General features: G+C 56.1%; 101 protein-coding genes and 7 tRNA genes (1 of these 108 running past the window's edge). 53 read left to right on the top strand and 55 right to left on the bottom strand.

Annotated elements, in window-relative coordinates:
* The 4 genes from pgsA to Q1K07_RS12105 form a co-directional block, all read left to right on the top strand.
* Nucleotides 1–459, top strand: the 3' portion of a protein-coding gene (gene pgsA, locus Q1K07_RS12120) for a CDP-diacylglycerol--glycerol-3-phosphate 3-phosphatidyltransferase (RefSeq protein ID WP_300311148.1). 90 nt of this gene lie to the left of the window's left edge; 459 of the gene's 549 nt are visible here — the last part of the coding sequence; its start codon lies beyond the left edge, outside the window; it ends in the stop codon at nt 457–459.
* 61 nt (nt 460–520) lie between these two features.
* A tRNA-Gly gene (locus Q1K07_RS12115) sits at nt 521–595 on the top strand.
* A gap of 25 nt (nt 596–620) precedes the next feature.
* Nucleotides 621–694: transfer RNA gene (locus Q1K07_RS12110), tRNA-Cys, on the top strand.
* A 50-nt stretch (nt 695–744) separates the two neighbouring features.
* A tRNA-Leu gene (locus Q1K07_RS12105) sits at nt 745–831 on the top strand.
* Between the two features lie 229 nt (nt 832–1,060).
* Here the strand turns inward: Q1K07_RS12105 and Q1K07_RS12100 are convergent.
* Together Q1K07_RS12100 and Q1K07_RS12095 are read right to left on the bottom strand one after the other, a co-directional pair.
* Nucleotides 1,061–1,807 carry a hypothetical protein gene (locus tag Q1K07_RS12100; protein WP_300311146.1) on the bottom strand — a complete coding sequence of 249 codons (747 nt, stop codon included), beginning with the start codon at nt 1,805–1,807 and terminating at the stop codon, nt 1,061–1,063.
* A gap of 265 nt (nt 1,808–2,072) precedes the next feature.
* Complete coding sequence (locus tag Q1K07_RS12095) at nt 2,073–2,234, bottom strand: hypothetical protein (protein WP_300311144.1); 162 nt, start codon at nt 2,232–2,234, stop codon at nt 2,073–2,075.
* Nucleotides 2,235–2,882: 648 nt separating this feature from the next.
* Here Q1K07_RS12095 and Q1K07_RS12090 point away from each other — a divergent pair.
* On the top strand, nt 2,883–3,860 hold the full coding sequence (locus tag Q1K07_RS12090; RefSeq protein WP_300311142.1) for a hypothetical protein: 978 nt from the start codon (nt 2,883–2,885) through the stop codon (nt 3,858–3,860).
* Nucleotides 3,861–3,957: 97 nt separating this feature from the next.
* On the opposite strand, the gene Q1K07_RS12085 is transcribed toward Q1K07_RS12090, so the two are convergent.
* Nucleotides 3,958–4,428 (bottom strand): aminoacyl-tRNA deacylase, encoded by a 471-nt coding sequence (locus Q1K07_RS12085; RefSeq protein WP_300311140.1) that lies wholly within the window; start codon nt 4,426–4,428, stop codon nt 3,958–3,960.
* A 394-nt stretch (nt 4,429–4,822) separates the two neighbouring features.
* Here Q1K07_RS12085 and Q1K07_RS12080 point away from each other — a divergent pair, with 394 nt between their 5' ends.
* The 3 genes from Q1K07_RS12080 to Q1K07_RS12070 all read left to right on the top strand — a co-directional run bounded on the left by Q1K07_RS12080 (nt 4,823) and on the right by Q1K07_RS12070 (nt 7,042).
* Nucleotides 4,823–5,824 (top strand): TerC family protein, encoded by a 1,002-nt coding sequence (locus tag Q1K07_RS12080; protein WP_300311138.1) that lies wholly within the window; start codon nt 4,823–4,825, stop codon nt 5,822–5,824.
* A 169-nt stretch (nt 5,825–5,993) separates the two neighbouring features.
* Nucleotides 5,994–6,314 carry a hypothetical protein gene (locus Q1K07_RS12075; RefSeq protein WP_300311136.1) on the top strand — a complete coding sequence of 107 codons (321 nt, stop codon included), beginning with the start codon at nt 5,994–5,996 and terminating at the stop codon, nt 6,312–6,314.
* A gap of 101 nt (nt 6,315–6,415) precedes the next feature.
* Nucleotides 6,416–7,042, top strand: coding sequence for a LysE family translocator (locus Q1K07_RS12070; protein ID WP_300311134.1), 627 nt, complete (start codon nt 6,416–6,418; stop codon nt 7,040–7,042).
* 482 nt (nt 7,043–7,524) lie between these two features.
* Here the strand turns inward: Q1K07_RS12070 and Q1K07_RS12065 are convergent, their stop codons facing one another.
* Nucleotides 7,525–8,499, bottom strand: coding sequence for a zinc ABC transporter substrate-binding protein (locus Q1K07_RS12065; protein WP_300311133.1), 975 nt, complete (start codon nt 8,497–8,499; stop codon nt 7,525–7,527).
* A 127-nt stretch (nt 8,500–8,626) separates the two neighbouring features.
* Here Q1K07_RS12065 and Q1K07_RS12060 point away from each other — a divergent pair, with 127 nt between their 5' ends.
* The 5 genes from Q1K07_RS12060 (at nt 8,627) to nadB (ending at nt 13,856) form a co-directional block, all read left to right on the top strand.
* The gene (locus Q1K07_RS12060; protein ID WP_300311131.1) at nt 8,627–9,349 is read left to right on the top strand and encodes a metal ABC transporter ATP-binding protein; all 723 of its coding nucleotides are present in this window, start codon (nt 8,627–8,629) and stop codon (nt 9,347–9,349) included.
* Nucleotides 9,346–10,149, top strand: coding sequence for an iron chelate uptake ABC transporter family permease subunit (locus Q1K07_RS12055; RefSeq protein WP_300311129.1), 804 nt, complete (start codon nt 9,346–9,348; stop codon nt 10,147–10,149). The genes Q1K07_RS12060 and Q1K07_RS12055 overlap by 4 nt, the downstream gene beginning before the upstream one ends.
* A gap of 168 nt (nt 10,150–10,317) precedes the next feature.
* A complete protein-coding gene (locus tag Q1K07_RS12050; RefSeq protein WP_300311127.1) occupies nt 10,318–10,602 on the top strand; it encodes a hypothetical protein in 285 nt (94 codons plus the stop codon).
* 562 nt (nt 10,603–11,164) lie between these two features.
* Nucleotides 11,165–12,310, top strand: a complete 1,146-nt coding sequence (locus tag Q1K07_RS12045; RefSeq protein WP_300311125.1) for an FUSC family protein — start codon at nt 11,165–11,167, stop codon at nt 12,308–12,310.
* Complete coding sequence (gene nadB / locus Q1K07_RS12040; protein WP_300311123.1) at nt 12,291–13,856, top strand: L-aspartate oxidase; 1,566 nt, start codon at nt 12,291–12,293, stop codon at nt 13,854–13,856. The genes Q1K07_RS12045 and nadB overlap by 20 nt, the downstream gene beginning before the upstream one ends.
* A 97-nt stretch (nt 13,857–13,953) precedes the next feature.
* On the opposite strand, the gene purU is transcribed toward nadB, so the two are convergent.
* Nucleotides 13,954–14,808: a formyltetrahydrofolate deformylase gene (purU, locus tag Q1K07_RS12035; protein WP_300311121.1), complete on the bottom strand. Its 855-nt coding sequence runs from the start codon at nt 14,806–14,808 to the stop codon at nt 13,954–13,956.
* 401 nt (nt 14,809–15,209) lie between these two features.
* Between purU and Q1K07_RS12030 the strand changes: the two genes are divergently transcribed.
* Complete coding sequence (locus Q1K07_RS12030; RefSeq protein WP_300311119.1) at nt 15,210–16,793, top strand: ribonuclease J; 1,584 nt, start codon at nt 15,210–15,212, stop codon at nt 16,791–16,793.
* Nucleotides 16,794–16,959: 166 nt separating this feature from the next.
* Here the strand turns inward: Q1K07_RS12030 and Q1K07_RS12025 are convergent, their stop codons facing one another.
* From Q1K07_RS12025 to mobA, 7 genes are all read right to left on the bottom strand, one after another.
* The gene (locus Q1K07_RS12025) at nt 16,960–17,244 is read right to left on the bottom strand and encodes a hypothetical protein (protein ID WP_300311117.1); all 285 of its coding nucleotides are present in this window, start codon (nt 17,242–17,244) and stop codon (nt 16,960–16,962) included.
* 238 nt (nt 17,245–17,482) lie between these two features.
* The gene (moaA, locus tag Q1K07_RS12020) at nt 17,483–18,475 is read right to left on the bottom strand and encodes a GTP 3',8-cyclase MoaA (RefSeq protein ID WP_300311115.1); all 993 of its coding nucleotides are present in this window, start codon (nt 18,473–18,475) and stop codon (nt 17,483–17,485) included.
* Nucleotides 18,472–18,966: a molybdopterin synthase catalytic subunit MoaE gene (gene moaE / locus Q1K07_RS12015; protein WP_300311113.1), complete on the bottom strand. Its 495-nt coding sequence runs from the start codon at nt 18,964–18,966 to the stop codon at nt 18,472–18,474. The genes moaA and moaE overlap by 4 nt, the downstream gene beginning before the upstream one ends.
* A gap of 4 nt (nt 18,967–18,970) precedes the next feature.
* On the bottom strand, nt 18,971–19,837 hold the full coding sequence (gene moaC, locus Q1K07_RS12010; protein WP_300311111.1) for a cyclic pyranopterin monophosphate synthase MoaC: 867 nt from the start codon (nt 19,835–19,837) through the stop codon (nt 18,971–18,973).
* Between the two features lie 38 nt (nt 19,838–19,875).
* Nucleotides 19,876–21,156: a gephyrin-like molybdotransferase Glp gene (glp, locus tag Q1K07_RS12005; protein ID WP_300311109.1), complete on the bottom strand. Its 1,281-nt coding sequence runs from the start codon at nt 21,154–21,156 to the stop codon at nt 19,876–19,878.
* A complete protein-coding gene (gene mobB / locus Q1K07_RS12000; protein ID WP_366945066.1) occupies nt 21,153–21,881 on the bottom strand; it encodes a molybdopterin-guanine dinucleotide biosynthesis protein B in 729 nt (242 codons plus the stop codon). Before mobB ends, glp begins: the two co-directional genes overlap by 4 nt.
* The gene (mobA, locus tag Q1K07_RS11995) at nt 21,878–22,519 is read right to left on the bottom strand and encodes a molybdenum cofactor guanylyltransferase MobA (protein ID WP_300311107.1); all 642 of its coding nucleotides are present in this window, start codon (nt 22,517–22,519) and stop codon (nt 21,878–21,880) included. The genes mobB and mobA overlap by 4 nt, the downstream gene beginning before the upstream one ends.
* Nucleotides 22,520–22,760: 241 nt before the next feature.
* Between mobA and Q1K07_RS11990 the strand changes: the two genes are divergently transcribed.
* The gene (locus Q1K07_RS11990) at nt 22,761–23,345 is read left to right on the top strand and encodes a cupin domain-containing protein (protein ID WP_300311105.1); all 585 of its coding nucleotides are present in this window, start codon (nt 22,761–22,763) and stop codon (nt 23,343–23,345) included.
* Nucleotides 23,346–23,605: 260 nt separating this feature from the next.
* Here the strand turns inward: Q1K07_RS11990 and Q1K07_RS11985 are convergent, their stop codons facing one another.
* The 13 genes from Q1K07_RS11985 to Q1K07_RS11925 form a co-directional block, all read right to left on the bottom strand.
* Nucleotides 23,606–24,820 carry a uracil-xanthine permease family protein gene (locus tag Q1K07_RS11985; protein WP_300311185.1) on the bottom strand — a complete coding sequence of 405 codons (1,215 nt, stop codon included), beginning with the start codon at nt 24,818–24,820 and terminating at the stop codon, nt 23,606–23,608.
* Between the two features lie 262 nt (nt 24,821–25,082).
* Nucleotides 25,083–26,822 (bottom strand): ABC transporter substrate-binding protein, encoded by a 1,740-nt coding sequence (locus tag Q1K07_RS11980; RefSeq protein ID WP_300311104.1) that lies wholly within the window; start codon nt 26,820–26,822, stop codon nt 25,083–25,085.
* 72 nt (nt 26,823–26,894) lie between these two features.
* Nucleotides 26,895–27,167: a DUF2160 domain-containing protein gene (locus Q1K07_RS11975; protein WP_300311102.1), complete on the bottom strand. Its 273-nt coding sequence runs from the start codon at nt 27,165–27,167 to the stop codon at nt 26,895–26,897.
* Nucleotides 27,168–27,179: 12 nt separating this feature from the next.
* Nucleotides 27,180–27,977, bottom strand: coding sequence for a carbohydrate ABC transporter permease (locus tag Q1K07_RS11970; RefSeq protein WP_149285097.1), 798 nt, complete (start codon nt 27,975–27,977; stop codon nt 27,180–27,182).
* Nucleotides 27,970–28,857, bottom strand: coding sequence for a carbohydrate ABC transporter permease (locus tag Q1K07_RS11965; protein WP_300311099.1), 888 nt, complete (start codon nt 28,855–28,857; stop codon nt 27,970–27,972). Before Q1K07_RS11965 ends, Q1K07_RS11970 begins: the two co-directional genes overlap by 8 nt.
* Nucleotides 28,854–30,020, bottom strand: coding sequence for an ABC transporter ATP-binding protein (locus Q1K07_RS11960; protein WP_300311097.1), 1,167 nt, complete (start codon nt 30,018–30,020; stop codon nt 28,854–28,856). Before Q1K07_RS11960 ends, Q1K07_RS11965 begins: the two co-directional genes overlap by 4 nt.
* Nucleotides 30,021–31,133 carry an ABC transporter ATP-binding protein gene (locus tag Q1K07_RS11955; protein ID WP_300311095.1) on the bottom strand — a complete coding sequence of 371 codons (1,113 nt, stop codon included), beginning with the start codon at nt 31,131–31,133 and terminating at the stop codon, nt 30,021–30,023.
* A gap of 509 nt (nt 31,134–31,642) precedes the next feature.
* Entirely contained in the window at nt 31,643–32,272 is a 630-nt protein-coding gene (upp, locus tag Q1K07_RS11950; protein ID WP_300311093.1) for a uracil phosphoribosyltransferase, read from the bottom strand.
* Nucleotides 32,273–32,423: 151 nt separating this feature from the next.
* The gene (gene ung / locus Q1K07_RS11945; protein ID WP_300311092.1) at nt 32,424–33,122 is read right to left on the bottom strand and encodes a uracil-DNA glycosylase; all 699 of its coding nucleotides are present in this window, start codon (nt 33,120–33,122) and stop codon (nt 32,424–32,426) included.
* 5 nt (nt 33,123–33,127) lie between these two features.
* Nucleotides 33,128–33,631, bottom strand: coding sequence for a xanthine phosphoribosyltransferase (gene gpt / locus Q1K07_RS11940; RefSeq protein WP_300311091.1), 504 nt, complete (start codon nt 33,629–33,631; stop codon nt 33,128–33,130).
* On the bottom strand, nt 33,628–34,176 hold the full coding sequence (locus Q1K07_RS11935; protein WP_149285104.1) for an adenine phosphoribosyltransferase: 549 nt from the start codon (nt 34,174–34,176) through the stop codon (nt 33,628–33,630). Before Q1K07_RS11935 ends, gpt begins: the two co-directional genes overlap by 4 nt.
* A gap of 104 nt (nt 34,177–34,280) precedes the next feature.
* Entirely contained in the window at nt 34,281–35,612 is a 1,332-nt protein-coding gene (locus Q1K07_RS11930; RefSeq protein WP_300311088.1) for an NCS2 family permease, read from the bottom strand.
* A gap of 103 nt (nt 35,613–35,715) precedes the next feature.
* Nucleotides 35,716–36,345 carry a riboflavin synthase subunit alpha gene (locus Q1K07_RS11925; RefSeq protein WP_300311086.1) on the bottom strand — a complete coding sequence of 210 codons (630 nt, stop codon included), beginning with the start codon at nt 36,343–36,345 and terminating at the stop codon, nt 35,716–35,718.
* A gap of 540 nt (nt 36,346–36,885) precedes the next feature.
* Here Q1K07_RS11925 and Q1K07_RS11920 point away from each other — a divergent pair.
* The 4 genes from Q1K07_RS11920 (at nt 36,886) to Q1K07_RS11905 (ending at nt 40,132) form a co-directional block, all read left to right on the top strand.
* Nucleotides 36,886–37,929, top strand: a complete 1,044-nt coding sequence (locus Q1K07_RS11920; RefSeq protein ID WP_300311084.1) for a methionine ABC transporter ATP-binding protein — start codon at nt 36,886–36,888, stop codon at nt 37,927–37,929.
* Complete coding sequence (locus tag Q1K07_RS11915) at nt 37,910–38,563, top strand: methionine ABC transporter permease (protein WP_300311082.1); 654 nt, start codon at nt 37,910–37,912, stop codon at nt 38,561–38,563. The genes Q1K07_RS11920 and Q1K07_RS11915 overlap by 20 nt, the downstream gene beginning before the upstream one ends.
* A gap of 124 nt (nt 38,564–38,687) precedes the next feature.
* Nucleotides 38,688–39,476 (top strand): MetQ/NlpA family ABC transporter substrate-binding protein, encoded by a 789-nt coding sequence (locus Q1K07_RS11910; protein WP_300311080.1) that lies wholly within the window; start codon nt 38,688–38,690, stop codon nt 39,474–39,476.
* Between the two features lie 197 nt (nt 39,477–39,673).
* Nucleotides 39,674–40,132 carry a GAF domain-containing protein gene (locus Q1K07_RS11905; RefSeq protein WP_300311077.1) on the top strand — a complete coding sequence of 153 codons (459 nt, stop codon included), beginning with the start codon at nt 39,674–39,676 and terminating at the stop codon, nt 40,130–40,132.
* 127 nt (nt 40,133–40,259) lie between these two features.
* Here Q1K07_RS11905 and Q1K07_RS11900 read toward each other — a convergent pair.
* From Q1K07_RS11900 to Q1K07_RS11890, 3 genes are all read right to left on the bottom strand, one after another.
* Nucleotides 40,260–40,336, bottom strand: a tRNA-Val gene (locus tag Q1K07_RS11900).
* Between the two features lie 46 nt (nt 40,337–40,382).
* Nucleotides 40,383–40,459: transfer RNA gene (locus tag Q1K07_RS11895), tRNA-Val, on the bottom strand.
* Between the two features lie 31 nt (nt 40,460–40,490).
* Nucleotides 40,491–40,567, bottom strand: a tRNA-Val gene (locus Q1K07_RS11890).
* 332 nt (nt 40,568–40,899) lie between these two features.
* Between Q1K07_RS11890 and Q1K07_RS11885 the strand changes: the two genes are divergently transcribed.
* The 3 genes from Q1K07_RS11885 (at nt 40,900) to Q1K07_RS11875 (ending at nt 45,198) form a co-directional block, all read left to right on the top strand.
* Nucleotides 40,900–41,658, top strand: coding sequence for a DeoR/GlpR family transcriptional regulator (locus tag Q1K07_RS11885; RefSeq protein ID WP_300311075.1), 759 nt, complete (start codon nt 40,900–40,902; stop codon nt 41,656–41,658).
* Between the two features lie 293 nt (nt 41,659–41,951).
* Nucleotides 41,952–43,457: a glycerol kinase GlpK gene (glpK, locus tag Q1K07_RS11880; protein ID WP_300311073.1), complete on the top strand. Its 1,506-nt coding sequence runs from the start codon at nt 41,952–41,954 to the stop codon at nt 43,455–43,457.
* 118 nt (nt 43,458–43,575) lie between these two features.
* Nucleotides 43,576–45,198: an FAD-dependent oxidoreductase gene (locus tag Q1K07_RS11875; protein WP_300311183.1), complete on the top strand. Its 1,623-nt coding sequence runs from the start codon at nt 43,576–43,578 to the stop codon at nt 45,196–45,198.
* A gap of 34 nt (nt 45,199–45,232) precedes the next feature.
* Here Q1K07_RS11875 and Q1K07_RS11870 read toward each other — a convergent pair whose 3' ends face one another.
* The 3 genes from Q1K07_RS11870 to Q1K07_RS11860 form a co-directional block, all read right to left on the bottom strand.
* On the bottom strand, nt 45,233–46,732 hold the full coding sequence (locus tag Q1K07_RS11870) for an aldehyde dehydrogenase (protein ID WP_300311071.1): 1,500 nt from the start codon (nt 46,730–46,732) through the stop codon (nt 45,233–45,235).
* Between the two features lie 138 nt (nt 46,733–46,870).
* Nucleotides 46,871–48,277 carry an aspartate aminotransferase family protein gene (locus Q1K07_RS11865; RefSeq protein ID WP_300311069.1) on the bottom strand — a complete coding sequence of 469 codons (1,407 nt, stop codon included), beginning with the start codon at nt 48,275–48,277 and terminating at the stop codon, nt 46,871–46,873.
* A gap of 631 nt (nt 48,278–48,908) precedes the next feature.
* Nucleotides 48,909–49,655, bottom strand: a complete 747-nt coding sequence (locus Q1K07_RS11860) for a sulfite exporter TauE/SafE family protein (protein ID WP_300311067.1) — start codon at nt 49,653–49,655, stop codon at nt 48,909–48,911.
* Nucleotides 49,656–49,774: 119 nt separating this feature from the next.
* Between Q1K07_RS11860 and Q1K07_RS11855 the strand changes: the two genes are divergently transcribed.
* From Q1K07_RS11855 to Q1K07_RS11825, 7 genes are all read left to right on the top strand, one after another.
* The gene (locus tag Q1K07_RS11855; protein ID WP_300311065.1) at nt 49,775–50,671 is read left to right on the top strand and encodes a LysR family transcriptional regulator; all 897 of its coding nucleotides are present in this window, start codon (nt 49,775–49,777) and stop codon (nt 50,669–50,671) included.
* Between the two features lie 416 nt (nt 50,672–51,087).
* Nucleotides 51,088–52,179: a hypothetical protein gene (locus tag Q1K07_RS11850; protein WP_300311063.1), complete on the top strand. Its 1,092-nt coding sequence runs from the start codon at nt 51,088–51,090 to the stop codon at nt 52,177–52,179.
* A gap of 105 nt (nt 52,180–52,284) precedes the next feature.
* A complete protein-coding gene (locus tag Q1K07_RS11845) occupies nt 52,285–52,698 on the top strand; it encodes a hypothetical protein (protein WP_300311061.1) in 414 nt (137 codons plus the stop codon).
* Nucleotides 52,699–53,358: 660 nt separating this feature from the next.
* Complete coding sequence (locus tag Q1K07_RS11840; RefSeq protein WP_300311059.1) at nt 53,359–53,943, top strand: hypothetical protein; 585 nt, start codon at nt 53,359–53,361, stop codon at nt 53,941–53,943.
* 109 nt (nt 53,944–54,052) lie between these two features.
* A complete protein-coding gene (locus tag Q1K07_RS11835) occupies nt 54,053–54,877 on the top strand; it encodes a hypothetical protein (RefSeq protein WP_300311057.1) in 825 nt (274 codons plus the stop codon).
* Nucleotides 54,878–54,918: 41 nt separating this feature from the next.
* On the top strand, nt 54,919–55,785 hold the full coding sequence (locus Q1K07_RS11830) for a restriction endonuclease (protein ID WP_300311054.1): 867 nt from the start codon (nt 54,919–54,921) through the stop codon (nt 55,783–55,785).
* A gap of 178 nt (nt 55,786–55,963) precedes the next feature.
* Entirely contained in the window at nt 55,964–56,440 is a 477-nt protein-coding gene (locus Q1K07_RS11825; protein ID WP_300311052.1) for a hypothetical protein, read from the top strand.
* Between the two features lie 182 nt (nt 56,441–56,622).
* On the opposite strand, the gene zigA is transcribed toward Q1K07_RS11825, so the two are convergent.
* Nucleotides 56,623–57,855 (bottom strand): zinc metallochaperone GTPase ZigA, encoded by a 1,233-nt coding sequence (gene zigA, locus Q1K07_RS11820; protein WP_300311050.1) that lies wholly within the window; start codon nt 57,853–57,855, stop codon nt 56,623–56,625.
* A 184-nt stretch (nt 57,856–58,039) separates the two neighbouring features.
* On the opposite strand from zigA, the gene Q1K07_RS11815 reads away from it, so the two are divergent.
* Both Q1K07_RS11815 and Q1K07_RS11810 read left to right on the top strand, forming a co-directional pair.
* Nucleotides 58,040–58,711 (top strand): DUF1826 domain-containing protein, encoded by a 672-nt coding sequence (locus tag Q1K07_RS11815; RefSeq protein WP_300311048.1) that lies wholly within the window; start codon nt 58,040–58,042, stop codon nt 58,709–58,711.
* Between the two features lie 108 nt (nt 58,712–58,819).
* The gene (locus Q1K07_RS11810; protein WP_300311046.1) at nt 58,820–59,218 is read left to right on the top strand and encodes an SRPBCC family protein; all 399 of its coding nucleotides are present in this window, start codon (nt 58,820–58,822) and stop codon (nt 59,216–59,218) included.
* Between the two features lie 140 nt (nt 59,219–59,358).
* Here the strand turns inward: Q1K07_RS11810 and Q1K07_RS11805 are convergent, their stop codons facing one another.
* Nucleotides 59,359–60,099: a gamma-glutamyl-gamma-aminobutyrate hydrolase family protein gene (locus tag Q1K07_RS11805; RefSeq protein WP_300311044.1), complete on the bottom strand. Its 741-nt coding sequence runs from the start codon at nt 60,097–60,099 to the stop codon at nt 59,359–59,361.
* A 298-nt stretch (nt 60,100–60,397) separates the two neighbouring features.
* Between Q1K07_RS11805 and Q1K07_RS11800 the strand changes: the two genes are divergently transcribed.
* The 3 genes from Q1K07_RS11800 (at nt 60,398) to Q1K07_RS11790 (ending at nt 64,155) form a co-directional block, all read left to right on the top strand.
* Nucleotides 60,398–61,774: a glutamine synthetase family protein gene (locus Q1K07_RS11800; protein WP_300311042.1), complete on the top strand. Its 1,377-nt coding sequence runs from the start codon at nt 60,398–60,400 to the stop codon at nt 61,772–61,774.
* Nucleotides 61,775–62,038: 264 nt separating this feature from the next.
* Nucleotides 62,039–63,553, top strand: a complete 1,515-nt coding sequence (locus Q1K07_RS11795) for a Na+/H+ antiporter NhaC family protein (protein WP_300311040.1) — start codon at nt 62,039–62,041, stop codon at nt 63,551–63,553.
* Nucleotides 63,554–63,747: 194 nt separating this feature from the next.
* On the top strand, nt 63,748–64,155 hold the full coding sequence (locus Q1K07_RS11790) for a VOC family protein (RefSeq protein ID WP_300311038.1): 408 nt from the start codon (nt 63,748–63,750) through the stop codon (nt 64,153–64,155).
* A gap of 40 nt (nt 64,156–64,195) precedes the next feature.
* Here the strand turns inward: Q1K07_RS11790 and pbpC are convergent, their stop codons facing one another.
* The 16 genes from pbpC to hemA all read right to left on the bottom strand — a co-directional run bounded on the left by pbpC (nt 64,196) and on the right by hemA (nt 87,694).
* A complete protein-coding gene (gene pbpC, locus Q1K07_RS11785; protein ID WP_300311036.1) occupies nt 64,196–66,340 on the bottom strand; it encodes a penicillin-binding protein 1C in 2,145 nt (714 codons plus the stop codon).
* Nucleotides 66,297–71,795, bottom strand: coding sequence for an alpha-2-macroglobulin family protein (locus Q1K07_RS11780; RefSeq protein WP_300311034.1), 5,499 nt, complete (start codon nt 71,793–71,795; stop codon nt 66,297–66,299). Before Q1K07_RS11780 ends, pbpC begins: the two co-directional genes overlap by 44 nt.
* A gap of 159 nt (nt 71,796–71,954) precedes the next feature.
* Nucleotides 71,955–72,788: a glycine zipper 2TM domain-containing protein gene (locus Q1K07_RS11775; protein ID WP_300311032.1), complete on the bottom strand. Its 834-nt coding sequence runs from the start codon at nt 72,786–72,788 to the stop codon at nt 71,955–71,957.
* Between the two features lie 389 nt (nt 72,789–73,177).
* Nucleotides 73,178–74,512, bottom strand: coding sequence for an FAD-dependent oxidoreductase (locus Q1K07_RS11770; protein ID WP_300311030.1), 1,335 nt, complete (start codon nt 74,510–74,512; stop codon nt 73,178–73,180).
* A 183-nt stretch (nt 74,513–74,695) separates the two neighbouring features.
* On the bottom strand, nt 74,696–76,063 hold the full coding sequence (locus tag Q1K07_RS11765; protein WP_300311028.1) for a glutamine synthetase family protein: 1,368 nt from the start codon (nt 76,061–76,063) through the stop codon (nt 74,696–74,698).
* 117 nt (nt 76,064–76,180) lie between these two features.
* Nucleotides 76,181–77,251, bottom strand: coding sequence for a spermidine/putrescine ABC transporter substrate-binding protein (locus Q1K07_RS11760; protein WP_300311026.1), 1,071 nt, complete (start codon nt 77,249–77,251; stop codon nt 76,181–76,183).
* A gap of 76 nt (nt 77,252–77,327) precedes the next feature.
* A complete protein-coding gene (locus Q1K07_RS11755) occupies nt 77,328–78,125 on the bottom strand; it encodes an ABC transporter permease (RefSeq protein WP_300311024.1) in 798 nt (265 codons plus the stop codon).
* A complete protein-coding gene (locus tag Q1K07_RS11750) occupies nt 78,122–79,090 on the bottom strand; it encodes an ABC transporter permease (RefSeq protein WP_300311022.1) in 969 nt (322 codons plus the stop codon). The genes Q1K07_RS11755 and Q1K07_RS11750 overlap by 4 nt, the downstream gene beginning before the upstream one ends.
* A gap of 8 nt (nt 79,091–79,098) precedes the next feature.
* A complete protein-coding gene (locus tag Q1K07_RS11745) occupies nt 79,099–80,313 on the bottom strand; it encodes an ABC transporter ATP-binding protein (protein ID WP_300311020.1) in 1,215 nt (404 codons plus the stop codon).
* Between the two features lie 29 nt (nt 80,314–80,342).
* A complete protein-coding gene (locus Q1K07_RS11740) occupies nt 80,343–81,635 on the bottom strand; it encodes an FAD-binding oxidoreductase (protein WP_300311018.1) in 1,293 nt (430 codons plus the stop codon).
* 325 nt (nt 81,636–81,960) lie between these two features.
* Nucleotides 81,961–82,878 carry a LysR family transcriptional regulator gene (locus Q1K07_RS11735; protein WP_300311181.1) on the bottom strand — a complete coding sequence of 306 codons (918 nt, stop codon included), beginning with the start codon at nt 82,876–82,878 and terminating at the stop codon, nt 81,961–81,963.
* Nucleotides 82,875–83,642 (bottom strand): molybdopterin-synthase adenylyltransferase MoeB, encoded by a 768-nt coding sequence (gene moeB / locus Q1K07_RS11730; RefSeq protein WP_300311016.1) that lies wholly within the window; start codon nt 83,640–83,642, stop codon nt 82,875–82,877. The genes Q1K07_RS11735 and moeB overlap by 4 nt, the downstream gene beginning before the upstream one ends.
* Complete coding sequence (locus Q1K07_RS11725; RefSeq protein ID WP_300311014.1) at nt 83,639–84,139, bottom strand: Lrp/AsnC ligand binding domain-containing protein; 501 nt, start codon at nt 84,137–84,139, stop codon at nt 83,639–83,641. Before Q1K07_RS11725 ends, moeB begins: the two co-directional genes overlap by 4 nt.
* Before the next feature lie 232 nt (nt 84,140–84,371).
* Entirely contained in the window at nt 84,372–85,223 is an 852-nt protein-coding gene (gene prmC / locus Q1K07_RS11720) for a peptide chain release factor N(5)-glutamine methyltransferase (RefSeq protein ID WP_300311012.1), read from the bottom strand.
* The gene (gene prfA, locus Q1K07_RS11715; RefSeq protein WP_300311010.1) at nt 85,223–86,314 is read right to left on the bottom strand and encodes a peptide chain release factor 1; all 1,092 of its coding nucleotides are present in this window, start codon (nt 86,312–86,314) and stop codon (nt 85,223–85,225) included. Before prfA ends, prmC begins: the two co-directional genes overlap by 1 nt.
* Before the next feature lie 114 nt (nt 86,315–86,428).
* Entirely contained in the window at nt 86,429–87,694 is a 1,266-nt protein-coding gene (gene hemA, locus Q1K07_RS11710; RefSeq protein WP_300311008.1) for a glutamyl-tRNA reductase, read from the bottom strand.
* Nucleotides 87,695–87,983: 289 nt separating this feature from the next.
* Between hemA and Q1K07_RS11705 the strand changes: the two genes are divergently transcribed.
* The 15 genes from Q1K07_RS11705 to Q1K07_RS11635 all read left to right on the top strand — a co-directional run bounded on the left by Q1K07_RS11705 (nt 87,984) and on the right by Q1K07_RS11635 (nt 102,831).
* Nucleotides 87,984–89,738 carry a tetratricopeptide repeat protein gene (locus Q1K07_RS11705; RefSeq protein WP_300311006.1) on the top strand — a complete coding sequence of 585 codons (1,755 nt, stop codon included), beginning with the start codon at nt 87,984–87,986 and terminating at the stop codon, nt 89,736–89,738.
* Nucleotides 89,739–89,823: 85 nt separating this feature from the next.
* On the top strand, nt 89,824–90,444 hold the full coding sequence (gene lolB, locus Q1K07_RS11700) for a lipoprotein insertase outer membrane protein LolB (RefSeq protein ID WP_300311004.1): 621 nt from the start codon (nt 89,824–89,826) through the stop codon (nt 90,442–90,444).
* A gap of 4 nt (nt 90,445–90,448) precedes the next feature.
* A complete protein-coding gene (ispE, locus tag Q1K07_RS11695) occupies nt 90,449–91,378 on the top strand; it encodes a 4-(cytidine 5'-diphospho)-2-C-methyl-D-erythritol kinase (protein WP_300311003.1) in 930 nt (309 codons plus the stop codon).
* Between the two features lie 75 nt (nt 91,379–91,453).
* Nucleotides 91,454–91,528, top strand: a tRNA-Gln gene (locus tag Q1K07_RS11690).
* 58 nt (nt 91,529–91,586) lie between these two features.
* Nucleotides 91,587–92,528, top strand: coding sequence for a ribose-phosphate pyrophosphokinase (locus Q1K07_RS11685; protein WP_149285162.1), 942 nt, complete (start codon nt 91,587–91,589; stop codon nt 92,526–92,528).
* 170 nt (nt 92,529–92,698) lie between these two features.
* On the top strand, nt 92,699–93,355 hold the full coding sequence (locus Q1K07_RS11680; RefSeq protein WP_300310999.1) for a 50S ribosomal protein L25/general stress protein Ctc: 657 nt from the start codon (nt 92,699–92,701) through the stop codon (nt 93,353–93,355).
* 244 nt (nt 93,356–93,599) lie between these two features.
* A complete protein-coding gene (gene pth, locus Q1K07_RS11675; RefSeq protein WP_300310997.1) occupies nt 93,600–94,184 on the top strand; it encodes an aminoacyl-tRNA hydrolase in 585 nt (194 codons plus the stop codon).
* A 91-nt stretch (nt 94,185–94,275) separates the two neighbouring features.
* Entirely contained in the window at nt 94,276–95,367 is a 1,092-nt protein-coding gene (gene ychF, locus Q1K07_RS11670; protein ID WP_300310995.1) for a redox-regulated ATPase YchF, read from the top strand.
* Nucleotides 95,368–95,571: 204 nt separating this feature from the next.
* Nucleotides 95,572–96,315: a hypothetical protein gene (locus tag Q1K07_RS11665; RefSeq protein WP_300310993.1), complete on the top strand. Its 744-nt coding sequence runs from the start codon at nt 95,572–95,574 to the stop codon at nt 96,313–96,315.
* A gap of 653 nt (nt 96,316–96,968) precedes the next feature.
* Nucleotides 96,969–97,628 (top strand): cytochrome P460 family protein, encoded by a 660-nt coding sequence (locus Q1K07_RS11660; protein WP_300310991.1) that lies wholly within the window; start codon nt 96,969–96,971, stop codon nt 97,626–97,628.
* A 174-nt stretch (nt 97,629–97,802) separates the two neighbouring features.
* Complete coding sequence (locus tag Q1K07_RS11655; RefSeq protein ID WP_300310989.1) at nt 97,803–98,879, top strand: DUF4331 family protein; 1,077 nt, start codon at nt 97,803–97,805, stop codon at nt 98,877–98,879.
* 162 nt (nt 98,880–99,041) lie between these two features.
* Complete coding sequence (locus tag Q1K07_RS11650; RefSeq protein ID WP_300310987.1) at nt 99,042–99,941, top strand: DUF4198 domain-containing protein; 900 nt, start codon at nt 99,042–99,044, stop codon at nt 99,939–99,941.
* Between the two features lie 97 nt (nt 99,942–100,038).
* Nucleotides 100,039–100,641, top strand: coding sequence for a HupE/UreJ family protein (locus Q1K07_RS11645; RefSeq protein WP_366945064.1), 603 nt, complete (start codon nt 100,039–100,041; stop codon nt 100,639–100,641).
* 305 nt (nt 100,642–100,946) lie between these two features.
* Nucleotides 100,947–102,167, top strand: a complete 1,221-nt coding sequence (locus tag Q1K07_RS11640) for a helix-turn-helix domain-containing protein (RefSeq protein ID WP_300310983.1) — start codon at nt 100,947–100,949, stop codon at nt 102,165–102,167.
* A 37-nt stretch (nt 102,168–102,204) separates the two neighbouring features.
* On the top strand, nt 102,205–102,831 hold the full coding sequence (locus Q1K07_RS11635; RefSeq protein ID WP_300310981.1) for a glutamine cyclotransferase: 627 nt from the start codon (nt 102,205–102,207) through the stop codon (nt 102,829–102,831).
* Nucleotides 102,832–102,947: 116 nt separating this feature from the next.
* Here the strand turns inward: Q1K07_RS11635 and Q1K07_RS11630 are convergent, their stop codons facing one another.
* Nucleotides 102,948–103,946, bottom strand: a complete 999-nt coding sequence (locus Q1K07_RS11630; protein WP_300310979.1) for an NAD-dependent epimerase — start codon at nt 103,944–103,946, stop codon at nt 102,948–102,950.
* 402 nt (nt 103,947–104,348) lie between these two features.
* Between Q1K07_RS11630 and Q1K07_RS11625 the strand changes: the two genes are divergently transcribed.
* Nucleotides 104,349–105,446 (top strand): glycosyltransferase, encoded by a 1,098-nt coding sequence (locus tag Q1K07_RS11625; protein ID WP_300310977.1) that lies wholly within the window; start codon nt 104,349–104,351, stop codon nt 105,444–105,446.
* A 36-nt stretch (nt 105,447–105,482) separates the two neighbouring features.
* Nucleotides 105,483–106,190: a lipopolysaccharide kinase InaA family protein gene (locus tag Q1K07_RS11620; protein ID WP_300310975.1), complete on the top strand. Its 708-nt coding sequence runs from the start codon at nt 105,483–105,485 to the stop codon at nt 106,188–106,190.
* Nucleotides 106,191–106,233: 43 nt separating this feature from the next.
* On the opposite strand, the gene Q1K07_RS11615 is transcribed toward Q1K07_RS11620, so the two are convergent.
* Both Q1K07_RS11615 and Q1K07_RS11610 read right to left on the bottom strand, forming a co-directional pair.
* On the bottom strand, nt 106,234–107,361 hold the full coding sequence (locus tag Q1K07_RS11615; protein ID WP_300310973.1) for a glycosyltransferase: 1,128 nt from the start codon (nt 107,359–107,361) through the stop codon (nt 106,234–106,236).
* Nucleotides 107,362–107,394: 33 nt separating this feature from the next.
* Nucleotides 107,395–108,534: a glycosyltransferase gene (locus tag Q1K07_RS11610; RefSeq protein WP_300310971.1), complete on the bottom strand. Its 1,140-nt coding sequence runs from the start codon at nt 108,532–108,534 to the stop codon at nt 107,395–107,397.
* A 148-nt stretch (nt 108,535–108,682) separates the two neighbouring features.
* On the opposite strand from Q1K07_RS11610, the gene Q1K07_RS11605 reads away from it, so the two are divergent.
* Both Q1K07_RS11605 and Q1K07_RS11600 read left to right on the top strand, forming a co-directional pair.
* Nucleotides 108,683–109,870: a glycosyltransferase gene (locus Q1K07_RS11605; RefSeq protein ID WP_300310969.1), complete on the top strand. Its 1,188-nt coding sequence runs from the start codon at nt 108,683–108,685 to the stop codon at nt 109,868–109,870.
* Entirely contained in the window at nt 109,854–111,155 is a 1,302-nt protein-coding gene (locus tag Q1K07_RS11600; protein WP_300310966.1) for a PIG-L family deacetylase, read from the top strand. The genes Q1K07_RS11605 and Q1K07_RS11600 overlap by 17 nt, the downstream gene beginning before the upstream one ends.
* A 98-nt stretch (nt 111,156–111,253) precedes the next feature.
* Here the strand turns inward: Q1K07_RS11600 and Q1K07_RS11595 are convergent, their stop codons facing one another.
* The 3 genes from Q1K07_RS11595 to Q1K07_RS11585 form a co-directional block, all read right to left on the bottom strand.
* Nucleotides 111,254–112,594 (bottom strand): O-antigen ligase family protein, encoded by a 1,341-nt coding sequence (locus Q1K07_RS11595; protein WP_300310964.1) that lies wholly within the window; start codon nt 112,592–112,594, stop codon nt 111,254–111,256.
* A 240-nt stretch (nt 112,595–112,834) separates the two neighbouring features.
* Nucleotides 112,835–114,538 carry a hypothetical protein gene (locus Q1K07_RS11590; RefSeq protein WP_300310962.1) on the bottom strand — a complete coding sequence of 568 codons (1,704 nt, stop codon included), beginning with the start codon at nt 114,536–114,538 and terminating at the stop codon, nt 112,835–112,837.
* A 300-nt stretch (nt 114,539–114,838) separates the two neighbouring features.
* The coding region (locus tag Q1K07_RS11585; protein ID WP_300310960.1) for a UDP binding domain-containing protein at nt 114,839–115,343 on the bottom strand (505 nt) is incomplete at its 5' end.

The following is a 115,343-nucleotide window of genomic DNA, read 5'->3' as shown; positions in this document are numbered from 1 at the left end:
CTGGTGGCCGCTGCACTCTTCGCCCTGGCCTCAGTGACAGACTGGCTGGACGGTTATCTGGCACGGCGTTGGGACCAGTCCACCCCTTTTGGCGCCTTTCTCGACCCCGTTGCCGACAAGCTGATGGTGGCGGTGGCCCTGGCCTTATTGATCGAGCGTTATGACGCCATGTGGTTGACCCTTCCTGCGCTGGTGATCATCGGTCGCGAAATTGTCATTTCCGCACTGCGCGAGTGGATGGCAGAAATGGGCAAGCGCAGCAGCGTGGCGGTATCCTGGATCGGCAAGATCAAGACGACGCTACAGATGGTTGCCTTGCTGCTCTTGCTCGCTTCTCATCCTGGTACCCCCATCGCAGACCTGGGAGTCGCCACCCTTTATGCAGCCGCTATTCTGACCCTCTGGTCCATGGCCCAGTACCTGCGCGCAGCTTGGCCGCATCTCAGTCGTTCCATGTAAGCCAATGGCAAAAAGCGTTTGACAGTCACGGGCTTATCCGTATAATGCGTCCTCGAGTCAGGCGGGAATAGCTCAGTGGTAGAGCACAACCTTGCCAAGGTTGGGGTCGCGAGTTCGAATCTCGTTTCCCGCTCCATCTTCGAAAGATGATGACTCAATGAGGCTGGATGGCAGAGTGGTCATGCAGCGGACTGCAACTCCGTGTACGCCGGTTCGATTCCGACTCCAGCCTCCATTTTTCCTTTCTGATGTGCCCACATTGGATAGACTGCTCGAACCTCTCCTGCCCGGATGGCGAAATTGGTAGACGCAAGAGACTTAAAATCTCTCGGTGGTAACACCGTGCCGGTTCGAGCCCGGCTCCGGGCACCAGTATTTTCAATGCCTTACGGCGAATTCCGGTTTCTCCTGTCATTTCTTTTCTGCGCAGTCGTGGTAGTTTGCCTGCTATCTCATCCCACCTATCCAGCACCGCCTTGGCTATCGACTTGTGACAACAAGCGATGAGTGACCAAGCATCACTCCCCTGGCCATCTCAAACACTCTTCCAATACGATGCGCTGAAAGTTGTGTCGGACACGCCCGTCCCACTCGGTGCCTGCTAACACTGTCTGCGCCGGCTTGCCAACTGCCTTAGATAGCGAACCGGCACCTCGGCACCATCAAGCAGCCCAAGCCCTGCCCAAAGGCTTACCTGGTTGGCCGTTAGCACCGGGCGACCTGCCTGGCCTGCCATCGCGTCTAGTCGGGATAAAGTATTCACTGCGGTATCCGGTACCAATAGCGTATTGGTGCTACTCGGATGTTCTCGACCGAATGCCTCTACTGCAGCGACAATATCAAGTTGATTCGAATCTGCCGCATAAGGGCAGTCCAGCGCCTTGCAATGTACTACTGTCACACCGCCTTCCTCCAGGAATCGCACCAGCCGCTCGGTGACTTCCTCAGGATATGGACTGAGCAGGTCCACCTTGCTCTCACCAAGAGCAACCAGTGCCTGTTGGAAGGCTAGCGCAGTGCTGGTTACCGGCACACCCAGAGCAGCTTCAAGACCTGCCGTCTGGTCACGTGCCCAATTGAGCCCACCAATGAAGCTCCCGCTGGTGCACGCCCATACAAGTACCTGAACTCCGTGTCCACGTACCAGCCTCTCCCCCACTGGCGCTAACCGTGCCACCGCCCCTAAGGCAGTCAGGGCCGCGGGTTCGTGATGGCCATCACTCTCGACCTTGCCCACCGAGATCTGCGGCAACGTACCATCACCAGGCACAGTTTCACCACTCAGCGCATACCATTCGTAATCATCCGGCCCATCGTCTGGCAGCAGGATGCCTAGGGTCTTTATCATCGCCATTCTCCACAAGTCCGATAACAGAGAAGTCAGATCAGGTTTTACTATGCTGTCAAAAGAGAGACGTCAGTGGATCGCCTTGCGACAAGCGACCCGTACTCACCGAGACTGCCGTGGGCACGAACTTGAACTCTTTCCATGGTAACAGCGTGTCGACTCAACCCCGACTCCAGGCATCAGTATTCCTTGCACGTATTCTTGCCAGTTCCAGCTCACCACATCCGGATTACGCGAGATATGTGGTATCGCAGCTGTCATGTAGTCAACGCCGGTAAAGGCTGCCGTTCGACACAGCAAAGGCCACGAGATGACGCTCACTGGCCTCCGCCCCGGAGATCGACACTATAGCGTCGAGGGCTCCCACCTGGGTGCCGAGAGTTACTTCCACCTTGGCAAGTTCTACCCTGTTAGCACGCAATGACACCCTTAGGATTTCCAGTGGCGAAGATGGGATGTTTATCCCAAGACTCCCGTTTACTTCAGTTCTTTACCCCGACTACCCCTGACCCACGTGACACCTGATTGCAGCCAGCCTATCGAGCAGGCCATTTCATACCCAACAGACAGTCCGTCATCGCCTCCACCGCCCAGGAAAATCTGGCGCAACTACATAATCTGCTTCCCATCCATGTCTCGGCATTCCGCCGAGGCTTTTTCATCCCTGCCTCGCAGCCATCCCAATTTGGTCGACAAAACAATAATCAAGCACCACATAAAGCCATTCATTTCCCACCCCCTGGTCTCGGACTCATTCCCTAAATCAGGCAAGTGGGGATGGACACTGATTCACCTTTTTCCATAAGCCTCTTCACACCATATCTACTACATCAAACAAAGCCAATTTCCTATAAACTACATCGTCAATCTCTTACACCCATGTTTATTGCATTAAGCTATGGTGTTTCTGCTGGGCACGTCAAGATCAAAAAATATAACCAGCCAATAGCAATTTAATCAAAATGCAACAAAAATCAATACAAGGTTAAAATAAATCATGATGAGAAAATGCATTATACATTATGGCATGCACAAGACAGGGTCGTCTTCAATTCAAAAGACTCTTCAGAGAAACTTGCAGGACAGCAACTTCTATTATCTAGATATCAATAGCAGTGGAAATCATAGCAAGCCAATACAGAATGCTTTTTCCAATAAGACTAAAAACATCGTTTCTGACCATAATAAAACGGACCAGATAGAAGCTATACGCCGTGGAAATCATTTACGCTCTATAATTGAAAATGAGCTAGAAAAGGCAGGCAATCGAGTTACGATAATCTCAGGAGAGTCGATTTCAATAATGCCGCAGGAGTCACTAGTTGATTTTAGAGGGACCCTATCCAAGTATTTTGATGACATACAACTGGTTGGATACATTAGACCACCAGCATCTTTCATTGAAAGCGCTTTCCAACAAGTAGTTAAGGGCGGAGCATCAGACTTTAACTTACGCAGGCTATATCCCCGTTATCGAAGAAATTTCTCTAGAATAGAAAGTGTCTTCGGACAAGAAAATGTTAGCTATTGGAATTTTGACACTAAGAGCTTTCCTTCAGGATGTGTAGTGACTGATTTCTGCTCACGCCTAGGCATAGAAATAAACCAAAATAGCATCATAAAAGTTAATGAAAGTTTATCACTTCCAGCCATAAAACTACTATATACATTCCGTAAATTTTCTTCTGAAGTCAATGCAAAAAGGCTTTCTACAGCAGAGGAGCACGTCCTTATAAATGCACTTTCTGATTTAGATGGCCCGAAGATAAAGTTTCACTCCAGCCTGTTAAGGCCTATTCTTAGAGATAATCGTAGTTCAACTAAGTGGATGGAAAGGCGTCTTGGCTCTAGTCTTGAGCAGACTATTTCCAACACAAAACTTTCCATAAAATCCGAGGAAGGTCTTCTAAGCATAGGAAAGATTCCTAAAAGGTGGCTATCCGATAAACTAGGTACTAAACATCATAAAAAATGGAAACATGAATTAACTTCAATAGATATTGCAGAATGGATGAAATTATATCGAGAGAAGCTACTATTAGAGAGGCGCTGAATTATTGCTTCGAGGATATGGTTTGCTGCAAGGTGGTATCAGAACTAAAAGCGCCGGTTGGCGCATCATCCAACCGGCGCGTAACAAACACACTTCGTTAGTGGGGCCTACTAAAGGAGCCGTGATGGCTATCAACCATCAGGCGATCGAAGTCATTACCACTCATATGTACCAGGGTCTCGTGATCGCCAGCCTCGAAGTAGATGTCCGGCTGATGACTTAGCTGGTCGTCCAGGTAGACCTGCAGGCCATATGCTTGACCCACGACGATAGCCGCCCCTGGATCGCAGTCATCAAACTCCCGACATACTTCGTCCTCAGTAGCGAGTTCTAGCTCCTCATGAAATAGCTGCGACAGCTCATTCAGGTCCGCGTCACAGGTGCTGGGTACCACAGCAACACGATAACCGGTATCACCGTGTAGCATGATAGCCTTTGCCAGCTGGCTGCCGCTGACATGTGACACCTCAGCGATGCGGCTGGTCGATACAGCTCGTGGGTGGGACACCTCTTCATAGTCGATATCGCAAGCACGGAGGTATTCCCGAATCGTCATCGGCATGGCCATGACGTTGCCTCCCTCGGCCACTGGGGCCGAACGATCGGATGCCGTGCCTCCTGGCGTGGCGGGTTAGATTCCATATTCCCAAGCATAGCGCGCCTGCCCGGTGCTCGGACAGGTGATCCACTTTTGAGAATGGCCAGTAGCAAGAGCAAGCCCCCACAGCCCACTACCGCATTCCGTGCATCACCTCTGCCGCTTCAATCACATCTCGACATTTCATATTGCGCTGCCTGATGCAAGCATGCAGAATGCGCGGAAGAAAGGGAGTATTCTCTGGGAGCCCTCTCCCAGTGTCGTCGTCGTCAACACGGACCCAATGGTCCCGGTGGCAACAGCATCGGCCTAACCGATGGAGAAGAGACTTTCGGTAACTACACCGTTTACCGGAGGATTCTCTATGGCCGTTCCTGCATGGCTGTGGCTGGCTACAATTGCTGGCATCATTGCCCTGTTTCTCTTCGACTTCGCTTTCCATGCGCGCAAACCCCATGAACCGACCTTCAAGGAATCGGTAGGCTGGTCCATTTTCTTCATCAGCCTGGCGATGATCTTTGGCGCAGGCATCTGGATCTTCTGGGGGCCTCAGCATGGCGCCGAGTACTTTGCGGGCTTCGTCACCGAGAAAAGTCTGTCGGTCGACAACCTGTTCGTCTTCGTGATCATCATGGCCCGCTTTGCAGTACCGAGAATCTACCAACAGAAGGTTCTACTGCTGGGTATCGCCATCGCGCTGATCATGCGCGCTCTGTTCATCGCTCTTGGAGCTGCTGCCATCGCGCGTTTCAGCTGGGTCTTCTACCTGTTCGGCGCTTTCCTGATCTATACCGCCGTGCACCTTGCGAGAGCACACTTCAGCGAAACAAAGGACGACGATGAGGGCCAACACCCCAGTTGGATCGAGCGCTATGCACGGCGCGTGATTCCGGCCACCAGTGAATATCATGGTAATCGTCTGTTCACTCGCATAGACGGCAAGAAGCTGGCGACGCCACTGTTCTTCGTTGTTGTCGCTCTCGGCTTCACTGATCTGCTCTTTGCCCTGGACTCCATTCCCGCCATCTATGGCTTGACCAAAGAGCCTTATATCGTCTTCACCACCAATGCCTTTGCCCTGCTTGGCCTGTTGCAACTGTATTTCCTGCTGGGTGGATTGCTGGACCGCCTTGTTTACCTGGGAGTAGGACTTTCCTTGATTCTCGGCTTCATCGGCACCAAGCTCGTGCTCGAAGCCCTGCACACCAACAACATTCCCTTCATCAATGATGGGCAGCCTATCCATTGGGGACCTGAAATCCCCATCTGGCTGTCTCTGACGATCATCATCGGAACACTGGTCATCACGACTGTTGCCAGCCTGCTCAAGACCCATGTCATCGGCAGCAAGACAGATCACTCTTGATACCCTCGACCACACCTTGAACAGCAACCGAGCCCTGAGTCGGCAAAACAGCAGCGCACCGCGCTGCTGTTTTGCTTGAGCAGTCGATTTTCCAGCGTGAGTTCTATCATGAACACGAGTCGGTGCTCGCATCATGGTATAAGGTGCCTTTCAGACAAGGAGTAGTATCGTGGGCAAACTCTTATCCCTCATCGTAATCGCTGGACTCGCCTACAGCGGACTGTACTTTTACTATGGAGCAAGTATCCATCAGCTGATCGAAGAGCAGGTCGACGACCTTGGGCTTGGCGCGTTAGAGGTCAAAGGTGTCGACTACAGCTTGCAAGCCCCCCTGAGCACCCATGCCAATGTCTCGGCCGATGTCATTTACCATGGTGCCGAAGCCACACTCGATATCCGTGTCCAGGGCCATCCCGTTTTCTCCGACGATGTGCAACTCGAACTGGGGGGCCTTCAAGCATTACGACTGACCATCGGGACTGACAAGTAACCCATCCTGATGCAGGTCATCATGACCGACTTTACGATAAAAACAGGCAATGCAGCTCGCATTGCCTGGGACTCGCTCCATTAATCGGGAGGCCCCTGGCCATGATAAGCGTCGAAAGTCTGCTCGGAGTGGCATTGATCTCTCTAGGGATGGTCCTGACTCCTGGCCCCAACATGGTGTATCTGACATCACGAACCCTATCGCAAGGTCGACTTGCAGGACTGATCTCGTTGACAGGAGTCGCTCTCGGCTTCCTCTGCTACATGTTTGCCTCTGCACTTGGCCTTGCCGCATTATTTGAGGCAGTACCAATCGCTTATGATGTCATACGAATCGCAGGAGCAATCTATCTGGGATATATGGCCTGGAACATGATACGCCCCAACGGACACTCCCTGTTCGAGGCAAGAAAGCTTGCTCCCCACTCATCACAGCGTCTATTCGCGATGGGGTTGGTGACCAACCTGCTGAATCCGAAGATCGCCTTGATGTACTCGGCACTGATTCCACAGTTCATTGATGTCACCGCAGGTTCGACGCTGACGCAGTTCATCCAGCTCGGTCTTGTTCAGATTGCTATAGCGGTCACGATCAACGGCATGATCGTCTTGGCAGCATCATCCATCAGCGAGCTACTTGCCAGGCGGCCATCGGCTATACGCACCCAACGCCTGCTCTCAGGTTCAGTCCTCAGCTTTTTCTCCCTCGACCTCCTTCTGCGGAGATAGAACATCAGGCGTCAGGGCGATGCACGATAGCGCTGCCATATCAGTGCCTCTCTCATGCTGGAGAAGAGTCTTGATCACAGGGTACGCTATAAAAAAGGCTGCCAAATGGCAGCCTGTAATACATGTCAGGTGAGCCATTGGAGTGAGACCTTGCTCCTGACCCTATCCAGCCCTCACGCAACAGATGGCAGACACTCGTCTACCTGCATTGTCCTACATGCCAAATCGGTGATTTCCTACATCCCTGCTACCTGCATTTGTTTATCATAGCTGCGTGATGCGACGTACAACCCAGGATGGGTATTCATGCCAGGATGGCTGTCGCGTCACGTTCGGGTGTTGTTCGTGGGCCAAGGATGGCGCACCTTCCCGTAACACCCTATCCGCACGATATATTCCCGCTCTATATATTTACCCTGCACACCTATTCAGAGCGCAACGCCAATGCATGCACTTCTGCGAGTGCAACATTCCTTGCTGCTTCAATGCGCCTCTCCACAGCTGGCTATCTCATCAGCCAACTGACGTAACAGCGTCGAATAGAGGTCACTATCAAGAGGTATCCCCGTTCCCAGCGGATCAATGACACTGGAAGTCTCGACTCCTGTACCTCCGAATACGCTCTCGACAAGCTTGGGATTGAACTGCGGTTCGCTGAATACGCAGTCGACGTTCAGCTCGTCGACGCGCTTGCGTAGCTCATCTATCCGCGCCGGACTAGGTTGCGAGGCATCGCCCAGGGAAATCGCACCGGCTGCCGAGATACCAAAGCGGTTCTCGAAATATTGATAGGCGTCATGGAAGACAATGAAGCGAGGGGCAATCCGGTTGGCAAAGCGCTCCTCCAATTCCTCTGTCAACGTGTTTAGCTCTGCTTTCCCTAGGTTAGCGTTTTCCCGGTAGGTAGTGGCATTTTCCGGGTCAGCCTCAGACAGTGATTCCGCAATCGCATCGAGCCACACCTGAGCGTTCACTGGATCAAGCCAGCCATGAGGGTCTTGACCATGATGGTCGTGCCCATGAGCCGCCTCGTGGTCGTGGTCGTGGTCGTGGTCGTGGTCGTGGTCGTGGTCGTGGTCGTCATGACCATGAGCCTCAAACGTGGCTCCCTGACGAAACTCCAGTTTCTGTGTGCCTGGCACGTCCATCAACTCCACTTTATCGGCATCTCCAGCCAGATTTTCCAGAGAATGCGCCAGCCAAGGCGTCAGGTCTTCACCAATCCAGAAGACCACATCAGCACGATCAAGTGCCTCTGCCTCTGATGGCCGCATGGAGTACGCGTGCGGCGAAGCCCCGGGCTGAACCAGCAGATCGGGCGTCCCCAGTTCTCCCATGACGGTATCGACAAGTGAATAGACCGGGGGGATGTCCACTGCCACGGATGGCACCTCGGCAGCAGCAACAACAGGTGCTGCCAATAGCCCCATCGCTGCATGGCGGGCACGTAATATCATGATTGCTCCTGATCATTTATGAGTGAATTGAAGCCAATATAGTTATGTTATAACATTTCTACTTATGTCAAGCACAAGACATCCTGCACTCAGCATCGATTCCCTACTGACTTCTCCGGAAAACGTCATGACATTGCTGAAGATTGAACACCTGGAAGTCTTCCTCGGTGGCCAACACATCCTGGAAGACATCCAACTGATACTCGAACGAGGTGAAATCGTCACCATCGTTGGCCCTAATGGTTCAGGCAAGACCACTTTGCTGAAGAGCATTATTGGTTCTCTGCAACCGACCCGAGGCCATATCACCAAAGCTTCAGGGCTGAGCATTGGCTACGTTCCCCAGCATCTACACCTCGATGCCACGCTTCCAATGACCGTGTCGCGCTTCATGAGGCTGCCCTTCCAGCGGAGCCGCTTGCAGATCGAGAAGGCACTCAATCAGGCTGGAGTTGCAGGACTTGGCAAGCAGCAGATGAATGAGCTTTCAGGGGGGCAGCTACAACGTATTCTGCTGGCACGCGCCCTGCTGGAATCACCCGACCTGTTGATCCTCGACGAAGCAACCCAAGGGCTCGACCAGTCAGGCATCGCCGCTTTCTATCGCCAGCTCGAAGCTGTTCGCTGCGAGCTGGGTTGTGGCGTACTGATGGTCAGCCATGAGTTGCACGTCGTGATGCGAACTTCAGATCGTGTCATCTGCCTGAATCGCACCATCTGCTGTGAGGGAACACCCGAGCGAGTATCCAGCTCACCGGCATACCTGGCCATGTTTGGCCATCACACTCACGACACTCTCGCCCTGTATCAACACCATCACTCCCCAAGCCCAATGGAACTCCCCTCGTGATACTCGACGACTTTCTGATTCGTGCTTTCCTGGCCGGAATCGGCGTTGCTCTTGCTGCAGCACCACTGGGTTGCTTCGTGGTATGGCGTCGCATGGCTTACTTCGGCGATGCCACTGCCCACGCCGCCATTCTCGGAGTCGCCTTGTCGCTGGTACTTTCAACCTCAATCTTTGCTGGAGTGCTGGTCATTGCCCTGACCATGGCCACTCTCGTCTCTCTCCTGAGCAACAAGGGCTACGCCATGGATACCTTGCTGGGCGTCATGGCTCATTCCGCTCTTGCCTTCGGCCTGGTGGCGGTGTCCTTTGTGTCGGGCGTGCGCATTGATCTGATGGCCTACCTCTTTGGCGACATCCTTGCCGTTGGGCTGAACGATCTCGCCATCATCTGGGGAGGTGCCATCCTGGTCCTGGGATTGATAAGTTGGCGATGGTCGAATCTCCTGATCGCGACACTCAATAGCGATCTCGCCCATGCCTGTGGCATCGATCCACGACGCGAACAGCTCATACTGACGCTGTCACTCGCCATGGTCGTTGCCGTGGCATTGAAAGTCGTCGGGGTATTACTGATCGTTGCGCTGCTGATCATTCCTGCTGCAGCTGCCCGCCCATTCAGTCGCACACCAGAAACCATGGCTCTGCTCGCTGCAGCCATAGGAGCGATTTCCACTACAGGTGGATTACAAGCAGCTTATTGGCTCGACACCCCTACTGGTCCAACGATTGTCAGCCTGGCCGCCATCCTGTTTGCGGTTGCCAGCCTTGTCGGCCATGGCCGCCATTGCCAGTCAAGGTAACTCTCAGTAGACAGGTCCGGCGCCTTGATCGGACAATGCTCCCACCTTCAACCATTCGATTTTAACGAATGAATCAGGGAAAAAGAGTCTCTTTTATTTATCTATTTAGTTTATTAGAGTGCTTATTACTAGGAACGCAAGATTACTTCCCCTGACAGGAGTATCGTCATGAAAATCAAATTGATCATTCCCGCACTCTTGATCGCCACTCTCCCTGCCATTGCCCAAGCTGGCCAGGCAACCGACCGCTCCATGCAACTGAGTGAGCCTCTCTCCACAGTGCAGTCACAGGCCACCGCGCCCCTGGACAGCGCCAGCACCCTGGTGGAACAAGGCAGCAGCGCCGCCATGTCTGCCGCTCGCGCCAAACTTAACGCCACACAGCAGGCCCATGAAAGCAATGTCGCTGGAACAGCTAATCAACTGCAGCTTGCTCGCGAAGCGACCAGTTGAGAAGAGCCGTCGGCTGGAATAGAGCCCTCAGCTGGAATAGAACCCTCAGCTGGAATAGAGCCCTCAAGCATCAGTTGAACAAGGCGACCCCGCTTCATGCCCCCTAATGGGGGCTTTTTTGTCTTTGTCGAGACGGAGCACAGACAGAAGAAACATATTGACGGGGAACAAAGCACTTCAAAGAGCCAGGAGACAGGCTGGCGAATCCACCGCCGCCGACATAGAATGGTCGCGCGCTGATCGGGCATAGGTGTGCCCTTGGCGCTTTTCATGCCTTTGGTTCGAGATTCCGGTTCGTTGATGCCAACTCATTGATCCAGTGCAGCCGTTTCATCGGCAACTCCCGCTGCATCATATTGAATCGCCTCCTCAAGGTGGCAACAACGTGCCGGTCCATTCCTGCCAGGCAAACCTAGCGTTAAAACCCCAGCACTGGACGGCCCAGATCTGGACAATCCGATCCTGGACAATCTGGTCTATACGATCTGGTTTTAAACAACCGGGTATCACAACCAGGTTTTAACAACCAGATTTTAACAACTTAGGAGCCCGTGCCCCCGCCATGCTGCTCGGCCGCCTGCGAGACCCCTTCATCAACCATCGCCACCGACGCCTGTTTCATGTCCTGCGAGTGTCTTTGGCACTTGCAATAACCTTTGCCATCATCCAGGTTCTTCCTTTCGAGCACAGTGGCTGGGCACTCGTCAGCACCGCCATGGTAATGGGCAACCTGCCGCATATCGGCGGCGTGCTGGACAAGGGCCGCCAGCGCCTGGCCGGTACTATCCTGGGGGCCACTCTTGGCCTGGCATTGATCATGCTGCACCTCCCTCCTTGGGGCATCTACCTCGGTGCATTGCTGGGCATTGCCACCTGCACCTGGGTCGTGTTCCCTGGGCGTCAGGCTTATAGTGGACTGATGTTCTCCGTCAGTTTGCTGTTGGTAATCGGGGACGGTAACCAGGCTTTCAGCGTTGCGCTCTGGCGGGCTACCGATGTCCTGCTTGGCACACTGGTCGGCATTGCCGCCACGGTATTGTTCCTGCCGCAAAAAGCCACAGACCTGATGCGTTTCATGCTGGCCGATTGTCTGGATGGCATGGCTCAGCTATATCATGCCCATACCTCAGCAACTTCAGCCCCCGATCTTGATACTCGCAATCTGCTCAAGTCCACCAGCCGTCTGCTGGTCAAGCAACGTGGGCTGAGTGATGCCATTCATCGCGAAGGACGCCTGAATCGCACAGACGTGGATGAATTGATTTCCTATCAACGACGCATGCTGTCCACTATCGAGCTGCTGCTGGAAACCCACTGGACGACTAGAGAAGGGCACAGCTGCATCAATGCCATGAAGGGACTTCGCGAACAGCAGCATACCCTGGCCCGAGGCCTTGGCACGCTGGCATTGAAGGTGCGCACCGGTCAGTCCATTGACTTCAGCATCACGCCTTTTGTCCTGCAACCCTTTGCCGAACTGGCCATGAGTGCCCGTGGTAAAGATGAGAGAGTGCTGTTCAGTCCCAGCGGATATCTATGGCTCAACCGCGAGCTGGCACGCTTGGCCATCGCAACTGCCGAGCGTCTGGGACGCCTGGAGCGGCTGCCCAGCAAACGCCTGCACAATCGTGCTCAACGACGTGGTTTGCTGCGGACAACGCCCTATGACAATAAGGAAGGAAACCAAGATGGCAACTCCCCCCATTGACGTCCTGATTATCGGTGGTGGTGTCGCCGGCCTGTCCATGGCCCTGGAAATCGCCGATCAACGCTCCGTCATGCTGCTCCGCCCGGGAGACCAATCTCTCGGTGCCAGCCGTTGGGCCCAAGGGGGAATTGCTGCCGTACTGTCTCCCCAGGACGATATCGAAGCCCACATCCAGGACACCCTGGTAGCAGGTGATGGGTTATGCGATCCCGACGCGGTGCGTTTCACTGTGGAAAATGGTCCTGATGCCATCAACTGGCTGCTGGAACTGGGGGTCCCCTTTACGCCGGATCCAGACCCGGACGCAGGATATCCTTATCACTTGACTCGGGAAGGCGGACACAACACCCGTCGTATCATCCATGCGGATGATGCCACTGGCCGCGCTGTCATCGACACACTGCTCGAACGCGTCAAGACACACCCCGGTATCAGCCTGCGTGATGACCTCACCGCCGTAGAACTGATCACGGATCAGGATGGCGCTTGTCGTGGCGCGTACTGCCTCGATACTGACAACCAGTTGGTGGAGCTGCTGGCACAGGATACGGTGCTTGCCACGGGGGGGGCCAGCGGTCTGTTTCGCCATACCACCAGCCCCAGCCCGGCCAGCGGTGAAGGCATGGCCATGGCTTACGCCATCGGCGCAGAATTGAAGAATCTTGAGTTCCAGCAATTCCACCCAACCTGCCTGTACGACCCGGATGGCCCCCCCTTCCTGATCAGTGAAGCCGTGCGCGGAGAAGGCGGTCTGCTGCTCAATGTACAAGGCGAGCGTTTCATGCCGGCCATTGATGAGCGCGCTGAACTGGCTCCCCGAGACGTGGTGGCCCGTGCCATCGATGCCGAGATGCAGCGCACCCATTCTGACCATGTACTGCTGGATGTACGCCACCTGGGACAGGATGCTGTCCTGCACCATTTCCCGACCATTCATGCCCACTGCATGAGTCGTGGCCTAGATATCGCCCAGCAACCTATTCCCGTCGTACCGGCAGCCCATTACAGCTGTGGCGGTATTGCCACTGATCATCATGGCGCTACCGCAGTTCCCGCTCTGTATGCCATTGGCGAAGTCGCTTATACAGGCCTTCATGGCGCCAATCGCATGGCCAGTAACTCATTGCTGGAGTGCCTGGTCTATGCCCGTTCCGCTGCCCAACACTTGCGCGAACAGCCATCACAGACAAGTCATGCCCCCATCATGGCTCCCCGCTGGGGCAGCGAGCCGGTCGACCAACAGCGCATCCGGCACTGGCGCGACACCATGCGTAATGAAATGAGCGCCTGGGTTGCCATCGTGCGCAGTGATGAAGGACTGGCCAAGGCCGATCAGGCACTTGCCCAGCTAGAAGCGGAAATGAATACCATCCTGCCAACGGCTGCAGCAGATGCAGAGCTCCTGAGCTACCAACACGCTTTACGCCTGGCACGCTTGACCGTGGCCAGTGCACGTGCACGTCGGGAATCCCGGGGCTTGCACTTCAATCCTGATTGCCCGGTGCATGCAGACCCCGACCCCCGGCCTTCCGTGCAGCATCGCTGAAACCGTCAGGCGCATGCCCACAGGCATCATAAAAAAGCACCATAAAAAAACGGCGGGGCAACAATGCCCTGCCGCTTTTCACATCAAGCACCACGCTTCAAGCAAAGACAACCGTCTTGTTGCCATGAATCAGCACTCTGTCCTCCAGATGCCAGCGCAACCCTCGTGCCAGCACTGTCTTCTCTACATCGCGGCCGAAGCGCACCAGATCCGAAGGTGTATGACAGTGGCTGACACGGTGAATGTCCTGCTCGATGATCGGTCCCGCATCCAGCTCTTCCGTCACATAGTGGCAGGTTGCACCAATCAGCTTCACGCCTCTGTCATGCGCCTGATGGTACGGCTTGGCCCCAGCAAAGGACGGCAGAAAGCTATGGTGGATATTGATTACCCTGCCTGCATAACGTTGGCACAGATTAGGCGGCAGAATCTGCATGTAGCGGGCCAGCACGATACTGTCGGCATTCAACTCTTCGACCAACTGCTCGACACGGGCAAAAGCCTCTGGCTTGTTGTCTGCCGTGACGGGGACGTGGTGATAAGGAATACCGTGCCATTCGACCATACCGCGCATGTCATCATGGTTGGAGATCACCGCGGCAATATCACAATCCAGCTCACCCGCTGTCCAGCGATACAGCAGATCTACCAGGCAATGTGACTCCCGGGACACCATCAGCACCACGCGTCGCTTGTCACGGGTATCACGCAATGCCCATTGCATGTCGAACTCTCTCGCGACTGGAGCAAACGCATCACGCAATTCTTCCAGGGACATGCCGATGGAATCAGCCAGGATTTCATAGCGCATGAAGAAGCGCCCTGCCCCCAGGTCAGAATGCTGGCTGGCTTCAGTGATTGAGCCCCCGTGGCCGGCGATGAAGTTCGATACGCGGGCAACGATGCCTAAACGATCGGGACAGGACACCACCAGGCGGTAAAAATGGGACATCACGACATTCTCACAAATCAGGACAAAATTTCTGGGCAAATAGCCAAGGAGTTGCGCATTGTAGCGGACTACATCGCTCTCGGCACGTGGATCACTTTCGTGTTGGCAGCCTGCAATACGGATAGGCGCACTAAAGGCCATCTGCCGTTTTCCTGAAGCACTGAAGGGCACAGCGCACTGCCCATGACATCCTTCTGGCGTTGTCTGTCAAACACAACAATCATCACAACATAAGCATGAGGGAGTGATGTCCAGCATTGAGTCAACATCAAGCCTTCCCGTATAGTGAAGGTCATTCCGACCAGTCAGCCGTTCCAATGCCAACACCACTCGTTCAGATCCGCCCTCGCCGCCGCCCTCCCGTGCAGTTCCTGCCCCTAGGAGGCTGTGGTGAAATTGGCATGAATCTGAGTCTTTACGGCTACCAGGACACATGGATCGCTGTCGATTGCGGCATGATGATTCGCCAGGATCTTCCAGGCAGTCCTCTCCAGATACCCGACCTGGCAACACCGAACGAGCTTGGCATCCAACCCCAGGCCATCGTCATCACTCATGGTCATGAGGACCATATTGGCGCTGTCGCCTGGCTATGGCCACAATGGAGATGTCCTGTACTGGCAACACCGCTTGTTGCTGCCATGCTGCGCGATAAATTCGCTGAACGCGGTCTGACAGGCCAGGCTATCGAGGTCATCGATCCAGGCGATGCTCGTGATATTGGCAACCTGTCGCTGCGGTATCTGCCGCTTCCCCACTCGATTCCTGAGAGCTGCGCCCTGCTGATCCAGGCAGGAGATTATCGGATATTGCACACCGGTGACTGGAAACTGGATCCCGATCCCATCATCGGGAGACCCATCGATACCGAGCTGTTCAAGGCACTATCTCCATTGCACCTGGTCGTCGCTGATTCCACCAATGCCCACCTTCCTGGACATTCCCGCAGCGAAGGCGAAGTCGCCCGCGCGCTGCAAAGTACTATTGCCGAATGCACTGGGCGTGTGGTCGTCAGCTGTTTCGCCAGCAACCTGGCACGCGTGCTCTCCATCGGGCGTGCAGCGGCCCGTTGCGGACGTCGCGTCAGCCTGCTCGGGCGTTCCATGGAACGTTTGGTGGGACATGCCCGCCGACTGGGCTATCTGGATGATTTCCCCTCTCTGGTACCGGTATCAGACCTGGGTTATCTCCCTGCAGAGGAAGTACTGGTCATTGCGACCGGCAGCCAGGGAGAACCGCGTGCAGCCCTGGCCCGACTATCTCAAGGACGGCATCCGCATTTCGAACTGACCGCAGGTGACAGCGTCATCTTCTCGGCCAAGGCCATTCCTGGTAATGAACACCTGATTGAACGCCTCAAGCGTGCACTGGGGCGCTATCAGGTCGCCATCCTGGATGAGTTCAGTCATCCCCAGTTGCATGCATCGGGCCACCCAGCACAAGAAGAACTGGAGCAGCTCTACGCTTGGCTGAAGCCCCAATATCTGCTGCCTGTACACGGCGAACAACCTCATCAGCAAGCACATATGGCATTGGCTGAACGTCTCGGGATCAAGTCCCCCTTGCGGCCCATCAACGGCGACTTGGTCCGCTTTGATCACAACGGCCTTCAACGGGTGTCACAGCATTCACAGTCAGCGCGCATCGTCACTCAAAACCAGCTGTCGCCTGCCCACAAGCCCAGCCAGGCCCGCCATGGAACCCTCAGCCTGGCCATCACCCTGATTGCCAGTGATACGGGCTGGACTCGCATAGGGCGCCTGATGATCGACAACAGTCAATGCAGTGCCATGGACGAGGACAGTTTCAGCGACTGGCTGGATGAACAACTGTGCAGCATATCCTGCGATACGCTTCTGACTTTGCGCCAGGCGTTATATCCACGCCTGCAACAATGGCTGCATACACACCTTCACCGCTTGCCCGAAGTACACTTGCAACTGATGGCCACTGAAGCCGAAACACTTGCCGACAGCTTGTCCTGAATAGACAAGCCCTCCATGCCAGTATGGTTTTCATGCTAAAAAATATGCCGACCTCAGGCATGAAGCCCAGGCCGGCATATTTTGGCGGAAGGTCTACAGGCAATCGAGCCCTGTCCTTACACCAGTAACGCTTACTCGATACTAATAACGCTTACTTGAGTAATGATTACTTGGGATTCTTCGGTGGACGACCACGCTTGCGCTTGGGCTGCTCGGCAACCAGATCCTCAAGTGACAGACCCGCTTCACTGATCTGCTCACGAATCTCGGCCAGCTTGCGCGCCTTTTGCACTTCTTCTTCCTGGCGTACACGCTCTTCATCTTTCTTCGATTCGATAACTTCTTCGATAACTTCAAGAAGTTTCTGCAGCTGTTCCATGCTCAGCTGACGAGCAGCAGCGCGAGCAACATTCTTGTTCCGAGCAATGCGCTCGAGAGATTCGCTGGACATATATTCCTCCATGCCTTGGAAAATAAAGGCTGACACCTTTAAGCACCTGTGAAAAGTATATGCTCTACCCAAGTCTTGGCAAGAAATTCTAGTAATTTTGTCCACAAAAGACATATAAAAAAGGTGCCACGCTGGCACCCTCTTTATTTGCAAAGTAGCAGTCTGTCCAATGTACCACCATATCTTCAACGGTCATCAACTACGTTATTTGCTGCATGCTCTCGCCCAAGCAACCACGCTATCCTCCCGTCATATTCATGAAGCGCACGACCTGAATATCGCCATCAGTAGTGAAATGGTGTTTTTCCGGTTTAAGGTGCATTGCCTCAATGATGGACTGCTTGAGGCGCTCCTTGTCTCCCGGATAACGGCGCAACACTGCCCTCAAGTCAACCGAGTGTTCATTCCCCAGGCATAGCAACAGACGCCCTTCCACAGTGACCCTGACACGGTTACAGCTGGAGCAGAAGTTATGGCTATGAGGAGAAATGAACCCTACTCTGATATCGCTATCCGCCATGCGGTAGTAGCGTGATGGTCCTGGGGTGGTTTCCGCCGTGGGAGTCAATACATGGCGCTTCTCGATCAACGCCATGACATCATCGCTTGAACAATAGGTCTCGGCACGAGAATGATCTGACACATCACCCAGAGGCATTTCCTCGATAAAACTGATATCGAGACCTTGCTGACGGGAAAATTCCACCAGGTCCAACACTTCATCATCATTGCGCCCTTTGAGAATCACGGCATTGAGCTTGATGCGCTCGAAGCCAGCATCCTGAGCTGCATGAATACCATCAATCACCTTGCTCAAGTCCCCCGTACGAGTCAGGCGACGAAAGCGCTCGGGATCAAGGGAGTCCAGACTCACATTGAGACGCTTGAGACCTCCTTGACGCAACGATTCGGCATGACGACGCAGTCCCGCTCCATTGGTGGTCATGGCAAAGTCCTTCAAGCCCGGTAATGCCCCAATGGTCGACACCAGATTATCAATGTTGCGCCTCACCAGGGGTTCACCACCAGTCAAGCGGATCTTTTCCACGCCAAGCTCGGTGAAGGCCTCCGCAACCAGGGAAATTTCTTCCAGCGTCAACACCAGGGCACGGGGCAGAAACGTCATCTCCTCGCTCATGCAATAGACACAGCGGAAGTCACAGCGGTCGGTCACCGAAAGGCGGACATAAGACACCCTACGGCCAAAGTCATCGATCAACGTTTGTGTCATGGTGACTCTTTCTCCCAGCGCTGAGCATCATGATGATCCTGCTCGCGCTCCGATACCCAGTAATCTCCACTGGCGGTGTGTTCCTTCTTCCACAGTGGGGCACGGGTCTTGAGATAATCCATCAGAAATTCGCAGGCTTCGAATGCCGCTCGGCGATGCGCACAGGCAACCACTACCAATACGATAGGATCTCCAGGGGTCAGGCGTCCAACTCGATGAATGATGCTCACTGCATCGATCGGCCAGCGTTCCCGTGCTTCATCGATGATCTGCGCCAGAGCCGCCTCTGTCATGCCGGGATAATGCTCCAGAGTCAGTGCCGTTACTTCAGGACGCTCATTGAAATCCCGTACCAGCCCTGTGAAGGAGACCACCGCCCCAATATCACTGCGTCCCGCCAGCAATGCCTGCTGTTCAACCCCCGGATCAAAAGCTTCCTCCTGAACACGGACCTGACTGCGCAGCATGGATTTATTGTTGTTCGCCAGCATTGGCTTATCCCCCTGTCACAGGCGGGAAAAAAGCCACTTCGTCACCTTCCGTGATAGCCGAAGAATCCCCCGCCATGACATGATTTACTGCGCACAACACCTGTGCATCATTCAGATACTGAAAACGCTTATCCATCCTGCCAAGCTGTGCCTTCAATCCGGCCACGTCCGCACTGGGAAGGCTGGCGAAAGTGACGGACGTTTCCTCGACACCAAGTCGCTCACGCAGCTCAGCCAGGCAGCGCACATGCACGACAGCACTCTTCGTATTCGCCACACCCTCGGCTGTACTTACCACACTGTCGGCCATATTCGGTCTATTCTCTGGTATTGACGCTTCTGCCGCTGTCACGCTTCCCTGGTCAGCTACGTGATTCTGATCCGCCGAGTGGCCCAGCGCGGTATTGCGGCAATAGTCACCCGACTTGCCCCCGGTCTTGGTCTCCAGGTGCACGGCACCTATTTCCATGTCCTTGTCGACCGCCTTGCACATGTCATATAGCGTCAAGCAGGCCACCGATACAGCCGTCAGGGCTTCCATCTCGACGCCGGTGCGACCATTCAGACGGCACAATGCGCGGACTCTTACACAGCCAGACTCACGATCGATATCAAAATCGATCGTCACTTTACTCAAGGACAAGGCATGACACAGGGGGATCAGTTCATGAGTCCGCTTGGCAGCCTGAATGCCAGCAATACGAGCAGTCGCCAGCACATCACCCTTTGGCAGACGTCCCTCCACCAACAGGCCCAGGGTTGCAGGCGCCATGAAGATAGCTCCACTCGCCGTGGCCTCGCGGCGCGTTTCAGCCTTGTCGCCCACATCAACCATATGGGCCTCGCCACGTTCATTCAGATGAGTCAGCATGTCACGGCTCTCACTAATAAATTCAAGAAAAACGAGATTCAAGGAAAACGAAACAACGGGTGGATAGTGACAGTGTCGCCAGGGTTCGCGTTCTCCATGTCATCACCTACCTCAACCAGGCAGTCGGCTGCCACCATGGATGACAGGATGCCGGACCCTTGTGCTCCAGTAGGCATGACATGCAAGCGTCCATCTTCATCGCAGCTCAGCCTGCCACGACAGAAATCGGTGCGGCCAAGACGGCTGTTGAAGCGGCCATCCGCTACCGCCCGTTGGCGTAGTGGGGCCTGGGAGATGCCCAGCATCACTCTCAACAAAGGGGCTACAAAGCACAGGAAAGTCACCATACAGGCCACCGGATTGCCCGGCAGACCGAGAAATGGCACTTGCTGCTCCCCCAGGGTACCACACGCCATCGGACGTCCTGGGCGCAAGGCAATACGCCATAGCGTCAGGCGCCCCATGGATTCCACTGCAGCCTTGGTATAGTCAGCCTGCCCAACCGATACCCCACCACTGGAAATCACCAGATCCGCGACCTCCGCAGCCTCGGTCAGCCGTGCGACAAGGGCATTGTCATCATCGCGGACAATGCCGAGATCCATTACCTCGGCACCGTGCTCCTGTAGCAAGCCGATCAATGAATAACGGTTGGCATCATAGATGGCTGCTGCGTCTCGGCCATCGCCTGGTGCAGTGACCTCGTCGCCGGTAGAAAACACCGCGACCCTCGGACGACACCGCACAGTGACATCCGCTTGTCCCAGTGAAGCAAGAAACCCCAATGCCGCAGCATCAATACGCGAGCCAGCTTCCAGAGCCACCTGCCCTCTGGTGATATCCTCTCCCGCCATGCGCACATGCTGGCCACCTTTCACTCGATCTGCCGAATCGATATTCACTTGGTCACCGCTGATGGTGACCTGTTCTTGCATGATGACAGTATTGGCGCCTTCAGGCAGCGGCGCTCCCGTGGTGATCGAGATACATTCGCCCGGCCCCAGGCGCCCTTGCCATGGCTGGCCGGCCAGGGCCTGGCCCACCAATCGCCATTCAGCAGGAGATTCTCCTGCAAGAGGGCCTCCTACGCCTTCCTCGGCACAGGGCCAGTTCAGAGCGATGCCGTCCATCGCCGCGTTGGTATGGCCGGGAACATCGAAAGCAGCCACCACTGCTTCTGCCAACACTCGTCCATGGGCGTGCACCAAGGCAACCTTCTCTGTCGCCAATGGCCCGGATACCAATGTGAGCAATGATGCCCGTGCTTCACTGACACTGAGCATCCTTTCGCCAAGCTCAAAGCAGGACAACGTGGTCATGAAGGTTCCTCCTGGCCAGCTGAAGGCTCTTCCTGACCGGCTGAAAGCTCTTCCTGACCAGCTGAAGGATCTTCTTTGTCTGCTGAAAGCTCTCTTTGCCCTGCTGAGAGCGCTTTCCGGGCTGAAGGCTCCTGACCAGCGATACGGCAATGGCTCGTCAATGTGGAGCATGTATCAGGCCAGGTCATGACCCAGTGACGAATCCAGGCCGCAATGGTGTCGTGATCATTGAGATCCAGTTCCGCCACACCATCCGGTTCGGAAATGGTGACATCACTGGCAATTGCCCTGACCCAGGAATCCCGCGAGGCAAGCAGCGGCTGGCCAAGGGCGGGACGATAAAGTTCAAGCTTGGGCAACGGCCAATCCTTGAACCCTTCCACCAGAATCAGGTCCGGTGCAGTCGGCATGACCATGCGGATCAACATGGCCAGGTCGGCTTCCTCGGCCTCTGGCGTTTCCATCATCAACGCATAACGTCGTGAGGAAGCGACCAGCATCGGCATGGCGCCGGCCTGACGCAGCCGATGGCTGTCCTTGCCTGGTTGATCGACATCGAAGCGGTGGTGGGCATGCTTGATCACGGCAACCCGCAACCCGGATGCCTTGAGCCTTGGCAGCAGGCTTTCCAGTAGCGTGGTCTTGCCCGTACCACTCCATGCTGCAATGCCCAGAATGGCGACCTCAGGACAAAATTCCAGCTCATGGGATTGCACCGCGGTCATGGTTGGCCTCCTGTGACAGCGGCCTCCAGTGCCAAGCGCTCTTCTTCCGTATTCAGGTTGGCAAAGGCAGCAGGACAGTCGGACATATCAACCTGACACCAGGCATGCTGTTCATACCAGCGCAGAATCTTGCGATCGCCCTGCTCCAGTGCCCGGCGCAGGTCATGACGCAACTCACGCCGCACGATCGCCACCACGGGATGCATTCTTTCACCATCAAAGGCGTATGCGATATCGACCTTGTCACCATCCATCGTCTTCTGTGCAAGCCCGGCAACCATGCGCGGCACCAGATCCTTCGGCAATGCCGGGCTATCACAGGGAACGAACACGACCCACTCGGTGGTTGCCGCACACAAGCCACTGTAGATCCCCATCAACGGCCCTTGATAACTTTCCTGGCCATCTTCCAGCATCCGGTCTGCCACCACGCGATCCGACAGTTGTGCGTAGCGTTCGAGGTGCCGGTTGGCATTGATCAATACTTCCGACACATGAGGCCTCAAACAGCCTACCGCATGGGTGACCAACGGGGCGCCAGCGAAGTCCACCAGCCCCTTGTCAATGCCCCCCATGCGCCGGCCCTGCCCTCCAGCCAGGACCACGCCGGTCAAAGCGTGCAGCGCGATTTCTGCCACTGTCATTACCTCAAAACAAGTTGCCTGCTACCCCACACTCAAGTTACCCGTTACATCAAACTGAAGTTACCTCAAACCGAAGTGTGCTGTTTCATACCTGTCATCATGCCTTACAGGGACGCCACTCGCCATGCTGGTAGTGTCGCACCAAGCCACAAGGGAGTATCATTTGTGCACCATATTGCACAACGCTACAGAATTTATCTGAATACAGTACGGCTAGGCCGTGGTGGACAATCCTATGGAAGACGGCTTTGATGTCGGCGCTCGCCTGCGCCAACTCCGCCAGGAACGACAGCTTTCTCAACGCGAACTCGCCAAACGGGCAGGAGTCACCAACAGCACCATCTCTCTGATCGAGCTGAATAACGTCAGCCCATCCGTCAGCTCTCTGAAAAAGATTCTTGACGCTCTGCCTATCTCCATCAGCGCTTTCTTCGCTGGCGATGAGCCCAATCATCCCAGCCCTTTCTATCGCGCTGCAGAGCTCACCGACATCGGCGACGGCCAGTTGATCTGGAAGCTCGTCGCTGCACGGCGGCCGGATCGCCGCATGTCCATCCTGCATGAACGCTATCCCCCAGGCTCCGATACCGGCGAAGACATGCTCGAACACGATGGAGAAGAAGGCGGTGTCGTTGTCACAGGCCAGATCGAAATCACCGTCAATGGAGAAGTTTCCCTGCTGGGGCCAGGAGACGCCTATTATTTCGACTCTCGCCTGCCTCATCGGTTTCGCAATATCGGCGACGAAGAGTGCATCCTGATTAGCGCCAACACGCCACCGACGTTCTCGGATGGCGGGCAGGAATTGCATCACGCTTGATCTGTGTCATCAAACAACCGAAGAGGCTGCTGACAAAGGTCACGAGCGATGGTCAGGCAAGGCAAAATCCGCCGAAAAAGCGCAGTTTACAAGGTGTAAATGAGCATTTTGAGACGGGTTTTAACGCCGCATGGCCGAGCGCAGTAGTTTGTCAGCAGTCTCCAGTAAAACGCCCTCGACTCCTTGGTGAGTACGAGGGCGTTTTCATATAACGGGAGTCCTGGATCTCATTCAGGTCACAGGACACTTCGATACGAACGTCAGGACTGCTCTACCTTCGGCAGCACCAGATTCAGGACAATACCGACCAATGCCGCCAGGCTGACGCCTTGCAGAGTGAACTGCCCACCACCGAATTGCATGCCGCCGATACCGAATACCAGCACCAGAGACACAATCACCAAGTTGCGCGGAGCCGTCAGCGGTTTTCCCGCACGTACCAAAGTGTTCATGCCAACCACGGCAATGGAGCCAAACAGCAGGGTCATGATGCCCCCCATCACGGGGCCGGGAATGGTCTGCAGAATCGCACCCAGCTTGCCGACAAAGGCCAGGATAATGGCCGTGAATGCCGCCGCTATCATGATGCGTGGATCAAAGGCTCGGGTCAGGGTAACGGCGCCCGTCACTTCCGAATAGGTCGTATTGGGAGGTCCGCCGAACAACCCGGCGGTCATGGTGGCCAGCCCATCTCCCAGCAAGGTGCGGTGCAGGCCAGGCTTTTCCAGATAGTTTTTCCCCGTCACGGAACCAATCGCCACCATGTCCCCAATGTGCTCCACTGCTGGAGCAATGGCCACAGGGATCATGAACAGGATGGCAGCCCAGTGAAAACTGGGAGCCGTGAAGGACGGCATGGATAACCAGGAGGCCTCACGCACCAAGGTGAAATCGACGACCCCCATCATCAGAGCCAGTACATATCCCGTCACAATCCCGCCAAGGATCGGCACCAGGCGCAATAGCCCACGACCAAATACTGCAAGAATCAACGTGACCAGCAGGCTGGACATGGAAAGCACCATGGCTTGACCGTAGCCAATGCCATCGCTGGTTTCTCCACTGGCCATGCTCACGGCTACCGGCGCCAGCGCGAGGCCGATCACCATGATCACCGGACCTACCACGACCGGGGGCAGCAGACGATGCAGCCAACCCGTCCCCTTGAGACGCACGGCTTGTGAGATCGCCACATAGACCAGGCCAGCCGCGATCATGCCACCAAGTGTCGCCGATACTCCGAAGCTGGCTATCGACCCCTGGATTGGAGCAATAAAGGCGAAGGATGAAGCAAGAAAGACCGGTACCGACATACGCGTGGTGGCATGGAATACCAAGGTACCGATGCCCGCCGTGAACAGTGCCACATTAGGATCGAGTCCTGTCAGCAGCGGCACCAGCACCAGGGCCCCGAAAGCCACGAACAGCATCTGGGCTCCAGTGATCATGGTGCGAGGTAGTGACGTCGTCACCATGCGCTCTTCTGAGTTCGAGGGAGACAAGGAGGGGTCGGTCATCAGGGGCTCCGGGGTGGCATTGGCTGAAAATGGTCGCCATGTTACCAACTTCGTCCGTTGACTTATTACTGATCCTGCATTCAAGCTCACGCGATCACAAACAAAGCCCCCCGATGAGAAAAACTCATCAGGGGGCATTGCCTTCTCTTGCACTTCTCCTACTCTTTCTATTCTTCTCTCACGCTTCTTGGCCACTCTCGGCTTCGCTCTCGCACCGGCTTCACTCCTTGGTGCCAGCCGACATCCACTCCTCCATCATCTCATCGTAAGGCACCGTTGTGCCCTGCGGCATTTCATCATCCAGCTTGGCTTTTGGCGCCCCAGGCTTGGACAGCCACTCTTCGGGATCCACCTCTTCATTGAGCACAGGTTCATAGGTGCTGAAGATCTTGGCACGAGCCAAGCGCGCCATGATGTTGTCCAGATCACCTGCCAGGTTATCCAGCGCCTCCTGGGCGCTGATGTCGCCGCTCACTGCCGGAGCCAGGTTCTCCCACCACAGCGGTGCCATACGCGGATAATCCGGTACATTGGTCCCCGTGGGCGTCCACTTCGACTCGTTGGGGCTACGATAAAACTCGACAAAACCACCCAATTTCGGTGCCATGTCGGTCATCTGGTCTGAGAAGATATCGGAGCGCCGAATCGGTGTCAGGCCGGCCATCAGTTTCTCGAGAGACACCGTCTTGGACACCGTGAACTGGGCAAACAGCCAGGCCGCACTGCGACGCTCCTCGGGCGTGGAGTCAAAGAAGGTCCAGGCTCCCACGTCCTGGTAACCCACCTTCATGCCCTCTTCCCAATAAGGCCCTACCGGCGACGGAGCCATCCGCCACTTGGGGTTGCCCTCATCATCCGTCACCGCTACATCCGGGCTGACCATGTCCGCGGTAAAGGCGGTATACCAGAAGATCTGCTGGGCGATATTGCCCTGCGCCGGCACAGGGCCCGCTTCACCAAAGGTCATGCCTTGTGCTTCCGGTGGTGCAAAATCACGTAGCCATTCCACCATCTTGGTCACCGCGAACACGGAGGCAGGAGAGTTGGTCGCGCCACCTCGGCTGACACTGGCACCAACCGGATGACTCTCTTCATCGACGCGAATCCCCCAGTCATCCACCGGATTACCGAATGGCACACCGGGACTGCCCATCCCCGCCATGGATAGCCAGGAATCATGGAAGCGCCAGCCCAGGGATGGATCGCGACGGCCATAGTCCATATGCCCATAGACCTTCTGGCCGTCGATCTCGCCAACATGCTTGGTGAAGAACTCCGCGATGTCCTGATAGGCCGTCCAGTTGGTTGGTACGCCCAGGTCGTAACCGTAGATATCACGGAACTGCTTCTGCAGGTCTTCGCGCTGGAACCAGTCATAGCGGAACCAGTAGAGATTGGCGAACTGCTGGTCCGGCAGTTGATAGAGATTGCCATCCGGCCCGGTGGTATACTGGATGCCGATGAAGTCTTCCAGGTCCAGCGTCGGCAGTGTCAGGTCCTTCCATTCATTTTCCATGGCCTCGGTGAGATTGATGGTCGTGCCATAGCGAATATGCGTACCGATGGAGTCCGAATCATTGACATAGGCATCGTAGATATTGCGTCCAGACTGCATCTGCGTCTGCATGTTCTGGACCACATCACCTTCGCCAATGATGTTATGGGTGACTTCGATTCCGGTGAGTTCATTGAACGCCGGCACCAGCACATCCCGTTCCCATGTATGGGTTGTCAGTCCCTCCGCCACGGTATTTATCTGCATGCCACGGAATGGTTCAGCCGCCTTGGCAAACCATTCCAGCTCGGCAATCTTTTCTTCCCGGGTCAATGTGGAGTTCTGGAACACTTCATCGGCCAAGCGCTCAATGAGGGCCTGTTTATCCTCCTGCGCCTCCACGGAGGTGGACGCCAGCATGACCGCCGCCGTCATCCAGGCACTTCGCTTCAATGTCGCTTTCATGATCACCTCGCGTTGTTATGATGGATCGTTATGATGGATCGTTATGGTGCGTTATCAGGCGAGTTGCCCTGCTCATCCCCAGCGCAGCAGGATCAGCATCCAGACCACCGACACCCCCAACGCCAGCCAAAGGCTCAATGATGTGAAGCCCACCACCGCAAGGTGGATATAGGCTGCCGACAGCATGCCGATGAAAAAACGATCGCCACGGGTGGTGGCAATCGGTAGAAAACCACGTCGCTCCACCGTCGGAGATGCCAGTTCCCACAACGTCATGCCGACCAGCATCAAAGCGACAATGGCAAAGAAGATTGCAGTGGGAACGGTCCAGACCATCCAGGACATGCGCAGCCCTCCTCAGGTACGGCCCAGGGCAAAGCCCTTGGCGATATGACGTCTAACGAAGAACACCACCACGATGCCCGGCACGATGGTCAGTACTCCGGCAGCCGCCAGCGTCCCCCAGTCAATACCCGATGCCGTGGAAGTACGCGTCATCACTGAAGCGATAGGCTGTGCCTGTGTGGAGGTCAGGGTGCGGGCAAGCAGCAGCTCCACCCAGGAGAACATGAACAGGAAGAACAGCGTCACGCCGATACCGGAGCGGATCAGCGGCATGAAGACGCGCAGGAAAAAGCGTGGAAAGCTGTAGCCATCAATGAAAGCCGTTTCGTCGATTTCCTTGGGCACACTGCTCATGAACCCCTCGAGAATCCATACCGCCAGGGGGATGTTGAACAGGCAATGCGCCAATGCCACGGCAATATGCGTGTCGAACAATCCGATGGTGTAATACAGCTGGAAATACGGCAGCAGAAAGACTGCCGGTGGCGCCATCATGTTGGTCAACAGCCAGAAGAACAGGTGTTTGTCGCCAATGAACTGGTAACGGCTGAAGGCATAGGCCGCAGGCAATGCCACCGACATGCTGATGGCCATGTTCATCAGCACATAGATGATGGAATTGACATAGCCCATGTACCAGCTGGAAGAAGTGAAGATCTTGATGTAATTGGCGAAGGTAAGATTCTCTGGCCACAGTGTCAGCGCTCCGAGGATCTCTCGATTGGTCTGCAGCGACATGTTGACCAGCCAATAGATCGGCAACAGCACAAACAGCACATAGGCACCCAGCAGCACGGCTCGTTTAAGCATCGGGGCCCTCCCCGCGGCGGTCTTTCTGCAGGTTCATGATGGCGGTGTAGAACACCCAGCACACCAGCAGAATGATAAGGAAATAGATCAGCGAGAATGCCGCAGATGGCCCTACGTCGAACTGTGCCGTCGCCATGATGGCCAGGGACTGACTGAGGAAAGTGGTCGAGCTGCCCGGACCTCCCCCGGTCAGCACGAAGGGTTCTGCATAGATCATGAATGAGTGCATGAAGCGCAACAGCACCCCGATGACCAGCACATTAGTCAGCTTGGGTAATTGGATATAGCGGAATACCGCCCAGCGCGAGGCACGATCGATGCGCGCCGCCTGGTAGTAGGCTTCGGGAATCGCCTGCAGGCCGCTGTAACAGAGCAGTGCAATCAGTGACGTCCAGTGCCACACATCCATCAAGATGATGGTGGCCCAGGCATCAATGGAGCTTGACGTGATGTTGTAGGGATAGCCCAGCTGCCTCAGACTCCAGCCCATCAGGCCGATGTCGCCGCGCGTGAAGATCTGCCAGATGCTGCCCACCACATTCCACGGAATCAGCAACGGCAGGGTCACCAGTATCAGCACCAGGGAGGCCTGCCATCCTCGCTTGGGCATCAGCAGCGCAACTCCGATCCCCAGCGGCACTTCGATGGCCAGAATGGTCAGCGAGAAAGCAAACTGACGAGCCAGGGCAGCCTGCAATCCTGGGTTATTGAGTGTATCGACGAACCATTCGACACCCACGAAATATCGGGTATGTGGATCAAGAACGTCCTGGACCGAGTAATTGACCACCGTCATCAGCGGCACGATGGCGGAAAAGGTCACCAGCGCCAACATCGGCAGCACCAGCCACCAGGCACTGTTGTTGCGCACCTTGTTCATGCCTCCTCCTCCCCATGCAACCCGTTCCCTTCTCCATGGGGCCCATTCTCTTTGTTATGAATTCCACCTATCTCTACACGATACTCATCCACATACAGGCCCAGATGTTCCGGCGGAAAGCGTATGTATGCCCTTTGTGCCGGTAATGTGCGCCCTTCCTCCACCCGCGCCTTGAGCACGACCTGACCAAGACGCACGCTGAGAATGGAGAAGGTGCCAAGGTCCTGACACTGGTCCATACTCACTTCGATGAAACCCTCGCCGGGTTCCGCGGACACTTGCACGAACTCAGGGCGAATCCCCAGTTTCACCGTTGCGGTACCTGACAATGCCTTTTCGATCGCCATTTGTACGGACTCATCCACGGCAAGAGGGCTGCCTTGACACACCACCTGCCCATCGGCCATATCCACTTCGAGGAAGTTCATTCCCGGGCTGCCAATGAAGTAGCCGACGAAGGTATGGGCTGGGCGCTCGAACAACTCGCGTGGCGTACCAAATTGCACGATCTGGCCTTCGTACATCACGGCAATCTTGTCGGCGAAGGTGGAAGCTTCCAGTTGATCATGGGTGACATAGATCATGGTCACCGCGAAACGCTGATGGATTTCCTTGAGCTTGCGGCGCAGCTTGAACTTGAGCTGTGGATCAATCACCGTCAGAGGTTCATCGAACAGAATGGCCGCCACATCGCTGCGCACCAGCCCCCGTCCCATGGAAACCTTCTGCTTCTCATCAGCAGTGAGATTGCGGGCCTTGCGCTTCAGGTGACTGGTCAGTTCCAGCGCATCCGCCACTTCGTGCACCCGCTCCCGAATCTGTGCCTCAGGCACGCCTGTATTGCGTAGCGGAAACGCCAGATTGTCGAACACCGTCATGGTGTCGTAGACCACGGGAAACTGGAAAACCTGGGCAATGTTGCGCTCTTGAGGCGGTAACTGGTTGACTCTCTTGTCATCAAAAAGCACATCGCCCTGAGACGGTGCCAGCAACCCTGACATGATATTGAGCAGCGTCGACTTGCCACAACCGGAAGGGCCGAGCAGTGCGTAGGCGCCACCCTGTTCCCACACATGATCCATATGCCGAATGGCGTAATCTTCGTCCTTGGACGGGGACGACTGATAACTGTGCGCCAATCCGGAAAGCGTGATATCGACCATTCAATGTACCTCCCCATCAACATCGTCAGTGCGCTGAGGGGCGCCAGGTATGTACAGCGTGGAGCCGTCATCCGCGAAGGCATAGAGCCGGTGAATGGGGAAATAGAGCCTGACTTTCTGATTGACATCAAAGGTATGCACGCCCGGCAGATGCGCTACCATCGTCCCCCTGGAGTGATGCACATGGAGAAACGTTTCCGAACCGCTGATCTCTGCCAGGTCGACAACGACATCCAACGCCAGATCATCATTGGCCTGAGGAGACAGCGATAAATGAGCCGGGCGCACGCCAAAGCGGAAGTGCCCTTCCCCCAACCCTCGCAGCCCCTGGTCCAGAGCAAAGTGCATGTCATCGCCAAAGGTGACTTCATTGGCATGAATATGCCCGCCAATGACATTCATTGGTGGCTCAGAGAACATTTCCGCCGAGGTGAGCGTATTCGGTCGCCGAAACACATCCGCTGTCGGGCCATACTGCATCAACCGCCCTTCATGAAGCACAGCAGTATGGCCGCCAAGAGCCAGGGCTTCGCTGGGCTCCGTGGTGGCATACACGACAATGCAGTCCCGGGCAGCGAATAACGCCCCCAGCTCCTCACGAAATTCCTCGCGTAACTTGTAATCCAGATTGACCAGAGGTTCGTCAAACAGCACCAGGCTGGCATCCTTGACCAGCGCACGAGCCATGGCCGTGCGTTGTTGCTGGCCCCCGGACAGCTCCAGCGGCTTGCGTGACAGCAGATGATCGATATGCAGCAGACTGGCCACCTCCCGCACCCGCACATCGATCTCCTTGCGCGGCACCTTGGCAAGCTTCAGTGGCGAGGCAATATTGTCGTAGACCGTCTGGTGGGGATAGTTGATGAACTGCTGGTAGACCATCGCCACATTGCGCTGCCGAACACCCAACCCCGTGACATCTTCTCCGTTCATCAACACACGACCACTTGTTACCTGATCGAGGCCTGCCATGACCCGCATCAGGGATGTCTTTCCAGCCAGCGTGCGACCAAGCAGTACATTGAAGGACCCTGGCTCCAGGATCATCGACACCTCGTCGAGATGTGTTTCGTTGGCCACCACTCGGGTGACCCCTTCCAAGGTCAATGACATAGGCGATCTCGTCCGTCATCCGTTCCCGCTTCGAGGGTCCAGATAAACGGTAGTAGAGATTCGCTTTAGCCTCACGGATGTTTACAAACGAAAGTCTTTCAACGCCTGTGACCATTGCAGTCAATCAGCGACAATCGATTGATTCCTATTCTATTTGCAGGAAGTTCAAACTTTTGTCTAAACGACCAAAATCGAGTGTCTGCACGACCTTCCTGCATAAAAAAAGATGGATGTTCGCAATCGAACATCCATCTTTCACATTCAAGCCCGCCACGGACCGGGCCGTGCGGAAAAGTCAGCCTTGATTTGCCGTCTTCGCTGCGCTCCAGCTCGCAGCATCACCGAGCGCAGACACTCTCGTAATGCCTTGGTTTTGTCAGAAAAGTCGGCGAGCGATGGTCAGGCAAGGCGGAAGCGATCAAAAAAGCGGAGTTTACGAAGTGTAAATGAGCATTTTGAGATCGCTTCCAACGCAGCATCACCGAGCGCAGACACTTTTCCTACAAAGCCTAGCGAGTACCGAAGATCTTATCCCCCGCATCCCCCAGCCCTGGAACAATATAGCCATTCTCATCGAGACGCTCGTCCACGGCTGCCGTATAGATCTCGACATCCGGATAGGCTTCCTGCACTTTCTGGATACCTTCCGGTGCCGCCACCAGCACGATGACTTTCATCTGCGGGCAACCACGCTCGCGCAGCATGTCCAGGGTCGCGACCATGGAACCGCCAGTGGCCAGCATCGGGTCGATGACAATGGCCATGCGCTCTTCAAGATCATTGGCAAACTTGGAAAAATACGGCACAGGCTGCAGGGTTTCTTCATCGCGATACAGGCCCACCACACTGACACGGGCACTGGGAATCAGGTCGGTGACCCCTTCCAGCATTCCCAGGCCAGCACGCAGGATCGGTACGACCGTGACCTTCTTGCCCTTGAGCTGCTTGGCCTGAATGGTATCGCCGCTCCACCCTTCGATATCGGTGGTTTCCAGTTCCAGATCCTGGGTAGCTTCATAGGTGAGCAGCTTGGCGACTTCGCCGGCCAGCTCACGGAAACTCTTGGTACTGAGCCCTGCTTGACGCATCAGCCCCAGCTTGTGCTGGACGAGAGGATGATTGATGGCATGGACGCTCATGAGCAGACCTCTTTTTAGGTTGCGGCAGATTTTCGAATGCGACGTTCATGGGTCGCATTAATGAGTGCGACAGGGTCGCAATAACGCTCGTGCGACGGCTTCGGGTCGCAATAAAAAACCGGGCGCATTCTACCTGCATCTTGCTGTTCGGTTAAGCGTCAACGCAGTCTGGGGTCGCCGGCAACTGCCAGTCCACCGGTGTACGGCCATTCGCCTGCAGAAAGGCGTTGGCCTGGGAAAAATGGTGGTTACCGAAGAAGCCGCGGTGCGCTGACAAGGGAGATGGGTGCGGCGATTCCAGTATCAGGTGCCGATGGCGATCGATCAGGGCCTTCTTCTGCCGTGCATGGCTACCCCACAACAGAAACACCGAAGGTGACGCATGGGCACTGACCGCCTGAATGGCACGATCGGTGAACGTTTCCCAGCCTCTGCCACGATGCGACGCCGCAATACCCTGCTCCACCGTCAGAGACGTGTTGAGCAGCAATACCCCCTGACGCGCCCAGGGTTCCAGATGACCATGGTTGACCGGAGTGACACCAAGGTCCTCCTGCAACTCCTTGTAGATGTTGATCAATGACGGTGGCGTTTTCACACCAGGGCGTACCGAGAAGCATAGACCATGCGCCTGCCCCGGCCCGTGATAAGGATCCTGACCAAGGATCACCACCTTGACCTGATCCAGAGGCGTCAACTCGAAGGCTCGGAACCAGTCCGCAGAGTGCGGATAGATGATCTTCCTGTTCGCCTTCTCCGCCGCCAGGAATTCACGCAGCGCCCCCATGTAGGGCTGCTCGAACTCGCCACCAAGCCACTGCTGCCAACTGTCAGGGAGCACCTGCGCCATCCTGTTCACTCCCCGGCAGCAGAGTTTTGCAGATCGGAACGACGTTGATCCACCAGCGGTTCCACGTAGGCCACGCCCATGTCCCACGGAAACTGAATCCAGCAATCCTGGGCCACTTCGGTGAGATACTGGTCCACCAGCGGGCGCCCCTCGGGCTTGGCATAGATGGTCACGAATTGCGCCTTGGGCAGCATTTCGCGCACCGCCTTGGCGGTCTTGCCCGTATCGACCAGATCATCGACCAGCAACCAGCCTTCGCCATCATGATCAACACCCTTGAGCACATGCAGGCTGTCCTGATCCATGTGGTCATAACTCTTGATACAGACAGTATCAATCAGGCGGATATTCAGTTCGCGGGCAATCAGGGCAGCCGGAATCAAACCTCCACGGGTGATGGCGACGATCCCCTTGAAGTCCTTCTCCATCAGCCGATGGCACAACTCACGCACATCGCGATGCAGTTGGTCCCAGGAAACGGTGAAATGCTTGTGGTAACGACCGCTCATGCTTCGTCCTCAGTAAAACTGCATACCGCGAAGACACTGTAACCAGCATCACGCACTTTCTGGCTACCGCCCAGGTCCGGCAAATCAACGATAGCCGCCGTCTCGACCACCTGGCCGTGACTGCGCTTGATCAGTTCGGCCGCCGCCAGCATGGTGCCTCCGGTGGCAATGAGGTCATCCATGATCAGGATGCGGTCGCCATCACGAAAGGCGTCGGCATGCATTTCCACCTCGGCCTGACCATATTCCAGCGTGTAGGTCTGGCTGATCGTCTGGAACGGCAGCTTGCCTTTCTTGCGCACCGGCACAAAGCTGCAGCCCAGCTCGTAGGCCACAGGAGCACCAATGATAAAGCCACGGGCATCGATGGCGGCGATGGCATCCAGCTGCATCTCCTGATAGCGGTGCACAAAGCTGTCAATCAGCTTGCGGAAAGCCGCACTGTTCTGCAGCAATGGCGTGATGTCACGGAAATTGACCCCCTCCTGGGGCCAATCGGGAACAGTGCGAATGACAGACTTGATATAGTCGCCGTAAATGCTCATGGCAGTCTCAGTCATAGGATTCGTCAATACAGGTTGGTCAATGAAGCGTCAGTCGAGAAAACGGTAGCCAGGGCACACGGCGCAGGCTACCGAGCGAAAAACCATCAATCGATGAAAAGCAGCTTGAAGGCAAACAATATACCAAGGATCACCACAGCGGAGTTGAGATCGCGGAAACGGCCGGATAGCGCCTTGATCGCCACATAACTCACGAACCCCAGGGCAATGCCCTCCGCGATGGAGAACGTCAGCGGCATGGCCAGGGCGGCGATCATCACCGGGGCCGCTTCCGTCGCATCGTCCCAGTCCACATGGGCCAGGCTGCCGGTCATCAGCGCGGCCACATACAGCAAGGCGCCCGCCGTGGCATAGGGAGGAATGGAGCCCGCCAGAGGAGAGAAGAACAACCCACACAGGAACAGCACCGCTACCACGACAGCGGTCAGGCCGGTACGCCCGCCAGCAGCGATACCCGCGGTGCTTTCCACATAGCTGGTCGTGGTCGAGGTGCCCAATGCGGCCCCCGCCATGGTCGCCGTGGAGTCAGCCATCAGGGCACGCCCCAGGCGCGGCAGCTTGCCATCCTTGTCGAGCAGGCCACCACGGTGAGCCACACCGACCAGGGTGCCGGACGTGTCGAACAGGTCGACGAACAGGAAAGCAAACACCACGCTGATCATGCCGACGTCCAGAGCACCGCTGATATCCAGTTGCAGGATCGTCGGTGCGATGGAAGGAGGCATGGAAACCACACCGGCGAACTCGTTATGTCCCAGCAACATGGCCAGGATGGTGACGCCGAGGATGCCGATCATCACCGCTCCCGTCACACGCAAGTGAGCCAGTGCCGTGATCAGGAAAAAGCCGCCCAGGGCATACAACGGTGCAGGTTGGGACAAGTCCCCCACGCCCACCAGAGTGGCCGGGTTATCGACAACAATGCCGGCATTCTTCAAGGCAATCATGCCGAGGAACAGACCGATCCCCGCGGCAATGCCCAAGCGCAAGGTCATGGGAATGGCATTGATGATCCATTCCCGAATACGAAAGATGCTCAGCAGGAAAAAGGTCACCCCCGATAGAAAGACACCGCCCAGGGCAACCTGCCAGGTATGCCCCATGCCAAGGACCACACCATAGGTGAAGAAGGCATTGAGCCCCATTCCCGGCGCCAGGGCGACGGGATAGTTGGCCCACAATCCCATCACCAGGCAGCCAATCGCAGCAGCCAGACAGGTGGCGACGAACACAGCCCCATAATCCATGCCTGCTTCAGACAGGATGCTGGGGTTGACGAAAATGATGTACGCCATGGTCAGGAAGGTGGTGATACCGGCGATGATTTCCGTCTTGACGTCAGTGTTGTGCTCACCGAGCTTGAAATATCGGTCAAGCGCGCCCCGTGGGCGACTCAGGCTGTTGTCGGGTGTGGACATGCGCAATATCCTGCAGAAGGTCATGATGTGTCGGCTCTGGGCAGCTCATTGCCCAGAGCCTGAATAAACATTACAAGTTTATAGCGTAGCGCTATTTATGGATTCAGCGATTGGCCAGCACGCGTTCCACGGTTTCCACGATGGCCTGGGTCTGGGGGTCGATCTCGATATTCACCTGATCCCCCGGACGACGCTCGGCCAGTGTTGTACGCGCGAGCGTTTCCGGAATCAGATCGACACAGAAGTCGGTCCTGCCCGGCTCCTTGCCTGTCGCATTGCGTACAGCACCAATGGTCAAGCTTGCTCCATCGACACCGATATAGCCCTTGGCAAACACGAACCGATCCAATCCTTCGGGCAAGCGGAACCACAGCCGGCGATTGTTGGGAGCTTCGTCGATCTCGACCAGCTCGGCCATGCCCATCACATGCCCAGACATCGCATGGCCACCGATCTCATCGCCAAAGCGCGCAGCCCGTTCCAGGTTGACCCGATCGCCCACCTTGACGGCCCCCAGATTGGTCACTCTCAAGGTCTCGCGCATCAGGTCGAAGCTGACACGCTCCCCTTCAATGGACGTCACGGTAAGGCAAGCACCGTTGTGCGCCACGGATGCACCGATTTCCAGGCCTTCACGCAGCTCGTCGGACATGGCCACGACATGGGTACGAAAAGCTTCGGCCTCATGGATGGCCACTACCTCAGCAGTGCCCTGAATTATTCCGGTAAACATCTCGGCTCCTGATGTCGATCAATGTCATAAAACTGTCAACCCTGCACGGTATAAACGCCTGATCACATGCAGTCAGCATGCATGAGCGCAAGATGGTGCATGACAAACGGGTGACTGAACGGGTTGCTGAAAGAGGCGCATAGTCTAGGCGGCAACAGGCTGTGGGTCCATGCCATCTCGTATTCCGCTCTGATTCACAGCTTGGCACAATGACCAACGTCGGTGGGTGAAAGCAGCGTGCGGCAAGGCGAGAAGGGAAAAATCAAACACTTGTTCCGAAATTGATTGACAGCCTCGCCTGCGCCCCCTATTCTTGCGCGCTACATTTTCAGGCGCCGATTTGTACCCGGATTGCGGGCGCCCGTGTGGAGAAGCTCACAAGGCATCTCCCCATGAAGTGCAGCTAAAAGGGTGTGTCCAGCGTTGATGGCCACCCGTCAGGGTGGCCTTTTTTTTGCCTACCCTACTTTCTCTTCCTGCTCTTCTTCTTGCTCTGTTGCCCGCCTCCGCCGTCCCATCGTCGCCACTGCGGTAGCCAACATGATACGACTGCATAACGTTTCCAAGACCTTCGGCGCCGGCCCTCGAGCGGTCACGGCATTGAAGAACATTGACCTCCATGTTCCCAAAGGCCAGATTCATGGCGTCATCGGCCTTTCCGGTGCCGGCAAGTCGACCCTGATTCGCTGCGTCAATCTGCTCGAGCGCCCCACAACAGGCAGTGTGTTCGTCGATGACAAGGAACTGACCGCTCTGTCGGAAGTGGCACTGCGCCAGGCACGCCACCGTATCGGCATGATCTTCCAGCACTTCAATCTGCTGACATCGCGCACTGTGTTCGACAATGTGGCGCTACCGCTGGAATTCATGAAGCTGTCCAAGAGCGAGATCGCCAACCGTGTCACACCGCTGCTCGATCTCGTTGGCCTGAGCGACAAGGCCAAGCAGTACCCATCGCAGCTGTCCGGCGGTCAAAAACAGCGCGTAGCCATCGCCCGCGCCCTCGCCAGCCGCCCCCAGGTGCTGCTGTGCGACGAAGCCACCTCAGCCCTCGACCCGCACACCACCACCTCTATCCTTGAACTGCTGCAGGACATCAACCAGAAGCTCGGCCTGACCATCCTGCTGATCACGCATGAGATGGAAGTGGTCAAGACCATCTGTCACCGCGTCAGCCTGATTTCTGACGGTGAACTGGTCGAAGAAGCCGAAGTCGGCGATTTTTTCACCGCACCACGCACTCAACTGGGCCGCCACTTCCTCAACGACTTCCTTGAGCTGGAACCTCCTCGGGGCTTGATCGAACGTCTACAGGGCAGCCCATGCGAGAACAGCCACCCTGTTGTACGCCTGGGCTTCTCGGGGGATGCGGTTTCTACCCCGCTGATCTCTCGCCTGGCACGTGAATGCGGCGTGGATGTCAGCATCCTGCAAGCCAAGGTCGAGTCGATCCAGGACCGCACCCTCGGCCTGATGATCGCCGAGCTGATGGGCGACGAAGCCGATACCCAACGCGCCATTGCCTATCTGGAATCCCATGACCTGACCGTGGAGGTGCTCGGCCATGTCCAGCGCACTGCTTAATCTGATTCTTTCAGCCACCGCCGAGACCCTCTACATGGTCTTCGTGTCTGGCGTGCTTTCCGCCCTGGTCGGCATTCCTCTTGGTGTGCTGCTGTATGTGACACGCCCCGGGCAGATTCTGCCCAATGCAACACTGAACTCAGTACTGGGAATCATCACCAATATCGGCCGTTCGATCCCCTTCATCATTCTGATGGTGGCGTTGATTCCCTTCATTCGCATACTGGTCGGCACCTCGATCGGCACCAATGCCGCCGCCGTGCCTTTGACCATTGCAGCCATTCCTTTCGTTGCCCGCCTGGTAGAAGGGTCTCTCAATGAAGTATCCCCCGGCCTGATCGAAGCCGCTCAATCCATGGGCGCAACTCCCTGGCAGATCATTACCAAAGTTCTGCTGCCAGAAGCACGCGGCGGCATCTTCACTACGCTGACCATCACGGTGGTCACGCTGGTGAGCTATTCCGCCATGGCCGGTGCGGTAGGCGGCGGCGGCCTCGGCGACTTGGGCATCCGCTACGGCTACATGCGCTATGATTCCACTGTCATGCTGATCACCGTCGCCATTCTGGTGGTCATGGTGCAGGGCTTCCAGAGCCTGGGCGACTACCTGGTGCGCAAGAGTGACCATAAGTGAATCCCGATGTATTTCATGCCTCACTAATAGCTAAAAAGAATTACACCGACGCTTGTTATTCCAGTAACATCTTCTGGAATAACGCATTCAGCACGTACGAACCACTGATAAGGAAGACTTCGACATGCGCAAGACTCTGATTGGTGCCCTAGCGATCTCCACTCTGTCTCTCGCCATTGCTCAGGCCAATGCTGCCGAAATCAAGGTTGGCACCGTCGCAGGCCCAGAGACTGACGTCATGCAGGTCGCCGCCGATATCGCCAAGGAAAAGTTCGACCTGGATGTGGAAATCGTCGAGTTTACTGACTACGTCACGCCCAATGCCGCCCTGGCCGATGGCAGCCTGGACGCCAATGCCTACCAGCACGAGCCGTACATGAACGCCATGGTGCGCGACCGTGGCTATGACTTCGCCATTGCTGGCCGCACCTTCGTCTATCCGATCGGTGCTTATTCCGAAAAGTACGACAGCATCGATGAACTGCCGGATGGCGCCACCATCGCCCTGCCCAACGATCCTTCCAACGAAGGCCGCTCACTGATCCTGATGCACAACCTGGGCCTCATTCAGCTGGATGATCCAGAAAACCTGGAAGCCACACCGCTGAACGTGAGCGAGAACGAGCACGACTACGAGTTCCGCGAGATCGAAGCCGCGCAGTTGCCCCGCGTGCTGCCCGACGTGGACATGGCCTTCATCAACAACACCTTTGCCCAGCCGGCAGGCCTGAGCCTGGATGACGCACTGATTAAGGAAGGCCCCGAGTCTCCTTACGTCAATATCATCGCCGTGCGTGCAGGCGACGAAGACCGCGAAGAGATCAAGCAACTGGTCGAGGCCTACCAGTCCGACGAAGTTGCCGCCAAGGCCGATGAACTGTTCAAGGGCTCAGCCGTTCCTGGCTGGGAATAATCCCGCCCCACGACGGCCGGATTCACGCCCAAGTTCACGTCAGAGAGGCCAGCCCAGCGCTGGCCTTCTCCTTTTGGTTTGCAAGAAAGCACTTTTCGTTTGCTAGAAAGTACTTTTCGTTTGTTAGAAGGTACTTTTGTCTTGAAAGAATGCACTTTTGGCTCGTTAGAAGCCCTTTTGTCTTGTAAGGAAGCACCATGCCCGACTATGCCCTGCTCGCCCGCCAACTGAAGGCCCTGCTGGATACCCGCGACTGGCTGACCAACAGCGCACAGACCAGCGCCTTTCTGATGCAGGAAATCCCTGATTTGAACTGGGCAGGCTTCTATCTGCAACGCAGCCCCGAGCAGCTGACGCTTGGCCCTTTCCAGGGCAAGCCTGCCTGCAACCCGATCCCCTTCAGCAAGGGAGTATGCGGTGCATCGGCACGCACCAGGCAAACGCAGCGCATTGATGACGTGCATGCCGTAGCCGACCATATCGCCTGTGACAGCGCATCCGAATCCGAACTGGTGGTGCCCATTCTCGATACCGACGGCACTCTGTGGGGTGTTCTGGATCTGGACAGTCCTAGGAAAGCACGCTTCAGCGAGACCGATCAGGCAGGTATCGAGGCCCTGGTCGAGATTTTCTGCCAGGCTTCCGATCTCGATTGAGCAGCCTGCCTCAGCAGAGAATTTCTGGAGAGAACCTCAAGAGAGAACTTCAGACAAGGGCTCAGGAAAGGGCTTCTGGAAAGCAAAACGAAAAAGCCCAGCGTTGATACGCTGGGCTTTTGGAATCTGGTAGGACCAGGCGGATTCGAACCGCCGACCTCTACCATGTCAAGGTAGCGCTCTAACCAACTGAGCTATGGTCCTGTATAGGGCTTTTCTGCCAATCAACTGCAGCATGGTTCCACGTGAGTGGTAGGACCAGGCGGATTCGAACCGCCGACCTCCACCATGTCAAGGTGGCGCTCTAACCAACTGAGCTATGGTCCTGCTGCCAGACAGATGTTGCAAGAGACTCAAGTGGTAGGACCAGGCGGATTCGAACCGCCGACCTCTACCATGTCAAGGTAGCGCTCTAACCAACTGAGCTATGGTCCTGTTCAACAAGTTCTGCAGCAACCCGATTCCGTCTCGAATCGACTGCCGTGTACTCGTCGGTACGTACTTGAGTGCCTGTTGAAGGAGGCCAATGAAGGACACTACCCTCGGCAACGGATGCGTATTCTACGCATCCCTCCCGCAAATGCAAGCCTTTGATGTCTCCGAATGATTTTGGAATTTGCCCCTTCGCCACAGCCGCCATGTTCGATTACGATCATGTCATGCCTGCAGCAATCATTTCTCCAAGTCAGGATTCCGCCAGAGTCAGGATTTCTTCAGAATCAGGGCCTACCAAAGCCCGGGTTCCGCCAGTGTCAGTGGAGTATCACATGAACCAACAACAACGTCAGGATGCCATCATCGAACTGGTCAGTCGCCAAGGATATGCCAGCATCGAGCAACTGACTGAACATTTCGCGGTCACCCCCCAGACCATTCGCCGCGACCTCAACGCACTGGCCAGTGAAGGCAGGATTCGCCGGGTGCATGGTGGCGCAGGTCTCGAATCCAGCACGGTGAACACGGCCTACGCCACGCGCAAGACCCTGAACATCGATGCCAAGCGGCGTATCGCGGCGCATGTCGCCGCGCATGTGCCGCATCATTCATCGCTGTTCATCAATATCGGCACCAGCAATGAGCTCGTGGCAGAAGCCCTGCTCGAACACCAGGGCCTGGAGGTCATCACCAACAATCTCAATGTGGCCGCCATTCTGCATCACAAGGACGACTTCAACGTCATCGTCGCCGGTGGCCAGGTGCGTTCACGCGATGGAGGCATCATTGGCGAAGCCACCATCGACTTCATCAACCAGTTCAAGGTCGACATTGGCCTGATCGGCATCAGCGGTATTGATGAAGATGGCTCCCTGCTCGAATTCGATTACCAGGAAGTACGTGTCGCCCAGGCTATCATCCACAACTCCCGTCAGGTATTCCTGGTGGCCGATCATTCAAAATTCCACCGCAATCCTGTGGTTCGCCAAGGAAACGTCTCCCAGCTGGATGCCCTGTTCACCGACAGGGAACCCCCTTCTTCCATCAGGCGTCTGCTGCTCGATAATGATGTCGCCCTGCATATTGCCTGATCGTCCGCTGGTATCTGTCAATCCACAGCTACCTGACAATCCACAGCTACCTGCCAGCAATGTTCAACGTCACCGGACTCATGAGTGTCTATAGATTCACCGACAAGCACGACTTGTTGGAGCAAGCCGCATGCGACTAAAGCACGACACGACACGCTTTCGCCGTAGTTGCTCGCAAGACATCCTGTGACTAGCCTTATTTTCTAATTCGAACATTTCGCTCTTCTTTCCGACAAAAAAGAACAAATAAAGCCGATAGATAGCGAAATATCGAAAACAAAAGGACGCGCCACATGAGTGACAAGTACATCCTTTCCTTTGACCAGGGCACCACCAGCTGCCGTGCCATCCTGTTCGACAGCGACGCGCAGATTGTCGGTATCGCGCAGAAGGAATTCACCCAGCACTTTCCCCAGCCAGGTCATGTAGAACATGACGCCATGGAAATATGGGGTAGCCAGATGGGGGTGGCGCGAGAGGTTCTCGAGACGCACGGCATCAAACCCTCGGAAGTGGCCGCCATCGGCATCACCAATCAGCGCGAGACCACCGTGATTTGGGATCGCCACAGTGGCAAGCCCATTCATCACGCCATTGTCTGGCAGGATCGTCGCACCGCGCCGCTATGCGACGAGCTCAAGAACCAAGGGCTGGAAGACCATATCCGCGCCACCACAGGGCTTATCGTCGATGCGTATTTTTCGGCCACCAAGATCCGCTGGATTCTGGATCAGGTCGAAGGCGCGCAGCAGCGCGCCGAGCGTGGCGAGCTGCTGTTCGGCACCATGGATTCCTGGCTGGTGTGGAACCTGACTCGCGGCCAACGCCACGTCACCGACGTGACCAACGCCTCCCGTACCATGCTGTTCGATATCCACCAGCTGGATTGGGATCAGCGCCTGCTCGATGCCCTGAACATTCCGCGCTGCATGTTGCCGGAAGTGCGCCCTTCCAGCGAGATCTATGGCACTACCGGGGCGGAGATGTTTGGGGGTGCCCAGATACCGATTGCGGGGATCGCCGGCGATCAGCAAGCCGCGTTGTTCGGCCAGGCCTGCTTCGAGCAAGGCATGGTCAAGAATACCTACGGCACCGGTTGCTTCCTGCTGATGAACACTGGTGAGCAGCCTGTGCCTTCCCGTTCCGGCCTGCTGACCACCATCGCCTGGGGACTCGGCGGCAAGATCACTTATGCCTTGGAAGGCTCCATTTTCATTGCCGGAGCTGCCATTCAATGGCTGCGCGATGAATTGAAGCTGATCGATTCCGCCGAGGATTCCGAGTACTACGCCGGCAAGGTGAAGGACTCCGGCGGCGTCTACGTGGTCCCCGCCTTTGCCGGGCTTGGCGCGCCCTACTGGGACATGTACGCACGCGGCGCCATCTTTGGCCTGACCCGCGGCTCCAGCAAGGAACACATCACACGCGCGACACTGGACGCCCTGGCCTACCAGACCCGCGACATCATCGATGCCATGCAGGCAGATTCCGGCATCACCCTGAAGTCCCTGCGTGTTGACGGTGGTGCCGTCGCCAACAACGTCATGATGCAGTTCCAGGCCGACATGCTCGGTGTCGAGGTCGATCGCCCGATCATCACGGAAAGCACAGCACTGGGTGCAGCCTATCTGGCGGGCATCGCCGTGGGCATGTGGACCCAGGCAGAACTCGCCACCAAAGGGGAAATCGAGCGCACCTTCAGCCCGGTGATGAGCAGCAAGGACCGCGAGCAGCGCTACAAGGGCTGGAAGAAAGCCGTACGACGCACCATGAACTGGGAACGCGAAGACGCAGAGTAATACTGGCCTGCCATGTCCTGCGCAGCGCATATCCCTAGACAGGAGTCCTGTTGTGCAACGATGCGAAAACGAGTCACTGACCAGTCCGCAGCCTACCAGCACAGCACATGTCAGTACGCTGCGCGATACTCATCTCCAGCACTTGGCGAATGATCGCTTCGATGTCCTTATCGTTGGTGCGGGCATCAACGGTGCCTGTGCGGCGGCGGCCCTGGCCAGCAAGGGCGTCAGCGTGGCATTGATCGACCGCAGCGACTTTGCCAGTGCTACCAGCCAGCAGTCGTCCAACCTGGCATGGGGTGGCATCAAGTACATGGAAAGTTTCGATTTTTCCCTGGTGCGCAAGCTGTGCAAGAGCCGCAATCACTTGGTCAAGAGCTTCCCCTCCTCGGTCAAGGAGATTCGTTTTCTGACGACGGTGAGCAAGGGATTTCGCCACCACCCTGGCATGCTCTGGGCCGGTTCATGGCTCTACTGGCTGATGGGCAACGGCCAGACGCGCATGCCGCACTTCCTGCGCATCAGCGACATCCACAAGCGTGCCTCCATTGTCGATACTCGGGAAGCGCATGGAGGCGTCGAGTACTCCGACGCCTACCTGTACGACAACGATGCTCGCTTCGTCTTCCAGTTCGTGCACCGCGCCATGCACGCCAACGCACGCGTCGCCAATTACGTGGAATCGCTGGGTGCCGAGCATCACGACGAGGGCTGGGAAGTCCGCGTGCGCGATGTCATCCATGACAGGCCCTTCACGATCCAGGCCAAGGTGTTGATCAATGCGGCGGGACCCTGGGTCGATGAGCACAACCGACTGTCAGGCGAAACGACAGAACATCACCACGCCTTTTCCAAAGGCATTCACTTGATCGTTCCCAAGCTCACCGACGACCCCCACGTACTCGCCTTCTTCGCCGACGATGGACGCCTGTTCTTTGTCATCCCGATGGGCAATCGTACCTGCATTGGCACAACCGACACCCGGGTTGAACATCCGCATGTCGATATTGATGCCGGTGACATCAACTTCGTGCTCGACAACATCAACAAGCGCCTGACATTGGCACGCCCCCTGAATCGGGATGACATCATCGCAACGCGCTGTGGCGTGCGCCCCCTGGCAGTTTCGAGCAGCAATGGAAAAGAGCGTGACTTCCTGCAGCTATCGCGCAAGCACGCCATCGACACCAACAGAAAGCATGCTCATATCAGCATTTTTGGTGGCAAGCTCACGGATTGCATCAATGTCGGTGAAGAGATCCTCGCGGAAGTCCAGAAGCTGGGTATCGACGTGCCACACCCGGAGTCCCGCTGGTATGGAGAGCCGGGCGAACAGGAAAAGCAGGAATTCCTGCGTCATGCCATGGAGATCGGGCTGGACGGCCTCACCCCGGAAGATGCCAGCGAGCCTCTGAGCCAACGCCTGTGGCGGCGCTACGCCAATGATGCCCATGGCCTGCTGGAAAGCATTGTCCGCGATCCGCGCCAGGCCGAGCCGCTGATAGAAGGCAGCGAATACCTGCGCTGCGAGCTTCAGTTGGCCCGAGAACAGGAGATGGTCACGCGCCTGGAGGACCTGCTGCGCAGAAGAGACAGGATCTCGCTGGTCGTGAGCCAGGAGCAGCTACGCCACTCCCCCGGGCTTCACGAAGCCTGCGAGATCCTGTTCGGTGATCAGGCTGAAGCGCGTTATGCCGAGTATTTCGGCACCAGCACTGTCGTCACCCAGGGCTTGTCTTGAAGACCAAGATGGGTTTCAGAGACTGAGGCTGGCCTCAATCGCCTAGTGAAATCCACACACTCTTCAGTTCAGAATACTCCTCCAGAGAGTGGTGAGATTTATCACGCCCGTTACCGGATTGCTTGACCCCGCCAAAAGGCACGGTCTGATCACCACCGGCCCAGTTGTTGACGAACACCTGGCCGGATTCGAGGCGACGAGTGACGCGCATGATGCGGTCGATATCCTGACTCCACAGGCCAGCCGCAAGGCCGTAGTCACTGTCGTTGGCCAGGGCGATGGCCTCTTCTTCGCGATCGAAACCGAACACCGACAGCACCGGACCGAAGATCTCTTCACGGCCAATGGCCATCTTGTCATTCACACCATCGAACACGGTCGGGCAGATGAACAGGCCAGGGCCTTCCAGCGACTTGCCACCGGTACGCAGTTGGGCCCCCTCTTCAACACCCTTGCGGATGTAGTCGAGGATACGTTCGTACTGCGTGCGATCGACGATGGCCCCCATGAAGCTGTTCGGATCCAGCGGATCGCCCGGCTGCATGTTTTCGGCCGCGGCCAGCACCTTGTCGACGAAGGCCTCTCGCACGCTGTTCTCCACCAGCAGGCGAGAACCTGCGATACACACTTCCCCCTGGTTATGGAAGATGGCTTCGGCGGCATGCTGGGCCACCTTGTCCAGGTTCTTGCAGTCGGCAAAGACGATATTCGGGCTCTTGCCGCCACACTCAAGATAGACACGTTTGAGATTGGATTGCCCGGCATACTGCATCAGCTGCTTGCCAACCCCGGTGGAACCGGTAAAGGCCAGGCAATTGACATCCATGGACAGGGCCAGTGCCTTGCCGACGGTATGACCGAAACCTGGCAATACCTGGAATACCCCAGAAGGGATTCCGGCTTCCTTGGCCAGCTGGGCCAAGCGCAACGCCGACAGCGGCGACTTCTCGGACGGCTTGAGAATGACACTGTTACCCGCCGCCAGCGCCGGCGCGATCTTCCACGCCGTCATCATCAGCGGGAAGTTCCACGGCACGATGGAAGCCACGACACCCAGCGGTTCACGCAGCACCAGCGCCAAGGCTTCCTCGCCGGTGGGCGCCACTTCGCCGTAGACCTTGTCGATGGATTCCGCCTGATGACGAATGGTACCGATTGCCCCCGCCATATCCCCCAGTGAACTGCCAATCGGCTTGCCCATGTCCAGGGTATCGAGCAGCGCCAGCTCATCACGGTGTTGCTGCATCAAATCCGCCAGTTTGAGCAGGACCTTCTTACGCGCGCCCGGCGCCATGCGCGACCACTCGCCACTGTTGAAGGCACGACGCGCCACCGCCACGGCCTTGTCCACATCCGCAGCATCGCAACTGGCAACCTTGGCCAGCACTTCCCCCGTCGCCGGGTTGATGGTTTCGAAGCTGTCGCCACTCACCGCGTCGACAAACGTATCATCGATGAAAGCGCGAGTTTCCAGGTTCGCTTTCACGCTTTCCGCCATGGCTTGCCATTCGGCGTATGTCTTGGGATGGCTCATGCCATCACCTCCTGTGGTCCAGTGTCTTTTTCAGCAGTGTCTTCTTCAGAGAGAGGGAAACGCAGCATCAATATCTGCGCTTCCCTCGATCTCGATCAGGCTCAGCGTGCTAGAGCCAACTCATCATTCTTGAGCCGTTTAGGCTTGAACCAAACTGTCCTGGGTAGCATATGCCACACCCTGCGCCTGCAGGCGGCGTGCGGTTTCATCCAGCGCCGCTTCGGCAAGCCCTACCAGCTCATCAATCTGCGCCTTGGTGATGACCAAGGGGGGCGAGATGACCATGGTGTCACCCACCGAACGCATGACCAGCCCTGTTTCGAAGCAAATATCACGGCACAGGTTACCGACACCCAGCGCCTTGTCGAAACGCTTGCCCGTCGCCTTGTCGGCCACGATTTCCAGTGCACCAATCAACCCCAGCGAGCGTGCCTCTCCCACTAACGGATGCTGTTCGAGCGCTTTCCAGCGTTGTGCCAGATAAGGACCGACTTCATCGCGCACACGTTCAACGACGCCTTCCGCTTCCATCAGCTGCAAGTTCTTCAGCGCTACTGCAGCACAGGTGGGATGCCCGGAATAGGTAAAACCATGGAAGAATTCACCGCCATCTTCAATCAGCGTTTGCGCCACACGATCACCGACTAGAACACCACCAATCGGCAGATAGCCTGAAGACAGCCCTTTGGCGATCGGCATCAGGTCGGGCTCCAGGCCGTAATGGTCACTGCCGAACCACTCCCCGAGACGACCAAAGCCACAGATCACCTCATCGGCCACCAGCAGAATGTCGTACTTGGCCAGCACCTTCTTGACCGCAGGCCAGTAGCTTTGTGGCGGAATGATGGCACCTCCCGCGCCCTGCACGGGTTCCGCAATGAAAGCCGCCACCTTGTCTTCGCCCAGTTCGAGAATGCGTTCCTCTATGGCGTCGGCACAGGCCTGCCCGAATGCATCCGGACTCATGTCCCGGCCTTCAGTGAACCAGTAAGGCTGACGCACGTGGGTAATCGCCGGCACCGCAGGACCGCCCTGGCCATGCATCGCGGCCATGCCGCCCAGGCTCATGCCCGCCAAGGTGGAACCGTGGTAGGCATTCTCGCGAGCAACGATCCATTGCTTTTCGGGCTTGCCCTTGAGCGCCCAGTAATGCCTCACCATGCGCACTACCGTGTCATTGGCTTCGGAGCCAGACCCGGTGAAGAACACCCGGTTCATATGCTTGGGAGCCAGCCGACATAGTGTGTCGGCCAGCTCCACCGCAGGCGGATGTGTCGTCTTGAAGAAGTTGTTGTAGTACGGCAATTGCTGCAGCTGAGCCGTCGCAGCATCGACCAGCTCCTGGCGCCCGTAACCCAGATTCACGCACCACAGCCCCGCCATGGCATCGAGCATGCGATTGCCTTCAGCATCCTGTATATAGATGCCATCCGCCTCGGTAATGATCCGGCTGCCTTCTTCACCAAGGGCCTTGTAGTCCGTGAACGGATGCAGGTGATGCGCGGTATCCAGCGCCTTGAGTCGTTCACTGCTGAGCATTGCCATGACACCATCCTCCAGGAAAGCACGTCAAATCGAGTGTTATTTTTTATTCAACATATAGATCCTGTTGCGCGATTCCAACCTTTTTTCCAGATCCTTGCGTGACATCCACATAACACATTGATTTTAATGACTACAACTATCGTAGAACATAGTCATTATTAAAAAATATCGACAAAATATCTCGACGCCTTGACAAATAATGGCCAACTTTCATTGACGGCCTTTCACCCTTCCTACCTGAGTCCAGCGCCTAGGGTCCTGCTTATCGCACGCCCCGACCATACCCTCGGATGGGTATTTATTGACGCTTCACGTCACCGATAGGCAGCTACGTTCGCCCTGGTCAAAATGCTTTACGCCACGGGCCGATGGACAACGACGCCCCTTGCGCCTTTTCCCATGGAGGCACGTAGAAAAATTCATTAGTCTGAATCCCTGCCACACATGTCAGAACCAACGAATACAGGAGGTATCGTGATCGTCATCTATGGCATCAAGGAACACCTGAACCCCATCAAGGCTCGGCTTCAGGACAACTTGCAATCACCTGACGACAAATCACCAGCCCAGGCCATTTGGGAGGCTAAGTGCCAAGAGCAGCTCTCTCCCAAATGGCCCCCTCCTCCAGCGCTCACAAGAACGGCCGAGAGGCCAACTCAAGCCCCAGCGCGATCAAGAAGAACAGGAAGCACTGACGAAATCGCTTGGGGCTGATCCGCATGCGTACATATTGGCCAGCCCACATGCCAATCAGTGCTGGCACGATGGCCATCGCCGATGTGCCTAATTGCGAGACCTGGAAAGCCCCATGGGCGAACAGCCCTGCTGCCAGCGCTATCGTGGAAGTGGTGAAAGATAAACCCAGGGCCTGTATCAACTCTTCCCGGTTCATGTTCAGCGACCCCAGGTACGGTACTGCAGGCATCACGAAGACACCTGTGGCGCCAGTCACGAGACCGGTGATCAACCCAACAAGCGGCGACAGCCGCCTTTCCAGGGCCGCGGGAACAGAAAAGGCTGGGGCGATAAGCGCATACCCGGCATAGACCATCAGCGCGACGCCAAGCCAACACCCGGACCAGACCGGATCCACTCGCACCAATAGCGCGGCACCACCGACAGTACCCAGGATGATGCCAAGCATCATTGGCCAGAATCGGCGTATCAGCTGCACTATCGATGGGCCGTAAAACAGCTGCCAGACATTGGTCACGAAAGACGGGATGACGAGAATGGCGGCAGCACTGGCCGGTGGCATCACCGTGCCAAGCAAGCCCATGGCAACTGTTGGCAGCCCCATTCCGGTGACGCCCTTCACCACACCAGCAGCCAGAAAGGTGCCGACAAGGAACAGAAGGTACGAGATGGCATCGTGCATGGCAGGCTCTCACTGAGGAACGGCTGAGAGCCAAATTGAAACTTGAGGCGGCACCTCGCACAATGCGGAGTCATCAGCCCACCCTTCGGATAATCCGAAGGCTTGTGCGAGGACTTTCCATGCGGCTCGACCTGGCAGACCTTCATCTGTTCCTGTGCATCGTGGATAGCGGCAGCATCACCGCAGGCGCAGCGCGTGCCAACCTGGCCTTGGCGTCGGCCAGCGAGCGGATGCGCAATATGGAAAGTGTCGCCGGGGTAGCCTTGCTGGAAAGGCGTTCAAGGGGAAGTGTCACAACCGAAGCCGGAGAGGCGTTGGCACACCACGCACGCCTGATACTTCGCCAGCAGGACATTCTGAACAGCGAACTACAGGACTTCGCGGTCGGTGCTCGCGGCACCATCCACCTCTACACCAATACCGCAGCGCTGACGGAATTTCTCCCAAGCAGGCTTGCACCTTGGTTAGCGGATCGCCCTCGCTTGCGCATTGCGCTCAAGGAACGTACCAGTGCCGATATCGTTCGAGCCATTCATTCCGGATTGGCAGAGGCCGGTATTGTGTCCGATGCCATCAACGCAGAAGGCCTGGAGCTGCACCCCGTCGCTAAGGATCACCTGGTGTTGATCGTGCCTCGCAACCATCCCCTAGCCCAACGCGATAGAGTCCATCTCTCTGAAGTGCTGGATCACCCCTTCGTCGGCCTGTCCCAGGGTAGCGCCCTGCAGGATCACATCGACGATCAGGCACGCGCAGCTGGAAGCCTTCTCGATTACCGAATTCGCATGAAAACCTACAAAGGCGTATGTGAGATGGTCGACCACGGGATAGGCATCGGCATTCTGCCCCAGGACATTGCCAGACGTTACCGTCGACGCTACGCCTATCGAACCCTGTTGCTGACCGATGGCTGGGCACGCCGACAGCTGTGCTTGTGTTTCAGGGACTGGAAAACACTGTCTGCCCCCATGCAGAGCCTGCTTGCTCATTTGGGGGCTGACACCAATACGCTCTGAGTGCCCACTTCTGGCCTGGGTAAACTTGCAGCAACAGGGAGCACCGCCTGAACCCTTCCACTGCATCGCCCCTCCACTCCCAATACACAAGTAACCGCTCACCTTGTAGCGCCCAACACTATGCATGGCATCAGACGTATCTCTCCTCCGCCCTACTCCCAAGCCCCATTCCACCGTGGGTCCACTAGCCATAGGTCTATAGAAAAAGTGGCATGGAAGGATAGGCAAAATCATACTTGTCCGCTAAAAGAGACATAAGACATGCATGAAGGGTGACAGGGATGTGGTTGGCTTTGTGAGGGAATGGCTGGTTACGAGGCAAAGCGACCCTCCCGCCAACCACATGCTACAAAATGACGTTGTTTTCACAGTAAAGAGGTTTCAAAAGTGCTACGCGGATCGAAGGTATAAGCTTCATGGTACGACTCCCGTTAAAACTTACATTGCTTCTACTTGCCCTGGTATCGGCAAGCATCATCTGGCAACAGACTCAACTTTCTCTTATCGCACTCCAACGAATAGACCCGCTGCCAGAAACTCATAATATGATCACGGAAGAGCGTTATGCGGAAGCTGCCGACTATCTGGGTTTTTTTATGCAGTATGACTACGTAAGCGAGAACCCGGATGCTCAGTTACTTCACCAGGAGATCAACGACTATCGCGGGCACTGGCGCTACCAGTTGAGCAAATTGAGTGAAGGGGTCTTTCAAGGCACCAGTGACGAAACCATCGGACAAGCCGCCAGCGTAGCATCCGACTTCATAATCATTGGAGACGTTCGCGACCTAGCCAATCAAGGTATTAACTACGCACAAGGCGAAAATGTGGATGAGATCATGGTGGCTCTGGCCTCACTAGGCATTATAGCCTCGTCTGCACAATTTATGAGTGGATTGGGAACCGCTGCGACCGCAGGTGCTGGTGCCCCTGCACTCGCAGGAACTACAATCGCCAAGAGCAGCATATTAACCCTTAAGGCCGCCCGCAGACTCGGGAAGCTACCTTCCTGGCTAGGCGAGGCAATCATCAAAGCTGCAGGTAATGCTCAGCAATCGAAAAACCTTAGCCAGCTTGGCTGTATGCTGGGAAATATCAACAGCCTTGCCAAAACACGAGGCGGCCTGAATCTCCTCAAGAATACCAATAATGCCAATGACCTACTCCGAGCAGCGAGGTTTACAGAGACCTTTGGCAGGCACAGTGCCACGCTCTACCGCATTGGCGGCAACACCGCCATCGACATTGCTCAGCGAGCCGGAACATTAGGGAAAGAAACCATTCTACTCGCTGCCACCTTCGGACAAACTGGTCTAAAAATTCTCGATAAAACGGGTGCTATCAAGTTTATCAAACTTACAAGTCGAGCAATCAAGATGGCCTATAAGGGCGATCTTGCAGCCTTAATTGCCAAGGCTCTTTTGATGCTGCCCGTATGGCTGCTCTACGTCATCATCGCCCTTGCAATTTGGATATGGATGCCGAAAGGATATCTTCGCACTCCGTAGACGCCTCCTACACTCGATGGCCTTCACTGCTCGCTCTCCAACCCTTACCCCCAAGATCTGGCAGTGCCTGCCCTAATCACCGCTACCCATCAAGGAAAAGCTGTAATGAAATCAGTCATACAGGAAGAAACTAGCGGATGCGGAATTGCTTCAGTTGCCAACATCCTGGGAAAAACCTATCCAGAAATGAAGGCTATTGCTAATGCCATGGGCATCTTTGCTGAAGATGAGTCCCTTTGGTCAGACACCCAATATGTGCGAAGGCTGTTAACCACTGCTGGCGTTGAGGTATCCACTGATGAAATACCCTTTGAGTCCTGGAGTGCGTTACCCGACCAGGCGTTGCTATCCATAAAACACCACCAGGAAGGTGGGAAAAATTTCTGGCACTGGGTTGTTTTTAAACGTGTTAATGGAAAGGAAGTTGTATTGGATTCAGCAAGTTATTTGCCATCCAATACACGAACGGACTTTGATGAAATGAGCCCCAAGTGGTTCATAGAAGTCAAGAATTCATGACCAAACCAGCCCTCCCGGGCTCGATGGCTACTCTCACCTCCTAACCTGCCCTCTACTCCCTGGCCGGAAACGGGTCGGGCAGCGTCTTCCAATGCTCCTTGTCGGCGAGCATCTGTTCTTCGCTGAGCAGGCAGTCCGCGATCAAGGAGGGTTTTCATTTTCAGTCGCGGGATACACCGTCGACTCCATTTCATCCACCACCTTCCTCCACTCTCACTCCCAAGTGACCGCTCACCTTGTAGCGTCCATTGCTGCACATGGCAGCATGCGAATTTCGCCTTCCCCTACTCCCAAGCCCCATTCCACCGCAGGTCCATTCGCCATAGGTCTATAGGAAAAACGCCAGGGAAAGATAGGCAAAACCATACTTGTCTGCTAAAAGAGACAAGAAGAGTGCATGAAGGGTGATGGGGGGTCGGATGGCTTTGTGGAAATTGAGGGGCAAGTGAGGAATGGCTGGTTACGACCCAAAGCGGCCGTGCAGGGAAATGAAGCAAGCGCGCGAATTTGGCTATACGGCCCAATTGGAATTAATATTCCAAAAAATCATTGGCTTAAGAGAATCTGGCAGGCTAAATTTGTCAGAAAAACTGCCAGCACGTTTATTCAATCATAGAACGCGCCGTCTAATACGCTGTTAGCTTTCAATAGAGAATGAACATGAATCAGACGCACGTGCCCGTAGGTGGCGACTTCAGTCAGATATTCGATCATAAAGATTATCTGGCAATGATTAGTATTCCCGATGAAGCGACATGTATTCTGCGTGGCCATCTCATCTTGGAAGAAGTCTTGAATTTATGGTCTAGCAAGCTAACTCAAACGGACGACCTCTATGCGGGTGCATTTGTGCCGTTCAAAACCAAGCTTGTAGTATCAAAAAATCTTGGGCTCTCAGAGGAGCTGTTTAGAGTTCTGGACAAAATTAACAAAGTGAGAAATTGTTTCTCCCATAGAAAGGGTTACGAGCTTGAGGATTCTGTCATTGAATCTCTTAAAATACGAGTTAACGAAATCGTTCCTTCTGCAAAAGTCCAAAAATGCGAAACCTTCCATGTATTTGTTGGTGGCAAAGATCAAGAGGGCAATCCCAAAGAAATTACTTATACGTGGGAGAGTAGCGACAATCGGGTAAAATTCGTGCTTATTTTTGTCATATTAATGCTAAAGCTAACCCAGTGGATTCAGGAAGAGTTTGTTAATCGTGGAATCAATTACACAATCATTTCCACAGAAAAAGGCTGACAAGGCCAAGCACAGTCGCCAGCGCAAAATGCGCGCTGGCTGGACCTCGCTACCGCTCGGCCTGTGTTGGCGGCGTTGTGTCTCAAGTAGACGCCTCGGATATTGATGTATGAAACACATAGGTATCGTTAAGCCGGAAACACTTGTAACTATTCTTAATGTTCTCGGAATGCCGGTTATATTAATCTACGCGCTGAGCATGTTTGTTTACCCTTGGGTCGCTGTCGGATGGGATTGGCACCAAGTGCAGAACGTATGGGATCGTTGGCAAGGTTTGAATGTCGGCATGCTTGCGTTTGCATCAAGTCTCACGGCGTTTAGTATCTCCCGGTACAATGCGGAGAAGCAGCGCGAGCGCGAATTTCGAGCATCGAAGGCCTTTCTGCCTGATGCGCTAAGCGAATTGTCGTCTTACCTTGCTTCCAGCGCTACGGTTTTCAAGGCAGGATGGGAGGCCGCACGCGGTGAGGAAGTTCAAGTGACCGCTCCGAATCCGCCGCCGGGCTACAGAGACGTGTTTCGGGAGTGTATCCGTTACGCCGAGCCCGAAGTCGGTGACTTCCTTGCTAGGATGCTGGTCCGCCTCCAAGTTCATTCAGCTCGACTTGAGGCGTATATCGAGCAGCAAGGAGACGACACATGGGTGAGCCCCGACAAACATAATCTAATCTCGTACCTGTACCGACTTGGTGAGCTTCAGGCGATGGTCAACAAGCTCTTCCCGTATGCCCGGAGCATGGCTTCTTTCGACTCAGGTCCGCTCGACTGGGAAGATTTCCGCAACGCATACGGAAATCTAGACTTGTGGCCGGAGGAATATTATATCGATGACCAGATGAACCTCGAGGCATTCACTAAACGTGTACTGGAGCGTGCGGATCCCCTTGATACACAACAAGGCCAAGCAGCCGACGCTCGTAACTCTCGCGGCTGATGGCTGACGTTATCATCAAATTTTATGATCTGGATGCTGTGATGAAAGACGGTAAAGCATACGAAGAGTTTGTCGGTCAGATTCATGAGGCTCTCCTGAATGCTGAAGGCATCACAGCCCAGAAAAATATACAGATCGAGCGAAACAAGAAACTGGTAGACAACTGCGGCGTTGCACGCGAGTTTGACTTGTACTGGGAGTACGAGCTGGCTGGCGTGATTTATAAAACAGTCATCGAGTGCAAGGACTACCAGTCGACCGTTAGCGTTGAAAAGATTGATGCTCTGATAGGCAAGATTAGAGATCTTCCCGATCTCAGAGCTCTATTTGCAACAAAGCGGGGTTACCAATCAGGAGCCATTAAGAAAGCCAAGCAAAATAGGATAGACCTTCTGGTTGTAAGGGAGCAGAACGATTCCGACTGGACAAGCCTGGATGGAACACCCCTTATCAAGACTGTTTGCATAAATATGCATGTATGTTCTGCCGCAAGAACAAAGGAGTTTGCCCCGGCCATAGACGGGGAGTGGGTTAGGAAGAATACCAGCATAGATGTATCCCAAGGGCTCAATATGAACGGCCGTACCGATGAAATTATCATCGATGACGTCGCGCGTGATAAGAAATACTCGCTCTACGAACTAGAAAGTCGTCTTGGACCTAAGGGCGATTCTGAACATGGCGAATTTGAAGAACAGGCCGAATTTGAGGAAGCATACCTCCTGTATAACGGACTGAGGCTGAAGATGAAATCTTTCAGGCTCGTGTATGAAATAGGACAGCCTCATGTTCAGCCGATAAAAATTGACCTCTCAAAAGAACTGGTCGGGGTTATTGAGTATCTGCAGCGAGGCGCCAAGACGTCAATCTTCAAAAATGGCGTAATAAAGACCGAGAGTGGTGAATAGAGATAACAAGGCCATGCACGCGCCAAGCGCGTGATGGCAAGCGTTAGGCATGCCGGATCACAAATGGAGTGTATGAATTTCAATGTTAAAAAATGGTTGGCTCGACGTCAGATGGAGCAGGATTAAGAGAGTACAGCAGTTGCGAGTTGTCCGCTCAATGTACATTTGATTGTTTGTCGTGCCGATTTTGGTTAAGTCGCTTTCCGAGATCAACGATAAGTTGACTTTACACGTATTTGGCGAGACGTTTCCGGTTTATACAACCTTGCCATTTTCATTCTGGATCTTCTATTTCAGCGCTTTTCTTTTCGTGCTTTCGAATGTCATCTACCAACTACGGTTCCCTCAATTAATTCAAGACCATGATAGTTGGAGGAGTTTTGCGGAGCATGGTAAAGGTGAAGAGCATTTGCAAGACTATGTAAGGCAAATAAAGATTGATAAAGATGATTATGATAAGGCGTGGGAAGTTGCAACTACGGGCTCCCCTGGAGGAGCGTTACAAGATCAGTTTTGGGAATTCTTTAAACTATCTGAGAAAGAAGGGCGTGCTTGGCGGCATTGCGCCCATATGTTCAATACTCTTGCTTTCATTGCAATCGCAGTTGTTGTGCTTCAAAACCTATACACGGTTATTAAGCATGCCTTTTCCTAACCAGTGCAGGCACGGCGACGCCCATTACATTGCGCCTTCGGCTCCATTCCATGGGCGCGCATGCTGAAAGCGTTAAAGTGCTACATCAGTGCCACCTAAAAGACCGCTCTTGGCCGTATCCAGCCATTAAAACCACCGAGCCCTCCCTCGGGCTCGGTGGCCTTTCTATACTCTCTACCCCCCTACTCCCAAGCCGGAAACGGATCGGGCAATGTCTGCCAGTGTTTCTTGCCGGCGAGCATCTGCTCTTCGCTGAGCAGGCAGTCGTCGAGTGCCTGGCGGATCTTGCCTTCGTCGAGATTCTGGCCGATGAAGACCAGTTCCTGGCGCATGTCGCCGAAGGGTTCCTGCCATTTGTGCATGATGGCGTCGCGGTATTCGGGGTCCTGGGGCCAACTGGATTCGGGCACGGCTTTCCAGAACATGCCGGCAAAGCCGTAATGGGCGATGCCGCCGGCCTGGCTCCATTGGCCGGCAAACTGTGGGCGTGTCGCTAGCCAGAAGAAGCCTTTGGAGCGCAACAATTTGCCGCCATACCAGTCGCCATGCAGCAGTTCGAAGAACTTCTGCGGCTGGAACGGGCGCCGGGCGTGGTAGGCAAAGCTCGAGATACCGTATTCCTCGGTTTCCGGCACATGCTCGCCACGCATTTCCTTCAACCATCCCGGGGCCTGCTGGGCGCGGGAAAAGCTGAAACGTTCGGTGCCCAGTACCTTGTCCAGCGGTACCTGGCCATGGCGGATGGGAATCATCTCGGCATCAGGATTGAGCGAACGCAGCACGGCCATCAGCTCATCCAGTTGCGGTGCATCGAGCAGATCCGTCTTGCTGATCAGCAGCACATCGCAGAACTCGACCTGGTCGACCAGCAAATCGGCAACGTTGCGTTCATCCTGCTCGTCGACGACTTCCCCCGCCTCGGCAAGCGTCTGGGCCTCGCGATACTGGCGCAGAAAGTGAACACCATCGACCACCGTCACCAGGGTATCCAACCGTGCGACCTGGGAAAGGCTCTGTCCGTCCTCATCAGCAAAGGTGAACGTTTCGGCTACCGGCAACGGCTCGGAAATCCCGGTCGCTTCGATGACCAGGTAATCGAAGCGACCTTCTTCCGCCAGTCGGCTCACTTCGACCAGCAGATCCTCACGCAGGGTGCAGCAGATGCAGCCGTTGCTCATCTCCACCAGGCGCTCTTCGGTGCGCTGCAGGGCGATCTCTCCCCTCGCTGCCGTCTGCTTGTCGGACGTACCGCGCACCAGGGCCGCATCGATATTGACTTCACTCATGTCATTGACGATCACAGCCACTCGACGGCCTTCCCGGTTGGCCAGAATATGGTTAAGCAGCGTCGTTTTTCCTGCGCCCAGAAAACCGGACAACACCGTGACCGGCAATGCCTCCTGTGTGCGAGCCATCACATCTTCTCCTCCGCCTTATGTCCTGATTCCTGATGTCCTCAGGTGCACGCCGCCTCGGCTTGGCTCGTTGCTCGGTACTTGCCAGATACAACTGACGACCAGACCGCTGGAACGACTGTGCTTTCAACGGCCAAAAAGATACGTTATAACATTTCTATAAATCAACCCATGGAGACGATGAATGTCAGTTCCCGCGCTCTCACAGCCCAACGCTGGTGATACAACCGCATGGCACGCTGAACATTGGGCCATCGGCAATGACATTGAAGTGCTGCCACGCATCTTCGAGGATCACACCAATATCGCCATCATGCGCCGGGAGCTTGATGCGCCATTGCTGGCCAGCGTCGCCGCGCAATGCCATGTCGATCGTGCCTGGCAGTGGTCCTGGCTCGGCAACCCCAGTATCAACATGCAGGCCGACTTGCTGCGTCGCCTGCCCGCGCCAGCATCAGCCCAGTCGCTCGTCGATGATATCCAGACGCTGGCGGAGGCCATGGCTTATCTGTTTGATGCCGAAATGGTGGGCATTCGCCTGCGCTTGCTGGATAGCGCCATGTGCCCACGCTTTCATTGCGACAACCTGCCGGTGCGACTGGTCACCACCTATCACGGTCCCGGCAGCGAATGGCTCCCCGAAGCGGCGGTGAATCGCGCAGGGCTAGGCATCCCGAAGCCCGACAAGCCGGAAATCGTTGCTGATAGCACGGCTATCCAGCAGCTTCAGGTGGGGGACCTTGGTCTGCTCAAGGGCAGCGGATGGATGGGAAATGAACATCGCGGTCTGGTGCACCGCAGCCCAGCACTCGATAGTGGCCAGAAACGGCTATTGATGACGATCGACCCGGCGTGAATGTCATTGGGGTATGCAGGGATGTAAACGACACTTGAAATCGGGCTTGTCAGTAGCACCTACAATGACAGAGCCACTTCTCTCAACCCGTAACCGATGTGAGCCCCCATGAAACAAGTGCAGCATGTCAGCCAGTTCATCGCCTGCTCGCCAGCCGATGTGTATGCCTTTGCTTCCAACCCCGCCAATCTGCCGCAGTGGGCCGCTGGCCTGGCACGTTCCGAGGTCAAGCAGGATGGCGACGCCTGGATCGTGGAAGCGCCCTTCGGCCGCGTCAGAATCCGCTTCGCCGATGACAATGCCTTCGGTGTCATGGATCACGATGTTGCCCTGGAAGACGGCACCACGTTCCACAATCCCATGCGGGTCATTCCCAACGATGACGGCAGTGAGATCGTGTTCACCCTGTTCCGTCAGGATGACATGAGCGACGAGAAGTTCGCCGAAGACAGGCAGGCTATCGAAGAGGATTTCAGGACACTGAAGGCCTTGTTGGAAGCCAACTGAGGTCGTCGGGAAACACAGGGATGATAGAAAAAGCAGGGGCTGATGCCGCCTGCTTTTCTCATGCTCGGCAGTGAAATGTTGGGAGGTGAAATGTTGGGAGGTGAAATGCCGGGATGCAGGGCTACTGAAGTGTCGAACTATCAGGCCTTGCTACACGCCTCGGCAAATCCCTTGAAGATGGCGTCGTACAGCGGGTGCTGTTTCGGCATCCACTCGGGGTGCCATTGCACAGCCAGGGTAAAACTGGGTGCATTGGCGACGGAGAAGGCTTCGACCAGCCCATCCGGCGCCAGCGCTTCGATACGCAGGCCCTCGCCCAGCCGGTCGACACCCTGCTGGTGCAGGGAATTGACCCGCGCCTGGTTTTCTCCGTAAAGCTCAGCCAGGCGTCCACCGGGCTGAATCTCAAGATCATGCACTGGGGCATACTGCTCTTCCTTGGTGCCTTCTGGCTCGCGGTGATCGAGCATGCCAGGCACCTTTTGCACGGCCTGATGCAGCGAGCCGCCGAAGGCCACGTTCAGCTCCTGGAAGCCACGGCAGATGCCCAACAAGGGCAAGGAGCGTTCCAGTGCCAGCGGCACCCAGACCATGGCTGCTTCATCGCGATGCACATCATCACGGGTGTTTTCCGGAGCACGCTCGGCGCCATAGCGGCTCGGCAGCACATTGGTATAGCTGCCGGTCAGCACCAGCCCATCCAGCCGGTCAAGCAGCGCACCAGCCGCCTGCGGGTCCACATCCGACCACACCGGCAGAATGACAGGTTCCAGGCCGTACTCACGCAGGGCACTGAGATATTTGTCGGTGACCATATGGGCAGGGTGACCTTCCACCTCACGACGGCAAGCGATGACGCCGACCAGAGGACGAATTTGCATGATGCCTCCTTGGATAATGCACATCAGAACGGAGAAAACGCAGAACGGGAGCGAATATGACGACGATGATATCGCGTTATGGTTTTCTCAACATACCTTGGTTGTGTTTTCTTGCCAACCTGCCATCTCGTCAGGCGTGAAAAACTCGCCAAACAACGCTTTTAGTGACTGATAAATATAGAAAAAATATAAAAAGCATCCAATGATTCAACTTTCGTCATAGTGTAAATAATTTGACAACAAAAGCCGGAAAACGAAACACTAGTGACAACCTAATAAAATCATCACAGGTGACACCATGTCCTCCTTACCCGTCGACGAGGCTCGTGACTTCCTGGCACGCCATCCTGATATCGACAGTATCGACCTGCTGGTCAGCGACCTCAATGGCGTTCTGCGCGGCAAACGTATCCCTCGTGAAAACCTTGAAAAGGCCTACGTCAACGGTATCAACCTGCCTGGGTCCGTGTTCGCCCTGGACATTACCGGCAACACCATAGAAGAAACCGGGTTAGGCCTGGATTGCGGCGACCGTGACCAGGTCTGCCGTCCGATTCCCGGCACGCTGATGCAGACGCCCTGGTTGCGCAATGGTCGCCAGGCCCAGCTGATGATGAGCATGCGCGATGAACAGGACGGCCCTTTCTTTGCCGACCCGCGCAATGTCCTGGCCCGTCAGGTACAGCGTCTTGCCGACATGGGGCTCACCGCCATGGTCGCCCTTGAACTCGAATTCTATCTGGTCGACCGCCAGCGTGATGAATGCGGTCTGCCCTTGCCGCCGCGCTCTCCAGCCACTGGCGAACGCGCCACCGAAAGCCAGCTTTACTCCATCTCCGAACTGGACGAATACGCGGATTTCCTGGAAGAGATCCAGGCCTGCGCTGCCATTCAGCAGCTGCCGCTGGATACCGCGCTCAAGGAGTGCGCACCGGGTCAGTTCGAGATCAACCTGCTGCATGGCGATGATGTGCTCAAGGCGTGTGACAGCGCGACCATGCTCAAGCGCTTGATCAAGGGTGTCGCGCTGCGCCATGGCTTCGAAGCGACCTTCATGGCCAAGCCTTATGGCAGCGAAGCCGGCAATGGCATGCACGTGCACATGAGCCTGCTCGATGGTGAAGGGAACAATGTGTTTGCCGCCGACGACGAGAATCCGCTGGGCACCGCTACCCTGCGTCACGCCATCGGCGGTCTGAAAGCGCTGATGGCAGATTCCATGGCCCTGTTCGCGCCCAACATGAACTCCTTCCGCCGTTTTCAGCCCGGCCTTTATGTCCCCATGACACCGACCTGGGGCTATGACAACCGCTCGGTAGCACTGCGTATCCCGTCGGGTCCCAATGCAGCCCGCCGTGTGGAGCACCGTGTTGCAGGAGCCGATGCCAACCCTTACCTGTTGCTTGCCACACTGCTGGCTTCAGTGGAATACGGCATTCGCCAGCAACGAGACCCGGGTGAGCCGGTCACCGGCAACGCTTACACCCAGTTCGACGCCACGCTGACCAATAGCTGGTCCCAGGCCCTGAACCTGCTGGAAGCCAGCGAGCCCTTGGGTGAAGCGCTTGGAAGGGATTTCCTCAAGGTCTTCCTTGCTAACCGCCATGCCGAGCGTAGTCAGGCCATGCGGGAGGTGAGTCGGTTGGAGTATGACTGGTATCTGCGCCACGTCTAAAGGAAGCACTGCATAAATGTCTGTGCGTGCGAATCACTGCGTTGCGCGGTGCTCACCATCCTCACCTATACCCCATAGGCTCCGGTTGTTGCGCTCCGTGCGCCTTGTGCGACCCACATGGATGTGGGAAGTGCGATTGTTCGTCAGGAACGAACATAGCCTTCATCTCGCCCAGCCGATTTATTCAGCACTTCCATGCTGAACAATACATTGTTGATTATTCAGCATTTCCTTGATCAACACTGAATAAGTGCGGGACATATCATGACAAACACAACATCCCCGAATGCCACGTCCACGCCACATCCTTTCGCGCCCTCTCTCCCGGAGCGGCGCGGTACGGGGCGCACCATGGCACTGGTCTTCTCCCTGGCCGCCATTGTCATCGGCTTGACGCTGTACCACGATGCCGGCACTGAATTTGGCTGGATCAGCCTGGTGCCGTCGCTGATCGTGCTGGTGGTGGCGATTGCCACTCACCGCACTCTGGAAGCCTTGGCCATCGGCTCCCTGGCGGGCTTGATTCTGCTCCAGCCCAGCGACTACATCGGTGAACTGGCCGATATTTCCATGACGGTGATGATGGATGAGACCATCGCCTGGCTGATTCTGGTCTGCGGCCTGATGGGAGGGTTCATTGCCATGCTGGAGAAATCCGGCTGCACCTTGAGCTTCAGTCACTTCATGGCCCGTATGGTGAAAACGCGTCGTCAGTCGCTGCTCAGCACCGCGGTTCTCGGTGTATTGATCTTTATCGATGACTACCTCAACGCCCTGGCCACCTCGGCCGCCATGAAACGTCTCACCGACCGTTTCGGCGTATCGCGGGAAAAGCTGGCCTACATCGTCGATTCCACCGCTGCTCCAATCTGCGTGCTGGTTCCGCTTTCCACCTGGGCGGTGTATTTCGCCGAACTGCTGGAAACCAACGGCGCAACGGATGGCTCCGGCATGGCGCTGTACATCCAGTCGATTCCGTTCATGCTTTATGGCTGGGTCGCCATGGGCCTGGTCTTCCTGGTCGCCGTGGGCATGATGCCGGACCTGGGCCCGATGAAAGCCGCCGAAGCCCGTGCTCGCGCTGGCCAACCGATTCCCGATGGCGCACCGGATGCCGCCATGGCCGATGCCGATGACCAGCCCCAGCGTGGCAGCCCCTGGATTGGCGTACTCAACTTCGTCGCCCCCATGGCCATACTGATCGGTGCCAGTGCCTACTTCGAGATCGATCTGCTCAAGGGTGTCATCACGGCAACGCTGTTCACCATCGTGCTGTACCTGATTCAGCGCCTGGCCACCTTTGCCACGTTGATGGACGCCATCATGGACGGTTTCCGCACCATGATGCTGCCGCTGGCCATTGTCGCCGTGGGGTTCGTCCTGCGTGAGGTCAACGACCAGCTCGGCATGACCCAATTCATGATCGATGCCCTGGCTCCCTACATCACTCCTGCCCTGCTGCCGGCGATCATTTTCGTCAGCATGGCCATCGTGGTCTTTGCCACCGGCTCTTCCTGGGGCGTGTTCGTGATCTCGATTCCGATCGTGGTGCCAATGGCCATCCACATGGGCGCTCCCATGCCCCTGGTCGTCGGCGCGCTGCTGTCTGCCTCAAGCTTTGGTAGCCACGCCTGCTTCTTCTCCGATTCTTCGGTGCTGTCATCCCAGGGCAGCGGCGTACTTCCCATGCAGCATGCCCTGACCCAGTTGCCCTACACCCTGATCGGTGCACTGGTGACCACGCTGGGCTTCGTTGGCCTTGGTTACTGGCTGGTCTGAAGCACACAACTCTGGCCCGTCCACCTAGGATCCACACACCATAGCGCCGCCTTTCCAGCGCCTTTCGTATTATCCCTGCATCTCCCTTTCTCCCTCTGCACGTCGTGCGGAGGGATTTTTTGTCTCCAGCATCTACGCAATCCGCACGCAGGAACCATACTGGGGTTTCCCCCTTGCGTATGTGGAGTCACCGTATGTCCCGCATGATTTTCGTCAACCTGCCCGTCACCAATCTTGATGCTTCGAAAGCGTTCTATAGCGAACTAGGCTTCGAGAACAATCCGCAGTTCACTGATGACACCGCTGCCTGCATGGTATGCAGCGACACCATCTACGTCATGTTGCTGACCCACGATAAATGGCGCAGCTTTACCAACCGCCCCATTCCGCCTGCCACTTCCAGCGAAGTGATGCTGGCCCTGACCTGTGACGATCGCGATGCCGTCGATGCCATGATCGAGACTGCCGCACGTCTTGGAGGCACGGCAGACATCAATGCCATTCAGGATCTCGGCTTCATGTACAACCGCAGCCTGACAGATCCCGATGGCCATATCTGGGAAGCTGTCTGGATGGACCCCACTGCCATGGGCGGAGAGTGAACAAGCTGGAGTGAGAGCAAGCAGGAATTCAAGAGCATGATCACGGCATCAGGCGCACGGTGGCGTTGGCCGAGTGCCCTGCCGCATCCAGTACCGTAATGCGGTGAAAGCCGCCACCCATGGTGTCGAAGGCGGCTTCTCGACGCAGCGGATCTGCGTCCATTGGCCGGTTGTTGATCAGCCAGCGAAAAGGTGGCGTTCCGCCCTGAAGGTGCACGAACAAAGGCATGCTGCTGTCTGCGACACCAAAGACTTCCGCGCCATCGCGGGGGGCGAGAATGCGTATGGGCGGCGTCATTTCACCGCCTGTGCCCGCAGCAAATGTCCTCAATGCCTTCGGCAGGTCCCCGCTGGAGGCAATCAGGGCATCCTTCGGCGGCGTTCGCCGTGGCGGAACCACACCGACGATATCAAAACCGGCAAACAGCAATGGCGCAGCACTATACGCTCCCAGTGCCCCCGGCATGCTGCCGTTGTCGGGCCGCCCGACCAGCACGGCGATGACATGCTGGCCATCAAAACCGATGGCCCAGGCGTCACGATAGCCGTAGGAAGTCCCGGTTTTGAAGGCCACCTTGTCACTGGCTCCCAGGCCGCCGCGCGGCGTCTGACGCAGGATATCGGCCAGGTACCAGCTGGCTCGGGCGCTGATCACCCGTTGCGGTACAGCGTCCGAATCGGGCAATACCGTCAAGGGCACGACCTGACCGTCGTTGGCAATCATCGCATACACCATCGCCATGTCCTGCAGCGTTACCCCCAGGCCACCCAGACCAATGGCCAAGCCTGCCGCATGGCCACCCGGCAGCATGGGCTGGGCACCACTACGCCGCATGCTGCCCAGCAACCGAGCTGGGCTGATGGCATCCAGTACCGCCACGGCAGGCAAGTTCAACGACTCCTGCAAGGCACGGCGTACGCTTACTGGCCCACGAAAACGACCATCGAAATTGGAGGGTGACCAGCCATCAAAGTCCTGCGGCGCATCATTGATCAGTGTCTCGGGATGTATCAGCCCTTCATCGAACCCCAGGGCGTAGATCAGCGGCTTGAGCGTCGACCCGGGAGAACGCTTGGCCGCAGCCATGTCGACAAAACCCACGTGCTGTTCATCGAAAGGATCAGGCGCGCCGATACGCGCGCGTACTTCACCCGTGTGGTAATCGACCACCATCATCGCCACTCCGACATCGGCCACCTGCTGTCCGAGCCAGCGACGCAGCGCCAGCTCCAGGCGCCGTTGAAGTCCGGCATCCAGCGTGGTGTCGATGACGAGCGATCGAGCGGCAGAATGCCGGGCCTCGGCCACGAGTGCTTGCGCCAGGTGCCAGGATAGATGAGGCATGGGCACTAGCCGTTGCGGTATCGGCTCAGCCTTGGCCTCCTCCACCACTTCTGCCGAGAGCAGACCATCGGACAGGCTACGCTCCAGCACCCTTTCCCGGGCTGCGCGGGCCTGCTCCGGATGCCGATGAGGCTGACGCGCCACGGGAGACTGGGGAATCGCGACCAGCAAGGCAGCTTCAGCGGCTGACAAGAATCCAGGCCCTTTGCCGAAATAGCCGCGGCTGGCGGTCGCCACGCCTTCGAGATTACCGCCCATCGGCGCCAGGTTGAGATAAAGCTCGAGAATCGCCTTCTTGTCCAGCCTGCGCTCCAGAGCCAGGGCCGCTCGGATCTGCGCGAGCTTGGCTTTCATGGTTTGCGTTGGCTCTCGCTGAAGCAGTCGCACGACCTGCATGGTCAAGGTCGATCCGCCGGACACGATATCCCTATGCCACAAGGCCTGCCCAGTTGCCCGAACCAGCGCCAGCCAGTCCACCCCGTGATGGGAATAGAAACGCTTGTCTTCATAGGCCAGCAACATGGCCAGGTAAGTAGGGTCGACATCGCTCAGACGAGTCTGCTGACGCCAATAGCCATCCGCTGACAGAAACAGGCTCAACGGCTGGCCATGGCGATCCCGCACCACGGGCGAGTATTCCCAGGTCGTCAACGGGTCCGGCGCTGTCTCGACCCAACGCTCGAACGCCAGCCATAGCCCGGCCAGAACGACCAGCAAGGCAAGCGACACCAGCGCAACACATCGGCCGCTGATACGCTTGATAGCCTTGATGCGCTTGAGGCCCTTGCGACGGTACCTAGCGATCACCCTCGGCACCCTCAGTGCTATCTTCAGGGCCATCCTCAGGGCCATCTTCCGCAGTACCGGCCCCTTCCCCTTCAGTACCGACATTCCCAGTTCCGGTACCCTCCGATCGTTCAGAGTGGCTGCCGCTGATCACGACGCGCCCATCAGCGGTATTGGCATGGAAGCGTGGTACATACATGTCCTGAACATGTGCAGCGGGATGATGGAAGCTGCCAGGCTGGATGGCACGCACCACATAGGCCAATTGGAAAGGCCTGCGCTCGTCCAGCGTCACGGCAGCAAAAAAGCGCTCACTGCCGAATTCTGCATAGGTTGGATCCATCCCGCCGGGGAACCACTCCAGCGCTCGGGTATCTCCCGATGCCAGGACACTGGGATTATCAATCTGGAAGCCCGCCGGTAGCGGATCCTCGATGGCCAACTGGCCCTGTGACATGCCCAGTGGCGTGACCTTCAATACCACGACCAGCTTGTCATTGAGCGTGACATCCGCCACATCCACCGGTTCCCCTTCGAAGCTGTAATAGTGACGGCTTATCTCGACACCTGAACTCTGCCGCTCCACCTTGCCGGTGGGCACGCCATTCAGGGTCACGGCTACCGGCGTCACCTTGTCGAACGGGTTGTGTGGTGGCGATGCCAGATATTGCGCCAGGCTCATCTGCTCTGTGTATGCGGGTGTTGCCTCTCCTTCCAGCAGCGTTGCCGCAAGACGCAATGCACTGGCGCGTTCCTGGGTGTTACCATCGCCCGCCGATGACATGGCGGTATCCACACTGTCCATGTCCACACCCGCCACATCATCCACATCAAAACCGGATGCCAGGGCCAACCGATAGGCTGTCATCAGGTCTCGCCCGCGGCTGGCATAGATATCACCGCTACGGGAATAGGCATGATAATCATGGCCCAGCGAGAGCTCGTCGAAGGCTGTGCGAAACAGCCGGTTCGCACGCTGTGGATCACCCACGGCATGAAGCGCTGCTCCGAGATAAGCAGCATCGAGCCCTCGATCTCCACGGGCGACATCCGAACGGGAGTAGACATCGGCAAAATAGCGCACATCGCTGGCACGCACCTCACCCGCCTGGGACAGGACATAAAGGGCGTAGGCCGCAGCACTGAGGCTTTCCTGCGATCCACTGGCGCCGTTGATCTTGTTCTGCAGATTGCGCAACGCGCTGGAAAACGCATGTTCGGGCACCTTCTCACCGGCTTCACTGGCACGCAGCAGGAACTCCGTTGCATAGGCATCGAGCCAGAAATTTCGACTGCCCGGTGCCCACAGGCCAAAGGCGCCGCTGGCAGCCTGACGCGACAGCACACGCTCCACGCTCTGTGCCAGCCGGTCATCGGCCACTGCCTGACTTTCACTGCTCAGCCAGGAGCGTGCCGACAATAGTGGCTCGACCGACGAAACGATCTGTTCGGTGCAGCTGCGAGGTTCCGTTTCCAATGCATACGCAAGCCCTGCCAGATTGAAGTGGGCCAGGGGACCGAAGCTGATGCTGAGTGTTGCATCGGCCGCCATTCCCGAGGTCAGGCTATCCGGTAGTTGCAGGACTTCCCCCTTGCCAAGCTGTCCGATATGGCGCCGCTGGATCGGTAGGTCATTGCGCTTTACTGCAATCGGCAGTTGCTGGGAAAGCTGTTGCCCTGCAGGCGTGGTTATCTGAATGTCCAACTCGCCTTGCTGACCGCTATCGATCCCGGATTCACTGGCCTGAACGTCAAACGTCAGGGTGGTTCTTTCCTGCTCATCCAGCTCGACTTCCGCCGTATTGGCCCCGGCAAATGCCAGAGGCCCCTTGGCGGCAATCTCAACGCCGACCGTGCCCACAGGGCCTTCGGCATGGGCCAGTTCCAACCGCAGCTGCGTGCTGTCCCCGGGCGCCATGAAACTCGGAGCATGCCCGGTGGCCACGATGGGGTCGCGTACGATCAGGTCTTCGCTGTGACTGCCCAAGGCACTTTGCGACCAAGCCTGCGCCATGGCACGCACCGTGCCATTGAAGGCCGGCAGCGGAAGATCAATATCAGCTTCGCCATTCTCGTCCAGCATCACCAGGCCGGAAAATAGCGTCACGTATTCCTCGCGTTTCGGCCCAGGCGCCTGAGCAGGAGCATTGCTGTCCCCCCCTTCACGCAGCGTCGCCAGCGCGCCGGGAATATCATCGATCAAGCGGCCATAGAGATCACGCATGTCGAAGGCAAAGCGTCGCTGGCCAAAGAAATGCTGCTCGGGCTGCGGGGCCTTGTATCCGGTCAGGTTGAGAATACCGAGATCCACCATCGCCACCGTGGCGTAGACTGTTTCGCCTGCCGGGGCAGCATCCACGCTCAACCGCAAGGTGCCATTCTGGCGAGGCCGCAAAGGCGCCTGCGGCTGCAAGGACAGATCCAGGGTGCGCTGGGCAGTATCAACACTGACCCAGTTGACACCAATGGCACGGCGGGGGTTACGCCCATCGGCCTCGTTCGAGGGAGTCACCAGGGAAGTGACCAGATAGGCCCCCGTGCCCCACTTCTCGCTAACCCTCATGGTCAGCTCATTGGTACCTGGCGCCACCTTGAAACGCTGCCGTTCGACCAGCCGCCCGTTGAATACGCGCACGGAGGCGGTTCCTGACATGCGCGCGTCGAAGCGCAGCTTCAGCTCATCGCCACTACGATAGCTGGCCTGATCGACACCGGTATCCAGCCGTTCAGGTGTGTCAGGGCTCCCTGCTCCGCCGTAATAACCGGCCCAGAAGGTGTGTCGGGTAAGCACCAGAGCATTATCACCGGTGGTACGCAGTTCCAGTTCGTACTGCCCCCACTTCACGGGAGTGGACAGAGTTGTCTTGGCATCGGCCGCTACCTCCAGGGTACCCGTGGCCGCTCTTGTGCGGCGCTCGACCGGGGAATATCCCCATTCGCCGTTGACGCGGTACCACTGGTAGTCGTGCTCGATTCTCGACAGCGTCCATTCCACCGGCCCCAGTTTCATGCGCTGTCGGTCGTTATCCAGGGCAATGACGTCAAAGTGAGCATCACTATTCTCGGCAGCCATGCGTTCGAAGAGAGGCTTGAGGCCAATCACGGGACTCTCCAGCGCCATGGGCAAGGTCAGGCGACGTTCTACCGGCCTGCCCGATCCTTCACGCAAGCGCATCGCCAGGGCCAGCTCTTCAGGTTGTCCAACACTTGCCGAAGGGGGTAGCGGCAGACTGACCATGGCCTTGCCCGCTTCATCGGTGGTCAAGCCTCCTGGCAATACTGCGGAAGTCGCCTGATCTTCTGTCGCCGGCATACCGAAATGGAAGCCGGGATATTGCGCCAGTCCTGTCGCCGGCCGACGCACGACTGTGCCGGAAATCGGCAGATTGGCACCTACAGCGCCGTATAGATAGTGGGCCGCCACAGCAACCCGTGGCGGCACCTTGCTGGCGACCAGTGCCTCATCGCTTTTCAGGGTGAAATCGATTCTCTCGGGCACAAAATCTTCGACCAGAAAGCCGACCTCGCCCAGCATGTCCGCTTGTGGATCCACATGGAAACGCAACTTCCACAGACCACGCATGGCATCGGTTGGAAGCGGAAGAGACAACACCCGGCCGCCGGCGCCCTGATCCTCCAGAGTATGGCGTGACGCTTCCTTGCCGTCGGGGCGCTGGACGATCACGGTCAGCGGCAGCTTTTCCATGGCACGACTTTCCAGGTCCCGCATCAAGGCAGTGATATACACACTGTCACCGGGTCGGTAGATGCCTCGCTCGGTTGTGGCAAAGAGATTGACGGTATCCGGCGCTGGTGTGCCCGCCACACCACGGTCACTCAGATCAAAGCCTGCCTCACGCAGGTTGACGAAGTTGAAATCCGTACCATCGGTACTACTTGCCGTCAGTAGCGCCGGACGGTTGCCGCCTCGTCCTGCTAGCCATTCAGGTGCTATATGGACATAGCCATCATCACCAACCGTCGCCTGCTTGAGCACCGTGTTGTCCCGGCCCACCAGCTCTACGCCAGCCCCACCCATCGCCTCACCGTCGCTGAGCCGTTCGATGAACACGTGCAAGCCATCAGGGCCGTTGAAGGTCGTCATGGCCATGTTCGAGACCAGGAACCATTGGGTCGCCGGGCGATACTCATCTTGCCCCTGAGGGCGTGCCGTCATGGCATAGAGGCCTGTTTCGAGCTGTTCCAGGGCATGATCGATATCCAGCCGCGAGACAGTTTCCTGGTTCAGTTCACTGGCAACATCGGCATCCCCGCGCCATACCTCGGTACCATCTTCCTCACGCAGCTGGGAGGCCTGGTAGCGATCCAGTGACGTCAGGAAATGCTCTTGATCGAGGTATGTCGTCAGGCCTCGCTGAGGCAGGTGGAAAATACGCAGTTCGACCTTGTCCACGTTGACCGCGGTGATCGGGATGGACTTGGCCTGAGAGAACGGCAGCACATAGCCTCGCCCACTGAAACGCACACTCGGCGGACGGTCCGGCATGAGGATATCGAATGTCTCGGTGCGCGCCGTCCTCTCGCCAGACGCTGCTGGCAGGCCCTTGCGCAAGGTGATGTGATAGTCGCGACCATGCTCCAGCCCGGCAATGCACAGTCGCTGGCCTTCGGCGGTCACATCCACCGTGACGTCCTTGACCCGGACATAATCGCCATAAAGAAAGCCATCTTCACGCAGTGGTTCGGAGTATTCGGCGCAAAAACGCGGCGAAACGCTATCGGCTTCCGCCTGACTTTCGAGAACCCGGGGACCATAGGTGATCTGTGCCTGATGCAGGCGTTGTTCGTCACCGCTGAATTCCGCCAGCAGACGATGAGCGGCCAGAATGGCCGGCCCTCGCTCGGGCGACTTCTCCAGCTCGGTGGTAATGGCTTCGAGCGCTGTCACCTTGTCTTCACTATTCACGGCACGCACCCAGGCATTGGCCAGGAAGGCCATCTCGTCATAGGCCCAGGAGCGCAAAAAGTCAGGACGTGAAGAGCCGCCATCCGCGGCAAAGTGCTGCAACGACAACCAGGCATCGACATCATTTCCCAGAATGGCCTGGCGCAGATCTGGCCGCGATGAAAGACGCACATGGCGTTCCAGATGACGATAGAGCCGGCCCGCCCTTTGCCATTCGTCGTCTCGGATGAAGGCCACTTCACGCTGCTGACGAGCATTATCCAGCAACTCGGACGGCGTCTCTTCCAGCGTCCCGGACAGGGCGCCCTTGAAAGCAGGTGTTTCCGTGACATCCGACTTCAGAAAACAGGCACCGGCACGGAGGTTGAAAGTGAACGCCTGGCAGTCCTCATCTTCCCGGCAGGCATTGGCGCAGTAGCCCAGATCCGTCTCAAAGATCGAACGAATGTCATGGCCAGCGAAGTCGATATCGCGTTGGTATTCAATGCGCCGTTCCGGTAGCGGCCCCTGCTCCGACTGCTGAGCCAGGCCCGGAGCCGTGGTAACAAGCCAGCACAGAACCACCAGAAGATATCGCTTCATGTCGGGGCCTTCCCTGTCGAACCAGCAACATAGCCATGCTACGGGGGATCATCTCAATGTAGTTCACCCTCCATGGCCAGACCCCAAAAACGACAACGTCCCGGTGAATCGAATTCACCGGGGCGTTGGCTGAGGAAAGCAGATGATTCGCTTGCGGGATCACCGATAAACGACTTCGCCCCACTGCGGCTGCCCGCCCTCCATCTTGACCAGGTCACCCTTGGGCGCGTAGTCGAGACGCGAGGTCTGAGTCAGGCCGTTGTAGTTCCAGGACACATCGTACCCTACCGTCTGCGGTTGGGAGTCTGTCACCGTATGACACTGCGTCTCCATCGTGGTACCGGCTTGGCCGGCCTCTACGCGACGCTGCACTTCACGACCTGCCAGTCCACCACCGATCACGCCAGCAGCCGTGGCGATCTTCTTGCCGCTGCCACCACCAATCTGGTGACCGATCACCCCGCCGATCACCGCACCGGCAGCAGTACCGAGAATGGCATAAGGGTCCTGGGATTGAGCTTGACGGGTCACAGGAACCTGCTCGCAGACTTCACGTGGCGTCTGCACATTTTGTGTCACCGGGGTGACCGCCGTGATGTCGGCATAGGCAGGGCTCTGAGAATACGTCGGCTGTGATACTGGTTGGGCCTGAGCCTCCGGCTGGCTGGCCCTGGCCGGCTCACGAGCTTCCTCGACAGCATCAGCCTTGGCCACTTGCTCGGCTGCCGCGTCCTGTTCTTCCCGGGTTCTGCCCGTCAGTTGCGCTTCCTGCGCCGCCTGCAGGTCCATTGATGCAGCCACCACTTGCTTGGCGGCAGCAATGGCGTCTTCGTCCACTACCGGCTGGACATCAACTTCTCCCGCTATCTGTTCCGACAACTGTGCCTGTGCTTCCTGAAGCTGCTGCACCTGCTGTGTCTGCCAAGCGCCGAATGCCAGGCCTCCCAGACCGAATACAGCCAGAGAAGAGCCAATGACGATTGATTTGTTCATACCGGTTCTCCCCTTCCCGCCAGACAACGCAATACCCTATCCAGCAACACTCTATCCATACACACATGCTGCACGATATTGCCTGGTCTTGCGGAAAGTCATTTATCCAATGACAAGATAGTATCGTTATCGAACAGTGCTCTCACATACTCGGAACGAATTTGCGCGATATTTACCAAGCTGTCTCCGGGTACCGACAGAACTGTCGCCTATAACAGGGACTCCAAGGACGGGCAGCTGAAGCTGGTGAATGATTCCAACAACATGAATGGCTCCACTCTGCCAGGAGACACGGAATGTATCCCGACAGGATGGAGCCATCGTAGCAGCGGTTTTCTGTTCAGACGGGAGACTGTCCGCCAGATTGACGGGCTCAGCCGCCTTTCGACTCAGATACCCAGCTTGTCGCGCGTTTCATAGTACCAGGCTCCCATTGCCGACAGCGGCACCCGTAACATACGGCCACCAGGGAACGGCAGGTGTGGCAACCCGGCAAAGGCGTCGAAGCGTTCGTCACGCCCGGTCATCACTTCTGCGATCAAGCGGCCCGCCAGATGAGTACAGGTAACGCCGTGGCCGGAATAGCCTTGCACGTAGTAGACGTTGTCGTTGATCACGCCAAACTGCGGCAGACGGTTCAGGGTCATCAGGAAGGTGCCACTCCAGGCGTAGTCCACCTTGACCGAGGACAGTTCCGGGAATGTCTTGAGCATCTTGGGGCGAATCACTGCCTCGATATCGGCGGGATCCTCACCACCATAATTGACGCCACCACCATAGATCAGGCGGTTGTCGCGTGTCAGACGATAGTAGTCCAGCAGGTAGTTGCAGTCTTCGACAGCAATGTTGTTGGGCAACAGGCGCTTGGCCAGCTCTTCGCTGAGGGGCTCGGTAGTGATGATCTGGGTACCGCACGGCATCGACTTGGCTTCCAGCTCGGGCATCACGCCACTCATGTAGGCGTTTCCAGCCATCACCACACGTTCTGCCTTGACGACACCTTGCACGGTTCTGATCGTCACAGGTTGACCATGTTCCAGCTTGATCACCGGGCTCTGTTCATAGATCACTCCCCCCAGGGACTCGAAGGCTGCCGCTTCACCGAGCACCAGGTTGAGCGGATGAATATGGCCGCCGGAGTGGTCAATCAACGCTCCACTATAGCGATCGCTGCCCACTTCGCGCTTGTAGGCATCGCCTTCCAGCAGTTCCAGCTGGCGGTTGCCATAACGCTCCCACAGCGCCTTGTGTTCCTTGAGCCCTTGCAACTGCTTGCTGTTGCAAGCGGCGAACAGGTTGCCTTCTCGCAAATCACACTGGATAGCGTATTTGGCAATGCGTTCACGGATGATGCTGTTACCTTCGAAGGCCATGTCACCCAGAGCACGAGCTGCGGTTTCGCCATACTTTTGCTCGATGACATCCATATCACGGCTGTAGCTGTTGACGATCTGGCCGCCGTTGCGCCCGGAGGCGCCATAACCCACCCTGGCTGCTTCCAGGACAACGACGTTCAGCCCTTTCTCTGCCAGATGCAGGGCCGAGGAAATGCCACTGAACCCAGCCCCTACGACACACACATCACAACGCACTTCGCCACTCAAGGCAGGTCGCTCGGGGGACGGATTGGCCGAAGCGGCATACCAGGAAGCTGCGTGTTGCGTGGCTGGAGCAACACCGTGAGAGGTTGATGCGGTGCGGTTCACCGTTGAGGTCGCAGACATGGCAGACTCCAAGAATGGTTATTTTATTTGACACTTTTCGCCATTCTAAGGCCCATCAACGATAAATCCAACGTTTTAGGCATTAAATAATCACCATTACAGAGTGGTCTTCCACGCATAAAAACGGGCGATGGTCGTCAACCATCGCCCGATACAAGCGAAATACCCAATGTGGCTCCGGACTTATACTCGAAGCAGCAGGTGCTCTCTCTCCCAGGAACTGATGATCTGGAAGTACTCTCGGTGCTCAGCACGCTTTACCGCCAGATAGCTGTTGAGGAAACGCTCACCAAGAATATCGGCCAGCGCCGAGCATTCCCCCAGCAAGTCCAGCGCTGGGCCAATATCATCAGGCAGCTTGTTGCCACCGGACCAGGCCGACCCGACCATCGGCGGGCGTGGCTCGAGCTGGCCGACCATCCCTAGGTAGCCGCATGCCAAGGACGCGGCCATCACCAGATAGGGATTCGCATCGGCGCCTGCCAGGCGATTCTCGACACGCGTCGCTTCGGGCCCTGAAACGGGAACGCGCAAGCCGACTGTGCGATTGTCCATGCCCCATTCCACATTGATCGGTGCCGAGCCGCTGCTCTCGGTACGCATCAAGCGCCGATAGGAGTTGACGTTGGGTGCCAGCAACGGCATTGCCGATGGCAGGTAACGCTGAAGACCGCCGATGAAGTAGTGGAACAGGCGACTGGGCTGACCGTCTTCACCCACGAAGACATTATGGCCATCCTGGGCATCCACCAGGCTTTGATGGATATGCATGGAGCTGCCGGGCTGGTTGGCCATCGGCTTGGCCATGAAGGTGGCATACATGCCATGACGCAATGCCGTTTCCCGCAACACGCGCTTGAACAGCACCACCTGGTCGGCCAGCGCCAACGGATCACCATGCTGGAAATTGACTTCCATCTGCCCTGCCCCTTCTTCATGGATAAGGGTATCCAGGTCCAGATCCATGGCATCGCAGTAGTCGTACATCTCTTCGAACAATGGGTCGAACTCGTTGACCGCATCGATGGAAAAGGACTGGCGGCTGCTTTCCTGACGACCACTGCGGCCAATCGGAGGCTCAAGTGGATAGTCGGAATCCGTATTGGTCTTGACCAGGTAGAATTCAGCTTCCGGGGCCACGACAGGACGCCAGCCCCGGGCATGGTAAAGATCCAACACCCGCTTCAATACATAGCGCGGCGACAGCTCCACCGGCTCACCGGTGAGGTAATAGCAGTCATGAATGATCTGGGCAGTGGGGTCATCCGCCCAAGGAACCAGGAAAACGGCATTGGGATCGGCCACCAGCTCCATGTCCCGCTCGGCGGGATTCCAGAAGCGAATGTCCTCATCATCGGGGTATCCCCCGGTAACGGTCTGGATAAAGATGGAATCCGGCAAGCGTGGCCGACCACCATTGAGGTACTTTCCGGCAGGAATGATCTTGCCCTTGAGAATACCGGTGAGGTCCGTCACGAGGCATTCCACCTCGGTAATACCGTGCTGCTTGAACCAGTCGTTGAGTTCTGGTGTTTCCTGGCGGTTACTCATATGAGTTTTCCGAGTGTTGTTTATCGTGGGATGAACCCCGGCACTGCCGGGGTTCATCGAGGCAACCGGCAGTTCCACGATGCAAGACCATCATGGCTGCCAGCCGCCTCGGTATCCTTACCGCGCTTTCACCTCAGACCACAGTTGCTGGAACATCTGCAACTGCTGCCCTTCCAGACTGGGTGTAAAATGCAAGCGCTCCATTTCCTCATCCGTGGGCATGCTGGGCGGTTGAGTCAGCACCTCGTCAAGATACGGCTGAGCCGCCTTGTTAGGGCTGGCGTAGTAATTGAAGTTGGACAGCTGAGCACCAACTTCAGCATCCAGAATGAAGTCGATGAACTTGTGGGCCAGATCGGGATTGGGCGCTTGGGACGGAATCATCATCGAGTCCACCCACATCTCGGCCCCTTCTTTCGGAATCACGAACTTGAGGTTCTTGAAGGCTTCCGGGTCCTCATCGGAAAACAGCAGGTAGTCGCCATTGAAGGTCATGCCAACATGAGCCACTCCACGGGACAATTGCTGCAAGGCCGGCGTACCGTCGGTGAACCCTGAGAAGTTGTCGCGATGCTTGGTCTCGATGATCAGCCTGGCAGCTTCCTTCCAGTCTTCCGGGTCGGTGCAATCGTAATCCTTGCCAAGATAAGCGCAGGCTGCGCCTGTCGCTACCTGGCCATCGCCGATCAAGGCAAAGGGATAGTCACCATTGACCTCCGGATCGAACATCAGGGACCAGCTTGGTTCAGCATCCGGGAATGTCTCGGTATTGTAGATCAGTCCGGTCGTTCCCCACTGATAAGGGGCCGTGTATTCGGCACCCGGGTCATAGCTCGGGTCCAGGAACTGATCCATGACGTTGTCGAAATTGGGTATCTTCGAACGATCGAGCTTCTGCACTAGCCCCGACTCGATCAAACGCGGAACGAAGTAGTTGGACGGCACAATGATGTCATATTGAGACACACCGCCGGAGTTGAGCTTGGCAAACATCTCCGACAGATCATTGAAGTAGTTCTGCACCACTTCGACATCGTACTTCTGCTCGAAGGCCTTGATGATCTCGGGGTCCATGTATTCTGTCCAGTTGAACAGATACAGCTTGTCCTCCGCAGCCTGGACAGCGCCAGCCAGCATCAGGCTCCCCAGGGTGACCGCCAGGGCGGTACGCGTCTTGCGATGGATCATGATCAAGCACTCCTTCTTATTGGTATGAATAGCGCAAGGTTGGTGCATATAGTGGTATTGCATGCTACGGCCGGGCTCAAGTGGCTCGGCGACGGTTCAACAGCAAGCTCATGACAGCAGCCAGAGCCACGCCCCCTATCATCAAGGTGGCAATCGCATTGATCTCCGGGGAGATACCCTTCTTGATCGCACTCCAGATATAGATCGGCAACGTCGCACTTTCCGGCCCCGAAGTGAAGAAGCTGATGACAAAGTCATCCACCGACAGGGTAAAGGACAGGAAGAACGCCGAGATCAATGCCGGCTTGATGGTCGGTAGCATGAAGTGCATGACCCGCTTGAATGGCGTGGCATAAAGATCCTTGGCAGCTTCGAACAGGCTTGGATCAAGGCCAACGAAACGGGAATAGACAATCAGTGCCACGAACGGAATCTCGAAGGTCACATGGGCAATGATCATGGTCCCCAGCCCAGGTTTCAGGAAGCCGGTGAGCTGGTGGATCTGGACAAAGAACGCCATTTCGGAAATACCGAAGACGATATCCGGCAACACAATGGGCAGATAGATCAGAATGATCAGCCAGCCCAGTTTACGATGGCGATGACGATACATTCCGTAGCCAATCAAGCAGCCAATGACCAGAGCAATCACCGAAGACACGATGGCCAGCACCAGGGTATTGCCAATGGCACTGATGATTTCCTGATTGCCGAACAGCTTGATGTACCAGCGCAATGAAAAGCCAGTGAAGTGTGCTGCACTGTTGGCGGCATTGAACGAGAACAACATCACCACGGCCAATGGCAAATACAGGAAGACAATGGTCAGCCACCAGAATCCCTTGAGCCCACGCTTGAAGTTGCGCTTGTTCATATCACAACCTCCTCGCCACCGCCCAGTCGCTTGCCGATACGACGCATGGCGAACAGACCAATAAAGGTGGCAATCAGCATCAGGATGGCGCCAGCAGCACCAAGAGGCCAGTTGGAGCCTCCTGCGAACTGCGTGGCCACCAGGTTGCCCAGCATCATCCCCTTGCCACCCCCGAGCAGTTCGGGAATGACATACATGCCGAAGGCCGGGATGGCGACCAGCACCACCCCCGCCAACAACCCGGGAAGCGTCTGCGGGAAAACTGCGTGCCAAAATGCCTTCAGTGGAGAAGCGTAAAGGTCCTGGGCGGCTTCCACCTGAGCGGTATCAAGCTTTTCAAAAGCGGCATACAGCGGTAACACCATGAAAGGCAGGAAGTTGTAGACCAAACCCAGCGTCACGGCGAAATTGGAAGGATATAGCCCCATGTTGGGTGAAATCAGTCCAAGCGCGCTGGCCAGGTCAGAAAGCGGCGTATCCGGAGCCAGCAGGTTCATCCAGCCGAAGGTACGAATCACCTGATTGGTCCAGGAAGGCACCACCACGGCCAACAGCATGATCGGGCGCCACTTCTCTCGACAGGTGGTGATGTAATAGGCAATCGGGTAGGCCACGATGACGACCAGCACCGTGGACAGGAAGGTCTGCCACAGAGAGCGTAGCAAGGTGTAGAGGTTACCCGGGCTCCAGCCAAGAAAACCAAAACCGCTCAACTGCTTGAAGGAATCCACGGACAACGGCATCTGCGGCAGGCCGTAAGGACCATTGCTCATGAAGGCCACTGCCATCAGATAGACACTAGGCAGCACCAGAAAGACGATGATCCAGGCCGCGCCAGGACTTACCGTAAACAGCAGGTGACGAGCCTCCATCACCATGGCACGGCTACGGGTACTGATCGCTGCACCACCCGCATTGGCCACGGCACGCTGACGAGAGAGAATGCGCGTATCGCTTGTCGACATGACTCACCTCACTCGCTCAGTGTCACAAGGTCTTCAGCAGCAACGACGACCGTCACTTCATCACCCACCTCAGGCAGGTGACGACCACGATTGTTGACTGTCGCCTGCAGCACGACCGAACCGATTTCGATGCGGAATTCCGCATGGCTGCCACGATAGAGCCGCTCGGTGATCCGACCCGGCAGATGGTTGACGCCCTCTACTCGACCCGGCTTGAGGTCAAGCGTCTCCGGGCGAATCAGCACCAGTTCTCCCTGGGTTGCGTGTTGATTACCCTCTTCGATTTCCTGCTCTTCGACTTCCAGCTCCCCGATTTCGGTCGTCAACCGACCCCCTTGGCGAGCCGTGATCCGGTACAGATTGTCATGCCCCATGAAGCGGGCAACGAAGGCATTGGCCGGACGCTCATAGACATCACGCGGGGCGCCGACTTGCTGGATATTGCCGCCATTGAGCACGGCAATACGATCGGACATGACCATGGCCTCATCCTGATCATGGGTCACGAAGACAAAGGTCATACCCAGGCGTTTCTGTACCCTCAGTAGCTCTACCTGCAGTTGGCTGCGCAGGCCGGCATCCAGTGCCGACAGTGGTTCGTCCAGCAGCAGGACATCTGGTTCACAGACCAATGCCCTGGCCAGGGCAATACGTTGCTTCTGACCTCCAGAAAGCTGGTCGATGCGGCGATCAATCAGGTCGCCCAAGTGAATGAACCCGGCAATTTCCGCCACCTTCTGTTCACGCTGTGCCTGGGGCATGCCCCGCATCTTGAGACCAAAAGCCAGGTTCTCGCGTACCGACAGATGAGGAAACAGAGCATAGGACTGGAAGACCGTGTTGACACTACGATGATGCGGCGGGACTTCCGTTACATCCTTGCCACCGATGGTCAGGCGACCATCATCGGCCTCCTCGAGGCCAGCGAGAATACGCAGCATCGTGGTCTTGCCGCAGCCCGACGGTCCCAGCAAGGTGAAGAATTCACCCGCCTCTATGTCCAGATCGACACCATTCAGGGCAACGGTATCCTTGCCAAAGCGCTTGTGCAGGCCTCGCATCTGGATCGACGATGCCTGTCGACGCGAAGCATTCTCTCTGGACGCTTCATGGGCAGCGTCCAAGGCCTTGCTGCCGGCCTCGTTACCAAGGGAACCGCTCCCAGCCCCGCTGTGGAGACTGTTCTCAACCCCGCTGTGGGCACTCGTCGTCATCTCGGTCATGGAATCGTCCTCGTATGTCGGGCGGCCATTCACAGGCGGTCGCGCAGCTTGTAGAAATTGGTGGCAAGTACCAGTAGCGGAGTGCGCAGCCAGCGCCCACCGGGGAAGTGGCGATGGGGCATGGCGGCGAAGATATCAAACCGCTCACTTTGTCCGGCAATGGTTTCAGCCAGCAGCTTTCCGGCCAGCCCGGCCATCGCCATGCCATGACCAGAGTAGCCCTGGGCGTAATAGAGGTTGTCGTCCAGGCGACCGAAATCCGGTGCGCGGTTCAACGTGATGGCGATGTCGCCTCCCCAGCGATACTCGATGGCGATATTGTCGAGCACAGGGAACAGGTGACGGATCTTGTTATCGATGCGTGCATCCAGGCCTTTTGGCGGGCGGCCGTCATAGCTCACTTCCCCGCCATAGATCAGGCGACGATCAGCCGACAGGCGGTAATAGTCGAGAACGAAGTTGGCATCCGAAAGGGCATCATTCTTCGGTAGCACCAAGGCAGCCTGTTCCGGTGTCATGGGAGCCGTTGCAATCATGTAGTTGGCACAACGCATGATGCGCCCACTAAGCTGCGGCACCAGTCCGTTGCCATAAGCATTGGTGGCAACGATGACCTGATCGGCCGTCACTCGACCCTGGCGCGTCGCCACTGAGGCAGGATGCCCTTGCTTGATGTCGATGACAGGGCTTTCAGCATGAATGACCACCCCAGCCTGTTGAGCCGCGCGAGCCAATCCCAGCGTGTAGTTGAGGGGATGCAGGTGTCCTGCCTCGCTCTCCCACAACGCAGCCGGATAGGCGTCCGTGACCACATGCTCACGCAAGGCGTCCCCTTCACGCCATTCCAGAGCCTGGTAGTCATAATCATGCGCCATGCGCTGTTGGTACTCGCGCAACTCCGTGACATGGCGAGGCTTGACCGCAGCATGCAGATAGCCCCAGGAAAGATCGCAAGGAATCTGATGGCGCTCGACCAGTTCTGCGGTGAGGCGTACTGCCTCCCGGCTCATTTCCCAGATATCCTTGGCGGCCGAATGGCCCAGCGCCTGCTCAACAGTGGCGATATCCGTTCCCAGACCAGGCAGGATCTGACCACCACTGCGGCCAGAAGCACCGTGCCCCACGTCATGGGCCTCAAGGATAACGACACGATAGCCTCGTTCGGCCAGGTGCAAGGCGGCAGAACAACCCGTGATGCCGGCACCGATCACACAGACATCGGCTCGAACATCACCTTTCAGAGGAATACAGGGAGCCAGGTCGACCGCAACGGAATCACGGTACCAGGAGGCAGGAGTCGCGAACGACGATACAGCAGTCATAAAGAGTCCGTATTGGTTGCGCTTTGCGCTTATTGTTGTCTATCGAAACTCGTTGTGATGATGCCGACCCAAGGTCAGCGGCACCTCTTCAGTGTGACATCAGCACAAGGGGAAATGTCAAGTATTCGATAACAACAAATCATTCACCTAAAGGTCAGTCATTCCATAACTCACCACACCACCCCCACAACCATGCGCCTTCCAGGCATCACGCCCAGCGCACCAGCCTCATGGCATTTCGACCATATTGATGAACACTTATGCCATGCTCTTATGACATGTTCTTATGACACACTGGCACGCCCCAGCCACATGGATGCCTGCGCTATCGAGAGGGTTCTTCCGTCAATACCTGCAAAAAAGCTTCCAGCACCCGATGAGGGCTACGATCGCGGCGAGTGATGGCAACAAATGGCGTCGAATAGCCTGCCTTGCCAGCGCATAGCAGGCGCAGGCGCCCTTCTGCCACCCAGGAAGCCGCTTGATGATCAGGCAAGTATCCCAGGTAAGCTCCGGTCAGAATCAGAAACGCGGCCCCTTCCCTGTCGGAGGCCGTCGCGGTACCTGTCAGCCAGGCAAGCGCTTCACGCCCGGACTCCGGAAGCGGATATGACGGCACTACCGCATCCCATTGCGCCAGCTCGGCCAGTTCAGGTTCTGCGGCATGGAACAGAGGGTGCTCACAGCCGCAATAGAGACTCGAATGCTCGCCATAGAGCGCCAGTGTCTCCACACTGGTAGGCAGGTTGACTTCCGGCACCACCCCGACATGCAGACGCCCATCGAGCACGGCTCTGGCGATCTCCCCTGGTGGGTCCATATGGATATTGATGCGCACCCCGGGTCCTTCTGCCTTGAGCCGAGCCAGGGAATGAGTAATGCGCATTTGCGGATAGCTGACCAGAGTGTCGGTGATGCCGATGTTGAGCTCGCCGCGCAAATTGTGATGCAGGGCATTGACCTCGGTACGGAAGGCTTCGAGCCCGGCCAGCAGCCGACGAGCCCCTTGCAGCACCTCTCGCCCTTCCTCGGTCAGGGCAAAACCGCCTCGCCCTCTCTTGCACAGCTTGAGCCCCAGGCGTTTTTCCAGATCGCCCATATGCAAGCTGATCGCGGAGCGGCTGATACCAAGCTCCCCTTCCGCTGCGGAAAATCCGCCACACTCCGCTACCGTCCTGAACACTCGCAGCAAGCGGATATCAAAATCGGTGACCGGAGACGGAGATGGACGCTGGGGTTTCATGATGGACGGCTGTTGCACACAGGGCAGGCGGGGTCCTTGGCCAAGCGGAAGTGACGCCATTCACCGCTCAAGCCATCGAAGGTGGATAATCCACCATGTGAAGAACCAGACTTGGCGAGCAGCTTGATGGCTTCAAGCGCCTGAAAACTGCCGATCATGCCGACCAGCGGTGCGATGACACCACTCTCGGCACAGGACAGAGCCTCGTCGCCCTGGTCATTCGGGGGATACAGGCAGGCATAGCAAGGGCTTTGTGCGTCACGTGGATCGAATACCGCGATCTGCCCGGAAAAGCGGATCGCTGCGCCAGATACCAGAGGCACTCCTGCCTCCATGCAGGCGGCATTGATGGCATAGCGGCTGGAAAAACGATCGGTGCAATCCAGCACCACATCAGCCTGCCGGGCTGCCTCGAGCAGTTCTGCGTCATTGAGGAAGCGTTTCACCACATGGATCCGACAATCGCTGTTCAATGCCCGGGCCGAATTGGCCGCAGATTCGGCCTTGTTGACGCCCAGATCCGCCTCATGGTGAGCGATCTGGCGCTGGAGGTTGGAGATTTCCACTTCATCCGCATCAGCAATCGTCAACTGCCCGACCCCCGCTGCAGCCAGATACAGCGCTACCGGTGAGCCCAGCCCACCAGCCCCGACAATCAAAGCATGCCCATCGAGCAAGCGCTCCTGCCCTTCGATATCCACCTGGGGCAGCATGATCTGGCGGCTGTAACGCAGCAGTTGCCGGTCATTCATTGGCTGACTCATTTACCCTCGAACTCCTCGATGTCGGGCACATGCAGGGCAAAGTCCTCCTTGACCTCTTCCATCACCACATAACTCTTGGACTCCTTGACACCCGGCAATGTCAGGACGACATCTCCCAGCAACTGACGATAAGCCGACATCTCAGGAATGCGACACTTGAGGATGTAATCGAACTGGCCGGATACCAGATGACATTCCTGTATCTGCGGCAGCTTGGAAACCGCCCGGCGAAACTCATCGAATACCGCCGGTGACTGCGTCTCGAGGCTGATCTCGACGAACACCAGTAAGTTGGCCTTGAGCTTGCGCGGATCCAGAATGGCCTTGTAACCACGAATCACGCCCGCACGCTCCAGGCGCTTGACGCGCTCCAGACAAGGAGTGGTGGAAAGCCCTACTTGGGTAGCGAGATCAACATAGGAGATACGAGCATTGTCCTGCAGGCAGCGCAGAATCTTGAGATCAATACGATCGAGTGAGCGACTTTTGCTTTTCATTGTGGTTATGACTCGATAATCAGGAATGTGAAGCTGGCCTATAGCAACAACCTCTTGACGACGGTCTTGTCACCATAACGACTCAGAGATATCGACCAAAATACCCTGCAAGCGGGCACTTTTTCCATATTCTCGCACGTTAAAACCAATCTCGACGAAGGTTTTTACTGTATCCCTCCGTATCCTTCTGATCCATTCACATCCATCAACGCTGGATATTCCAGACTTTCCATCAGGGCAGGTCAGGTACCTGATGCCTTCCAACCGTCACTCTTTCATTTCCCGCCAGATCCGGCAGGCTTTTGACATCCGCATAACCACTGGCTGCCAGCAGTTCACGTACGACAGGTCCCTGTTGATAGCCATGCTCCACCAGCAGCCATCCATTCGGCACCAGATGACGTTGCGCACCTTGCGCGATACGGCGCAGGTCAGCAAGTCCGCCATCGGCGGCTATCAAGGCAGAAGATGGCTCGAAGCGTACATCACCCTGATTGAGATGAGGATCCTCTGCATCAATATAGGGGGGATTGGAGACAATCAGCTCGAAGTTCTCGGCATCGTCAAGTGCTGCAAACCAGTCGCTGACGCGAAACACCGCCTGCAGTCCATGGCGTTTGGCATTGCGGGTTGCCAAGGCCACGGCTTCGGGTGAAAGGTCCAGCCCTTTCACGCGCCAGCCCGGGCGCTCACTGGCAAACGCCAGAGCGATGGCGCCAGTGCCGGTACCGAGGTCCAGCAAGGCTCCAGTAGCCGTCTCTGCGCGAGTCAGGGCCGCCTCAACAAGTGTCTCCGTATCCGGGCGCGGAATCAGGGTGGCACGGGAGGTCTCCAGCGCGAGTCCCCAGAATTCCCGCTCACCCGTCAGGTAGGCAACAGGCTGGCCTTCGGCACGGGCCCCCACCAGGGCTTCGAAACGCGCCCTGGCCAACACATCCATCGTGCGATCTCCCCAGGTGTAGAGCCAGGTTCGATCGACCTTCAGCACATGGGTCGCAATGACTTCCGCATCAAGCCGGGACGTCCCCGAACCAGCTTGCTGCAGACGTGCAGCTGCCCGGGACAACAGCACATCGATGCGCATCAGACCTCCTGCTGCAATGCTGCCAACTGTTCGGCCTGGAACTCATGGATCAACGGTTCGATGACTTCATCCAGGCCATCGCCGGTGATGACTTCGGAGAGCTTGTACAGCGTCAGGTTGATGCGGTGATCTGTCACCCGACCCTGGGGAAAATTGTAGGTACGAATACGCTCGCTGCGATCACCTGAGCCAACCAGAGAACGGCGCGCATCGGCCTGCTCCTGGCGCTGGCTGTCCTGAGCCGCCTGCTTGAGACGAGCGGCCAACAGCGACATGGCCTTGGCCCGGTTCTTGTGCTGACTGCGCTCTTCCTGACACTCCACCACGACGCCGGTAGGCAGGTGGGTAATACGAATCGCCGAATCGGTCGTGTTGACGTGCTGGCCGCCTGCCCCACTGGAACGGAAGGTATCCACGCGCAGGTCGGAAGGGTTGATATCCACGTCGGTGACTTCATCGGCTTCCGGCATCACCGCCACCGTACAGGCAGACGTATGGATACGCCCCTGGGACTCAGTCGCCGGTACCCGCTGAACTCGATGAGCTCCAGACTCGAACTTGAGTCTGGCATAGGCTCCATCGCCCTTTACCCGGGAAATGATTTCCTTGTAGCCGCCTTGCTCACCGTGACTGGCACTGACCACCTCGACCTTCCACCCCTGATTTTCCGCATAACGGGAATACATGCGGAACAGATCACCGGCAAACAGTGCAGCCTCATCGCCTCCCGTTCCGGCACGCACCTCGAGGAAGACATTACGCCCATCATCAGGATCCTTGGGTACCAGCAGGCGCTTGAGCTCGCTATCCAGGGCATCCAGACGCTCCTTGCCCTCTTCACGTTCCAGTTGGGCGAGTTCGCGCATTTCTGCATCCGCGTCCTCTGCCATCAGCTCTGCCGTCGCGATGTCTTCTTCGACATTCCGATATTGGCGCCACGCCTCGACCAGCGCCTCGAGCTCGGAATACTCGCGAGAATAATCACGAAACCGTGTCTGGTCAGAAATGACATCAGGATCTGATAGCAGTGCAGCAAGTTCTTCGAAACGATCGACGAAGGCATCAAGACGCTGACGCAGGGAAGCTTTCATCGGTATGTCCTTGAATTCGGGTTAGAAAGGCGACGCAACACAGGTTCGTGGCAAAGCAGATTCGTGGCAAAGCAGGTTCATGACAAAGCAGCTTACCTAAGGAAATGAGTTTCCCTAATGTTCGCGCTCGTCGTCGCCAAGCAATAGCTCAGCGGCTGCATCAAGCAGCTCCTGACGCTCCTGCGCAGCAGCACTACGCAAGGACAGGGTGGGCTGGTGGAGTAAGCGATTGGTCAACTGGTGAGCCAGGCGCTGAATGACCTTCTCTGGTGCCTCGCCATTGGCCAGGCGCGCCAGAGCCTGCTGTTCGGCCTCGTTGCGCAGGACATCACCCTTCGCCCGCACTTCCCGAATGACATCGCCGGCACTACGAATGCGACGCTCTTGAAACCAGTGAGCGACGCCACTGTCGATCAGTGCCTCGGCCTGGTTGGCTGCGACCTGACGGTGACGTCGGTTCTCTTCGATGACCTCTTGCAGGTCATCAACGGTATACAGAAATACATCACCCAATTCGCTGACCTCAGGTTCGATATCCCGTGGCACGGCAATATCAACCATGAACACCGGGCGGTGTCGACGACGCTTGAGCGCGCGCTCGACCATCCCCTTGCCGAGGATGGGCAGAGGTGCCGCTGTAGAAGAAATGACAATATCGGCCTCTTCCAGCGCCGCCGGAATGCCATCCAGGGAAATGGCCTGACCGTTGAACTCTTCCGCCAGTTGGCTGGCTCGTTCCTTGGTGCGGTTGGCAACAGTGATGGCCTTGACGCCGGCCTCATGAAGGTGGCGAGCAACCAGTTCGATCGTTTCTCCAGCACCGATCAACAAGGCACGGGCCTTGGAGAAATCATCAAAGATGCGGCTAGCCAGGCTGACCGCAGCATAAGCTACCGAGACAGGGTTCTTGCCAATGCTCGTCTCGGTACGTACCTGCTTGGCCACTGCAAAAGTATGTTGAAACAGGCGCTCCAGTTCACCGCCGAGCCCTTTGGCCGTACGAGCCGCCTGGTAGGCATCCTTGATCTGGCCCAGAATCTGAGGCTCACCGAGCACCATGGAGTCCAGCCCCACCGCTACACGCATCAGGTGTCTTGCGGCTTCCCCATCGACATAGTGATAGGCGCAAGAGAGCAGTTCTTCCGGCGGCAAGGCATGAAAGCGCCCCAGCCAATCCAGAACATCGCGTTCACCAGTTTCATCAGTGACACAATACAGTTCGGTGCGATTGCAGGTAGACAGCACGGCTGCCTCTCGCACTCTAGGCAAGGCACGGAGCTCTTTCAGCGCAATATCGAGCTGCGAAGGACCAAAGGCCACTTTCTCGCGCACCTCGACGGCAGCGGTACGATGGTTGATGCCAAGGGCAAGCAGGGTCATGCGTTAGACGTCTTCACCAGATAATGGCTGGGATGGTACCTTTTCTTGAGCAGGCTCCACTCCGCAAAGGCGACATATTCTAGCATATGAATTGCTGAACACCTGAGCCTTGATGCTCTTTGCATCATCATGCGGTATCTCTGCATATCGCTTTCAACTTTGCTGCACCCGCTCAAGCCGCTATGCTGACGGCTATTTCCAATGTAATGCCGATCACAGAATGCCATAGCGTCTCGATCGCTACATTCTACATCACGCTGATCGCTCTGACTGACATGATGAGGCCTGCATGCCCAGTAACACGCGCATTCGACAGCTGACGGGCCCCCTGACTTCCCTGACGCTAGCTGCCTTGCTCTGCGGCTGCCAGGGCTTATCCATCTCCTCCGCCGATGCTCAACCCAAGGATCCAATGGTGAATGCACCACCTATCACCAGGGGATTGGATGCCGAAGGCCTTTCGCTCCTGTTGACGGCAGAAATGGCTGGACAGCGTGGCGACTTCCGACGAGCGACAGAAGGCTATCTAAAAGCTGCAGAGCGCTACCACTCTCCGGCATTGGTAAAGCGTGCCACATTCGCCGCCCGCTTCACCGATGACCCCGAGTTGCTTGAGCGGGCAGCACGCCGCTGGCAAAGCCTGGCCCCTGAAACCACGGCAGCGGCAGAGCTGTTGGGCTCCCTGGCATCGATTCGTGGTGACTGGACCGAAGCCTTGCAGCAGAAGATCATTGCATCAGATACGCGCGAGCGCAGCGATATCACTCGCTTTGTCGATACCGCTCTCGCCTCTGGCGCAGACCCGAGCGCTATGGACAGCATTCTGCGCGAAGCGCTGGTAACACCTCCCGCCAGCGAGCCTGTACGCCTCGATCTCGAACTGGCGCTATCCCTGACTGAAGCAGCCCAAGGTCAGTTGAAGAACGCCCAACAGCGCCTGGCTCGCCTGGGCAAGACCGCTGACGACATGCCCCAGCGCTGGCTGGCCACCTCGCGCCTGAACCTGGAGCAAGGCAACCCCCAGGCAGCACGTCAGGCAGCGAAGCGTGGTCTCGACCTGGCGCCGCAAGACGCCCTCTTTCTGTTGTTGATGGCACAAGCCGATATCCGCATGGGCAACCTGGCAGCCGCTGAAAAAAGCACCGATGCCCTGCTCGCCGAGCGAGGTGATTCGCCCGAACTCAGGGTTGGCCTGGCCCGCCTTTATATCAGCGAGGGACACACCGCCCCGGTAAAACACTTACTGCTGCCACTGGTCGGCAACCCTGATGCTCCCAGTGCGACCTATCTGTTGCTGGCGTCCATTGCTGAAGAAGAAGGTGATATCGACAACGCCCTCCTCTATTACCGTCAAGTACCCGAAGGCCCGAACTACCTGCTTTCCCGTCAGGCAGCTTCGCTCATGCTGACCGCCGACGGACGCCTGCAGGACGCCCGAGACTTCCTGCGCTCGGAACGCCAGCACCATGATGAATCCTATACCGGGCTGGTGATTATCGAGGCTCAACTGCTCGACGACGAGGGGCTTGGCGAAGACGCTGACACGCTGCTCGAGCGTGAGCTGGCACGCACCCCCGAGGACAGCGACCTGCGCTACTTCTATGCCATGCGAGCCTGGCAGAATGGCGATCAGGATACTTCAGAGCGCGAACTGCGCCGACTGGTCGAACAGCAACCGGACAATGCCACTGCCCTCAACGCGCTCGGCTATACCCTTGCCGATTCAGGCTCGCCAGATGAGCTTGATGAGGCAGAAGCCTTGATCCAGAGAGCCTACAAGCTGGACCCTCAGAACGCCGCTATCCAGGATAGCCTCGGCTGGGTTGCCTACCGTCGAGGCGACCTGAGCAACGCTCTACGCTGGATCGAGCAGGCCTGGAACACCCTTCCTGATCAGGAAGTGGCTGCCCATCTGATTGAAGTCTTGTGGGACCTGGGACAACACGAACGCGCCCAAGAAATTCTCGGCGCGGCACGCGAGCAGTTCCTGAACCATCCTTATATAGATGAATTGCTGGAACGGCGCCCCGAAATCATCCCTTGAGCGACCATCATTCCTGATATATAGCTGCTCTGCATGCAACAGCCGCTATTAATAGCTGCTCGGCCTGACTGACAAGGATTGTGACATGATCAAGACGCTACGACTTTCTGCTGCTGCCCTGTGTATCTCCGTGCTCGCAGGCTGTGCCGCACCAGCCGCGACCGACAAGGCTGCCACTGAACGCACTGCCGGCCAGTGGGAACAGCAAATGACGGAGGTCAAGGCTTTCGACTCCTGGACCTTGACCGGAAAGGTGGGTCTGCGAACGCCCGAAGAAACCAATAGCGCCAACCTCGACTGGCTGCAGACACCTTATTATTACCGTTTGCTCGTCACGGGCCCGCTTGGTGCCGGTCGCAGCACTCTGGAAGGACGCGAGGGTCGCTTCTCATTGACCAACAGCGAAGGCCGTTTCGAGGCCGAAACGCCGGAAGCCTTGATGGAACAGCGACTTGGCTGGTCATTGCCGGTATCCCAACTGACAACATGGGTTCGTGGCCTGCCCGTGGAAGGACAGCCTCATACTTCCACCGAGGACAACCTTGGCTTCCCCGCCACGCTGTCTCAGGATGGATGGAAGATCGATTACCGTGGCTGGATGAATGTGGATGGCGTCTGGCTGCCTAATCGCATGGTCATGACCTACGGTGACATTCGAGCCACCCTGGTGGTCAATCAATGGCAAGCAGGCGAAGGCGGCGAGTAAGTCCATGTCCACGCCTGTACATGCCACCGCACCAGGAAAGGATGAGTCAGACGCTATATTGCCTGGCCAGCCCGATGTCGATGGCTTCACCCTGCCAGCCCCAGCAAAGCTGAACAGGATGCTGCATATCATCGGGCGCCGGGACGACGGCTATCATGAGTTGCAGACCCTGTTTCAGTTCCTCGACCATGGTGACAGGCTGCATTTCTGCCTGCGTAACGATGACAGCATCGTGCTGCACGGAGACCTCGAGGGCGTCGAGCCGCAAGACAACCTTGTCTATCGCGCTGCCGCCCTGCTGCAGAGGGTCTCCGGCTCGCGCCAGGGAGTGACGATCCGTGTGGACAAGCGGCTTCCCATGGGAGGCGGCCTCGGCGGAGGCAGCAGCGATGCCGCCTCTACCCTGGCAGGGCTCAATGCCCTTTGGCACCTGGGACTTTCCAATGAAAAGCTGGCCGAGCTGGGGCTGGTGCTGGGCGCCGATGTTCCCGTGTTCGTCCACGGACATGCAGCCTGGGCTGAAGGCATTGGTGAACACCTGACCCCAGTGGAACTGGACTCCCCTTGGTTCGTGGTTGTTCACCCCGGAATATCTGTCTCGACACCTGAAGTATTCAATGCTCCAGAATTGACACGAGACAGCCCCCCTATTACCATGGCGCGCGCACTCAAGGGGGGAGCGTCGAACTGGCGCAATGATTGCGAGCCAACTGTCAGGCAGCGTTATCCTGAAGTGGCCCATGCTCTGGAGTGGCTGAATGCCCGGGCGCCGTCCATGTTGACGGGTACCGGTGCTTGTGTTTTTGCCACTCTAGGCAGTGAGACTGGAGCCCGACGCTTGATGAGCGAGCTCGAAGCAGCCCATCCCGGCTGGCATGCTTTCATCGCGCAGGGTCTTAATCGTTCTCCTCTCTTGGACGCCCTGAATGCCTAGTACTGTCCATATATGCATTGTCTATCATAGAGGCTTGCTCCATATGGATGAAAACTAGCGCAACGGCGTCATTGCTGGGGTATCGCCAAGTGGTAAGGCACCGGTTTTTGGTATCGGCATTCGGAGGTTCGAATCCTCCTACCCCAGCCAACTTTCTTCTGGGCCCTTTAGCCCACTCCGAAGATCAACACAGCAAAGGTGGCTGCGCGTGTCAAAATTGATGGTTTTCGCCGGGAATGCCAACCCCGAACTCGCCCGAAAGGTCGCCGAGAGCCTGGATAGCAGACTGGGCAACGCTACGGTCGGTCAATTCAGCGACGGCGAAATCGCGGTAGAGATCAACGAGAACGTGCGCGGCAAGGACGTCTTCGTCCTGCAGTCCACCTGTGCACCGACCAATGACAACCTGCTGGAACTGATCCTGATGGTTGATGCCCTGCGTCGCGCTTCTGCGACCCGCATCACAGCGGTGGTTCCCTACTTCGGTTACGCTCGCCAGGACCGTCGTGTACGCTCTGCTCGCGTACCGATTTCCGCCAAGATCGTTGCCGACATGATGGTCAAGGCAGGTGTCGATCGCGTCATGACCATGGACCTGCATGCTGATCAGATCCAGGGTTTCTTCGATGTGCCGGTAGATAACGTCTATGGCTCACCGATCCTGCTTGATGACATCGAGCGTCAGAATTACGACGATCTGGTCGTGGTATCACCAGACGTTGGCGGCGTGGTTCGTGCCCGAGCCATTGCCAAGCAACTCAACGTGGATCTCGCCATCATCGATAAGCGTCGCCCCCAGGCCAACCAGGCCCAGGTGATGCATATCATCGGCGATATCCAGGACCGCACCTGCGTGGTGGTAGACGACATGATCGATACTGCCGGCACCCTGTGCAAGGCTGGCGAAGCGCTCAAGGAGCACGGCGCCAAGCGTGTGGTGGCCTACGCCACTCACCCGATTCTGTCTGGTCCGGCGGTGGACAACATCACCAACTCCGTACTGGACGAAGTGGTCGTCACTGACACTATTCCGCTGTCTGACGAAGCTCGCCGCAGTGGGCGTATCCGCCAGCTCAGCGTGTCTGGCCTGATCGCCGAAGCGATCCGTCGTGTCAGCAACGAAGAATCCGTCAGCGCGATGTTCCACTGATCCCAGAGGAGCACAGCTCTTCGGGAAAAACGTTACATTGCGCCGGTAAGCACCCCAGGTCCGCCTGGGGTTATATGGAACCACCAGATGTCTGGTCGCGGGCCCTGGTGACTTCCTGACTTGAAAGCACCGGCATTTTGCCGTGCTTTTGTTAGCCAAGAGGCAATTTCATGTCCGATTACAACCTCACAGCCAGCGTTCGTAACGACCTGGGGAAAGGTGCGAGCCGCCGCCTGCGTCGTGCGAACCAGCAAGTCCCGGCCATCATCTACGGTGGTACCGAGGCTCCCCAGTCCATCGCTGTGGACAAGTCCGCTTTCTACAAGGCTCTGGAAGACGAGGCGTTCTTCTCCTCCGTCATTACCCTGAGCGTAGAAGGCAAGACTCAGCAAGTCGTGCTTCGCGACCTGCAGCGTCACCCCTACAAGCCGTTGGTAACCCACGCTGACTTCCTGCGCGTCGACGCCACTCACGAAATCACCATGCGCGTCCCGCTGCACATCGTGGGCCAGGATGATTCCAAGGCGATCAAGGAACAGGACGGCGAACTCCACCAGTTGGCCACCGAAGTCGAGATCAGCTGTCTGCCGAAGGACCTGCCCGATTACCTCGAAGCTGATATCTCCGGCCTGGAGCTGGGCGCTGCCCTGCACCTGTCCGACATCAAGGTACCGGCTGGTGTGACCATCGTTGAGCTGACCCATGGTGAAGACCATGACCAGGCCATCGCCAACGTCACCAAGGCCAAGGTCGCTGGCGAAGCTGAAGACGGTGAAGCTGGCGAAGCCAGCAGCGAAGAAGGCAAAGGTGAAGAAAGCGCCGAGTAATCGCGCCGTCTTTTTCCTGGAGGGGCCACCACGGTGGCCCCTTTGCTTTGCAATGGCGCTTTGTGCAATGGCGCTTTGTGCAATGATGCGTTGGAGTGATGCTTTCTTGAGCCGATAGAGTCCTTTGCCCAGCATTTCCAAGGACCTGTTCGAGGGGCCAGCGGACAGTCGAACGCAGGCACTACCCGCACAGTATCCTGGGTTCTGGGCAAAGTGCTCATTTTCATTGATGGGAGATGTCTCGATGACCAGGATCAAGGCCCTGATTGGCTTGGCCAACCCAGGAGAAGAGTACGCAGCAACCCGCCACAATGCGGGAGCCTGGCTGATAGAGGAAGTCGCTCGTCAGGCCGGCGTCAGCCTTCGCCCGGAGAAAAAGTTTCTCGGCCTGTATGCCAAGGCGGTCATCGACGGACAGGACCTGCACCTGCTCATCCCCACCACCTACATGAACCGCTCTGGCGGTGCGGTAGCAGCCCTGGCCAAGTTCTACAAGATTGCCCCGAATGAAATGCTTGTCGCCCATGATGAACTCGACCTGCCCCCGGGCACTGCCCGCTATAAGCAAGGAGGCGGCCATGGCGGACACAACGGCCTGCGCGACATCATCAGCGCCTTGGGCAACGACAAGTCCTTTCATCGCGCGCGCATTGGCATTGGCCATCCTGGCCATGCCGGCATGGTGGTCAACTACGTACTGGGCCGCCCTGGCAAGAACGAACGGGATACCATCGACCAAGCCCTCGAAGAATGCCTTGCCACCCTGCCCCAAGCGTTGGCAGGCGACTGGGCCAAGGCCATGAACCGTCTTCACAGTTTTTCGGCATAGGTCTTCTCTCGGCTTAAACCTCTTCTCGGTCTGACAGCCGGCAGGTAGAATCACGCCCCAGACTTATTCATCATTTTCAGGATACATATCCATGGGATTCAATTGCGGCATTGTGGGTTTGCCCAACGTCGGCAAGTCCACCCTGTTCAACGCCCTGACCAAGTCCGGCATCGACGCCGCGAACTTCCCTTTCTGCACCATCGAGCCCAACGTCGGCATCGTGCCCATGCCCGATCCACGTCTCGACAAACTGGCGGAAATCGTCAAGCCAGAACGGGTATTGCCCACCACCATGGAATTCGTCGATATCGCTGGCCTCGTGGCAGGTGCTTCCAAAGGTGAAGGCCTTGGCAACCAGTTCCTGGCCAATATCCGGGAAACTCAGGCCATCGCTCACGTGGTACGTTGCTTCGATAACGATAACGTTATCCATGTCGCCAACCAGGTCGATCCCCGTGCAGATATCGAGACCATTAACCTGGAACTGGCCCTGGCGGACCTCGACACCGTGGACCGCGCCATTCAGCGCCTGGTTCGCGTCGTCAAGGGGGGCGACAAGGAAGCGATTGCCACAAAGGCGATCCTCGATCGTATCCAGCCACACCTCGCCGAAGGCCAGCCCCTGCGCAGCTTCGGCCTGTCTCCGGAAGAGCAACTACAGGTCAAGAGCTTTGGCTTTCTGACACTAAAGCCGACCATGTACATTGCCAATGTCAATGAAGACGGCTTCGACAACAACCCGTACCTCGATATCGTACGCGAGATCGCTGAGGCGGAAGGCGCAGTCGTCGTACCTGTGTGCAACCAGCTTGAAGCCGAAATCGCCGAACTCGACGATGAGGAACGCGCGATGTTCCTCGGCGAAATGGGCATGGAAGAACCCGGCCTGGATCGTGTCATCCGCGCCGGCTATGCCCTGCTTGGCCTGCAGACCTACTTTACTGCGGGTGTGAAGGAAGTTCGTGCCTGGACCGTCAAGGTTGGCGCCACCGCCCCCGAGGCCGCCGGCGTCATCCACACCGATTTCCAGAAAGGCTTCATCCGTGCAGAAGTCATCTCCTATGACGATTTCATTGCCTACAATGGCGAGCAAGGCGCCAAGGATGCCGGTAAGTGGCGCCTGGAGGGCAAGGAATACATCGTCAAGGATGGCGACGTCATCCACTTCCGCTTCAACGTCTAAGCGCAAAGCCTGAACCCAAGCGTTCATACCCAAAAGCCCTTGATGCATCACCATCAGGGGCTTTTTACTTTTCATGGCCTGGCCTCTCACGCCCGAACCAGTGCCATCTAGTGATGCATCAGACAACATGACGGGAAAGATCAACCCAAAAGAGCAAGGGTAAGATAGGGAAAGAAGGAAAACCCACGATCAAGGATCGCCACGATGAACACAACGCGACATGATGGCCACGATACCTCCCCTTCTACCCTTTATTCACCTGGGCCTGAACTATGGGTTGCCGACGGTGGCACCGTCCCCTTTTATGGTTTGCCGTTTCCCACCCGCATGGTAGTGATACGCCTGAGTGGTAACCGGCTATGGCTGCATAGCCCTATTGAACTCAGTAAACCTCTTCAGCAGCAGCTTGATGCATTGGGAAAGGTCACTTGGTTGATCGCTCCCAATCACCTCCATCATCTTTTTCTCGACCAGTGGCTTGAAGTCTATCCTCACGCCCGCTGCCTCGGCACTGAACAGGTGATTCGCAAACGACACGACCTCCATTTCGGAGGCACACTCGGTCCAGAACCAGATCCCGATTGGGAACGCGACATTGACCAATTGCTGTTCACTGGCTCCCCGTTAATGACCGAGGCCATATTCTTCCACCGCCAATCGCATTCGCTCATCGTCACAGACCTGATCGAAAACTTCTCTCCGCAAAGCCTGACACCGGTGAAACGCTTCCTGGCCAGAAAGGCGGGAGTTGTTGCCCCCAATGGCAGCATGCCGCTGGACTGGCGACTCAGCTTCATGTTTCACAAGAGTGAAGCTCGAGAGCACCTGCAGCGAATGCTGGACTGGCAACCCGAGCGTCTGATAATGGCGCATGGCGAGATAGTCACTTCACATACCGGTATGTTCTTGCAACGCGCATTTCGATGGCTCAGTCAGGGCAAACGATGACATTACTCCCCTCCGGTTGGACACTTCACTGACACACCATTCCATACCTGGATAGCCCACACACCCAACAGTGTGCACCTTGCCTCAGCGGGTGATTTAAGCTCATCCCGAACGCGATCAAGAAAGGCCGCCATCGCGTCTTGATAACGCCCGCACAACCCTAAATGCCACATATTTTTATCGCTCAACACCAGGCAGGAAAAAGACCACAACCTTGTCAGAAGATTCCCACCCCGCATAAAGAGATTTTCCATTGATGCCGATCAATTCATTTGTCAAAGTGCTTTCCAATTAATGGGAAGCAAATGAAAAACATCACCCTGCAGGAATATTAATATTACTGGGAAGATCTTTACTTGATCTTGGATAAAGTCTTACTTGAGTAAACTCTGGTCCAGGAAGATTTCCAATTGGAGAATCTTCTAATTGATGACAGATATCATTGAGAACAGATCTAATTGAGAAATTTTTTATCCATGAAAAGTTCTACCCGTCAAAAAAATTCCACCCATGAGAAAAGCACCAACACTAGAATAAAAGACAGGAAAACAACTGGCTTAAATTCTTGCTTATTATCCACAAACAATAATCTTCACCTCGATACACACCACATCAAGATGGTGATTTCAGAAAACTGAATCAAGGACCGGACAATGGTGAACAACATTAAATCTATCAATAATGGACTTGCCTTGCTCCTGGCTAGCCTTAGCCTGACATCCGCTAGTGCAGCGATAGCAGCGGACAATGTGAATACTACGAACAGCATGAGTGTAGAGGAAACGGCTAAAGCACAGTTCGTAGATGACACGACAGCGAAATTGCCAGAAGGGTATCGTAGCTGGGTCCATGTGGGCACCTTCCTCAAGGAGCCCGGTTCCAAGAGCATTCTTGACGGCAGCACTATCGAAGGTGCTTCGTTTGCCCATACCTATGTCGAGCCCTCCGCCCTCGCGGCATACAAGGCATCCGGGAAATGGCCCGATGGTACCCAGTTCGTCAAGGAGTTTGCTGTTTCAAGTCTTGATGATGGCAGCTGCGACAAAAAAACAGGCCTCTGCTCAACGGAGCACGGTGTAGGCATCTTTGAAAACTATTACCTTGGCATTGCCTATATGGTGAAAGACGCCGAGCGCTTCCCCGATGCTGCCGGCAACTGGGGTTACTTCGGATTCGGACCTGCCAAGGAAAAAGGCGCATCTTATCCCGAAACTGCAGCATTGCGTCCCGTTGAGAATTGCGCAGGTTGTCATATTTCCCATGTAGCAGATACAGACTACGTCTTCAGTGGCCTGCACCTGGGACTTCAATAAATCATTATCTGTCATTTTTGGTCTGCAAATAGCAGCAAAGAATAGCAGCGAAGAATATCAGCGTAAGCATTCAACACTGTCCCTCTGATGAACTCGCTGGACTTGCCACTGCATATCCCATATGTGCTGTGGTACTCAACCCTGTATGACCTTCGCATACAACTGGAGAAGTCAATGAAGCTGATGACAATGAAAAAAACCGTGGCAGTCACTGCTGCCATCCTGGGCAGTATTGCACTAGGTGGCACCCAGGCATTGGCCAGTCACCACTTTGAAACCACCCTCGTACAACAGAAACCTGCTCTTAACCAGTTGGACAACTACGTCTTTGCTTCTGAGCGTCCTGATCACACTGCCTTCATCATGAATGTCAGTTCGACGCCAAAGGAAGGCGATGATGGCATTTTCTCCTCTGAAGCGCTGTACAATATCCATGTATCCAATGATGACAAGTTCGAGACAGGGCACACTTTCAGCCTTCAGTTTGATGGTGACAAGTACACGCTGTATTCGTCGGATAAGCCGAATGGACCTGTCGGTGAAATGGGTACCAAGATCGGTGAAGGCGTCGTAGGAAAGACAGCCGAACTGTCCGATGGCATTCAAGTATGGGCTGGCGTTGCAAAAGATCCCTTCTATGGCAATTCACCTAGCCTGCACCTGTTGCGCACCGAGTTGAACAGCGGCCAACCCTATGATCCAGACATCTGGTCTCAGTCTGGCGGCAAGAGCATCTTCGTTGGTCGCAAGTCAGCCGCCATTGTGTTGGACGTGCCGAACTCCATGCTGAGCTCAACGATACGTACTTTCATGACCACGGATGTCAAGCAGGATGACGATTCCTGGCAGCAAATTCAGTTCTCCGCCAACCCGCTGTTCTCACACATCATGCTGTTTGAGAATGAAGCACTGAAAGAAGCATATAACCGTACTCGTCCGGACATGCAGGATGACTACAAGCCGATTGCAGCAGCTCGCATCTCTCGTGCAGCGACACTGGCTAAATCTCAAGATGATCCCATCAAGTATGGCAACGAGATTGCTGATCAGTTGATCCCTGATGTCCTCACCTACAAGCCTGGCACCGAGGCAACCTTTACCGCCACGGAGCGCAATGGCCGCCCGTTGGATGATGATGCCATGAGCGTGGTGTTGACCATGCTGCTCGGCACAGAGACGGATCAGAAGATTCCTAATCCCAAGCTGCATACAGATACTTTCCCGTATGTCATTCCCACTACGCTGAACTGATATTACGGAACAGGTATCGATGAACGGATATTTCAGGGATAGCTCGACATTGCTGAACGCGGAATAACCTCTGAAAACACGTTCATGTAACGCCATGGTGGTGGGCATTCTTGCCCACCACTGCTTGTTTGATATTTTACCTTTCTTCCAAGGGGTGCAGTCTTGGACTCGTCACTGATTCCCCGTAAGTCACTGCGTACCTTGTTACGCTATCCAGGCCGCCTATTGACTCGCTCTTCTCGATCGAGACAACTGGCAGGCAGTCTACTCCTGCTACTGTTCACGCCAATGGTACAGGCCCATGAGTTCTGGCTGGTACCACATGACGGGATTACCACAAAAGGCGAGAAAGTTGCCTTCGAACTACGTATTGGCCCCACCTGGCCTGGAGTTCAAGTACCACGACAAGCAGGCCTGGTTCGCTGGTTCAAGGCCCAGGACGCATCGGGAACAAGGGAAGTTCCTGGCCGGGAAGGATCACTTGTCGTAGGACATCTGAACGCCCGGGAACCAGGAGCCACCGTAGTAGCCATGCGTACTAATAGTGCCTCTATCGATCTGCCCGCATCGGAGTTCAATCAGTATCTGCAGGAGGAAGGCCTGACCAATGTCCTGGAGCTTCGTCGTAAATTTGGCCTGATGGAGGCACCCAGCCGGGAAAGCTTCTCACGCTGTGCCAAAAGCATCGTCTTCGTCGATGGACAAAGCCAGGGCTTTGATCAGCAAATGAACCTGCCTCTGGAGCTCATCCCGCGCAGTGACCCCATGAGTCTCCCTGCAGGAAGCCCTTTCAAGCTCCAACTGCTGTTCAACGACCAACCCTTGTCCGGGGCGCTGATCAAGGCACAGCTCAAGACCGACCCGGTCATCGAAATGACGGCTGTCTCCGACCACCAAGGCTTCGTTAGTTTTCTCTTGCCAGAAGCGGGATTGTGGCTGTTCAACGCCGTGCATATGGAGCCGAGTGCCGAGCTGGATAGTGACAGGGACTGGGAAAGCCTCTGGGCCTCTTTGACCATGGAACTCCCGCTCCCACAGGCGCAAGGCACCACTGCTCCTTAAAACATAACAACAGAACACTACGACAGAACACAACAACTTAAACCTTTCATGTCCGCCAAGGACTGGCATTCATTATCTCAACCTAAGGGTAACAAACATGCACCGGACTCCATTTCACCAACCTGCGTGGCAATGGCCACTTGCCATGTTCCTCATTGTTCTTCTCGGTGTGTTCACCAGCACAGCAGCTGAAGCTCATACGGGAGGTTCACAAGGTTGGCTACATCCACTCACAGGAATGGATCACCTATTGGCGATGATCGCCGTTGGTGCCTGGAGCAGTCAGATGGGGGGCCGGGCAATATGGATCGTTCCCAGTGCTTTTGTTGTCTGCATGTTGTTGGGCGGTCTGCTGGGCTTCGAGCTGATTGAACTGCCAGGCGTGGAAATAGGCATAGCACTATCGGTGATATTGCTCGGCCTGGCCATTGGCCTGGAAAGAACCTTCCCGGTCGCACTTGCCGCCGCTGGCGTCGGCATCTTCGGCATTTTCCATGGTTATGCGCATGGCTATGAAATGCCGGTCATGGACAACAAAGTCGCCTATACAACCGGTTTCCTGGCCACGACTGCCAGCCTGCATGTGCTGGGTGCCGTTGTCGCTCTGTTGCTACTCAAACTGGCTCATGGCCGTATTGTGCTACGCATTCTGGGTTTTATTTGCGCACTTCTCGGTATCTACTTGATGCTCCAACTGTAGATCTGTATCGAGTGGGCTGAATACCAGGCCCACTCAAGCCCTATCCCAGCCTTTTCCATCATCAGTTTCTTCTGGCTTTTGATCTCTTTCTGACTCCCTCCGATACTCCCTGAGCTTCAACCCTCTTTCCTTCGAATTCTTAGACCTGTTTTCCGGGATCACTCTCGAATTTTCTTCGTATCAGCTCTTCGTGCCCGCTCTTCGCCCCAGTGCTTCATGTCAGCTTTTCATATCAGAGGCCAACCGATGACAGGCAACGACATATACTGAATTCATCAGTGTATTTCATGTACGAAGAGATTCGGATGGATTCAACCATTGCCTCAGCATCTCAAGCACTTGCCGCCGGTAATCCTTTTGATGCCATGAACCTGGTCGCCTTGCGTGACGATGCGCCAGCACTTGCCTTGCGTGGCATTGCGATGGCCCAGATCGGTGACCTGGTGCGAGCAAAGTCACTCCTGCGCGAGGCCGTGCGAGCCTTTGGTCCTCAAGACAGGGTGGCACAAGCCAGGTGCGTCGTGGCAGAAACAGAAATCGCTCTCGCCACACGCGATCTAGGCTGGTCAACCAAGCGGCTCGATGCTGCACGGAAAACACTGGATACCCATCATGATCATGCCAATGCCGCGCTTGCCCGGCATATCGAACTGAGGCGCCAACTCTTGCTCGGGCAACTCGACCATGTTGAACAGGCTCTCTCCGAAATCGACACCACGCCTTATCCACCCGCACTGAAAGCCTCTCATGAGTTGGTGATTGCCGGCGTCAGGATGCGCCGCCTGCAGACACAGTCTGCCCGTCAGGCGCTCGTTCGTGCAGCCAGGTACGCTCGCCAGTCTGGTATTCCTGGCCTGATGGCCGAGACCGAAGATACTGCTCTTGTTCTGAATACGCCGGCAGCACGCTTGATCACTTCCGGCAGAGAGCGGCTAATACTGCTCGAAGAGGTTGAAGCACTGCTGGCCTCCAGGTCTCTCGTCGTCGATGCCTGCCGGTATGACGTGCGCCTTGGAGACACCACCATTTCACTCGCCCAACGCCCACTGCTGTTCACTCTCATTCGAATCCTGAGTGAAGCCTGGCCCAATGATATCTCTCGAGACGTGTTGATCGAGCAAACCTTCCGGACAAAGTACGCCGATGATACACATCGCGTGCGCCTGCGCGTCGAAATCGGGCGTCTGCGCAAGCTGTTGAAAGAGCTGCTGGACATAGAGGCCACATCACGGGGGTTTGTGCTGGTACCAGGCCAGGACCAAGAGGTCGCCGTACTGGCCAGGCCTGTCGAGGAAAGGCATGGCTCATTACTTGCCCTGCTGGCGGATGGGCAGGCATGGTCAAGCTCTACCTTGGCAGCAGCGCTTGGGGCCAGCCAGCGCACTGTACAGAGAGCGCTCGACACCTTGGCAGCAGCAGGTAAAGTGCAATCTTTTGGACATGGCCGGACATGTCGCTGGTTGCTACCTTCCATTCCGGCATTCACGACAACCTTGTTACTCCCAGCTCCACTTCCTGGCGACTAGCCTACAGACATCGTTCATCGCCAAAGAGGATTACCCCATGAAACGATCAGTGGCCAACATCATCCGCGAATACGGCCCATTCCCGAATGTGGAAGCCATACATGGCGTTACCTACGATGGTCAACGCATCTGGTTCGGGATTGGACAGCAATTGCATGCGCTGGATCCGGGAAATGGGCAATCCGTGAGATCGCTCGATGTCGTCGCCGACGCCGGCACCGCCTTTGATGGCCAATATCTGTACCAGATCAGCGGAGATTGCATCCAGAAAGTCGACCCGCATGATGGCAGTGTCATTGCGACCATCCCGGCACCCAGCACCGAAAACTCAGGCCTTGCATGGGGAGAAGGCTCACTCTGGGTTGGCCAGTACCGGAATCGCAAGATCCATCAGGTCGATCCTGAGACGGGTGAAGTGCTGCGTACCCTGGAATCCAATCGCTGTGTCACTGGCGTGACCTGGAATGGTACAGAGCTGTGGCACGGCACCTGGGAAAATGACGAGAGTGAGCTGCGCCATATCAACCCGGATACAGGAGAAGTTCTGGAAACCATCGAGATGCCGAGTGGTACGGGAGTGTCGGGGCTTGAGTCCGACGGCAACGGCCAGTTCTTTTGTGGCGGAGGTGGGAGCGGGAAATTGAGAACCGTCAGCCGCTCCTGAATTAGCAGGCAGAAGCGCTCACCAACCAAAGAGCCCTCGCATTCTGCAGGCAGTCTGCGAGGGCTCTTTGCTGTATTTCTCAAACGCTTACTTCTCAGGTTTCTTCTCAAGCGGTGTCACACCGAATAGAAGATGCGATACCAATCGACGAAGCGTTGCACGCCGTCTTCCACCGTCACTTCGGGACGGTAGCCAGTGGCTGCGAACAACGCCTCGGTATCCGCCCAGGTGCGCGGAACATCGCCAGCCTGCATCGGCTTGAAATCACAGATAGCCTCGCGCCCTGTCGCTTTCTCGATGGCTCGAATGAAGTCCATCAATGACACCGGGCTGCCATGGCCGATATTGAACAATGCATAAGGCGCGGTGCGAGTATCGGTGGTGACTTCGTCCGTGCCACGCGGCTTGGGCACCACATCCAGCACTCTGACAACACCCTCGACGATATCATCGATATAGGTGAAGTCCCGTGACATGTCGCCATGGTTATACACATCCAGCGGCTTGCCTTCGAACACTGCCCGGGTGAACTTGAACAGTGCCATGTCCGGCCTGCCCCAAGGCCCATACACAGTAAAGAAGCGCAGTCCCGTCGTCGGCAAGTCATATAGGTGCGAATAGGTATGCGCCATCAGCTCATTGGCTTTCTTGGTCGCCGCATACAGACTGATGGGATGATCGACATTGTCGTCGGTGGAGAAAGGTACCTTCTCGTTGGCCCCATAGACAGAGCTCGAAGACGCGTAGACCAGGTGCTCCACTTTTGAATGGCGACAGCCTTCCAGCACATTCATATGGCCAACAAGGTTCGCATCCACATAGGCGTTGGGGTTCTCCAGCGAATAGCGCACCCCAGCCTGAGCTGCCAGATGAATGACCCGGTCAAAGGATTCCCGCTCGAAAAGTGCCGCCATGGCATCACGATCCGCCAGGTCCAGGCGTTCGAAGCGGACATCCGGGCAATCTGACAGATTCTCCAGTCGTGCCTGCTTGAGAGACACATCGTAGTAGTCGTTCAGGTTGTCGATGCCTACGATCTCATGCCCCTGCCCAGACAGGCGGCGTGCCACAGCATGGCCAATAAAACCCGCCATACCGGTGATCAACAGTTTCATACAAAATCCTTGCAGGACATGGCCCTTGCCAACGATGGTCCATTGTAGCGCGCCAGCCTCATCAACTCTAAGCGCATCACCACGATCAATTCGTTATCCCCCACTACCTGCTTTCGGCTTGATTGCCAGTTCAAAAGTCATTATCGAATAGCGGCTTGGTGTTCAATTTCCAGCCCTAGTCTTTCCTTCCCTGCCCACAGCCTAGGGAAGCGCTGAAGAAATCGGCGAGCATGCTCAAGCACAAGGCGCCCGGAGCACAGGAACCGGAGCATATGGGGTATATGTGAGGATTCCGCGCACCGCGCAACGCAGTGATTGAGTAGCGCAGCCATTTATACAGTGTTTCACTAGCTATGATAGGCTTGCGCGGTCACATTAATACCCTATAGCAAGGAGCTGCTCGTGAACCATCAGCGTATCGCCTTCGTCATCGAAGACCTGTACGGCGGCGGCGCCCAGAAGTCGCTCCTCTACACTGCCGACCAGCTCCGCCAGCGCGGCCATGCCGTCAAGGTATTCACGCTACGTGACCGGGTCGAGCATCGCCTGCCGGAAGGCTTGGAAATCGAGAATCTCGCGGTAGTGACCCCATTCACCAAGGCCACTACCACCGTGCTGACCGAAAAGTGGCAGGCACGCAAGATCAAGAAGGCACTGGATGCCTGGCAACCTGAAGTGGTGATTTCCTGCTCCTGCGACAAGATCACCCGTCATCTGGACCTACCCAACCTGTATTTCTGGATCAAATCCGATGTGTCGGCCAAGTTCAGCGATCCTGCCCAACGGGAAAAGGCCTTTGCCAAGGTGAGGCGTTTCTATACCGGCCGCAAGGTGATTGCCGTATCACAAGGGGTCAAGGAAAATCTCGAGAAAGTGGTCGGCCTCAAGGCCGAAACCATCATCCCTATTTACAACCCCTACGAGAGAGAACCTTTTGAGGCCATGGCAGCAGAGCCACTGAGCCTGCCTGATGGGGTTGAGGAAGGCCGTTACTTCCTGAGTGTCGCAGCACTGGAACCACGCAAGCGCCAGGATCGCCTGCTACGTGCCTACCGTCGTGCAGTGGATAAGCATGGCCTCTCCTTTCCTTTACTGATCATGGGCAAAGGCAAGGCAGAGAACGAAGCCAAGGTGGCCAGTCTGGTAAAGGAGCTCGACCTGGAAGACCGGGTGCACTTGCTGGGTTATCACCATAACCCTTATCCCTACATTCGCGCAGCCACTGCCATGGTGTTGACCTCCGAGGCGGAAGGCCTGCCGCGTGTATTGATTGAAGCACTGCTGCTGCATACCCCGGTAATCAGCGTGGACTGCCCCAGTGGCCCCAAGGAAATTCTCACCCAGGAACTGGAAGACTTCCTGCTCGAACCGGATGACGAGACTGGGTTGGCAGCAGCACTGGCGCGCATGGAGGCCAATCCCGTCACCATCGAACCTCGTCACTACCAGCAGTTTCTGCGTGAGAACGTTCTACCGCATTTCGAGGCTTTGAATTTATAAGCATCGTATTTCGGGACATTGCAGTAGAGGCGCACCATGAAATTGCTTGATATCCCCTTCAACGACCGTCGCCGGCGTTATCTGGTGTTCCATCCCAGGAATCTGCCGGAGCGCCTGGCCCTGGCCAGCACCACCACGACGCAAGCCTTCGAAGCAGTAGGCTCAAGCCGTTTCTACACCTCCCAGGACGGCAAGATTCTGGCCAAGGTCGTGCCGGACAAGTTCTCCAAACGCCAACATCCCTTGCAATGGCTGACCCGAGATTATCTTGAGAAGCGCTGGTTCGCTCAGTCAGATGCACGCAAGGAGTACCTGAGCATGCGCATCCTGCACCGTACGGGCCTCAGGACGCCTCGCTTTCACGGCTGGGGCTTGAGTCTTAATCCCGTCAACCGCAATGCATCGCTATTGCTGATGGAGCGTATTGAACATGCCCAGATGGGGGGCGACCGGTTCAGGGAAATGGACGAGCCCTGCCGCGAGCAACTACTGGATCGGGTCGCCGATGAGGTCCTGATGTTGGCCAAGGCCGGCTACCTGCATCGAGATCTTCATCTCAACAATCTTCTGGTGACACCAGACAACGAACTGATCTGGGTCGATGCCCATCTGCGCAGAATGCCCAACAACCCATCCAGGCAATGGCCCGCCCTGCTTGCTACCCTGTCGCCAACCAAGCTTTATGGCGAACCGTATCGTCAAAGAGTGGAAACACGGCTTAAAAAGCAATGGAGCCGCATATAGCGGCTCCATAGAGGCAACATGCCAACGCTTGCGAGCGTGATGATCAGGCATTAGCGGGATTTGCCAATTCCAGATAGCGCTCCACCACGCTCCTGATACGCAGGTGATCACACACATCTTCAGGAATGACCGGCGGCCGTTCCACCACATTACGAATGGACCTGGCAAAAGCTTGCGTATCATTCAACGGCACAAGGTACTCGGGAAAGTCTTGCAGAATCTCGGCAGGCCCGCAGGGACAATCGACACTTACCACTGGTGTGCCCAACGCTAATGCTTCAGGCAATACCAACGGAAAACCTTCATAATCCGAACTCAGCAACTGTGCTGTTGCCCGCCGCATGTAGGCGTAAGGATTATCGCGATGTCCCAGAAACTGTACCTGGCTCGTCAGCCCTCTTTCCTTGGCCATGGCCTCCACCTCGGCCTGTCCGTTACCACCACCCACGAGAATCAGCGGCAGGGAAACGCCACTCGCCTGGTAGGCATCGAACAGCCGATCAAAGCGCTTCTGGCGTATATCCATGCGTCCGACATACAGCAGATACTCCGCCGGAACATCATTGACAGGTGCCTGGCCCAGCTCCCTGATACGGTCAATATCCAATGGGTTGTGTATTGCGACTCCCGGTTGGGGACGAATACCGAAGTAGAAACATAGACGCTCCAACATACCGCGCGATACGGTCACAACCTTCCGCCCTTCATACAGCGACTTGACCTTGCGCTGCTTCAACCAGCGCCCCACGCCTCGCTTGTTGCCAAGAAATCCCGTCACAGGATCCGCATGCAGGCAATACCATGCATCGCCTGCCAGCCGGGTGCGCGACACGACCTGATGGGCGTGATGAAGGTGTGCCAGCACCAGATCGAAACGCATCCCCTGTCCTTCCAGCCACTGATCCAGACGCCGGGCATGCAGCGCGTAACGCTGCCAGCGTTCATGAGTCCCTTCGGCCTTGAAAGGCAATTGCACCACATCGACGTCCGTGAAGGTATAGCGCTGTCGGTCACTCAGAATCACCAGCGTCACAGCCGCTCCTGCCTGCTGCATCCCCAGGATAAGGTCCCTGACAACGACAGGCGCCCCACCGGTATCCAGGTGATCAACAACGAACAGCACGTTCGCAGCAACATTTCGCGCAGATGATGTAGCAACACGGGACGGCATGGATATCCCTTCTCCAGATCGAATCTCAGAACGCTATGATGCCAGAAAGGCTGCGGCAACGCGCTCAGGACGGAAGTCCTCAAGCCATTCATCACGAATCGGCGGTTTTTCACCTATCGATGCGCTCTGCATCGCCTCCGCCAGGGCAGTTTCATCGCGAGGCACAATACAGGATTCCAGCTCCCCTTTGAGCACCTGGCGTACTCCCCCGGGGCAGTCAACTGACAGCACCGGTGTGCCACAAGTCAAAGCCTCAAACAGCACAATACCCATGCCCTCAAAGCGCGAGCTCAGCACAAACAGCCGCGCATGTCGCATCCAAGGGTAAGGATTCGGCTGATTGCCCGCAAAAATGACGCGAGAAGCAATGCCAAGTTCCGAGGCCCGTGCCTGTAGTGCGTCCCTCTCCTGGCCATCTCCCACTAGCACCAAGGGCAATGTCAGCCCGCTGCGAGCATAGGCATCAAGCAATAATGCCTGGTCCTTGGCTGGCACCAGCCTGGCAACGTTGACGATATAAGGTTGTTGGGGAAGGTCGGGAGGTACTTCCTGCATCTGGCGTCGAATGACATCCATGGGACATGGGTTGGGAATCACTTCCAACCCACTGGGCTGGAAGTGCCAAAGTGCCATGGCATCTCTAGCACTCTGAGCGACCCCTTCGGATACCGCCACCAGATGACGTCGATGATAGAGCAAGCGGGCAAAGAGTCGGCGCCGCCGAGATGTGTGACGAAGATGAAAGATATTCTCCAGCACATAGCGCGCACGCGAATCGCGGAAGGTCCAGGTCAGTTCAAACGTCCCTGTCCCCCGAAATACAATACGGTCCACTCGTCCATGCTCACGCTCAAAGCGCCTGAGCCAACGGCGGAAGACCACTCCCCCCATGATACCGGTCCCCAGAAACAGGGCTCGCCCCAATATTGGGTTGAGTACCAGGCGAGCAGCCAGTTCCAGTAGATAGCCGACCCCGGTCATGCGTGCCCGCTTCATCAGTGGCAGAAAGTGGACATGCACATCTTCCCGATTCGGCTTTAGTGCCTGATCTTTCTGGCGGAAGCAGACAAGATGGCTGTCATGGCCGGATGCAGCAAACGCATCCGCCAGATTGACAGCAACGCGTTGCATTCCGCCCATGGTCAAGGAACGCACAACAACCAGTGTTCTCAAACTTTCCGTTCTCCTTTCCTACGCTGCCACATGATACCCCTACCAGCACCACTACACCTCCTCGCCTCTTGGTATACTTCATTTGAGGTATAAGCGCAGGGAACACCCATATGACATGCATAATAAAACACAGCCTGAGAACAGGGCTATGACGGACCGAAAGCGTTTCCTATTGGCCTTACGCCGCATGGGCACCGGAGGTATTGAACAAGCGACTCGCACACTTGCCTGCGCATTGGCCAAGGCTGGCCACGATGTTCATCTCCTCGTGCTGAAGGGTGGCATGCAGCAGGAAATGCCCGCACAAGTGACAGTGCATTGTCTTGATGTCGACCGCATCAGCCGACGCGGCTGGGGCTTGGTCATGCATGCGGCCGAGCGCCTCGTGCTCAGCCCTCTTGTCAAAGGGTCTGGATTCGTCTGGCGAAGCAAACGCTGCAGCATGGCCTTTGCTCGCTTCGTCCACGCCCTGGAACAGCAGTATGGACATCTGGACCTGATACTCATCCGTGGCCAGGGTGCCTTCGAAAGCCTCGGGGAATTCAACGATCCTCGCGCCTGGCGCGTGGTGGAATCCGTCACCGGACGCTTCCCGCACAACCGTAGAGGACGCTGGCTGACACGTGCGCTATATCAGGACAAGCAAGTCCTGTGTGTTTCCCAGGGCGTGCAGCAGCAACTCCTTGAATACCTTCGCTGCCAGAATGTTACTTTGACCAGAAGCGAGGTACTCTACAATGCAGTGCCCGTGGAGCACATTCAGCAGCAGGCTTTGCAGCCAACCACTCCTTCCTTCGAGCCCCCCTATCTCGTGCATGTTGGTCGACTGGTACCCGTCAAGAACCAGCGCCGCCTGCTGCATGCTTACCAGATCGCAGTCGAGCATGGCCTGAAGCATGACCTCGTAATCATCGGTGATGGTTCGGAGCGCGCTGCACTAGAAGTGTTGAGTGAAGCACTCGGGCTGAGCCACAAGGTGCACTTCCTGGGTAGCCAATCCAATCCCTACCCATGGGTCAAGCAGGCGGATGCCTTTGTGCTGAGTTCCAATTTCGAAGGCTTGGGCCTTGTCCTGATCGAGGCGCTTGCCTTGGGCACCCCCTGTGTTGCCTGCGACGTTCCTGGAGGCATTCGTGAAGTACTGAGAGGGGATCAGCATCGCCTGTTGGCAGCTCCCGATGAGCAAGCGCTGGCGGAAAAAATGTTGGAGGCCGTCTCACACCCGATGCCGGTCCAGGAAGCCTGGGTTGCCCCTTTCACCGAAGCCATCATCATCCGACAATTATTGGCACTCACTTCCCTTGCCATGGAGGCACCACATGCCCATCCGGCGTGATCATTCTCTGCCCCTCACCCCTGATGTTGTCTTTCCCGCCAGGATTGATCACCAAGGCCGATTGAGCATTGACGACAAGCAGGGTGATGTTACCTCCATGGGGACAGCCACCTGGCTGCTGGAAGTGACATATCATGCAGGAGGACGATGGAAGCTACCTGGTGTCACCACAGCAGAAAACGGCCAGATTCGCTTCACGCAATACTTTGAGTGCAATGAGACTGGCAAGCGCTTGCTCAATCTGACCGGCATTCACTCCTTCGATGCCATCAAACTACGCAAGGTGCACTGCACACTCGACCGAGAGATGCGCCTGCTGGGCTTCAAACGCCCACCGCTGGAAGATGGGCCATTGATGATCATCGCGCCTCATCCAGACGATGCTGAACTGGCAGCCTTCGGCCTGTATCAGCATTACGCAAAGAACACCTGGATTGTGACCCTGACCGCAGGTGAAACCCTCAAGCGCCTGGACAAACAGTACCTTCCCCAACTGGATGACGACCTGGGCGTCGCCTGTCGCCGCAAAGGTCATATCCGTACCTGGAACAGCGCCACCACTCCTCTACTGGCAGGGGTACCTGCTGAGCAACTCGTCATGCTGGGGTATTTCAATGATACCTTGAGTGCCATGCTGGCCGAGCCGGACAAGGAGATTCCCTCACATGGGGCTTCCGGCATATCCGTCAGTGATTTCCGACGCTGGAACCACAAGCCACTTGCCAGCGATCAGTCACCCGCTATCAACTGTGGCAATCACCTATTGGCCGACCTGACCGCCTTGCTCGATGACATTCGCCCTACCACTCTGGTCGTCACTCATCCGGATATCGATCCACACAAGGATCACCAGGCCGCGGCCAGCTGGCTGGCACAGGCCATGGCCCAGAGCCAGCATCAGCCACAACGTGTATTGCTGTATGCCAACCATCTGAAGGGCGTTCGAGGGTTCCCGCGCGGTCCTGTATTTGCCGCTGCCGGCTTATGGCCAGTTGCCGCCAATAGGCAAGGCCTACTCTCCTCACGGATATTCAGCGAACCACTTGATACGGAAGCTATCCGCGAAAAGGCCGTTGCCATGGATAGCATGCATGACCTCCGCGCACGCACTCGCCTCGACAAGGCCCTCAAACAATGGTTGGCATGGCGTCTGAGCGGCCTCCCGAAATCCACCCGGGCAAGCTTCGGTGAGCACGATTACTTCAGAACCCACCTGAAGGCTCAGGAGAATTTTACCGAGGTGACAGCAGAAACATTCATGAGCCACCTGAACCAGCAAGCATAGAAACAGTCGCCGGAATTTAAGTAAGGATCAACGTATCACTAATACCATTACAAAAAAGGCCAGCTTGGGGCTGGCCTTTTTTTAATCTCGTGGGCGGATCAAGTTTTTTGCTGCCCAGCAATCAAGCGCCAATAGTGCGTTACCAGGCCACCCACGATAATGTTATGAACGAAAACTCCCGTCCAGAAGGAATCATAGGATTCGAACTGGTTCAGCACCATCCAGTAGACAAAGAAAGCGGCACCGAATAGTGCCATATCCGTTGGCATGACGCCCGCCCGCCAGGCTTTCCAGGTAGCCCAGCCGATCCAACCGGCCAAGGTGGCAATGACCAGCACACCGATCAGACCGTAGGCGACCCAGATTTCGAGAAAATAATTGTGCAGATGACCATAATGCTGCTTGACGAAATCCGGCAACCAGGGGGTATGTTCAATCACTAGGCCACGTCCTTCCCCACCCCAGCCGACAAATGGGCGTTCAGCAATCCATTCCGTTGCTGCAATCCAGGTATGAATACGAATACCGATGCTGCTGTAAGGTACGTCATGAATTTCGCCAGCGGCCAACTGGGCAATCACATCCGCTTCCTTGGCAACTCGCTCCACCAGCAGGTCCTGTGCCAACCATATACCCGCAAGTGCAAGGACTCCGACAACCAGCAGACTCAGGCTCAACGCCCTGATAGCAACCTTGCCTGACTGCTGGCGGGCCAGGTACACCAGCCATAGCACCAGCACAATACCAAGAGAGAGTATCAATCCCAGCCAGACAGCACGTGTCTGGCCGATGAGCACACCGCACAATGCAATGACAACCAACAGCCCCCAGCCAACACGGCTTAGCCAGCTCCATGCGGATCGATAGCGCAAACAGCGGGGAGCAAATACCACCAGGCCAAGCAACACCACACCAAACAACATCGCCCCATGCTGCTCGTTGCGCACCCCGAAGCCGGCACGCTGCCCATGAAAACCTGCCCACCATTCCTGCAAGGCACCATCATGGGTAAAGGTGGAAAGCACGAACCCTACTACGGCCAGTCCCCATATCCAGAATGTCAGGCGTGTACTACCCGCAAGCCACCAGGCAATGGCAACAAAGATGAATAGCTTGGCCAGGCGGTCTACCTGCGGGTTATCCGCCACCCATTCAGGATGGTGCAAATAGCCAAGCCCCCATGACAGACACTGCACCAGGATTACCGCCAACAGCAGCCACAATGCCCCCGAACCCCGTATTCCCTTGCCGTACCAGAGCAACGCACCAAGCCCCAGCAATGCCATCAGCGACTCCGCCTTTCCCCCTACATCACGCAGCGCAAACTGCAGTGCAGCGAAAAGCACCAGCGACAACATCCCCAAGCCCCGCAACCACAAGGGGGGATAGCTGAATGGCAAAGTATCTGGAAAGACAACGTGCTTGAACGACATCTGCATGAAAGGCTACCGACCTTAGGTTGTCAGAAACAAAGTGAGGGCCCACCAAAGGTGGCTGAGCAGACAGCCACACACATAAAAATAGCCCGGTGAAGAAGTAACGCCTTCCCAGACTTAAATCCAAATAAACTCTGTAATAGAGAATAAAAGAATAAAACAAAGTAAACTGATCACTTATCACACATTCGTAAAATACTATGATATGATAACAATATTTCTATAAATCGTGTCAATGAAAATTTAAAAAAATCTATTCATATGTTTTTTAAATTTATATTTCAATGCTAAAAAAACATTCTCAAATCTATTTTTAAACCTATTGGTATCGTGATACTCACTTCTTAAATCGACAAGTGCACTAAGTTTGTCGACTAAGTAAACATATTGAAGAGGCTGCATTTCTGACTGTTTTTCAAGTTCTCCTAACTCTATCAGTTTACTCAGCATTTCATCAACATAGCTACCTTTTACACTATAATCGCAAGGAAGTGATGCTCTAGCATATAAAACAGTATCACATAGCTCCTTAATTGCTTCTTTTTTTTGCTCAGGCTTTACTATGTCTTCATCTAATGTATTTATTACCATCTTTTCATACAGCTCTAAAGAAGGTGAAAAGTCAACATAGGTGATATTTTTAATATTATCCTCAGATGGCCCCTTATTGGGATCATCAAACTCGGTCTCCAAAAGATTATAATCCAGATTTGCGATTATATCAAAATATACTTGACGATTGTTGAAATAAGACTCAGGGGAGGCATCTGCAAGAGCATCCATTTTGCTACCAGAAAGTGGATGAAGCAGAAGGTCTTCAGTTGCAGGAATACCCATATGCATTCTAGATCTAAATTCACGATAGTGAGAGTTTAATTCATTGAGAAATTTTGGATAATATGACCTCATCCTGTCTACCGAGCGACTTACTCTCTTAGCAACAGCATCAGTATCTTTGATCGGTCTAAACAGAAAGCTGCGACGATTATGAAGAAGTTCATAGAAATCAGCTCCCCATTTTTCCCAAAATTGGCGATAACTTTCTCCCCCTGCTCCCGATATCTTAGCTTGTCCTACATCAATGCCTGCTGCGGGGATCATTCGAGTAAGCGTATATTGGCCTAACCGGTTTAACTCCCAGTTTCTAAGAGGTGTTACACCTGAAGAAATTTTTGCAGGACTTTTCCGTGACTTGGTAAGTTTCATCCCTCGTTCAGACGCAATCTTATTTGCAATCATGAAATCGACTGCATGCCGTTCACCTGGATTTGAAAATATAGAAATATTATTTTTCAGAGAACTGTCAGCCTTTACCATATAGCTTGCAAATGCAAAAGTAGTCCTTGAATCTAGGCCACCAGAAAGATCGAATTTCAAAAGAGTCTTTGATAATGCTAGTGAGCGCAAGCGCTTCTCTGTCTCACACAGATAAGCCTTAAGTGCATCTTTGTAAGAAATAGGCATATCATTTATTTTTCTTCTCTCTACAAGACTGATTTTATCTGAAAAGTTATTTCCTTCGATAATATTTATATCTTCCCATCTAGATGCAAGCTTTATCTCTGATATAATGGTATCATTTGATTGCATTTGCTCAACAAATGCTCCCCTGTACCCCCACAGCTTTATCATGGCTCCATCAGGAGTCAGCTTTTTCCCGCTCTGTGAAAGCCTCTCTATTAGCATCCATAAGCTATTGCTTACCGCCCAAAAATTTAAATCTTCATTGTCTTTGTAATAAAACCAGCGACCTGCTCCCATCCAATCGACACCAAAGCATATGGAGTCTTTATCAACTCTACATGTAACATATGCGCCATCATTACCGCTTGACACTTCCATTTCTGACAACTTATTTGATATAATAAACTTGTTATCTATAAATCCATACCCAGAGAAAAATGATGCAGTCGGAGGATTTTCTGAGTCAAAATAAACGAATTCCATAGCCTACCCTGCGAATTCTAAACAGCACGTAATTAATTATAAAAATTCTTATCTATATATCAGCGAGCTGTATCACATATTTTTAATTATTCTACACTTAAAAATCAAGTAAAAAACTCATTCTTTTTATCTCATAAAGCATATGAATTTTCGGAGATCATCAAGATTATTTCATACCGAGAAAATAATAAATATATCAAACGAAGGGTAATAATTAATATGAATTTTTTCTAGTTTCTTCACACCCAATACTGAAATGTGTGAAGAAACTAGTTAATAGGCTCTTCCGGATATAGAGAACTAACGACTACTACCGCCTAAAGAGTCCCCTCTTCCCACCCCAAAATACATTAGTCCTGCATCATGGACAACTTCCGTATCATAGAGGTTGCGTCCATCCACGATCACCGGCATGGCCAATTGCTCCTTGAGCCAATGGAAATCGACGGAACGGAACTCCTTCCACTCAGTACAGATCACCAGGGCATCCGCGCCTTTGACAGCCTGGACACGATCTCCGGCCAGTACAAGATCATCACGCTCGCCGTAGATACGACGGCACTCGCGCATCGCTTCCGGGTCATAGGCCTGAACCTTCGCGCCCGCTTGCCACAAGGCTTCCATCAGAGTGCGGCTCGGGGCATCACGCATATCATCGGTATTAGGCTTGAATGACAATCCCCAGACGGCGATGGTGCGCCCTTTCAGATTGCCATCGAAAGCATTCGACAACTTGGTGAACAGCGTCTGCTTCTGGCGGTTGTTGACCGCTTCCACGGCTCCCAGTAGCTCGGCATCATAGTCG

It is taken from the genome of Halomonas sp. (genome assembly GCF_029263665.1).
Taxonomy (GTDB): domain Bacteria; phylum Pseudomonadota; class Gammaproteobacteria; order Pseudomonadales; family Halomonadaceae; genus Halomonas.
The sequence above is the reverse complement of the archived record's forward strand: the minus strand, read 5'-3'. Positions and strand labels throughout refer to the sequence as shown.

Excerpts from the sequence above, each read along its gene's own strand:
- Q1K07_RS12100 (WP_300311146.1), bottom strand. The coding sequence starts at position 1,807 with ATGATAAAGACCCTAGGCATCCTGCTGCCAGACGATGGGCCGGATGAT.
- Q1K07_RS12085 (WP_300311140.1), bottom strand. The coding sequence starts at position 4,428 with ATGGCCATGCCGATGACGATTCGGGAATACCTCCGTGCTTGCGATATC.
- Q1K07_RS12080 (WP_300311138.1), top strand. The coding sequence starts at position 4,823 with ATGGCCGTTCCTGCATGGCTGTGGCTGGCTACAATTGCTGGCATCATT.
- Q1K07_RS12070 (WP_300311134.1), top strand. The coding sequence starts at position 6,416 with ATGATAAGCGTCGAAAGTCTGCTCGGAGTGGCATTGATCTCTCTAGGG.
- Q1K07_RS12065 (WP_300311133.1), bottom strand. The coding sequence starts at position 8,499 with ATGATATTACGTGCCCGCCATGCAGCGATGGGGCTATTGGCAGCACCT.
- Q1K07_RS12060 (WP_300311131.1), top strand. The coding sequence starts at position 8,627 with ATGACATTGCTGAAGATTGAACACCTGGAAGTCTTCCTCGGTGGCCAA.
- Q1K07_RS12050 (WP_300311127.1), top strand. The coding sequence starts at position 10,318 with ATGAAAATCAAATTGATCATTCCCGCACTCTTGATCGCCACTCTCCCT.
- Q1K07_RS12045 (WP_300311125.1), top strand. The coding sequence starts at position 11,165 with ATGCTGCTCGGCCGCCTGCGAGACCCCTTCATCAACCATCGCCACCGA.
- nadB (WP_300311123.1), top strand. The coding sequence starts at position 12,291 with ATGGCAACTCCCCCCATTGACGTCCTGATTATCGGTGGTGGTGTCGCC.
- purU (WP_300311121.1), bottom strand. The coding sequence starts at position 14,808 with ATGTCCCATTTTTACCGCCTGGTGGTGTCCTGTCCCGATCGTTTAGGC.
- Q1K07_RS12030 (WP_300311119.1), top strand. The coding sequence starts at position 15,210 with ATGAATCTGAGTCTTTACGGCTACCAGGACACATGGATCGCTGTCGAT.
- Q1K07_RS12025 (WP_300311117.1), bottom strand. The coding sequence starts at position 17,244 with ATGTCCAGCGAATCTCTCGAGCGCATTGCTCGGAACAAGAATGTTGCT.
- moaA (WP_300311115.1), bottom strand. The coding sequence starts at position 18,475 with ATGACACAAACGTTGATCGATGACTTTGGCCGTAGGGTGTCTTATGTC.
- moaE (WP_300311113.1), bottom strand. The coding sequence starts at position 18,966 with ATGCTGGCGAACAACAATAAATCCATGCTGCGCAGTCAGGTCCGTGTT.
- moaC (WP_300311111.1), bottom strand. The coding sequence starts at position 19,837 with ATGCTGACTCATCTGAATGAACGTGGCGAGGCCCATATGGTTGATGTG.
- glp (WP_300311109.1), bottom strand. The coding sequence starts at position 21,156 with ATGACCACGTTGTCCTGCTTTGAGCTTGGCGAAAGGATGCTCAGTGTC.
- mobB (WP_366945066.1), bottom strand. The coding sequence starts at position 21,881 with ATGACCGCGGTGCAATCCCATGAGCTGGAATTTTGTCCTGAGGTCGCC.
- Q1K07_RS11990 (WP_300311105.1), top strand. The coding sequence starts at position 22,761 with ATGGAAGACGGCTTTGATGTCGGCGCTCGCCTGCGCCAACTCCGCCAG.
- Q1K07_RS11985 (WP_300311185.1), bottom strand. The coding sequence starts at position 24,820 with ATGGTGACGACGTCACTACCTCGCACCATGATCACTGGAGCCCAGATG.
- Q1K07_RS11980 (WP_300311104.1), bottom strand. The coding sequence starts at position 26,822 with ATGAAAGCGACATTGAAGCGAAGTGCCTGGATGACGGCGGCGGTCATG.
- Q1K07_RS11975 (WP_300311102.1), bottom strand. The coding sequence starts at position 27,167 with ATGTCCTGGATGGTCTGGACCGTTCCCACTGCAATCTTCTTTGCCATT.
- Q1K07_RS11970 (WP_149285097.1), bottom strand. The coding sequence starts at position 27,977 with ATGCTTAAACGAGCCGTGCTGCTGGGTGCCTATGTGCTGTTTGTGCTG.
- Q1K07_RS11965 (WP_300311099.1), bottom strand. The coding sequence starts at position 28,857 with ATGAACAAGGTGCGCAACAACAGTGCCTGGTGGCTGGTGCTGCCGATG.
- Q1K07_RS11960 (WP_300311097.1), bottom strand. The coding sequence starts at position 30,020 with ATGGTCGATATCACGCTTTCCGGATTGGCGCACAGTTATCAGTCGTCC.
- Q1K07_RS11955 (WP_300311095.1), bottom strand. The coding sequence starts at position 31,133 with ATGTCATTGACCTTGGAAGGGGTCACCCGAGTGGTGGCCAACGAAACA.
- upp (WP_300311093.1), bottom strand. The coding sequence starts at position 32,272 with ATGAGCGTCCATGCCATCAATCATCCTCTCGTCCAGCACAAGCTGGGG.
- ung (WP_300311092.1), bottom strand. The coding sequence starts at position 33,122 with ATGGCGCAGGTGCTCCCTGACAGTTGGCAGCAGTGGCTTGGTGGCGAG.
- gpt (WP_300311091.1), bottom strand. The coding sequence starts at position 33,631 with ATGAGCGGTCGTTACCACAAGCATTTCACCGTTTCCTGGGACCAACTG.
- Q1K07_RS11935 (WP_149285104.1), bottom strand. The coding sequence starts at position 34,176 with ATGAGCATTTACGGCGACTATATCAAGTCTGTCATTCGCACTGTTCCC.
- Q1K07_RS11930 (WP_300311088.1), bottom strand. The coding sequence starts at position 35,612 with ATGTCCACACCCGACAACAGCCTGAGTCGCCCACGGGGCGCGCTTGAC.
- Q1K07_RS11925 (WP_300311086.1), bottom strand. The coding sequence starts at position 36,345 with ATGTTTACCGGAATAATTCAGGGCACTGCTGAGGTAGTGGCCATCCAT.
- Q1K07_RS11920 (WP_300311084.1), top strand. The coding sequence starts at position 36,886 with ATGATACGACTGCATAACGTTTCCAAGACCTTCGGCGCCGGCCCTCGA.
- Q1K07_RS11915 (WP_300311082.1), top strand. The coding sequence starts at position 37,910 with ATGTCCAGCGCACTGCTTAATCTGATTCTTTCAGCCACCGCCGAGACC.
- Q1K07_RS11910 (WP_300311080.1), top strand. The coding sequence starts at position 38,688 with ATGCGCAAGACTCTGATTGGTGCCCTAGCGATCTCCACTCTGTCTCTC.
- Q1K07_RS11905 (WP_300311077.1), top strand. The coding sequence starts at position 39,674 with ATGCCCGACTATGCCCTGCTCGCCCGCCAACTGAAGGCCCTGCTGGAT.
- Q1K07_RS11885 (WP_300311075.1), top strand. The coding sequence starts at position 40,900 with ATGAACCAACAACAACGTCAGGATGCCATCATCGAACTGGTCAGTCGC.
- glpK (WP_300311073.1), top strand. The coding sequence starts at position 41,952 with ATGAGTGACAAGTACATCCTTTCCTTTGACCAGGGCACCACCAGCTGC.
- Q1K07_RS11870 (WP_300311071.1), bottom strand. The coding sequence starts at position 46,732 with ATGAGCCATCCCAAGACATACGCCGAATGGCAAGCCATGGCGGAAAGC.
- Q1K07_RS11865 (WP_300311069.1), bottom strand. The coding sequence starts at position 48,277 with ATGGCAATGCTCAGCAGTGAACGACTCAAGGCGCTGGATACCGCGCAT.
- Q1K07_RS11860 (WP_300311067.1), bottom strand. The coding sequence starts at position 49,655 with ATGCACGATGCCATCTCGTACCTTCTGTTCCTTGTCGGCACCTTTCTG.
- Q1K07_RS11855 (WP_300311065.1), top strand. The coding sequence starts at position 49,775 with ATGCGGCTCGACCTGGCAGACCTTCATCTGTTCCTGTGCATCGTGGAT.
- Q1K07_RS11850 (WP_300311063.1), top strand. The coding sequence starts at position 51,088 with ATGGTACGACTCCCGTTAAAACTTACATTGCTTCTACTTGCCCTGGTA.
- Q1K07_RS11845 (WP_300311061.1), top strand. The coding sequence starts at position 52,285 with ATGAAATCAGTCATACAGGAAGAAACTAGCGGATGCGGAATTGCTTCA.
- Q1K07_RS11840 (WP_300311059.1), top strand. The coding sequence starts at position 53,359 with ATGAATCAGACGCACGTGCCCGTAGGTGGCGACTTCAGTCAGATATTC.
- Q1K07_RS11835 (WP_300311057.1), top strand. The coding sequence starts at position 54,053 with ATGAAACACATAGGTATCGTTAAGCCGGAAACACTTGTAACTATTCTT.
- Q1K07_RS11830 (WP_300311054.1), top strand. The coding sequence starts at position 54,919 with ATGAAAGACGGTAAAGCATACGAAGAGTTTGTCGGTCAGATTCATGAG.
- zigA (WP_300311050.1), bottom strand. The coding sequence starts at position 57,855 with ATGGCTCGCACACAGGAGGCATTGCCGGTCACGGTGTTGTCCGGTTTT.
- Q1K07_RS11815 (WP_300311048.1), top strand. The coding sequence starts at position 58,040 with ATGTCAGTTCCCGCGCTCTCACAGCCCAACGCTGGTGATACAACCGCA.
- Q1K07_RS11810 (WP_300311046.1), top strand. The coding sequence starts at position 58,820 with ATGAAACAAGTGCAGCATGTCAGCCAGTTCATCGCCTGCTCGCCAGCC.
- Q1K07_RS11805 (WP_300311044.1), bottom strand. The coding sequence starts at position 60,099 with ATGCAAATTCGTCCTCTGGTCGGCGTCATCGCTTGCCGTCGTGAGGTG.
- Q1K07_RS11800 (WP_300311042.1), top strand. The coding sequence starts at position 60,398 with ATGTCCTCCTTACCCGTCGACGAGGCTCGTGACTTCCTGGCACGCCAT.
- Q1K07_RS11795 (WP_300311040.1), top strand. The coding sequence starts at position 62,039 with ATGACAAACACAACATCCCCGAATGCCACGTCCACGCCACATCCTTTC.
- Q1K07_RS11790 (WP_300311038.1), top strand. The coding sequence starts at position 63,748 with ATGTCCCGCATGATTTTCGTCAACCTGCCCGTCACCAATCTTGATGCT.
- pbpC (WP_300311036.1), bottom strand. The coding sequence starts at position 66,340 with ATGGCCCTGAAGATAGCACTGAGGGTGCCGAGGGTGATCGCTAGGTAC.
- Q1K07_RS11780 (WP_300311034.1), bottom strand. The coding sequence starts at position 71,795 with ATGAAGCGATATCTTCTGGTGGTTCTGTGCTGGCTTGTTACCACGGCT.
- Q1K07_RS11775 (WP_300311032.1), bottom strand. The coding sequence starts at position 72,788 with ATGAACAAATCAATCGTCATTGGCTCTTCTCTGGCTGTATTCGGTCTG.
- Q1K07_RS11770 (WP_300311030.1), bottom strand. The coding sequence starts at position 74,512 with ATGTCTGCGACCTCAACGGTGAACCGCACCGCATCAACCTCTCACGGT.
- Q1K07_RS11765 (WP_300311028.1), bottom strand. The coding sequence starts at position 76,063 with ATGAGTAACCGCCAGGAAACACCAGAACTCAACGACTGGTTCAAGCAG.
- Q1K07_RS11760 (WP_300311026.1), bottom strand. The coding sequence starts at position 77,251 with ATGATCCATCGCAAGACGCGTACCGCCCTGGCGGTCACCCTGGGGAGC.
- Q1K07_RS11755 (WP_300311024.1), bottom strand. The coding sequence starts at position 78,125 with ATGAACAAGCGCAACTTCAAGCGTGGGCTCAAGGGATTCTGGTGGCTG.
- Q1K07_RS11750 (WP_300311022.1), bottom strand. The coding sequence starts at position 79,090 with ATGTCGACAAGCGATACGCGCATTCTCTCTCGTCAGCGTGCCGTGGCC.
- Q1K07_RS11745 (WP_300311020.1), bottom strand. The coding sequence starts at position 80,313 with ATGACCGAGATGACGACGAGTGCCCACAGCGGGGTTGAGAACAGTCTC.
- Q1K07_RS11740 (WP_300311018.1), bottom strand. The coding sequence starts at position 81,635 with ATGACTGCTGTATCGTCGTTCGCGACTCCTGCCTCCTGGTACCGTGAT.
- Q1K07_RS11735 (WP_300311181.1), bottom strand. The coding sequence starts at position 82,878 with ATGAAACCCCAGCGTCCATCTCCGTCTCCGGTCACCGATTTTGATATC.
- moeB (WP_300311016.1), bottom strand. The coding sequence starts at position 83,642 with ATGAGTCAGCCAATGAATGACCGGCAACTGCTGCGTTACAGCCGCCAG.
- Q1K07_RS11725 (WP_300311014.1), bottom strand. The coding sequence starts at position 84,139 with ATGAAAAGCAAAAGTCGCTCACTCGATCGTATTGATCTCAAGATTCTG.
- prmC (WP_300311012.1), bottom strand. The coding sequence starts at position 85,223 with ATGCGCATCGATGTGCTGTTGTCCCGGGCAGCTGCACGTCTGCAGCAA.
- prfA (WP_300311010.1), bottom strand. The coding sequence starts at position 86,314 with ATGAAAGCTTCCCTGCGTCAGCGTCTTGATGCCTTCGTCGATCGTTTC.
- hemA (WP_300311008.1), bottom strand. The coding sequence starts at position 87,694 with ATGACCCTGCTTGCCCTTGGCATCAACCATCGTACCGCTGCCGTCGAG.
- Q1K07_RS11705 (WP_300311006.1), top strand. The coding sequence starts at position 87,984 with ATGCCCAGTAACACGCGCATTCGACAGCTGACGGGCCCCCTGACTTCC.
- lolB (WP_300311004.1), top strand. The coding sequence starts at position 89,824 with ATGATCAAGACGCTACGACTTTCTGCTGCTGCCCTGTGTATCTCCGTG.
- ispE (WP_300311003.1), top strand. The coding sequence starts at position 90,449 with ATGTCCACGCCTGTACATGCCACCGCACCAGGAAAGGATGAGTCAGAC.
- Q1K07_RS11680 (WP_300310999.1), top strand. The coding sequence starts at position 92,699 with ATGTCCGATTACAACCTCACAGCCAGCGTTCGTAACGACCTGGGGAAA.
- pth (WP_300310997.1), top strand. The coding sequence starts at position 93,600 with ATGACCAGGATCAAGGCCCTGATTGGCTTGGCCAACCCAGGAGAAGAG.
- ychF (WP_300310995.1), top strand. The coding sequence starts at position 94,276 with ATGGGATTCAATTGCGGCATTGTGGGTTTGCCCAACGTCGGCAAGTCC.
- Q1K07_RS11665 (WP_300310993.1), top strand. The coding sequence starts at position 95,572 with ATGAACACAACGCGACATGATGGCCACGATACCTCCCCTTCTACCCTT.
- Q1K07_RS11660 (WP_300310991.1), top strand. The coding sequence starts at position 96,969 with ATGGTGAACAACATTAAATCTATCAATAATGGACTTGCCTTGCTCCTG.
- Q1K07_RS11655 (WP_300310989.1), top strand. The coding sequence starts at position 97,803 with ATGAAGCTGATGACAATGAAAAAAACCGTGGCAGTCACTGCTGCCATC.
- Q1K07_RS11645 (WP_366945064.1), top strand. The coding sequence starts at position 100,039 with ATGCACCGGACTCCATTTCACCAACCTGCGTGGCAATGGCCACTTGCC.
- Q1K07_RS11640 (WP_300310983.1), top strand. The coding sequence starts at position 100,947 with ATGGATTCAACCATTGCCTCAGCATCTCAAGCACTTGCCGCCGGTAAT.
- Q1K07_RS11635 (WP_300310981.1), top strand. The coding sequence starts at position 102,205 with ATGAAACGATCAGTGGCCAACATCATCCGCGAATACGGCCCATTCCCG.
- Q1K07_RS11630 (WP_300310979.1), bottom strand. The coding sequence starts at position 103,946 with ATGAAACTGTTGATCACCGGTATGGCGGGTTTTATTGGCCATGCTGTG.
- Q1K07_RS11620 (WP_300310975.1), top strand. The coding sequence starts at position 105,483 with ATGAAATTGCTTGATATCCCCTTCAACGACCGTCGCCGGCGTTATCTG.
- Q1K07_RS11615 (WP_300310973.1), bottom strand. The coding sequence starts at position 107,361 with ATGCCGTCCCGTGTTGCTACATCATCTGCGCGAAATGTTGCTGCGAAC.
- Q1K07_RS11605 (WP_300310969.1), top strand. The coding sequence starts at position 108,683 with ATGACGGACCGAAAGCGTTTCCTATTGGCCTTACGCCGCATGGGCACC.
- Q1K07_RS11600 (WP_300310966.1), top strand. The coding sequence starts at position 109,854 with ATGCCCATCCGGCGTGATCATTCTCTGCCCCTCACCCCTGATGTTGTC.
- Q1K07_RS11595 (WP_300310964.1), bottom strand. The coding sequence starts at position 112,594 with ATGCAGATGTCGTTCAAGCACGTTGTCTTTCCAGATACTTTGCCATTC.
- Q1K07_RS11590 (WP_300310962.1), bottom strand. The coding sequence starts at position 114,538 with ATGGAATTCGTTTATTTTGACTCAGAAAATCCTCCGACTGCATCATTT.